The sequence below is a fragment of the Georgenia alba genome (assembly GCF_042665525.1).
GTDB lineage: Bacteria > Actinomycetota > Actinomycetes > Actinomycetales > Actinomycetaceae > Allobogoriella > Allobogoriella alba.
On record NZ_JBHTCQ010000001.1, the window covers coordinates 2056777 to 2138868 of the forward strand.

The following is an 82092-nucleotide window of genomic DNA, read 5'->3' on the forward strand; positions in this document are numbered from 1 at the left end:
GCCTCGATCGCCTCGGCGGCGAACCGGACCTCCTCGGCGCGGCGCTGCCGGGACTCCGCGGCCACGCGCGCCGCCTCCGCCTGCTCGTGCGGGCCGAGCAGCTCCGCCAGCTCGTCGAGCAGGGGGACGTCGGCGACCGTCCACGGCGAGCCCTTCTCGCGCACGAGCAGCGCGCGGTCCGCGTCGGAGAGCCCGCGGGCGTGCGCGGCCAGCAGGTCCGGGCGCGCGTACAGGCGCTCCAGCAGCCCGTGGGGCGTGGTCGGCATCCAGCACAGGTTGACCGCCCGGCGCACGTCGCGGGCCGTGCGGACGTCTTCGTACAGCCAGCCGCGGTCCTCCTCGTCGCGCTCGCCGCCGCGGGCGAGCGTGTACTCCTTCACGAGGGTCTCCAGGACCGCCAGGGCGAACGTCTCGCGGGCCTGGTTGTGGGGAAGCCCGGTGCGCCGGGCACGGGCCATCGCGCTGCGCACGTCCTCCGGGCGCAGGTGCAGCCGCACCCCTTCGACGTCGAGCTCCTGGACCGCGTCCGGGACGCGCTGGAGGCCGCGCACGGCCCGCGAGAGCACGCGCGCCATCACCGCCCGGCCCTTGACCTCCGCGACCTCCACGGGATCCGTCGTCTGCGCCGTCGTGCCGGGGAGGAGCTCGGCCATCGTGGTCGCGACGACGTCGGTCTCGCCGAGCGAGGGCAGCACCTGCTCGATGTACCGCAGGAACACCCGCGACGGCCCCACGAGCAGCACGCCGGAGCGCTCGAGGCGCTCGCGGTGGGCGTACAGCAGGTACGCGGCCCGGTGCAGCGCGACCGCGGTCTTCCCGGTCCCCGGACCGCCCTGGACCACGAGGACGCCGTCGAGGGGTGAGCGGATCACCGCGTCCTGCTCCGCCTGGATGGTGGCCACGATGTCGCTCATGCGGCCCTCGCGGGCGGCCGACATGGCGGCGAAGAGAGCACCTTCGCCGGTCAGCCCGTCACCGACCTCGTCGACGTGCTCGGCGTCCAGCAGCTCGTCCTCGACCCCGACGACCGTCCGGCCGCGCGTCATGAGGTGCCGGCGGCGGACCACGTCGCCGGGATGGGCCGCGGTGGCCTGGTAGAAGGGCTGGGCGCTCGGGGCACGCCAGTCGACGAGGAGCTGGCTGTGCTCGGCGTCGGACATCCCGATGCGCCCGACGTAACGGGGCTCCGCGCTCGCACGCAGGTCGAGCCGGCCGAAGACGAGCCGGTTCTCGACCATCTCCAGCCGGGCCACGGTGTCCTCGTAGTGCGCCGCGAAGGCGTCACGCTCGGAGCGGTTCTGGTGCGTGCCCACGGCCCCGGTGGACCGGACCTGCGCCAGGCGCCGGCGGTAGGCGTCGCGGAGCTCGTCGAGGCGCGCGTAGACGACCCCCACATACTGCTGCTCCTGCGCGACGGCCGCCTCGGCGGTCGCCGCGGGCGCGGCATGCTGCTGCGGCGTGAAAGCCTCTCCTGGCACGCGGGCTCCCTCGTGTCCTGACGGTGTGCTCACAGCACACGGCCAACCATTATCGGGCACGCCGCGCGTCCGCGTCGCCCCCGGGCCGCCGGCCGGGACGCGCGGTGCGCGCGTGCGATCGTGATCTTGGAGACATCGGCCTGCTGCCGCGCCCTGACGGGAGGCGCGGTGGAATGATCGTGCCGGAGCAGGTGTTCTCACCGATGGAGGGTCCCGGCCCGGTGTCGGGACCGACGAGCAGAGAGGAGGAGAGCGCAGTGCGCGACCCACAGGACCTCTACACCGTGAACCCGCGCGGCCTCGACGGCGGTGAGGTTCCGGTCCTCGTGCACGCTCTCCGCGGTTCGCTCGACGCCGGTCACGCGGGTGAGCTGGTCGCCCGGCACCTCCTGGCGTCCATGCCGTCCGAGCGGATCGCGACGTTCGAGGCCGACGAGCTCATCGACTACCGCTCGCGGCGCCCGGCACTGACGTTCGAGGACTTCCGCTTCACCGACTACGAGGAGCCGGTCATCGCGCTGGACAAGCTGCGCGACCCGGAGGGTGGGGAGCTGCTGCTCCTGCACGGCCCGGAGCCGGATCTGCAGTGGGACCGCTTCACGACGGCGATCGTCGGCCTGGTCGAGACGCTCGGCGTCCAGCGCACCGTCGGGGTTCACGGCATCCCGATGGCCGTCCCGCACACCCGGCCGATCAGCGTGACGACGCACGCCACGCGCGACGGCCTCGTCGACCCGCAGCGTCACCTCATGGGTCGGCTCCAGGTGCCGGGCAACGTCGCGGGCCTGCTCGAGCTGCGGCTCGGCCGGGCCGGGCACGACGCGCTCGGGTTCGCGGCCAACGTGCCGCACTACCTTGCGCAGTCGGAGTACCCGCAGGCAGCCGCGGCCCTGGTCCGCCAGATCGCCGCGAGCACCGGTCTGCAGCTGCCCCTCGGGGAGCTGGAAGCCGCGGCGGCGGAGACTGCCCGCGAGATCGAGGCGCAGGTCTCGGCGTCGGCCGAGGTCGGCGCCGTGGTGCACGCCCTCGAGCAGCAGTACGACGCGTACATGGAGTCCGCCGCGCAGCCCAACCACACCGCGCTGCTGGCCGAGCCGGCCATGCCCAGCGCGGACGAGATCGGGGCGGAGCTCGAGGAGTTTCTCGCGGGTCTGGACGCCGCGCCGGGCGAGGGCGAGGACGGCGCGACGCCCGACCGGTGAGCCGCCGGTCGAAGTCTCTGGCCCCCGCTCCCGATGTCTGCCATGCTGGGGACGTTGCATCTGCGTTTCCCTGACGTGCGGTCCGGGGCCTATGGCCCTACGGGCGACGTCCGCTCCGGCGGTCTCGCCCGGGCAAGGAAGTGGGACGAGGTAGTGCGGCGCAAGTAAGGGCCAGGCATCCGGCCTGCCCGACCGACGTCCCGGAAGGACACAGCACAACATGGCACAGGGAACCGTGAAGTGGTTCAACGCTGAGAAGGGCTACGGCTTCATCGAGCAGGACGGTGGCAACGCCCCCGACGTGTTCGTCCACTACAGCGCGATCCAGGCCGACGGATACCGCTCGCTCGAGGACGCCCAGCGCGTCGAGTTCGAGATCACCCAGGGTCCGAAGGGCCCGCAGGCCGAGAACGTTCGGCCGCTCTGAGAGCCCGAACGGCTCGCCCGGAGGCCCGCACCTACGAGGTGCGGGCCTCCGTCGTCTCACGGTCCGGCCGGCCGACGGGGTCCCGTTCCGGCACGGACGTCCCCCGGAACCGGGTCAGCTCGGCACCGTGCAGCATCCGCACCGGCAGCGGCAGCCGCCGCACGCCCCGTCCGATCTCGTCGACCGGCAGCGGGGCGTCCGACGCGGCGAGCACAACGTTTCCGTACCGCCTGCCGTTCAGGATCGCCGGGTCGGTGACGAGGACGACGTCCCGGAACACCGTCTGCAGCGTCGCGACCTCGACCCGCGCGTCGGCCAGCGGTGGTCGGTGGGTGAGGTTGACGAGGTAGAGCCCGCCCGGGACCAGCACCCGGTGCACCGCAGCGGCCGCCTCGAGCGTCCGGACGTGCCGCGGCACCTCGGCCCGGTCGAAGACGTCCCTGACGACAACCTCCCAGCTGCCCTCCCGGAGTGATTCGGTCACCGCGCGGGCGTCACCCGTGCGGATCCGCAGGCGGGGGGAGCGGGGCAGGTCGAACCACTCCCGGACGAGGCCGGCGAGCACCTCGTCGAGCTCCACCGCCAGCTGGGTCGAGCGCGGCCGTCGGGCATCCACGGCCCGCGCCAGGGCGCACGCGGCCCCGCCGAGGTGCAGGGCGCGGACCCGTCCTGCGGGACGCGCCGCGTCCAGCACGACCTCCATCTGCTGCATGTACTCGAACTCCAGGTGCGTCGGGTCCGCAAGGTCCAGGTAGGAGGACTCCGCCTGGTCCAGGAGCAACGTCACGAGGTGAGGTGCGCCGGGCTCGCGCACCAGCCTCGCCGTGCCGAGCGACGTCGGGACCGGCTCGGTCGGCAGGTCGCGGCGGTGCGACGTCGGTGGCCCGTGGGATGCTCGACGGCGACGACTCACCGGGCCAACCTACTGCGCCCGGGAGGCCGTCCGGAGCGGCCCGGCCGCGGCCGGCCAGGAGGAGGGAGCGCATGAGCAGGGCACCGCGCAGCGCGGCCGCTCGCCGTTCCTGGGGTGAGGACGACAGCGGCTGCACCATCCTCCACGTCGACATGGACGCCTTCTTCGTCTCCGTCGAGCTGCTGGACCGGCCCGAGCTGCGCGGCAAGCCGGTCATCGTCGGCGGCGAGACCCGCGGCGTCGTGGCCGCGGCCAGCTACGAGGCCCGCCGGTTCGGCATCCACAGCGCCATGCCCTCCGCCCGGGCGCGGATGCTCTGCCCCGAGCTCATCGCGCTGCCGGGGCGGCATGCCCGCTACGGGGAGGTCTCCCGTGAGGTCATGAGCGTGCTCGGCGAGGTCACCCCCGAGCTCGAGCAGGTCAGCATCGACGAGGCGTTCCTCGACGTCGCGGGTGCGCTGCGCCGCCTCGGGTCGCCGACCACCATCGCCCGCGGGATCCGGCGCGAGATCCGGACGCGGGTCGGGGTGCCCGCGTCGGTGGGCGTGGCCGGCACCAAGCACGTGGCCAAGCTCGCCTCCACGCACGCCAAGCCGGACGGCCTGCTGCTGGTGCCGCTGGCAGCCACCGTCGAGTTCCTCCGTTCGTTGCCCGTGGGGGCGCTGTGGGGAGTGGGGGAGAAGTCCGGGGAGGTGCTCGAGCGACACGGGATCGACACCGTCGCGGAGCTGGCGGACACGCCCCTGCCGACGCTGCACCGCATCCTCGGCGTCGCGGCGGGGCAGCGCCTCCACGAGCTCGCGTGGGGCCACGACCCGCGACCGGTACGGCGGACCAGGGAGGAGAAGTCGATCGGGACGGAGTCCACCTTCGCGCGGGACATCACCGACCGGGCTGAGCTCGAACGGGTCCTGCTCCGGCAGGCCCACGCGTGCGCCGTGCGGCTGCGCGCGGCCCGGGTCCTCACCGGCCGGGTCGCGATCAAGGTCCGGCACGCCGACTTCACGACGCTCTCCCGCTCCCACACCCTGACCGCGCCCACGGATCTCGCGCACGACGTCTACGTCGCCGCGCGGGACCTCCTGGCGGAGGTGCCGATCCCCGCGGCGGGGATCCGGCTGCTCGGTGTCCGTGCCGAGCGGCTGACCGACGGCGGGGAAGGCGTGCAGCCGACGCTCGACGAGGATCCGCACCTCGCGCTCGCGGAGCGCGCGATGGACGGCGTGCGTGCCCGTTTCGGCTCCCGCGTGCTGCAGCCGGCCTCGCTGCTCGATCGTGATCGCCGCTCGACTACCGCCAGTCGTTCGAGCGACATATCCTGAGGGTTACACCGCCGCAGACCGGCGGCCTGGCGCGAGACTGGAGGTCCGATGCCTCTCTCCGAGTACGAGCAGCGCATGCTCCAACAGATGGAGCAGCAGCTGCGCTCAGACGACCCCAAGCTCGCGAACACGCTTGCCGACAAGCCGCGTCCGAGCGCGCGCCGGCTCGGCATCGGCATCCTCCTGCTCGTCGTCGGCCTGGCCGGCCTCGTGGGAGGTGTGGCCACCGAGTACGTCTGGCTCGGCGTCCTCGGCTTCGTCGCGATGCTCGCCGGTGTGATGCTCGCCATCACCGGGCCCCGGAAGTCCCGCCCCGCCGTCCGGCGCCCGGGCGGGTCGAACCCGTCCTCGGGCGGCTTCATGCAGCGGCAGGAGGAACGCTGGCAGCGGCGCAACGAGGAGCGCGGCCGCTGACGTCCTGACTCCCGCCTGACCCAGGCCCGCGACCGCCGAGGTCGCGGGCCTTCGTCGTGCGCGCACCGTCATGGGCCTGCTCGCCATGGGCCGCTCAGGGCGTCCCCCCGGCTCCCCGCTCGGGCTCCCCACTTCGCTCCACCACGACGGTCCACCACCCACCACCGACGGCGTGCAGCGTCCTGTCCGGACGCCACGAGAACCGCTGTTGCGGCAGGATCACGCGCTTTCGCGCGCCCCCGACGTCGGCAGCACGGTGAGCGCCGCGGTCGGGCGACGGCGCTGACCGGACCGAGGTCGGGCCGTCTGCCGATCAGGCCCTCCACCACGCCCCACACCGGCTGACCTGGCGCTTCGCGACGAAATTGGGCAAGAATCGCCCACGGAGGAGTGCATGGGGGAGGAAAGTGGAGTAATGTGGGGTTCACCGGAGCGGTGATCGGGGGGAGGTGAACCGGCAATGTTCCTGGGGACGTACGAGCCTCGGCTGGACGACAAGGGCCGGCTGATCCTCCCTGCGAAGTTCCGCGACAAGCTCGCGGCCGGTGTCGTGCTCACCCGAGGCCAGGAGCGCTGCCTGTACGCCTTCCCCCAGCGGGAGTTCGAGGAGATGCACACCCGGCTCCGGCAGGCACCCGTGACCAGCAAGCAGGCGCGCGACTACCTGCGCGTCTTCCTCTCGGGCGCCTCCGACGACCTGCCGGACAAGCAGGGCCGCATCACCATCCCGCCCGGCCTGCGCCAGTACGCGGGCCTGGAGCGCGAGCTGGCCGTGATCGGTGCCGGCACCCGGATCGAGATCTGGGACGCGACCGCATGGACCACCTACCTGCAGGAGCAGGAGCAGGCCTTCGCCGAGACGGCCGAGGAGGTGGTCCCCGGCTTGTTCTGACCCACCGTTCGGCCCATGGCCGCACGGCGAGGTCTCCCACCGCATCTCTGGCGCACTTCCCCGGTGCCAGAGCACAGGCGGAGGGAGTCCTGGTCGGGCGGAGGAGGGCCGCCCGACCACCTGTCACACACCACGACCCAGGAGAACCGATGAGCCAGGCGGACGCGGACGCGCTGCACGTCCCCGTGCTCGCCGAGCGCTGCCTCGAGCTGCTGGCGCCCGCAGTGGCCGGGGCCGGCGCCGTGCTCGTCGACGCCACTCTGGGGATGGGCGGCCACAGCGAGGCCGCCCTCCGGCGCTTCCCGGAGCTGCGTGTGGTGGGCATCGACCGCGACCCGCGCGCCCTGGAGCTGGCGGGGGAGCGGCTGGCCCCCTTCGCCGAACGGTTCACGGCGCTGCGCGCCACGTACGACCACATCGACGACGTCGCCGGGGACGTCGGTACCGGCGGGAAGGTCCAGGGCGTCCTGATGGACCTCGGGGTCTCCTCGCTGCAGCTCGACGACGCCGCCCGGGGTTTCGCCTACGCCCAGGACGCGCCCCTCGACATGCGGATGGACCAGACAGGCGGCGCCACCGCCGCCGACCTGCTCGCCGAGGCCGACGAGGCGGAGCTGCGACGCATCCTGCGCGAGTACGGCGAGGAGAAGTTCGCCGGCCGCATCGCGGCCGGCATCGTCCGACGCCGCGCCGAGGCGCCGCTGCGTCGCACCTCCGAGCTCGTCGAGATCGTGCGGGAGTCGGTCCCGCACGCCGCACGCCGCCGCGGCGGCAACCCGGCCAAGCGGACCTTCCAGGCGCTGCGCATCGCGGTCAACGGCGAGCTCGACCTCCTCGAGCGAGCGCTCCCCAGGGCCGTCGAGGCACTCGCGGTCGACGGGCGGATCGTCGTCGAGTCGTACCACTCGCTGGAGGACCGGGCCGTGAAGAACGTCCTGGCCCGGGGTGCACGGTCCTCCGCGCCCACCGGGCTACCGGTCGAGCCGGAGTCTCACCGCCCGTACCTCGAGCTCCTCACCCGTGGCGCGGAAGAGGCCGACGAGGACGAGCGCACCCGCAATCCTCGCGCCGCCTCCGTGCGGCTGCGTGCCGCCCGACGAGTCCGACCCACCCCCGACCACCTGCTCCCGCCGAGCAGCCGCAGGAGGTACGCCGCATGAGCACCAGCACCGCCCGCGCACTCCGGTCGACCGCCCCGCGGCCGTCGTGGCGCCCGCGTCTGGAGGTGGTCCCGAGCCCCGCGCCGTCGCGGAGCGTGGTGCCGTTCCTCCTGCTGTGCGCCTCGATCCTCGCTGGGGCCCTGCTGACGGCGCTCCTGCTGAACACCCAGATGGCCGCCACCGCCTACCGGATCCACGACCAGGAGGTCGCCCTGAACCGGATGAACGAGAACGAGGCCTCCCTGCGCGCCCAGGTGGAGCGCGCCGGGTCCCCGACGACGCTCGAGCGGGAGGCTCAGGCGCTCGGCATGGTTCCCGCCGAGAACGTGCGCTTCGTGCACCTCGAGGAGGGCCGGATCCTCGGCGGGGATGCCGCCGCGGCCACGGACGGGGGCGCGCATTGAGCCCGGCGAGCGCGTTCGCCCAGCAGGCGCGCCGTCGCATCGTCCTCGTCCTGGTCCTGACGATGCTCTTCGTCTTCGGCGGGCGGCTCGTGTGGGTGCAGGCGGTGCAGGGACCGAGCCTGGCCCAGGAGGCCCGCGCGGACCGGACGGCGACCTCGACCATCAGCGCTCCCCGGGGTGACATCGTGGACGCGGACGGTGAGATCCTCGCCACGTCGGTCGAGCGGTACAACGTCGGGGTCAACCAGCAGCTGGTGCGCTACTACGAGCGGACGGACCCGGAGACCGGTGAGGTCCTCTCGACCGGCGCAGCGGCCGCCGCCGAGGCGCTGGCCCCGCTGCTCGAGCAGGACAAGGCCGAGCTCGGCGCGCGGATGGTGGGCGACTCCACCTTCGTCTACATCGCGGAAGGTCTCACCCCCGCGCAGTGGCGCGAGATCGACGCGCTGAACATCCCCGGCATCGAGCCGGAGCGCACCACCGAGCGCATCTACCCCAACGGCACCACGGCGGGCAACGTCATCGGCTACGTCGGCCGCGACGGCAACGGGTTGGCCGGCCTGGAGATGAGCATGGAGGACGCGCTCACCGGCGAGGACGGGTCCATCACGGTCGAGATCGGGGCGACGGGCGAGATCATCCCCACCGGCCACCGCGAGGAGGAGCCCGCCGTCCCGGGCGAGACGGTCCACGCCACGATCGACCGTGACCTGCAGCACGTGGCGCAGGAGAGCATCGACCAGGCCGTCGAGCAGTTCGGCGCGCCGTGGGGGGCCGTGGTGGTCGAGGAGATCGGCACCGGGCGCATCCTCGCCCTGGCCGACTCCAACACCGTCGACCCGGGCAACTACCAGGCGTGGTCGCCGGAGGACCGCGGGTCCCGCGCCGTCTCCAACCCCTACGAGCCCGGCTCCACCGGCAAGCTGCCGACCTTCGCCCTCGCGCTCGAGCAGGGCGCGGTGGACCAGAGGACCCCGTTCGAGGTCCCGGACACCTACACCACGGACAGCGGACAGACCTTCCACGACAACAGCCCGCACGAAGAGCTGAACCTGACCACCACGGGTGCCCTGCAGATGTCGTCCAACACGGCCACGGTCCAGATCGGTGAGATGCTGCAGGACTCGGACCGGTACCACCTGCTGCGGGACTTCGGGTTCGGGCAGCGCACCGGCATCGAGCTCCCGGGCGAGTCACCCGGCGTCGTGCACCGGCCGGAGGACTGGGACGGCCGGACCCGGTACACGACGATGTTCGGCCAGGGTCTGGCGGTGACGCTGCTGCAGAACACCTCGATGGCCGCCACGATCGGCAACGGCGGCGTGCGCGTCGACCCCCACATCATCGACGGCACCACCGACGGTGACGGCCAGTTCACCCCGACCGAGGTCACGACCGGCGAGCAGATCCTCGAGGAGGACGCGGCCGACTCGCTCCTGCAGATGATGGAGACGGTCGTCCAGGAGGGCGGCACGGGCCCGCAGGGCGCGGTCCCCGGCTACCGTGTGGCGGCCAAGACCGGCACCGCCGAGATTCCCGACGCCGCGGGCGGCCTGAGCGGCCGGCTCGGCTCGTTCGTCGGGGTGGCCCCGGCGGAGAACCCCCGGTTCGCCGTCGGCGTGGTCGTCTACCGCGGCTACGGCGCCTCGTACGGCGGCACCGTCGCCGCCCCCACCTTCCGGGACGTGATGAGCTTCGCCCTGCGGGATGCGGGCGTCCCGCCTTCGACGGAGCCCGCTCCGGACCTGCCGCTCGAGTCGCGGGGGTGAGTGCGCTGGCTGGCGCCCACGTGGCAAGCAGCCACAATGGGCCGGTGATCGCAGCCCAGCCCGCCCGCTCGCTCGGCGACCTCGCCGCGGCGTTCGAGCTCGCCCCCGCGCCGGGAAGCCCGCCGGGATGGCAGGCCGTCACCGTCCACGGCGTGCGGGCGGACAACCGCCGGGTCACCCCCGGCGACCTGTTCGCAGGGCACGTCGGCGGGCACGTCCACGGCGCCCGCTTCGCCGGGGCCGCGGTCGACGCCGGTGCGGTCGCGGTGCTCACCGATCCGGCCGGTCTGGACCTGCTGGGCGGACCCGAGCAGGCACGGGGCGTCCCGGTCCTCGTCGCCCAGGACGTGCCCGCCGTCCTGGGGCCGCTCGCCGCGGCGGTGTACGGACGGCCCGCCGAGACGCTGCGGACCTTCGCCGTCACGGGCACGAACGGCAAGACCACCACGGCCTACATGCTCGAGCACGCCCTCCGCGCGCTCGGCCGCACCACCGGCCTCATCGGCACCGTCGAGGTCCGGGTCGCGGGCCGCGGGCAGCCTGCCGCCCTGACCACCCCGCAGCCGGCGGACCTGCAAGCCCTGCTGGCGGACATGGTCGGTGCGGGCGTGCAGGACCTCGCGATGGAGGTCTCCTCCCACGCCCTCGGCCTGGGACGGGTGGACCCGGTCGTCTTCGACGTGGCGGGCTTCACCAACCTCACGCAGGACCACCTGGACTTCCACGGCACGCTGGAGGACTACTTCGCCGCGAAGGCGTCCCTGTTCACATCCGCGCGGTCGCGTCGCGGCGTCGTCCTCGTCGACGACGACTGGGGCCGGCGGCTGGCGCAGGTCTGCGAGCGCGAGCGCCCCGGTGACGTGGTCACGGTCTCGACCACGGACGCCGACGCCGACTGGCGCGCGGAGCCGCACGACGCCGACTGGCGCGCGGAGCCGCACGACACCGACTTCCGGCTCGTCCACCGCGACGGGACCACGCTGCGCACCTCGACCGGTCTGCCCGGCCGGTTCAACGTCGCCAACGCGGCGCTGGCCGCCGTCATGGTGCTCACCTCCGGCGTCGCGCCCGGCGACCTCGAGCCGGCGCTCGCCGCCGCCGGCGGGCTCACGCCCACCGTTCCCGGCCGGATGGAGGAGCTCTCCACCCGGCCCCGCGTCGTCGTCGACTTCGCGCACAACCCGGGCGCGCTCGCGCAGGCCGTCGAGGCCCTGCGTCCCACCACTGCGGGCCGTCTCGTCCTCGTCTTCGGCGCCACGGGCTCGCGGGACACGGCCAAGCGGCCCGAGATGGCCCAGGTCGCGGTCGACGGCGCGGACCGGGTCATCGTCACCGACGACGACCCCCACGACGAGCCGGCCGAACAGATCCGGGCCGAGGTCCTCGCCGCCGCCCGCGCGCACGCGCCGGGCGCGGACGTCCGAGAGGTCGCGGACCGTGCCGAGGCGATCCGCGTGGCCGTGCTCGAGGCCGACCCCGCCGACACCGTGCTCGTCGCCGGCCGCGGCCACGAGACGGTCCAGGAGATCTCGGGTGTCGATCATCACCTCGACGACCGCGAGGAGGTTCGCGCGGCCCTGGCGCTGCGCGGGGGAGAATCGGCCCGATGATCACCATGACCCTCCAGGAGGTCGCGGAGGCGTCCGGCGGTACCGTCGCCGGGCCCGGCACGGCCACGGTCACCGGCGACGTCGTCGCCGACTCCCGGGCCGTGGGCGCGGGTTCCCTCTTCACCGCCTTTGACGGCTCCCGCGTCGACGGGCACGACTTCGTGGCACCGGCCCTGGCCGCCGGCGCCGCCGGCGCGCTGGTCACCCGGCCCGTCGCGGGTGTTGACCCCGGCGCGCTCGTGGTCGTCGACGACGTCGCGGCCGCCCTCGGCCGCCTCGCCCGGCACGTCCTGGCGGAGCTGCGCCGTCGCCGCCCCGCCACGGACCCGCTGCGGGTCGTGGGGGTGACCGGCTCGTACGGCAAGACCACCACCAAGGACCTGCTCGCCGGCCTGCTCGCCCCGCTCGGCGAGCGCATCGCCCCGCCGGGGTCGTTCAACAACGAGATCGGCCTGCCGCTCACCGTGCTGCGTGCCGGGCCGGACACGGCGACCCTCATCCTCGAGATGGGGGCCGACCGCGTCGGCAACCTCGAGTACCTCACGTCGATCGCGCCACCGGACGTCGCCGTCGTGCTGGCCGTGGGCCGTGCCCACCTGGGCGAGTTCGGCGGGATCGAGAACGTGGCCCGCGCGAAGGCCGAGCTCGTCGCGGGCATGGTCGACGGCGGCACCGCCGTCCTCAACGCCGACGACGCGCGCGTGCGCGCGATGGCCCGGGGTGCCCGGTCGGTGCGCACCTTCGGCCGGTCCGCCGACGCCGACGTGCGCGCGGAGGACGTCCGCACCGATGACGGCGGGCACGCCACCTTCCGTCTCGTCACGGCCACCGGCGCCGCGCAGGTCACGCTCGCGCTGGTCGGCGAGCACCACGTCACCAACGCGCTGGCCGCCGCGACGGTCGCACTCGACCTCGGTCTCGACCTCGACACCGTCGCGACGGCGCTCGCCAGCAGCGGTCCGGCCAGCCCGCACCGGATGGCCGTCCACGACCGCGCCGACGGCGTCCGGCTGATCGACGACGCCTACAACGCGAACCCCGACTCGGTGCGCGCCGCGCTGCGCAGCCTGGCGACGCTGAGGACCGGCGGACGGAGCATCGCCGTGCTCGGCGAGATGCTCGAGCTCGGGGCGGACAGCGCCGCCGAGCACGCCGCGCTCGGCGCCGAGACCGCAGGGGTGGACCTTCTCGTCGCCGTCGGGGCCGGGACCGCGCCGCTCGCGCAGGGGGCCCGCGAGGCGGGGACCCAGGCGGTCGAGGTGCCGGACGTCGACGCCGCGGGCGAGCTGCTCGAGGCGCGGCTGCGGCCCGGTGACACCGTCCTGCTCAAGGGGTCCAACGGCGCCGGCATCTGGCGGCTGGCGGACCGGCTCACCCGCGGTGACGAGGGCCGTGGGGGTGTCGCGCCATGATGTCGGTGCTCATCTCCGGCGCGGTGGCGCTCGTCGTCGCGATGGCGGGGACACCGCTGTTCATCCGGCTGCTCGTGGCGAAGAACTACGGGCAGTTCATCCGGCAGGACGGTCCCACCGCCCACTTCACCAAGCGTGGCACCCCGACCATGGGTGGCGTCGTCATCATCGCGGCGACCGTCGTCGGCTACACCGTCTCGAACATCGCCAGCGCCCGGCTGCCCAACGTCTCCGGGCTGCTGCTGCTCTTCCTCATGGTGGGGATGGGGCTGGTCGGCTTCCTGGACGACTACATCAAGATCTCGCGGCAGCGCTCCCTGGGCCTGAACGAGCGCGGCAAGATCATCGGCCAGGCGTTCATCGGGATCACCTTCGCGGTCCTCGCGCTGCAGTTCGCGAACGAGAACTACCGCACGCCCGCCTCCACCCAGATCTCCTTCATCCGGGACACCGCCATCGACCTGGCCTTCGCCGGCCCGGTGCTCGGGCTGATCCTGTTCGTGCTCTGGGCGAACTTCCTCATCACCGCCTGGACCAACGCCGTCAACCTCACCGACGGGCTGGACGGTCTCGCCACCGGTGCCTCGATGTTCGTCTTCGCCGCCTACACCGTCATCACGATCTGGCAGTCCAACCAGTCGTGCCAGTACCTCGTGGACCCGGGGCCCGGGTGCTACGAGGTCCGTGACCCGCGCGACCTCGCGATCGTCACCGCGGCCATCGTGGGCGCGTGCTTCGGCTTCCTGTGGTGGAACACCTCGCCGGCGCAGATCTTCATGGGTGACACCGGCGCGCTCGCCCTCGGCGGGGCACTGGCCGGGCTGTCGATCCTCACCCGGACCGAGTTCCTCACCGTCATCCTCGGCGGCCTGTTCGTCATCATCGTCATGAGCGACGTCATCCAGATCGGCTTCTTCAAGATGACCGGCAAACGGGTGTTCCGCATGGCGCCGCTGCACCACCACTTCGAGCTCAAGGGCTGGAACGAGGTGACGATCGTCGTGCGGTTCTGGATCATCGCCGCCCTGTGCGTCGCGCTCGGCCTCGGCATCTTCTACGCCGAGTGGGTCTCGGTGACGCCCTCGTGACGGTGCCGGGAGCGTCCGGGACCGACGCGCTGGACGGCGCCCGGGTCGCCGTCGTCGGCCTGGGCACCTCCGGGCGAGCCGCGCTCGACGTGCTCGGGACCATCTCCCTCGCGCACCTCGCCGGCTTCGACGCGCACGAGGAAGCCCTCGAGACGGCACGCGGAAGCGGTGAGGTCCCGGCCGGGACCCCGCTCACCGCCGTCGCCGACCCCGCCGAGCTCGCCGAGACCGTGCTGAAGGACCGGCCCGATCTCCTCGTCGTCTCGCCCGGGGTGCCCGCCGCGGCACCGCTGCACACCCGGGCCGTGGCCGAGGGGATCCCGGTCTGGAGCGAGGTGGAGCTCGCCTGGCGGGTCCAGGCCCGCCGCCCGGACGGCAGCCGGGCGCCGTGGCTCACCCTGACCGGCACCAACGGCAAGACCACCACGGTGCAGATGCTCGCGTCGATGCTCACCGCCGCCGGCGAGCGCGCGCCCGCCGTCGGCAACGTCGGGACCCCGGCCGTCCGGGCGGCGGCCGCGGGCGGCGTGGACGTCCTCGCGGTCGAGCTGTCCAGCTTCCAGCTGCACAGCACCTTCTCGGTGAGCCCCGAGGCCAGCGCCTGCCTGAACATCGCACCGGACCACCTGGACTGGCACGGCTCCTTCGCCGCGTACCGGGCGGACAAGGCCCGCGTGTACGCGCGTACGCGGCTGGCGTGCGTCTACAACGAGGCCGACCCGCTCACCCGGCAGATGGTCGAGGAGGCCGACGTCGTCGAGGGCTGCCGGGCGGTCGGGACGACGCTGGGCACGCCGGCCGTGGGCCAGCTGGGCGTGGTCGAGGAGTACCTCTGCGACCGGGCGTTCGGACCGAGCCTCGAGCAGCGTCGGACCAGTGCCGTCGAGCTGGCCACGACCGCCGACCTCGCCCATCTCGCCCCCGGCGGGACCGACGTGCCCGAGCACCTCGTGGCGGACGCGCTGGCAGCCGCCGCCCTGGCGCGGGCGCACGGCATCGCCCCGCAGCACGTGCGGCAGGGGCTGCGGGACTACGCCCCCGGAGCGCACCGGATCGAGCAGGTCGCCGAGATCGACGGCGTGCGCTACGTCAACGACTCCAAGGCCACCAACACCCACGCCGCCGCGGCCTCGCTCGCCGGCTACGCACCCGGCACCGTCGTGTGGATCGCGGGCGGGCTGGCCAAGGGCGCCACCTTCGACGAGCTCGTCGCGGCGCACCGGGACCGGCTCCGCGCCGTCGTCCTCATCGGCGTCGACCGCGAGCCCTTGCTCGGGGCGCTCGGGCGACACGCGGGCGACGTCCCGGTCATCGAGGCACTCCCTGGCGAGGATGGGGATGTGATGACGCGGGCGGTCGCCGAGGCGGCGCGGCTCGCCCGACCGGGCGACACCGTGCTCATGGCGCCCGCCAGCGCCTCGATGGACCAGTTCCGCAACTACGCCGAGCGCGGCGAGGCCTTCGCCCGCGCGGCGCGCGCTCTGCCCGGAGGGAGCCGATGACCACGCTGGAGACGTCACGGCGTTCGGGGGGACGGCGGCCCGCCGCCCCCCGCGGCCCGCGCAACACGACCCGAGGCGCCGACCGGGCACCCGCCAAGAACACGACGACGAAGACGGCCGGCACGAAGACGGCGGGGACCAAGACCGCGGGGACCAAGACCGCGAAGCGCGAGAACCCGGCGCTGAGCTTCTACCTGGTGGCCGGTTCGGCGGCGCTGCTGCTCGCGCTCGGAGTGGTCATGGTCTTCTCCGCCTCGACGATCAATGCGCTCCAGAACGGGCAGAGCCCGTACGCCTCGATCCTCCACCAGGGCATGTTCGTCATGATCGGGCTCCCCGTGGCCTGGCTAGCGAGCCGCATCAAGGTCGAGTGGTACAAGGCCCTGGCGTGGCCGGCGTTCCTCGGCGCGGTCTTCCTCCAGCTCCTCATCTTCACGCCCCTCGGCCTGGCCGAGAACGGCAACACGAACTGGATCCACATCCCGGGGTTGAACCAGTCCGTCCAGCCGTCCGAGTTCCTCAAGGTCGGCCTGGCGCTGTGGCTGGGCCTGGTGCTGTCCCGGAAGGGCCGGCTGCTGAAGGACTTCCGGCACGTGCTGGTGCCCGGCGGCGTCGGCTCGGTGATGGCGCTCGGCCTCGTGCTCGCCGGGCACGACATGGGTACCGCGGTCGTCCTGGTGGCCCTCGTGTGCGGGGCCTACTTCGTCGCGGGACTCCCGATGCGGTGGTTCGCCGCGGCCGGCGTCCTGGGTGCCGGCGCGGCGGCCTTCCTCGTCGTGCAGTCCCCGTCCCGCATGACGCGCGTGATGTCCTTCCTCGGCCTGACCGAGGCGGACCCCTCCGGGGCAGGCTTCCAGAGCCAGCACGGCCAGTGGGCGCTCGGGACCGGAGGGGTCAGCGGCGTCGGGCTCGGCGCCTCGCGCGAGAAGTGGTCCTACCTGCCGGAGGCCCACAACGACTTCATCTTCGCGATCATCGGCGAGGAGCTGGGCCTGCTCGGCACGCTGCTCGTGCTCGCGCTGTTCGGCAGCCTCGCCGTCGGCATGCTGCGCGTCGTGCGCCGTCACCGCGACCCGTTCGTCCAGATCGCCACGGCCACCATCGCCTCCTGGATCCTCGCTCAGGCGCTGGTCAACATCGGCGTCGTCGTGGGGCTCCTGCCCGTCATCGGCGTGCCCCTCCCGCTCGTCTCGGCGGGCGGCTCCGCCATGGTGTCCACGCTCCTGGCCCTGGGCATCATCCTGTCCTTCGCCCGTACCGAGCCCGGGGCCGCGAAGGCTCTCGCCACCCGCCGGGCGGTGGTGAGCCGGTCGCTGGCCGTCGTCGGCCGCCGGTCCCGCGACGTTCCCGCCCGTCGTGGCTGAGCCGCTGCGCGCGCTGCTGGCGGGTGGGGGGACCGCGGGGCACGTCAACCCCCTCCTCGCCACGGCCGCCGCCCTGCGTGAGGAGGGGGCGGACGTCACCGTGCTCGGGACCGCCGAGGGGCTCGAGCACACCCTGGTGCCCGAGGCCGGCTTCCCGATGCGGGTGGTCCACCGGGTCCCGCTGCCGCGGCGGCCCTCCCTCGACCTGCTGCGGCTGCCCGCGCGCCTGCGCGGCGCGGTCACCACGGCGGACCGTGCCCTCACCGAGACCGGGGCGCAGGTCGTCGTCGGATTCGGCGGCTACGTCGCCACTCCCGCCTACCTGGCCGCGCGCCGGCGCGGGATCCCGGTGGTGGTGCACGAGCAGAACGCCCGCCCCGGGCTGGCGAACCGTGTCGGTGCCCGCTGGGCCGCGGTCGTTGCCCTCACCTTCGCCTCCACGCCGCTGGCCGCCGCCCGCGGCCGCACCGAGGTCACCGGCCTGCCACTGCGGGCACCCATCGGCGCCCTGGTCGCGGACCGGACGACGCCGGAGGGGGCCCAGCGGCGGCGCGACGCCGCCGCGGACCGGCTCGGGCTCGACCCGCGACGGCCCACCCTGCTCGTCACCGGCGGCTCCCTGGGCGCCCAGCGTCTCAACACCGCCGCCGCCGCCGCGGCGACGGCGCTGGTGCAGGCCGGGGCACAGGTGCTGCACCTGACCGGGCGCGGGAAGGACGAGGCGGTGCGCACCGCCGTCCGGTCCGCCGCCGACGGCGCACCCGAGGTGACCGAGCACTACCACGTGCTGGACTACCTCTCCGCGATGGAGGACGCCTACGCCTGCTCGGACCTCGTGCTGTGCCGCTCCGGTGCCGGCACGGTCGCGGAGCTCGCGGCGCTCGGGCTGCCGGCCGTGTACGTGCCGCTGCCCATCGGCAACGGCGAGCAGCGGCTCAACGCCGCCGACGTCGTCGCCGCGGGCGGCGGCGTGCTGGTCGAGGACGGCCACCTCGACGCCGCCTACGTGAGCCGCGAGGTGGCGGGCCTCCTCGCCGACGCCGGCGAGCTGCGCCGTCGCGGCGACGCGGCTGCACGGGCAGGAGCCACGGACGGCGCGGCCCGCCTCGCCGATCTCGTGCGCGAGGCGGCCCGAGGCGCCGCGGGGGTCGGGCGTGGCTGAGCGTTTCCACCTCGTGGGCGTCGGGGGCGCCGGCATGTCGGCCGTCGCCGAGCTCCTGGCGGCACGCGGGCACGAGGTCTCCGGCTCCGACCAGCGCGACTCACCGGTGCTGGCCCATCTCCGCACCGTCGGCGTGACCACATGGGTCGGTCATGACGCCTCGCACGTGCCGAGCGAGGGCAACCTCGTCGTCTCCACCGCCGTGCGCGAATCGAACCCCGAGCTCGTCGAGGCACGCCGGCGCCGGCTGCGTGTGCTGCACCGTTCCGAGGCGCTCGTGCGCGCGGCGCAAGGGCGCGACTTCGTGGCCGTGGCGGGGGCGCACGGGAAGACCTCGACCTCGGCGATGCTCGCCGTCGCCCTGGACGCCGCGGGCCAGGACCCCTCGTACGCCATCGGTGGCACCGTGCTCGCGCACGGCACCGGCGCCCACCTCGGGCACGGACCCGCCTTCGTCGCGGAGGCCGACGAGTCCGACAAGTCGTTCCTCGCCTACACCCCCCGCGTCGCGGTGGTCACCAACGTCGAGCCGGACCACCTCGACCAGCACGGCACCGAGGAGGCCTTCCGCCGGTCCTTCGAGGACTTCGTCGCCCGCATCGTGCCGGGCGGCCTCCTCGTGGCCGGTGCCGACGACGAGGGGTCGCTCACCCTGGCGCGGCACGCGCAGTCCTCCGGCACCCGGGTGGTCACCTACGGCGCCACGCGGACCGCGCCGGACGGCGTCGAGGCACACGTGGAGGTCGTGCCCACCGGCGGTGGATCGGCCGCGGCCGGCCGACTGCTCCGCCACGGTGCCGGGGACGCGCTCGAGGCCGACCTGACCCTGCGGGTGGGCGGCCGGCACATGCTGCTCAACGCGGCCGCGGCCTGGGCGGCCGGTCTGGAGCTCGGCGTCGACTCCGACGCCATGGCCCGGGGTCTGGAGACCTTCACCGGGACCGGACGGCGTTTCGAGCACCGGGGCGATGCCGCCGGCGTGCGGGTGGTCGACGACTACGCCCATCACCCGACCGAGGTCGAGGCGACTCTCGCCGCAGCGCGCGAGCAGGCCGGCGTCGGCCGGGTGCTCGTGCTGTTCCAGCCCCACCTGTACTCGCGGACGCAAGCCTTCGCCGAGCGGTTCGGCGCGGCGCTGGGCGGTGCCGACGAGGTGGTCGTCACCGACGTGTACGCCGCCCGGGAGGACCCCGTGCCCGGGGTGGACGGTTCGCTCGTCACCCACGCGATGACCGGTGCCGGCCGCTACGTGCCGGACCGGCTCGAGGCGGCACGTGCCGTCGCGGACCTGGCGCGCCCCGGGGACCTCGTGCTCACGGTCGGCGCCGGTGACGTCACCGAGCTCGGGCCGGTGATCCTCGAGCGGCTGCGCGGTCGGGAGGAGCGGGCATGAGGCCGCCCGCCGCGCCGCGACGCCGCTCGTCGGCGCCTCGGTCACCGGAGCCGGAGCGGCGCCGCGAGGAGGTCGTCGAGGCGGAGGCCGAGCGGCCGCGGCGTGCGCCGCGGCCGGCGCGCCGTGAGGTGCCGACCGTCAGCACGGGTCTCGCGGCGCGACAGGCCGAGCGGACGGCTGCCGCGCGGCGGCTGCTCCTGCGCCGCGTCGGTGCGGGGCTCGGCATCCTGGTGCTCCTCGTGGTCGTCGCCTGGGTGCTGCTGCTCTCGCCGCTGCTCGCGCTCGACGAGGACCGGGTCGAGGTCGCCGGGCTGACCCCGCTCGTCGACGGCGCCACGGTCCGGTCCGCCGTCGAGCCGGAGGTCGGGACGCCGCTGCTGCGCGTCGACACGGCCGCGGTCGCCGACCGGGTGCGCGAGATCGACGCCGTCGAGGACGTGCAGGTCTCCCGGGTCTGGCCGAACGGCCTCGCGGTGAACGTCGTGGCCCGGGTGCCGGTCGCCGTCGCCCAGGCGGACGGCGGCGGTTGGGTCCTCGTGGACGACGACGGCATCCAGCTCGGCGACCGGCGTCAGCCGCCGCCCACGCTGCCGCGCGTGACCGTGCCGCTGGGCGACAGCGGCGAGACCGGGCCCGCGCTGGACGCCGTGCTCACGGTGCTCGGCGCGGTGCCCGACGACATCCTGGAGCGGGTGGACCGGGCGGGTGCGACGTCGCCGGAGCAGGTCACTCTCCACCTCGGGAACGGGGCGACCGTGCGGTGGGGGAGCACGGAGGAGAGCGCGCTCAAGGCCGAGGTCCTGCGCGTGCTCCTCAGGCAGGACGCGGGCGTCTACGACGTCTCCGTCCCACGCTCGCCGACCACCTCCGGGTGAGGACGTCGGGCGACACGCGCGACACACCATCGCCGGTCGTTGCTCGGCTCCCGACGGCGACCTAGCGTCACGGGTGGCAGAAAATGACATAAGTCTAACCCTGAGGTAGAGGTTGAGGGTTGGGCTCCCGCAGGACGACGAGAGGGACCGACGTGGCGGCACCGCAGAACTACCTGGCGGTCATCAAGGTGGTCGGAATCGGCGGCGGCGGCGTGAACGCCGTGAACCGCATGATCGAGGTCGGGTTGAAGGGCGTGGAGTTCATCGCCATCAACACCGACGCACAGGCCCTGCTCATGAGCGACGCCGACGTCAAGCTCGACGTCGGCCGGGACCTCACGCGGGGGCTCGGGGCGGGCGCGGATCCGGAGGTGGGCAAGAAGGCCGCCGAGGACCACGCGGAGGAGATCGAGGAGGTGCTCCGCGGCGCCGACATGGTCTTCGTGACCGCGGGCGAGGGCGGCGGCACCGGCACCGGCGGCGCTCCGGTGGTGGCGCGCATCGCGCGCTCCCTCGGTGCGCTGACCATCGGTGTGGTGACCCGGCCGTTCACCTTCGAGGGGCGGCGCCGCGGGGTGCAGGCGGAGTCCGGCATCGAGGCGCTGCGCAACGAGGTCGACACGCTGATCGTCATCCCGAACGACCGGCTGCTGTCGATCTCCGACCGCGCCGTCTCCGTCCTGGACGCGTTCAAGTCCGCGGACCAGGTGCTGCTCTCGGGTGTCCAGGGCATCACGGACCTCATCACCACGCCGGGCCTGATCAACCTGGACTTCGCGGACGTCAAGTCCGTCATGCAGGGAGCCGGGTCCGCCCTCATGGGCATCGGCTCGGCCCGGGGCGAGGACCGGGCCGTCCAGGCCTCCGAGCTGGCGATCTCCTCGCCGCTGCTCGAGGCCAGCATCGACGGCGCGCACGGCGTGCTGCTGTCCATCCAGGGCGGGTCGGACCTCGGGCTCTTCGAGATCCACGAGGCCGCGCGGCTCGTCCAGGAGGCCGCGCACCCCGAGGCCAACATCATCTTCGGTGCGGTCATCGACGACGCGCTCGGCGACGAGGTCCGGGTCACGGTCATCGCGGCCGGGTTCGACGAGGGCGAGGGGCCTGCGGGCTCGCAGGCGACCATCGGTCGGCGCCCGGCCGGCCAGGTCGCGCCGCCGCGCGAGGCCTCTGCGACGACCCCGGCCGTGGTGTCCGCACCGTCCGCGGACACCGTGGACCCGGGCGCCGGTACGGGCGCCCCGGTTGCACCGGCCGCGGAGCCGACGCCGCCGGCGCCGGCACCCGAGCCGGTCCCGGTCGGCAGCAACGGCTCGGTCCAGGGTGAGCACCAGGACGAGCGGCGCCGGTCCTACGAGGTGCCCCACGTCTTCGAGGAGGACTCCCGGCGCTCGCGCCGCGACGAGGATCTGGACATTCCCGACTTCCTCAAGTGATTCCGGGATTCGCTGCCGCGGCGCTGCCCGGTGCGCGCGGTGGGTTCACCGCACGCGCCGGCGGCGTCTCGACGGGCCCGTACGCCGCTTCGGACGGGGCGGGCGGGCTGAACCTCGGGTCGCGAGTGGGGGACGACGACGGCGCGGTCCGGACCAACCGGGCACGGGTGGCGGCGGACCTGGGCGCGCCGGTGGTGTGGATGCGCCAGGTCCACGGTGGCGACGTGCACGTGGTCGAGGGGGCGGCCACCGAGCACGAGCCGGAGTGTGACGCGCTGGTCGCCGTCCCGGGTTCCGGCGTCGGTCTCGGCGTCCTGGTGGCCGACTGCGTGCCCGTGCTGCTCGCGGAGCCCTCCGGCGTGGTCGGTGCGGTGCACGTGGGGCGGGCCGGGCTGGTCGCCGGCGTCCTCGAGGCGACCTTCGCGGCCATGGCCCGGCTCGACGTCGAGCCCGGCCGGGTCACCGCGGTGCTCGGCCCGAGCATCTGCGGGTGCTGCTACGAGGTGCCGGCACAGATGCGGGACGACGTCGGGGGCCGGGTGCCGGGGACGGCTGCGTGGACGTCGTGGGGGACGCCGTCGCTCGACCTGCCTGGTGGCGTGCGTGGCCGGCTCGCCGAGCTCGGGGCGGGCGGCGTCCTCGACGCCGGCGTGTGCACGCTCGAGGATCAGCGCTACTACTCCCATCGACGCGCCGGGCGGGAGGGGGTGCCGGCGACCGGGCGCTTCGCCGGCGTCGTGCGGGCACGCTGAGGTGAATCGTGCGGGCACGCTGACGCGCCGGGCGACACGCCGGTAGAGAACCCGAGCACCGTCCGGGCGCTGGTCTAGCGTCGGTCAAGGCAGCAGGCCACGGCCGTGCGGATCGGTCCGGACGCGGGCCACCGCACGGCGCGAGAGACGAGGAGCAGCGATGGCGAGCACGATGCGCAAGATGATGGAGTACCTCTCCCTGGCAGAGCCGGAGGACGAGTACTACGAGGGGGCCGCGCCGGAGACCTACGAGGAGACCGAGCCGGAGCGCTCCAGCCGGCGTGACGAGCGCGAGCACCGTGCCGAGGTCACCCCGATCTCGCCGGCCGCCGCGCGTCATGTGGAGGACCGGATCTCCCACGAGGACCTGCGCCGGATCGTCACGGTGCACCCGTCCAGCTACAACGAGGCACGCGTCATCGGCGAGGCCTTCCGTGACGGGACGCCGGTCATCATGAACCTCACCGGCATGAGCGAACCGGACGCCAAGCGCATGGTCGACTTCTCGGCGGGCCTGGTCTTCGGTCTTCATGGCACCATGGAGCGCGTGACCAACCGCGTCTTCCTGCTCTCGCCCGCGACCGTCGAGGTCAACGGGCGTGCCTCTGACGAGGCTGTGCCAGGCCGCTTCTTCTCGCCGAGCTGACTTCCTTGGATCTCGTCTTCACGCTGCTGTCGCTGCTGGTCCAGATCTACATCTATGTCCTGCTCGTCCGCCTGGTGTTCGACTGGATCCAGGTCTTCGCCCGCACGTGGCGTCCGCGCGGCGTGGTGCTCGTGCTGGCCAACGCCATCTACGGGCTGACCGACCCACCCCTGCGGTTCCTACGTCGGTGGATCAAGCCGCTGCCCCTGGGGCAGATCCAGCTCGACCTGAGCTTCCTCGTGCTCTTCCTCGCGCTGATCTTCCTCCAGGCATGGATCCTGCCGCTGCTGTACGGGCTGCTGACCGGACCGGTGGGCTGAGGTCCAGGTCCGCCGCCGCCCGAGGGGACTGGACAGAAGCGCCCACGGCGATGCACATTTCGTGCGGTCCCGCACGGCGGCTACTGTCGAGGCTGACACCCGGCCGTCCGCTACGGTTGCTCCGGTGAGCAGCGGCTGACGCGGGCTCATGTACCAACCGAGACGACTCCAGAGGTGACGAGATGGCGCTGCTCACGGCAGACGACGTCCTCAACAAGAAGTTCCAGCCGACCAAGTTCCGCGAGGGATACGACCAGGACGAGGTCGACGACTTCCTCGACGAGGTCGTCAACACCCTCCGCGTGGTGGGCGGCGAGAACGAGGAGCTCAAGGCCAAGCTCGAGGCCGCCGAGGCGCGGATCGCCGAGCTGACCGGCAGCCCCGGCCCCGCGTCGCCGGACGTCGCTGCGGAGCCCGAAGAGACGGCAGCACCGGCGGAGGAGGCACCGGCGGCCGCCGCCATGGTCACCTCGGCGCCGCCGGCCGCGGCGGCCGAGGAGCAGCCCGCCCCGGCAGGGGGCGAGTCGGGCCCGGCGCCGGAGTCGGCGGCGGGCATGCTCGCGCTGGCCCAGCGCCTCCACGACGAGTACGTCTCCAACGGCAAGGCGGAGAGCGAGCGGCTGGTGTCCGAGGCCCAGGCCGAGGGCGAGCGGATCATCAAGGAGGCCGAGGACCAGCACAACCGCACGCTCACCCAGCTGGAGCAGGAGCGTTCCCTGCTGGAGCGGAAGATCGACGAGCTGCGGACCTTCGAGCGTGACTACCGCACGCGCCTGAAGAGCTACCTCGAGTCGCTGCTGCAGAACGTCGAGTCCGGCGCCCCGAAGGCCGAGGGCATCTGAGCCACGCACCAGACACGACTGCGGGCGGCGACCACGGGTCGCCGCCCGCAGTCGTTCCCGGGTGACAGGTACCGCCGGCTCCTCGCACTCCGCTCGTCCCTCGCTCGGGCTCGTCGCCGTCGTGCCCGATGTCGCCGGCTCCTCGCACTCCGCTCGTCCCTCGCTCGCGCTCGTCGCCGTCGTGCGAGAATCATCGGCGATGAGCACCGAGCCCTCCACGCCGCCGCTGCGGCGGCGCGACCTGCGCCGTCGCGCCGCCGGGACGTCGGCCGAGGCGGAGGCCGCGCCGGTCACCGTCGAGCCGCGCACCCGCCGCCGTCTGCTGGTGCTGCTCCTCGGCCTGACGGTCGTCATCGCGGCGGTCGACCAGGTGACGAAGTTCGTCGCCGAGGCCAGGCTGTCCGAGGACCGGGTCGTCCCCATCCTCGGTGATCTCCTGGGGTTCCAGCTCGTGCACAACCCGGGCGCGGCCTTCTCCATCGCGACCGGGATGACGTGGGTGTTCACGATCGTCATGGTCGTGGTCGCCGTCGCCGTGCTGCGGGTGGCGCGGAAGCTCGGCTCCACCACCTGGGCGGTGGCTCTCGGCCTGCTGCTCGGCGGCTGTCTGGGCAACCTGTACGACCGGCTCTTCCGCGACCCCGGCTTCGCGGTGGGCCACGTCGTCGACTTCATCAACTACAACGGCTGGTTCGTCGGCAACGTCGCGGACATCGCCATCGTCGCGGCGGCGATCCTCATCGCGCTGCTGGCGCTCGGCGGCCGCGAGGTCGACGGCACACGCGCCACCGAGCCGCAGCAGGACGAGTCCGAGGCGACCGAGCCTGAGCCGGGCGAGAGCGGCGAGACCGAGGCCCCGGCAGACAGCGCCGAGCCCGATGACGCCGTGCCCGGCGAGATCCACCCCGACGGCACCCAGCCCGACGTCACCCAGGCTGACGACACCGAGCCCGGCGACACCGAGCCCGGCGACACTCGCCCGGCGGGGGCCCATGCCTGAGGTGCGCGCCATGCCGGTCCCGGACGGACTGGTCGGCGAGCGGGTGGACGCCGCCCTCGCACGGCTGCTCGGGTTGTCCCGCACGCGGGCGGCGGAGCTCGCGGCCGAGGGCGGGGTCCGCCTCGACGGCCGGAGCCTCGGCAAGTCGGACCGGCTGACCGCCGGCGGGTGGCTCGAGGTGACGCTGCCCGACGTCGCGGCACCGGCCGCGGCGGAACCCGTCGCCGTGGAGGGGATGAGGATCGCCTATGCGGACGACGACGTGGTGGTCGTCGACAAGCCGGTCGGCGTCGCCGCCCACCCGTCGCCCGGATGGGACGGCCCGACGGTCGTCGGGGCACTCGCGGCGGCCGGTCACCGGATCGCCACCTCGGGGGCGGCCGAGCGCCAGGGCGTGGTCCACCGGCTCGACGTCGGCACGTCCGGTCTCATGGCCGTCGCGAAGTCCGAGGTCGCCTACACGGTCCTGAAGCGCGCGTTCAAGGAGCGCACGGTCGAGAAGGTCTACCACGCCCTCGTCCAGGGGCATCCAGACCCCTCGGCCGGCACGGTCGACGCCCCGATCGGCCGCCACCCCACCGCTTCGTACAAGATGGCCGTCGTCGCCGGCGGCAAGGAGTCCGTCACGCACTACGAGACCCTCGAGGCCATGGCCGGCGCGTCGTTGCTCCAGATCCACCTCGAGACCGGGCGGACGCACCAGATCCGGGTGCACATGGCGGCCGTGCGGCACCCCTGCGTCGGCGACGTCACCTACGGGGCCGACCCCCGGCTGGCCGAGCGGCTTGGTCTGACCCGTCAGTGGCTGCACGCCGTGCGGCTGGGCTTCGACCATCCGGTCACCGGGCAGTGGACCCAGATCAGCAGCGAGTACCCGGAGGACCTCGCGGAGGCCCTCCGACACATGCGGGAGGGAACCCGATGAGTGCAGGGCGTGCGGCGGACCAGGTCACGGTCCTGACCGTGACGGACCGACGGCAGCTCGAGCAGGCGTGGGAGGTGCGCACCGAGGTCTTCGTCGACGAGCAGCACGTCCCGGTCGAGGAGGAGATCGACGCGCTCGACACCGCAGCGACGACCAGTCACGTGCTCGCGGTCGACGAGGAGGGCAGGGCCATCGGCACCGGCCGGCTCCTGAGCGACCCGGACCACGCCGGCGAGGTGCACCTGGGACGCCTCGCGGTCCGCGCCCGCGTCCGCGGACGCGGCATCGGCGCGCAGCTCGTGGCGGCGATCGAGCGGGTCGCACTCGAACGGCACGCCGTGCCGGACGGCGAGGGCCGCCTGCGCGTCCGCGTGGTGCTGGCGGCGCAGGAGTCCGCCATGGAGTTCTACCGCCGCCTGGGCTACGAGGTGGTCAGCGGCCGTCGGTACCTGGACGCCGGCATCTGGCACCAGGACATGGCGCGGACCCTCACCGCCTGACGCACGCTCGGCGTGTCCCGACCCGACACGCCGGGACCGGGCGCCACGCCCCGGACGGTGCGCTCCGACGTCGTACCCGGCACCTAGAATCCCCCGCATGGCTGCCGGGGGATCTGAAGACTTCGTCCACCTCCACGTCCACACCGAGTACTCGATGCTCGACGGCGCGGCCAAGCTGGACCCGCTGTTCGCCGAGGTGAACCGGCTTGGTCAGAAGGCCATCGCCATGACCGACCACGGCTACATGTTCGGCGCCTTCGACTTCTGGAAGTCGGCACGCGACGCGGGCGTCAAACCCATCATCGGCGTCGAGGCGTACCTGACACCCGGCACATCGAGGCACGACAAGACGCGCGTGCGCTGGGGCGAGGAGCACCAGGCCGAGGACGACGTCTCGGCCCGCGGCTCCTACACGCACATGACGCTGCTGTCGAAGTCGACGGAGGGCATGCACAACCTGTTCCGCATGGCCTCCCTCGCCTCGCTCGAGGGTCAGATGGGCAAGGCGCCGCGGATGGACCGCGAGCTGCTGAGCACCTACGGCAACGGCCTCATCGCGACCACGGGCTGCCCCTCGGGAGAGATCCAGACGCGTCTGCGGCTGCGCCAGTGGGACGAGGCGGTGCGCGCCGCCGGCGAGTTCCAGGACATCTTCGGCAAGGAGAACTACTACGTCGAGCTCATGCAGCACGGGCTCGACCTGGAGACCCGGGTCACCCCGGACCTGCTGCGGCTCGCCGAGCACATCGGCGCCCCGCTGCTGGCCACCAACGACTCCCACTACGTGACGGCCGAGGACACCAGCACCCACGACGCACTGCTGTGCATCAACTCCGGCTCCACCCTCGCCGATCCGAACCGGTTCAAGCTCACCGGTGACACGTACTACGTGCGCTCGGCGGCCGAGATGCGCGAGCTCTTCCGGGACCACCCGGAGGCGTGCGACAACACGCTGCTCGTCGCGGAGCAGTGCGACGTGCAGTTCACCACGGCCGCCGACGGCGCCAACTACATGCCCCGGTTCGAGGTGCCGCCGGGTGAGGACGAGCACTCCTGGTTCGTCAAGGAGGTCGAGAAGGGCCTGCACTACCGCTTCGGCGAGGCCATCCCCGACGAGGTGCGCAAGCAGGCGGACTACGAGGTCGGCGTAATCACCCAGATGGGGTTCCCGGGCTACTTCCTCGTCGTCGCGGACTTCATCAACTGGGCCAAGGAGCGCGGCATCCGCGTCGGGCCCGGCCGCGGTTCCGGCGCCGGCTCGATGGTCGCGTACGCGATGCGCATCACCGACCTCAACCCCCTCGCGCACGGGCTGATCTTCGAGCGGTTCCTCAATCCCGACCGCGTCTCGATGCCCGACTTCGACGTCGACTTCGACGAGCGTCGGCGCGGTGAGGTGCTCGAGTACGTCACGAACAAGTACGGCGACGACCGCGTCGCGCAGGTGGTCACCTACGGCACGATCAAGGCCAAGCAGGCCCTCAAGGACTCCTCCCGGGTGCTCGGCTACCCCTTCGCCATGGGGGAGAAGCTGTCCAAGGCGATGCCGCCCACCGTCATGGGCAAGGACATCACCGTCAAGGGCATGTTCGACCGCGAGGACAAGCGGTACGCCGAGGCGGAGGAGTTCCGCCAGCTCCACGCCGCCGACCCGGACGCGCAGAAGGTTGTCGAGCTGGCCAAGGGCCTGGAGGGCCTGAAGCGGCAGTGGGGCGTGCACGCCTGCGCCGTCATCATGTCCTCGGCGCCGCTCATCGACATCATCCCGATCATGCGCCGGCCGCAGGACGGCGCCATCATCACGCAGTTCGACTACCCGACCGCCGAGGGCCTCGGGCTGCTGAAGATGGACTTCCTGGGGCTGCGGAACCTCACCGTGATCGGCGACGCGCTGCGGAACATGGAGCGCAACGGCAAGGAGCAGGTCGACCTCGAGAACCTGGGACTCGAGGACCGGAAGACCTATGAGCTGCTCTCGCGCGGCGACACGCTCGGCGTCTTCCAGCTCGACGGCGGTGGCATGCGCACGCTGCTGCGCCAGATGAAGCCGGACAACTTCGAGGACATCTCCGCCGTCGGTGCCCTGTACCGGCCCGGTCCGATGGGGGCGAACTCCCACACCAACTACGCGCTGCGCAAGAACGGCCAGCAGCAGATCACCCCGATCCACCCGGAGCTGGCCGAGCCTCTGGAGGAGATCCTCGGCACGACCTACGGCCTGATCGTCTACCAGGAGCAGGTCATGGCGATCGCGCAGAAGCTCGCCGGGTTCTCGCTGGGGCAGGCGGATCTGCTGCGCCGCGCCATGGGCAAGAAGAAGAAGGCGGAGCTGGACAAGCAGTACGTCGGCTTCGAGTCCGGCATGCTCGATCGCGGCTACTCCAAGGACGCGGTCAAGACCCTGTGGGACATCCTGCTGCCGTTCTCCGACTACGCCTTCAACAAGGCCCACTCGGCGGCGTACGGGGTGGTCTCCTACTGGACCGCCTACCTCAAGGCCAACTACCCGACCGAGTACATGGCCGCCCTGCTCACCTCGACGCAGGACAACAAGGACCGTCTCGCGCTCTACCTGGCCGAGTGCCGGCACATGGACATCACCGTCCTGCCGCCGGACGTCAATACCTCGGCGGCGGACTTCACGCCCGTCGGCACGGACATCCGCTTCGGCCTGGCAGCCATCCGTAACGTGGGCGCCAACGTGGTGGGCGCGATCGTCGAGACCCGCCAGGAGAAGGGCGAGTTCACCTCGTTCACGGACTTCCTGGACAAGGTGCCGGCCGTCGTGTGCAACAAGCGCACGGTCGAGTCGCTCATCAAGGCCGGTGCCTTCGACTCCCTCGGCCACCGGCGACGGGCGCTGCTCGCGCGCCACGAGGAGGCGATCGACGCCGTCGTGGACGTCAAGCGCAACGAGGCCGTGGGTCAGTTCGACCTGTTCGCCGGACTCACGGACGGCACAGGGGCGGCGCCCGGCGGCGGCTTCGCCGTCGAGATCCCCGACCTGCCGGAGTGGGACAAGAAGCAGAAGCTCGCCTTCGAGCGCCAGATGCTCGGGCTGTACGTCTCCGACCATCCCCTCGCCGGGCTCGAGCACGTCCTGGACCGGGTCGCCGACACCCAGGTGGCGACGCTGCTGGAGGACGGGGCCGTGGCCGACGGCGCAAACGTGCACATCGCCGGGCTGATCACGTCCCTGCAGCGCAAGATGACCAAGAACGGCAACCCCTGGGCCATCGCGACGGTCGAGGACCTCTCCGGCTCGATCGAGGTGCTGTTCTTCCCGCAGACCTACACGACCGTCTCCACGGCGCTGGCCGAGGACACGATTGTCACGGTGCGCGGCCGCCTCAACCGGCGGGACGAGGTGCCGACCATCTACGCGCAGGAGATGACGCTCCCGGACGTCTCCGACGTCGAGAACGGGCCGGTGGCGGTCACGCTGCCGGAGAACCGGTGCACCGGCCCGGTGGTCGAGCAGCTGCGCGGGATCCTCGCCAACCACCCGGGACCGGCGGAGGTGCGGCTGCACCTGACCAAGCCGGGCCGCGCCACCGTCATGCGGCTGGCCGACACGCTGCGCGTCCAGCCCACGCCGGCGCTGTACGGCGATCTCAAGGCGCTCCTCGGGCCCAGCTGCCTGGTGGGCTGAGCCGGTCGCCGGCGGCGATCAGCCCACGCGAGCCCGTCGCCGTCCGGACGGCAGGTCGACCTCGACCACAGACCCGGTCACCAGCTGGCGACCGCGGCGGGTCTCGACCTCGCCGTCGACCGTCACCTCGCCGTCGGTGATGAGCGCCCGGGCCTGCGAGCCGTCGTCGGCCAGGTCCGCCAGCTTGAGGAACTGCCCGAGCCGGATCGAGCCCTCGGTGGGGATGGTCGGCACGTCGTCACTCATGCCCCGATCCTCCCAGGAATGCCGTTGCCGGGCGGTACTCCGAGCCGGTAGAGGTGACGGATGACCGACGTCGCGCCCGCCCGCGAGGCCCTCACCTGGCAGTTCGACATGGTGTGGTCCCTCGCCCAGTACCACCTGCCCGCCCTGACGGACGAGATGTGCACCTGGGAGCCGGCGCCCGGTGCGTGGACGGTGCGGCCGACGGACGACGGCTGGGTGGCCGACTGGGCGGACGAGGAGCCCGACCCCGTCCCGGCGGTGACCATCGGCTGGGTCTGCTGGCACATCGCCTGGTGGTGGTCCGAGACGGTCGCCCGGGCACGCGGTGAGGAGCCTCCCGGCCGCACCGGGGTCCGCTACCCGGGGTCGGCGGACGGTGTCCGGGCTCAGCTGACCGCGCTCGCCGAGCAGTGGCGCGAGATCCTCGCGGACCTCGACGACGCCGCACTGAGCCGCCCCTCGACGTTCCCCTGGCCGGACGAGCGACCGTTCGCGACGACGATCGCCTGGGCGCACGCCGAGCTGATGAAGAACGTCGCCGAGATCGGTCTCCTCCGGACGGTCCACCGGGCCCGGACCTAGACTGAGGGCCATGCTCACGCGCACGGACCTGCGGGGCCGAACCCTGACCACGGCCGAGCTCACGGCTCTGCTCCCGCGGGCCGCGCTCGACGTCGAGCAGGCGCTGCAGAGCGTCCTGCCCGTCATCCATGACGTGCGGGCACGCGGGGCCGGGGCGCTGCGTGACCTCGCCGAGCGCTTCGACGGGGTCCGGCCCGAGCACGTGCGAGTCCCGCGGGAGGCACTCACCGCCGCGCTCCGGGAGCTCGCGCCCGATCTGCGTGCGGCGCTCGAGCTGTCGGTGGCACATCTGCGTTCCGGGCACACGGCGCAGCTGCCGACCGAACGCGTCACCGAGGTCGTGCCCGGCGGTGTCGTGCGGCAGCGGTGGGTACCGGTCCGGAGGGTCGGTCTGTACGCCCCGGGAGGCCTGGCCGTCTACCCCTCCAGCGTGCTCATGAACGCCGTGGCCGCCCAGGTCGCGGGGGTCGAGGAGCTGGTGGTCGCCTCGCCGCCGCAGCGCGAGCACGACGGCTGCCCGCACCCGGTGATCCTCGCCGCGTGCGCCATGCTCGGCATCGAGGAGGTGTATGCGGCCGGGGGAGCCCAGGCGGTCGCCATGCTCGCCCACGGCGCCCGCGTCGAGAGCGACGTCGACCGCGCGGACCTCGAGGCGGCCGGCGGCTCCGGTGACGTGCTCTGCGAACCGGTCGACGTCGTCACCGGACCGGGAAACGTCTACGTCGCCGCCGCCAAGCGCGCCGTGATGGGGACGGTGGGCATCGACGCCGAGGCCGGGACCACGGAGATCGCGGTCCTCGCGGACGACACGGCCGACCCGGCGCACGTCGCCGTCGACCTCATGTCGCAGGCCGAGCACGACCCGGCGGCCGCGTCGGTGCTCATCACCGACTCGCCGTCGCTCGCCGACGCCGTCGACTCCGAGCTCGCGCGGCGTGTGCCGCGGACCCGGCACGCGGAGCGTGTGCGGACGGCACTGACCGGGCCGCAGTCCGGGACGCTGCTGGTCGCCGACCTCGACCACGGCGTTGCGGTGGCGGACGCCTACGGTGCCGAGCACCTCGAGATCCAGACCGCCGACGCAGCGGGTGTCGCCGGCCGGGTCCGCAACGCGGGCGCGGTCTTCGTGGGCCCCTACTCACCGGTGCCGCTCGGGGACTACCTGGCCGGGTCCAACCACGTCCTGCCCACCGGCGGGACGGCGCGGTTCGCCAGCGGCCTGAACGTCATGGCCTACATCCGCGGCGTCCAGGTGATCGAGTACGGCGAGGCTGCGCTGAAGGAGCTCGCGGACCCGCTCACGACCCTGGCGACCTCCGAGGACCTGCCGGCCCACGGCGAGGCGGTCCGGGCACGCTTCTGATGCGACGCATCCCCCGGCCGCTGGCGCGCGCGCCGATCGCCCTGTTCCGGGCGGGCCTGGGTGCGCTGCTCGGGGACACGGCCGTCATGGTCGAGCATCGTGGACGGAGGTCCGGGCTGCCGCGGCACGTGGTGCTCGAGGTCCTCGTGGCCGAGCCGGACGCCGTCGTCGTGGTGAGCGGTTACGGCGAGCGGGCGCAGTGGTTCCGCAACGTCCGCGTCGACCCGCGGGTCCGGCTCTGGTGGGGACGCGCGCGGGGCGTTCTGGCCCTCGCCGAGGTGCTCGACGCGTCCGCCGGACGTGAGCTGCTGGAGACGTACCGGCGGCTGCATCCCTGGCGGTCGAGGTTCGTCGCCCGCGTCCTGGACCTGCCCGCGCTGGGCGATCCGCGCCCGCTGCCGCACGACATCGGTGAGACGGTCCGCCTGGTGCGGATCAGCCGGGTGACGACCTGAGCAAGAACTAGGGCTGCACTTGCTATTGACAAGTGCACTTGTCTTTCGCAAGTATCTCCCTGTGCCCGCGGCTCGGCGGGCCCCAACTCGAGGGAGAGTCCATGAGCACCAAGATCTTCGTGAACCTGCCCACCACCGATCTCGAGCGGGCCAAGGCCTTCTACTCGGCGCTCGGCTGGGAGATCAACCCGAACTTCACCGACGACAACGCCGCCTGCGTCGTCATCGACGACGACGTCTACCTGATGATCCTCAAGCGGGAGTACCTCGCGACCTTCACGGACAAGCCGATCTCGGACCCGAGGACGAGCCTGCAGGTCGAGGTGGCGCTCAGCCGGGAGAGCCGGGAGGACGTCGACGCCCTCGTGGAGAAGGCGCTCGCGGCCGGCGGCACCGAGCCGCGGGACGTGCAGGACTACGGCTTCATGTACGGGCGCACGTTCGAGGACCCGGACGGCAACCTCTTCGCCCCGCTCTACATGGACCCGGTCGCGGCCGAGAAGGGACCGGAGGCGTTCGCGGCCGAACAGGAGGGGGCCACCGCCTAGGCGACGTCATGGCGGGACGGAGCTACGGGCAGTACTGCGGAGTCGGCACGGCCCTCGAGCTGGTCGGTGAGCGATGGGCGCTCCTCATCGTTCGCGACCTGCTCGTCGGGCCGCGCCGCTACTCCGACCTCCAGCGTGGTCTGGAGAAGATCCCGACGAACATCCTCGCGGCGCGGCTCAAGGAGCTGCAGGCGAGCGGCGTGGTCCGCCGGGCACCGCTTCCGACGGCGCGGGCGGGCATCGTCTACGAGCTCACCGACTTCGGACGCGGGCTGGAGGACGTCGTCCTGGCCCTGGGGCGCTGGGGGTTCAAGGCGATGGGAGAGCCGACCCAGGACGACGTGGTCACACCCGACTCGATGACGATGGCGCTGCGCACGGCGTTCGTCCCCGGGGTGGCGGCCGAGCTGCCGGACGCGGTGTACGAGGTGCACGTGGGCGACGTCGTCCTGACGGCGAGCGTGCAGGGCGAGGAGCTGACCGTGACGCCGGGGTCCGCGGCCCGGGCCGACCTGGTCATCGTGACCGGGCCGGGGCTGCGTCAGGTCATCTCGGGCGAGCTGACGCCGACCGAGGCGATCGACGCCGAGGTCGTGACCGTGACGGCCGGCGACGCGCGGCTCCTGGAGCGTTTCGCCGCCACGTTCCATCTGGATCCTGGTCCCGTGCCGGCCCGCCGCGAGGACCTCGCCGCCTCCTGAGACTGCGGGGATCCTGAGGCTCCTCGCCGGTACGGTCGTGCCGGAGCCGGAGACAGGAGGAGACATGGCGGCCGGGCTCGAGCTGGTTGATCTCGCGGCGGGTGACCCGCGATGGGTGCAGGCGCTGCCGGTGCTGCAAGAGCTGCGGCCCCACCTGACGGCGGAGCTGCTCGAGCAGGTCCTGGCTGCGGGAGGCCCTCAGGGGTTGCGGTTCCTCGCCGCGTTCGACGGCGACGCATGCCTCGGCCTGGCCGGCTGGCGCGTCATGGATACCACCAGCGTCATCCGGAAGCTCTACGTCGACGACCTCGTCACGACGGATCGACGCCGATCCGCCGGCGTCGGGGCGGCGCTGCTGCACGAGCTCGAGTCACGCGCCCGCGCGGCCGGCTGCTCCGCCGTCGAGCTCGACTCCGGCGTCCAGCGGCACGGCGCCCACCGGTTCTACCTGCGGGAGCGGTATCGCATCTCCTCGCACCACTTCGCGAAGTCGCTCTGAGGTCCGCGGGGCACGCCGCGGAGCGTGGTCAGCGCTGGGCGAGGACGAACGGGTGGACCCGTGCGGCACCGGCGAGGCGCAGCGCGCGGGCGGCGACGGCGAGCGTCCAGCCTGAGTCGGTGAAGTCGTCCACGAGGACGACCGCGCGTCCCGGGAGACCGGCGAGTGCGGCGTCGGACAGCTCCAGGCCGAGCCGCCGGTGCACGGCGGCGAGTCGCTGGGCCGAGTTCACGTCGTGACGGCCGGGTGGCCGGTCCGGGTCCGGGGCCACGGCGCCGACGAGCGGCGCCTGGAGGATGTGCGCCAACCCGCGTGCGAGGTGCTCGACGAGCTGCGGCCGCGTCGCGGACGCGACCATGACCACCCCGTCGACCGGAGCTGTGTTGTCGGTGCCGGCCGCGAGGTCACCGGACCACTCCCGGAGCACCTGCTCGACGGGCCGGCGCAGCACCACGGGCAGCTCGCCGTCCGTGCCGCCTGCGGCGAACAGCTCTCGGAGCGGGACGGACCAGCCGAGCCCGTCCAGGCGGGCGACGGCGCGGCCCGGCTCGGCGCGCTCCTCCTCGGGGATCTTGCCGCGCAGGTCCAGGCCGACCGCGTCCAGCCCGGTCGGCCACTGCCGCCGCGGCGTGATCTCCACGCCGGGTCGGTCCAGGGCCTGGCGCACCGTACTCACGGTGGAGTCGTCCACGGCCTGCTCGAGATCCGTCCCGCCGCACAGGTCGCAGCGGCCGCACCGCCACCCGTCGTCGAGCTCGGGGTCGTCGAGCTGGGTGCGCAGGTACGCCATCCGGCAGCCGGACTCCTCGAGGGCGACGTAGCGCAGCATCGCCTGCTGCTCGGCGACCCGCGCCCGCGCCACCCGCTCGTACCGCTCCCGGTCGTAGCTCCACGGCTCGCCGGTCGCCTCCCACCCGCCGCGGACGCGGTGGACGGCACCGTCCACGTCGAGGACCTTGAGCATCGTCTCGAGGCGGTTCCGCCGCAGGTCCACGTGGGTCTCGAGCTTCGCCGTCGACATCGTCCCGCCGTCGGCCAGTGCCGCGAGCGTCTCGCGCACCGACGGCTCGGGCGGGAAGCCGAGCGAGCCGAAGTAGGCCCAGATGTCCTCGTCCTCGGGGCCGGGGAGCAGCACGACGTCCGCCCGGTCCACCCCGCGGCCGGCGCGGCCGACCTGCTGGTAGTAGGCGATGGGTGAGGACGGAGCGCCGAGATGCACCACGAAGGCCAGGTCCGGCTTGTCGAAGCCCATGCCCAGCGCGGACGTGGCAACGAGTGCCTTGACGCGGTTCTCCTTGAGGTCGGCCTCCAGTCGCTCGCGCTCGGCGGGATCCGTCTGGCCGGTGTAGGCCGCGACCTCGTGGCCGGCTCCGCGCAGCTGCTCGGCGACCGCCTCGGCCGCGGCGACGGTCAGGGTGTAGACGATGCCCGAGCCGTCCCAGCGGGGAAGCTGCTGGCCCAGCCACGCGACCCGGGTGGCCTGGTCCGCCAGGGGAAGGACCGCGAGGTGGAGCGAGGGCCGGTCGAGGGAGCCGCGCAGGACGAGCACACCGTCCGGGTTCGCGGTCCGCCCGACGCCAAGCTGCTCCGCGACGTCGGCGCTGACCCGTGTGTTGGCGGTCGCCGTCGTCGCCAGGACGGGGATGCCCTCGGGCAGGTCGGCGAGCAGCGTCCGGATGCGGCGATAGTCGGGCCGGAAGTCATGGCCCCAGTCCGAGATGCAGTGCGCCTCGTCGACCACGACCAGGCCGGCGCTCGCGGCGAGCCGGGGGAGCACCTCGTCCCGGAAGCCCGGGTTGTTGAGTCGCTCGGGGGAGCAGAGCAGCACGTCCACCTCGCCGGCGGCGATGGCGGCGTGCACCTCCTCCCACTCGGAGACGTTGGCCGAGTTGATCGTGACGGCGCGGATCCCGGCACGCGCGGCCGCCGCGATCTGGTCCCGCATGAGGGCCAGCAGCGGGCTGATGATGACCGTCGGGCCCGCCGGCGCGCGGCCGGCCGCACCGGAGCGAAGGAGCGCCGTCGCGACGAAGTAGACCGCGGACTTCCCCCAGCCGGTGCGTTCGACGACGAGAGCCCGGCGCTGCCCGGCCACGAGCGCCTCGACGGCGGTCCACTGGTCGTCGCGCAGGCGCGCGTCGTCGTCGCCGACCAGGGCGCGCAGCGCCTCCTCGGCGCGGTCGCGGAGGGAGGCCTCGGTGCCGACGACGGTCAGGTCGCTGCTCATTCCTCACACGCTCTCACGGGGGTGCGACGTGGGGCGGCGGTGATCCACAGGCGTGCTCAGGGGCGCAGATCGACGGAGTGCGCGGGCTGCATGCCGTGCGGGATCGCGTCGGACGGCACGACCTGCTTGCCGAACGGGAAGACCGTCACCGGGATCATCTTGAGGTTCGCGACCGCCAGCGGGATGCCGATGATGGTGATCGCCTGCGCCGCAGCGGTGACCACGTGCTCGATCGCCAGCCACACCCCGGCGACGACGAACCAGATGACGTTGGCGACGGCCGAGCCGGTACCGGCGGTCGGCCTGCGGACGACGGTCCTGCCGAACGGCCAGAGCGCGTAGCCGGCCATGCGGAACGACGCGACGCCGAACGGGATCGTGATGATGAAGACGCACGCGAGGATCCCGAAGGCGATGTAGCCGAGTGCGAGCCAGAACCCGCCGAAGACGAGCCAGATGAGGTTCAGCAGAGCGCGCACAGTTCAAAGGGTCGCACAGTCGTGTCTCACCTGGTCGCCTCCAGCACGGCCGCGAGACCGTCTCGCAGGTCACGGACGAAGTACTCGGGAAGCTCCAGCGAGGGGAAGTGTCCGCCGCCGTCCGGCGTCGCCCATCGGACGATCTGGCGGAACCGCTCCTGCGCCCAGGGGCGCGGATACTTCTCGATGTCGCGGGGGTAGTTCGTGATCGCTGACGGGACGTCGACCCGGAGCCCGGGGTCGAGCACGTTGATGCCGCCGTGGCTCTCGTAGTAGATCCGCGCCGACGACGCCCCGGACCGGGTCAACCAGTACAGCGTCACGTTGTCGAGGATGCGGTCTCGGGAGATCGTCTCGAACGGACTGTCGTCGGTATCGGTCCACTCGGCGAACTTGTCGAGGATCCAGGCGAGGAGCCCGACCGGCGAGTCGACGAGCGAGTAACCGATGGTCTGCGGTCCGGTCGCCTGCTGCTTCGCGTAGGCCGAGCGGTGCTGCCAGAAGTCGCGGGTCTGCTCGGTCCATGCACGCTCCGCCGCCGTCAGTCCGTCCGTGGTCAGTCCGGCCGGTGCCTGCGCGACCGTCGTGTGGATGCCGAGGACGTGCGCCGGGAACCTGCCGCCGAGGACCGTGGTGATGACCCCTCCCCAGTCACCGCCGTGGGCCAGGAACGTGGGGTATCCGAGCCGGCCCATCAGCTCGACCCACGCGGCGGCGATCCTCTCCACGCCCCACCCGGTGCTGGCAGGTTTGCCGCTGTAGGCGAATCCCGGGAGCGACGGGGCCACGACGTGGAACGCGGGTGCGTCGGCATCCTGCGGATCTGCCAGCTCGTCCACGATGTCGACGAACTCGGCGACGCTGCCGGGCCAGCCGTGCGTCAGGACCAGGGGAGTGGCGTCGGCACGTGCGGACCGCCGGTGCAGGAAGTGGATGTCCAGACCGTCGACCGTCGTGCGGAACTGGCCGACGGCGTTGAGGCGCGCCTCGAAGGCACGCCAGTCGTACTCGGTGCGCCAGTACGCCACGACGTCCACGAGGTCCGCGAGAGGGACCCCCTGGTCCCATCGGCCCGGGCCGGGCGGGGCGCCGGTGACCGTCTCGGCCTCGGGCAGCCGCGCGGCGGCCAGCCTGGCGCGGAGGTCGGCGAGGTCGGTCTCGGGCGCGTGGATGTCGAGGGGGTGCACGTCGCTGGTGGGACGGGGCATGGGGTCTCCTGGCTGGTTCGGGAGCGGCTGCGTGTTGCGAACCGGCTAAGACGGTTCTAGCACGCAGTCGAGCAGCGGGCAACCGGCTAAGGTGGTTCCATGCCTGACGGGTTCCCGGACTTTCGCCTCGGCAGTGTGCTGGCCACCAGCTTCACGGCGACGCTCACCGAGCGTCAGGGTGACTCGGTGGAGCGCATCCCGACGCCGCAGCGACTCGCCGACTGGCTGGCGGTCAACGGCCTGGCCGTGGGCTCCTGCACCGAGACTCAGCTCGAACGCGCACGGGAGCTCCGGGAGGCCATTCACGCGGCCGCGACGGCGGCCGCGGTCGACGAGGCCCTCCCGACGGAGGCTGTGGACGTGATCAACGACTGCAGCAGGCAGGGCCGGGCCGCGGCTGTCCTGACGCCTGATCGACGTCGTGCCTGGCGGCTCGGCCCAGCGTCCGGTGTGGAGGACGCGCTGAGCGTGATCGCCGCCGACGCGATCAGCATCATCGCGGGCGAGCGGGACGGGCGGCTGGCGTTGTGCGCCTCACCGACCTGTCAGGCGGCGTTCTTCGACACCAGCCAGAGTCGTACCCGCAAGTGGTGCGACATGAACACGTGCGGGAACCGTCAGAAGAAGGCGCGTTTCAAGGCGAACCGGCACAGGAACGCTGGATCGGCGGGGTGACCGTCGTTCGCCTGGGCATGGTGTAGGTCGAGCTGGATGCACTGCGGACGCTCCTGCGCATGACTTCAGCGACCTAGGCGTGTCAGCGGCTCACCGGCAGCCTCGATGCGGGCCTCCGGTTCGGCGCCCCGGGAGTCTCGGGTCGGTGCCTGCCGCGTGCCACGTGTGTTCACAGGTGGGTGTTCTTGCCGCGGTCTCCACAGGTGGTGGAGCGGGGGTCGGCGATGTCAGGGTGTCGAACTAGTGTTTGAAGCATGACGACGACGCTTCGCACCGGGACCGCCGCCGCGGCTGCTGTGCCTGTTGCGGGCGGGGGGTCGGTGGTGTGGGCGGAGGGGGTGCGGTCGTTCCGGGAGTCCCTGGCTAGGGGGCGGGTGCCGGGTGAGCCGGGGGATCTGGTGGGGCTGCTGGGGGAGTTGGAGGCGTTGAAGGGCGCGATCTGCGCGGTGCAGGCGGATGCGGCCCTGGGTCTGGAGGCGGCGCGGCGGGAGGAGGAACGCATCGCGGGGGTCCCGGCGCGGCGTCGGGGTCGGGGGGTGGCCGCGGAGGTCGCGTTGGCGCGGCGGGAGTCCCCGCATCGGGGACGGCAGTTGTTGGGGTTGGCGCGGGAGCTGGTCACGCAGCTGCCACATACCGCGGCCCGGCTGCGGGACGGGACGTTGAGCGAGTACAAGGCGGGGCTGCTGGTCAGGGAGACCGCAGCGTTGGGCCCGGCCCATCGGGGTCAGGTCGACGCGGCGGTGTGCGCGGAGGCGGGGAAGCTGGCCGGGGTGGGGACCCGTGAGCTGGTGGCCCGGGCGCGGCGGGCCGCGATCGAGCGGGATCCGCGGAGCATGGTCGAGCGTGCGGAGCGGGCGGTCGCGGAGCGGCGCGTGTCGCTGCGGCCGGCGCCGGCGCCGGAGGGGGCGGGGATGTGTTACCTGACCGCGTTGCTGCCCCTGGCCCAGGGGGTGGGCGCGTATGCGACCTTGACCCGGGACGCGCAGCGCCTGCGCGGTGGGGGTGACCCGCGTACCAAGGCCCAGCTCATGGCCGACCTGCTGACCACCCGCCTGACCGCCACCAGCGACCCGACGACGAACGACACGAACGCCACGACGGAGGCGGGCGTCCCGCCCGGTGCCGGCCCGGGTCCGGTGGTGCCGGGTCCGCCGGCGGTGCCGGTGGCGGTGAGTGTGATGCTCTCCGATGCGGCGTTGCTGGGTGGGGTGGATGAGGAGGCTGCGGTGCTGTCCGCCGAGGGGGTGGCCGGGCAGGTCATTCCTGCGCGGGTGGCCCGGGCGCTGGTCGGGCAGTCCTTGCGCGAGGGGGTCGGGGCATGGATCCGGCGCCTGTACGCGACCCCGGGCGGGGAGCTGGTCGCGATGACGTCCCGGCAGCGGTTCTTCCCGGCCGGGCTGGCCGAGTTCTTGACCCTGCGGGATCAGGGCACCTGCCGGATGCCGTACTGCGACGCCCCGATCCGGCACGCGGACCACGTGATCCCCGCCGCCGAGGACGGGCAGACCACCGCGACCGGTGGGCAGGGACTGTGCGAGGCGTGCAACCACACCAAACAAGCCCCGGGCTGGCGACAAACCCCCAGCGCGAAGGAGTGGAACGACACGAACGCCACGGACGACACGGACGACACCGTGGGCGGCGGTGGCGGACGGCATACCGTCACGACCACCACCCCCACCGGGCACCGGTACACCTCCACCGCACCGCCACCAGGCCGCGTCGACACCGTGCCGCGAACGCCAGGCGGCGGAGCCCGACGACGGACGATCTCAGCCGGCCTCAGGTCCTCGACCAGCGGCTCGCCGGACGCGGTACCTTGACGTCGAGAGATCTCGTGACGACGCGGAGGACGCCACCGGAGATGTGGGACGCCCACGCATACGAACGATTCGGTGACTTCCGCGCGCGACCGATCGGCGACCTGCTCCATCGGGTCGAGGCGGCGGATCCCCGGCTCGTCGTCGACCTCGGATGCGGCTCCGGTGCCTCGACGCGCCCGCTCGCTGCTCGGTGGCCGGGCGCCCGAGTCGTCGGGGTGGATTCCTCGCCCGACATGCTCGCGAGGGCACGTCAGGCGTCGACGTCTTCCCGGATCCAGTGGGTCGAGGCCGACATCACCACATGGGAGCCTCCCTCCGCCCCGGACGTCATCATCACCAACGCCGTCCTGCAGTGGATACCGGGCCACCTCGAGCTGCTGCCGCGCTGGATCTCCTCTCTCGCCCCGGGCGGGTGGTTCGCCATGCAGGTCCCAGGCAATGCCGACGAGCCCAGCCATGCCCTGATGCGGGACCTCGTCGCCGACCTCCCCGAGGGCCCCGAGCTGCTGCCCCTGCTCCTCGGCAAGACCGGCGTCGAGGACCCGGCCGGCTACGCCGCCGCCCTGCACGCCGCCGGGGCCGAGGAGATCGACGCCTGGGAGACCACCTACGTCCATCTCCTCGACCCGGACAACCGGCTGGAGAACGCGGTGCTCGAATGGGTTCGCGGCACGGGCCTACGTCCGCTCCTCGGCAAGCTGGACGCAGATCGGGAGGCGGCCTTCCTCGCTCGGTACGGCCAAGCGCTCCAGGACGCCTACCCGCGCACGTCCATGGGCGTCCCTCTGCCCTTCCGGCGCGTATTCGCGGTCGGCCGCAGGCCGGCGTGAGGTGTCCCTCACGAGACGCAGCAGGACCGCAGGCGCGTCCCGCCTAGACTTCTGGGAGTGATCACCCCAGCAGCACGCCGTCGGACGGCCGGCGCCCGTCTGCCGCTTCGCTCCGGCCTCGAGGGCCTGGAACCCTACGGCGCTCCCCAGCTCGACGTGCCGGTGCTGCTGAACGTGAACGAGAACCCGTACCCGCCGTCGCAGGCAGTGGTCGAGGACATCGCCGACGCCGTGGCCAAGGCAGCCGGCGGCCTCAACCGGTACCCGGACCGCGACTTCGCCGAGCTGCGCGCCGAGCTCGCCGAGTACCTGCGCGTCGAGTCCGGGGTGACGCTGAGCGCAGGCGAGATCTGGGCGGCCAACGGCTCCAACGAGGTGATGCTGCACCTCCTCCAGGCCTACGGCGGCCCGGGCCGCGCCGCCCTGTCGTTCGCTCCCACCTACTCGATGTATCCCGAGTACGCCCGCGACACGATCACCGAGTGGATCACCGGCCGGCGCGAAGAGGACTTCACCCTCGACGTCACGCACGCCCTCGACCAGATCGCAGCCCACCGCCCCTCCGTCATCCTCCTCGCCAGCCCCAACAACCCGACCGGCACCGCGCTCCCGCTCGAGACGGTCGAGTCCATCGCCGACGCCGCCCGTGACGGCGGACCCATCGGTCCCGACGGCGCGCCCACGGCCGCCGTCGTCGTCGTCGACGAGGCGTACGGCGAGTTCCGCCGCGACGGCACACCCAGCGCCCTGACGCTCCTCGAGCGCCACCCGCACCTCGCCGTCGCCCGCACCATGTCCAAGGCCTTCGGCATGGCCGGTCTGCGCCTGGGCTACCTCGCCGCCGCCCCTGCGCTGATCGACCACCTCCGGATCGTGCGGCTCCCGTATCACCTCTCCGCCGTCACCCAGGCCGCAGCCCTCGCCGCCCTGCGGCACCGTGAGGAGCTCATGCAGCAGGTGGCGTCCCTGCGCGAGGAGCGCGACGGTCTGGTCACCTGGCTGCGAGACCGCGGTCTGCGCGTGGCGGACTCGGACGCCAACTTCGTCCTGTTCGGGGTTTTCCCGCACCGTGACCAGGTGTGGAATGGTCTGCTGGAACGCGGGGTTCTGGTTCGCGAGGTCGGCCCCGCCGGCTGGCTGCGGGCGTCCGTCGGGACGCCCGAGGAGACGGCTGCGTTCAAGGCAGCCCTGGAGGAGGTGCTGGGCTCGTGAGCACTGGCAGGACCGCACGCGTGGCGCGCACGACGTCGGAGTCCGACGTCGTGGTCGAGCTCGACCTGGACGGGACCGGACGCACCGAGATCTCCACGACGGTGCCCTTCTACGACCACATGCTCACCGCGCTCGGCAAGCACAGCCTGATCGACCTCACGGTCCGAGCCACCGGTGACACCCACATCGACGTCCACCACACCGTGGAGGACGTGGCCATCTGCCTCGGCCAGGCGCTGCGCGAGGCACTCGGGGACAAGCGGGGGATCGGTCGCTTCGGTGACGCCCTCGTCCCGCTGGACGAGGCACTCGCCCAGGCCGTCGTCGACGTCTCCGGCCGCCCGTACCTGGTGCACTCCGGCGAGCCCGCCGGGCAGGAGTACCACCTGATCGGCGGCCACTTCACCGGGTCGCTCACCCGCCACGTCCTCGAGTCGATCGCCCACCACGCGGCGATCTGCCTGCACGTGCGGGTCCTCGACGGCCGCGACCCGCACCACATCGCCGAGGCGCAGTTCAAGGCGCTCGCCCGCGCCCTGCGCACCGCCGTCGCGCCCGACCCCCGGGTCGAGGGCGTCCCGTCCACCAAGGGAGCGCTGTGAGCACCGGAGGCGCGGCACGGTGAGCACCCCCGACGACGCACGGGATCGACCCGAGGACGCGCCCCTGACGGAGGAGGACGTCGAGCGGATGCTGCACGCCCTCGACGGTGCGCCCGAGGTGCCGGAGCCGGTCCCCGGAGAGGTGCCGCCCTCCGCACGGCAGGACCCCGCTGGCGCCGATGACGTGACCGCCCCCGTCGGGCGCCTCGCGCTGGTCCTCACCCCGGTCGCGTCGGCCCCTGCCCTCGCCGGGCTCTGCGCGATCGCCGGGATCGACGTCGACGTCGTGCCCTCGTCCTCCGGCGCCGTCGCCGCCCTGGAGATCGTGCCGGAGAAGAAGCCGGACAGCGACGAGTGGGACATCTCCGAGCTCGTCGGTGGCGAGGACGGCGGCTTCCCGCCCGCCGCCGAGGAGCTCGCCGCGAACCTGTCTCGGCTCACCCGCGCCGGCGTCGTCCTCGTGGTCGGCGACCTCGCCACCGACGTCGGCATCGAGACCGGGCTGTCCGGCCACCTCAGCGCCCGCCGGTACGCCGGCGGGCAGCCGGAGGAGGACGTCCCCGCCGGTCTCATCCTCGCCTCGGCGGACGAGGTGGTCGAGGAGCTCATCCTCGGCCGCACCCGTCCCGAGCAGGTCAAGGGCCATCAGCGGTCCGGCACGCTCCCGCGATGGAAGGCCGCCCGGCTCTTCGGCCGCGGCCTGCGCCGGAGGAAGTCATGAGCACCACGAACGTCGTCGTCCTCGACTACGGCTCCGGGAACGTCCGCAGCGCCGTCCGCGCCCTCGAACGCGTCGGTGCGAACGTCGAGCTCACCGCGGACCCGGACGCCGTCCTGGCCGCCGACGGGCTGGTCGTCCCCGGCGTCGGCGCCTTCGCCGCCGTCATGTCCGGACTGCGGTCCGTCCGGGGCGACATGCTCGTCGAGCGCCGGCTCGCCGGAGGCCGGCCGGTGCTGGGCATCTGCGTGGGTCTGCAGGTGATGTTCACGGCCGGCATCGAGAACAACGCCGACGCCCCGGTCCCCGGCCTCGACCAGTGGCCCGGCGACGTGGTCCGGCTCGACGCGCCCGTCGTGCCCCACATGGGCTGGTCCACGGTCGAGCCGCCGGCCGGCACGGTCCTCTTCGACGGCATCGAGGACGAGCGGTTCTACTTCGTCCACTCCTACGCGGTGCGCTCCGACCCCGCCGCCGCGATGGCCGGAGACCCGGCCCTCACGCCGCCCCTGGTGACCTGGGCCGAGCACGGCAGCCCCTTCGTCGCCGCCGTCGAGAACGGCGTCCTCGCCGCCACCCAGTTCCACCCCGAGAAGTCCGGTGACGCGGGGGCGCAGCTGCTGCGCAACTGGGTCACCGCGCTCTAGCTCACGGTCCGAGACACACGAAAGGCCCCGCGTGAACCCGCCGCTCCAGCTCCTCCCAGCCGTGGACGTCGTCGACGGGCAGGCCGTCCGCCTGTTCCAGGGCGCGGCCGGCTCCGAGACCGCCTACGGCGACCCGGCCGAAGCCGCCGCCGCCTGGGTCGAGCAGGGGGCCCGGTGGATCCACCTGGTCGACCTCGACGCCGCGTTCGGGCGCGGCTCGAACCACGAGCTCCTCGCCCGGATGGTCGGCGAGCTCGGCACCCTCGGTGCCTCCGTCGAGCTCTCCGGCGGCATCCGCGACGACGCCTCCCTCGAGCGGGCACTCGAGTCCGGCGCCACCCGCGTCAACCTCGGCACCGCCGCGCTGGAGGACCCCGCCTGGACCGCGCGGGCGATCGGCCGCCACGGCGAGCGCATCGCCGTCGGCCTGGACGTGCGCGGCACCACGCTCGCCGCCCGCGGCTGGACTCGCGAGGGCGGCGACCTCTGGGAGGTGCTGGCCCGGCTCGACGGCGACGGTTGCGCCCGCTACGTCGTCACCGACGTCACCAAGGACGGCACGCTCCGCGGGCCCAACGTCGACCTCCTGCGCCAGGTGTGTGAACGCACCGATGCCCCCGTCGTCGCCTCCGGCGGCGTCGCCAACCTGCACGACGTCGAGGCGCTGCGCGAGCTCACGCCCGCCGGCGTCGAGGGAGCCATCATCGGCAAGGCCCTGTACGCGGGTGCCTTCACCCTCCCCGAGGCGCTCGAGGTCGCCGGCCGGTGACCGGGACCGACTCCGCCGGCCGGCCATGGGCCGGTCGGAACCTCACGTCGCACCCGTTCGCGGGCGACGACGGCGCGGTCCGGCCCGAGATGGCCGAAGCGCTGGCGAAGCCGTGGCCGGAGCAGGTGGTGGCCGTCGTCGACGCGCTGCGTTCGACGCGCGTCATCGTCCCGGTCGTGGCCCACGAGCACCCCGGCACCGACCCCGACGGCCACGTCCGGGCGCACGCGGCCGAGAAATTCCGCACCGGCGACCGGTCCGGCGACGCCATGGCCTCCGCCTCGCTCGTGTCCGTCCGGACCCCCGACGGGCGCGCCGCCGTACCCGTCTTCTCGTGCGTCCAGACCCTCGCCACCTGGGACGCCGCCGCACGGCCCGTACCGGTCGAGGGCGTACGCGCGGCCCTCTCGGCCGTGCAGGACGCCGACTCGCTGCTGGTGCTCGACCCCGGCAACGACGTCACCGTCCTGGTCCCGCGACCGGCGGTCTGGGCCGTCGCACGGCAGCAGCCGTGGACGCCGTCCTGGGCGGATCCGGAGCTGCCGGACCTCGCCGTCGAGGCCCTGCGCGGCATCACCGAGCTGGTCGGTGTCCGCCTCGAGCCTGGTGAGCGCGCCGAGCTGCGGGTACGCCTCGCGGTCCGCGCCGGTCTCGATGCCGACACCCTCCACGACGCGATGGCCCGAGCCTCCCGCGCCCTCGGCGAGCACCCCGTGCTGCGCGAGCGGGTCGACTCCCTCGAGCTGGCCCCGACACGGGTCGAGGCGACCTGACAGACTCGGACCCATGACCAGCGCCGAGACCGGGCGAAACATCCTGTCCGCCTACGACCACGGCTTCGTCCGCGTCGCCGCGTGCACCGTCCCGGTCGCCGTGGCGGACCCCGCCGCCAACGTCCGGGCCGTCCTGACCGAGGCGCGCGCCTGCCACGACGAGGCCGTCGCCGTCGCGATCTTCCCCGAGCTGTGCCTCACCGGCTACAGCATTGACGACCTCTTCCTCCAGGACCCCGTGCTCGACGGCGTCGACGCCGCGCTCGCGGAGATCACCGCCGCATCCGCGGACCTGTTGCCGGTACTCGTGGTCGGCGCCCCGCTGCGCCACCGGAACCGCCTCTACAACACCGCCGTCGTCATCCATCGCGGCGAGATCCTCGGTGTCGCGCCCAAGTCTCTCCTGCCCACCTACCGCGAGTTCTACGAGCGCCGGCACTTCGCGCCGGGCGACGACCAGCGCGGGGAGACGATCACCGTGGCCGGCCGCAGCGTGCCGTTCGGCCCCGACCTGCTCTTCGCCGCCGAGGACGTCCCCGGCCTCGTCCTCCACGTCGAGGTCTGCGAGGACATGTGGGTGCCGGTACCGCCCAGCGCGGAGGCGTCCCTCGCCGGCGCGACGGTCCTCGCGAACCTCTCGGGCAGCCCGATCACCATCGGACGTGCCGAAGACCGGCACCTGCTGTGCCGCTCGGCGTCCTCCCGCTGCCTCGCCGCCTACCTGTACTCCGCGGCCGGGACGGGGGAGTCGAGCAACGACCTCTCCTGGGACGGCCAGACGATGGTCTACGAGAACGGCGTCCTGCTCGCCGAGACCGAGCGCTTCCCCGACGGCGCGCGCCGCTCCGTGGCCGACGTCGACGTCGACCTGCTGCGCCAGGAGCGGCTGCGTATGGGCACCTTCGACGACAACCGACGCACCCACGCCGCCCGGATCGGCACCTTCCGCACGGTCGGCTTCCACCTCGACGCCCCGCGCACCGACGTCGGCCTGCGGCGCCACGTCGACCGCTTCCCGTTCGTCCCGGACGACGCCGACCGGCTGGCGCAGGACTGCTACGAGGCGTTCAACATCCAGGTCAGCGCCCTCACCCAGCGCATGGCCGCGATCGGGAAGCCCAAGCTCGTCATCGGCGTCAGCGGCGGCCTGGACTCCACCCACGCGCTGCTCGTCGCCGCCCGCGCGATGGACCGGCTCGACCGGCCCCGCGGCGACATCCTCGGCTTCACCCTCCCCGGCTTCGCGACGTCGGAGCACACCAGGGCCAACGCCCACGCCCTCGGCAAGGCCCTCGGCGTGACGTTCGAGGAGATCGACATCCGCCCGGCCGCGCGCGAGCTGCTCGAACGCATCGGTCACCCGTTCGCCGGCGGCGAGCCGGTCTACGACGTCACCTTCGAGAACGTGCAGGCCGGCCTGCGCACCGACTATCTCTTCCGGCTCGCCAACGACCGCGGCGGCATCGTCGTGGGCACCGGCGACCTGTCGGAGATGGCGCTCGGCTGGTGCACCTACGGCGTCGGTGACCAGATGTCCCACTACGCCGTCAACACCGGCGTGCCCAAGACCCTCATCCAGCACCTGGTCCGGTGGGTCATCTCCTCCGGCGAGGTCGACGAGCACGCCGCGTCCGTCCTGCAGTCGGTGCTGGACACCAGGATCACCCCCGAGCTGGTCCCGGCGGGCGAGGACGAGGAGGTCCAGAGCACCGAGGACACGATCGGCCCGTACTCGCTGCACGACTTCACGCTGTTCTACGTCCTGCGTCACGGCTTCCGGCCGAGCAAGATCGCCTTCCTGGCTCGCCACGCCTGGGCCGACCCGGACGCCGGCACGTGGCCGCCCGGCTTCCCCGAGGAGTCCCGCTACGGCTACGAGCCGCGGGAGATCCGCCGCTGGATGCTGGTCTTCCTGCAGCGGTTCTTCGGCTTCAGCCAGTTCAAGCGCTCGGCGCTTCCCAACGGGCCGAAGGTCATGGCCGGCGGCGCCCTGTCCCCGCGCGGGGAGTGGCGTGCCCCGTCCGACGGCACCGCCCGTGCCTGGATCGCCGAGCTCGAGGAGTCCCTGCCCGAGTCATGAGGCGTGTGGCCGGGACCACCTGGGGGTTCCGCAGACGTCGCGGCCCGGAGGTGCTAGCCTGGTGGATCGACCGACCAGGGCTCAGGCCCTGGGACGCAAGCGGAGTTTCCTCCCACCTGGGTCTCGGACGCGGTACCTGCGCCGAAGAGGCCGGGTTCGACGTCGGACGGGGTCTTCGGATTCCGTCCTGGCGGGTGCGGCGCCCGGCGCTGTCGTCCGTCCGTCACTCGAGGCCTCCGCGTGCGTCCGCACGACGGAGGCCTTCTTCGTCGGGCGGTGGTCGACGGCAGACGACGTAGAGGAGCACAGCATCAGCGAACCCCGCATCAACGAGCGGATCCGCGTGCCGGAGGTCAGGCTGGTCGGCCCGAGCGGCGAGCAGGTCGGCGTGGTCCGGGTGGAGGACGCCCTGCGCCTTGCGCAGGAGGCGGACCTCGACCTGGTGGAGGTCGCGCCGGACGCGCGCCCACCGGTCGCCAAGCTCATGGACTACGGCAAGTTCAAGTACGAGTCCGCGATGAAGGCCCGTGACGCCCGGCGCAACCAGGCAAACACGGTGCTCAAGGAGATCCGTTTCCGCCTCAAGATCGACGCGCACGACTACGAGACCAAGAAGGGTCACGTCGAGCGCTTCCTCACGGGCGGCGACAAGGTCAAGGTCATGATCATGTTCCGCGGTCGCGAGCAGTCCCGCCCCGAGATGGGCATGCGGCTGCTGCAGCGCCTCGCGGAGGACGTCTCGGAGCTCGGCTCTGTGGAGTCGGCGCCCCGGCTGGACGGCCGCAACATGACCATGGTGATCGCCCCCCACCGGAAGAAGGCGGAGGCACGCAGCGAGCAGCGCCGTCGTCGTGACGAGGAGCGCGCAGCCAGGCGGGCCGAGAAGCACGAGCGGGACCAGGCCCCGGCCTGAGCCGAGGGTCTGCGCGGAGGGCCGGGTGACCGGCCCCGCAGACGAAGACGTCCCGGGACAGCGACCCGGGTAGGACACAGGTGCGTCGGACGGCGTACCGGGACAAGGGACGAACATGCCGAAGAACAAGACGCACTCCGGTGCGAAGAAGCGGTTCAAGCTCACCGGCAGCGGCAAGCTGCGCCGCGAGCAGACCAACGCGCGGCACTACCTCGAGCACAAGTCGAGCCGTCGCACGCGCCGGCTCGCCCAGGACCAGGACGTGGCGCGGGCCGACGTGCGCCAGGTCAAGAAGCTTCTCGGCAAGTAACGCCGCCCCCGACGTAGAAGGAGACTCACGTGGCACGCGTCAAGCGGGCGGTCAACGCCCACAAGAAGCGCCGCACGACCCTCGAGCGCGCCGCCGGATACCGCGGCCAGCGCTCGCGGCTGTACCGCAAGGCCAAGGAGCAGGTGACGCACTCGTTCACCTACGCCTACCGGGACCGTCGCGCCCGCAAGGGTGACTTCCGCCGGCTCTGGATCCAGCGCATCAACGCCGCGGTCCGCGCCGAGGGCCTGACCTACAACCGCTTCATCCAGGGCCTGAAGGCCGCGGGTGTCGAGGTCGACCGTCGCATGCTCGCCGAGCTGGCCGTCAACGACACCGCCGCGTTCAACGCGCTGGTCGAGACCGCCAAGAAGGCCCTCCCGACGGACGTGAACGCCCCGGCCGCCTGAGCGAGGTCGCGCCGCCCGAACGCCCGGACACCCGCGCATGCTGACGAATCCCCGCGCCGAGCGGGTACGTCGCGTCGCGCGGCTGTCCGGGCGTTCGGCGCGTGAGAAGCACGGCCAGTACCTGGTGGAGGGGCCGCAGGCCGTCCGTGAGGCGCTCCGGCACGTCCCGCAGCAGGTACGGGACGTCTACCACACGGCCGACGCCGCGGCGCGCCACCCCGAGCTCCTCGCCGACGCCCGCGGCGCGGTGCGGTACGTCCACGAGACCTCCGAGGCGGTCATGGGCGCCATGAGCACGGATGCCCAGGGCCTCCTCGCCGTCCTCGACCGCCCGACGGCGGAGCCCGGGCTGGCGGACCTGCCGGCACTCCGGGACGGTCAGGGCCCCCGGCTCGTCGCGGTCCTGGCGCAGGTGACGGACCCCGGCAACGCCGGCACGGTCATCCGCGCCGCCGACGCCGCCGGCGCGGACGCGGTCGTGCTGTGCGCCGGGAGTGTCGAGGTGAGGAGTCCCAAGGTCGTCCGCGCCACCGCCGGGTCCCTGTTCCACCTTCCGGTCATCACCGGCGTCGGCCTGGCGGAGACTGTCGCCGCCCTGCGCGGCACCGGCGCGAGCGTCCTCGCGGCCGACGGTGCGGGGGGGTGGGACCTGGACGACCTGCTGGACCGCACGGTGCTGGCCCTCGACCTGGCAGGTCCGACATCCTGGGTCTTCGGCCACGAGGCCCGTGGGCTGTCCGAGGAGGAGACCGCGATGTGCGACGCCGTCGTCCGAGTGCCCATCCACGGCCGCGCCGAGTCGCTGAACCTCGCCGTCGCCGCCGCGGTCTGCCTGTACGCCTCCGCCCGGGCGCAGCGGCGGTGAGCCGCTCCCGCGCCGGCGCCGGCCCGGAGCACGTGGTCGCCGGCCCGGAGGACGTCACGCCTCTCGTCGAACGGGTCCTGGCTCTGCTGGCCCGCTCGGCCGACGCCCTGCCGGGACGCGCCGGACGCGTCATGATCGGCGTCGCGGGCCCACCCGGAGCCGGGAAGTCGACGCTCACCGAGGTCCTCGCGACCGCGCTCGCGGCGGCCGGTGCGGCGAGCGCCGTCGTCGGCATGGACGGCTACCACCTCGCCCAGGCCGAGCTCGTGCGGCTGGGCCGGGCCGACCGCAAGGGGGCCCCCGACACGTTCGACGCCGACGGGTACGTCTCGCTGGTGCGCCGCATCCGGGTGCAACGGCCCGGCGCCGGGGTCGTGTACGCCCCCGCCTTCGACCGGCACCTCGAGGAACCGGTCGCCGGCGCCGTCCCCGTGGCCGCGGACGTGCCCGTGGTCCTCACCGAGGGCAACTACCTGCTGCTCCCCGACGAGCCCTGGGACCGCCTCGCCGACCTGCTCGACGAGACCTGGTACCTCGAGACCGACGACGCCGGGCGGCGCGCCCGCCTCGTCGCCCGGCACGTCGCGCACGGCCGCAGCCCCGCCGCCGCGGCCGAGTGGGAGTCACGTTCGGACCAGCGCAACGCCGAGGTGGTCGCCGCCGCCCGGGACCGCGCGGACGTTCTCGTGCGTTGGCGGGAGCGCTAGCCGGGGTTCCGGCCACCGGACGCCGGGAATGCCGCCCCCGCCCCGCGGCTTGCACCGACATGGACTTCAACCAGCAGATCGTCGAGACGTTCCGCGCCAACGGTGGTGAGGTCAACGAGCCCATCAGGTTCGGCAAGTCGCTCGTGCTCGTGCACGTGCCGAGGAAGAACGGCGGTGAGCGGGTCGTGCCGCTCGCGTCCGTGCAGCACGACGGCGCCCGGCACGTCGCCGGCACGGCGGGAGGCTCGCCCAGGCACCCCGGATGGATCTTCGGGCTCCGGCGTGCGGAGCAGGTGGACATCGAGGTGCCCGGGGACCCCGTGGAGACCCACCGCGTCGGTGTGACCGAGCTCGACGGCCCCGCGCGCGACGCGGTCTGGGAGCGCTTCAAGGCGTTCTCACCCGGCTTCGCGGAGTACGAGAAGAGAGCCGAGGGGCGCGTCTTCCCGATCTTCCGGCTCGCACCCTGACCGACGCGCGCCGGGCGACCACAGGGCGAGATCCGCGGCCGATATTTACGTCATGCGGATATCACGTTATATGGTGAGGTAATGCTGACCTCACAGGCCCGTCGCACGGCCGACGCCGGCCCCGTCGCCAAGGACGACCGGCCCGCCTACCGGCCCTTCCCGGTCCGCGTCGCCACGGTGCAGGAGCTCAGCCCCAGCTTCGTGCGGGTCACCTTCCGTGGCGAGGACCTGCGCTGGTTCGGCACCGATCGGCTCGACCAGCGCATCAAGCTCGTCTTCCCCCGGGAGACGGACGGACGGCTCTGCGAGATCGGGGCCGACGACGAGCAGACCATCCTGGCCGGCACCTGGTACCACCGCTGGCGCGAGCTGCCCGAGGAGGACCGCTCGCCGATCCGCACCTACACGGTCCGGTATGTCCGGCCGGAGCTCGGCGAGGTCGACGTCGACATGGTGCGGCACGGCGACTCCGGGCCCGCCTCCCGGTGGATCGGCCAGGTCGCGCCGGGCGACGCGGTGGTCCTCGTCGGCCCCGACATCCGGTCCAAGGAGTGTGCGCTCGGCATCGACTGGGCGCCCGGGACCGCGACCGAGCTGCTGCTCGCCGGCGACGAGACCGCCGCACCCGCCATCTGCTCCATCCTCGAGACGCTGCCCGCCGGCCGGCGCGCCCGCGCCTTCCTCGAGGTTCCCGAGGCCGCCGACTTCCTCGACGTCGACCTGCCTGACCACGCCTCGATCACGTGGCTCGCCCGCGGGGAGCAGCCCCACGGTGACCTCCTCGTCCCGGCGGTCCGGGACTGGATCGGCGCGAACAGCGCCACGCTCGGCGGCGCGCTCGCCGTCGGGGTGCAGGACCTCGAGGACGTCGACATCGACACCGAGCTGCTCTGGGACTCCCCGGTGGTCCGGGTCCTCCCGCACGACCACTGCGGTCGCGGCGGTGAGCGCTGCGGCAGCGACTTCTACGCCTGGTTCGCCGGCGAGGCGGGCACCATCCGGACGCTGCGGCGCATCCTGGTCTCCGACGTGGGCGTCTGCCGGCGGCGCGTGGCGTTCATGGGCTACTGGCGCACCGGCCGCGCCGAGGGCGCGTAGCCACCACCGATGACCGCCGTCCAGCACGCACCGGCGGCGGCACGGCCCGCCGCGAGCACCAGCGTCCGACCGCACCGGGTCTGGCTGCTGCTGCTCGCCTGCCTCGCCGTGCTCGCCGGTCTGTCCCTCGCCTCCCTGGTGCTGGGCAACCGCGACCTCGCGATCGGTGAGCTCTTCACGGCGCTGACCGACCGGCAGGCCGGCGACGTGGAGCACGACATCCTCTGGGACCAGCGTCTGCCCCGCACGCTCGTCGCCCTGGCCGTCGGTGCCGCGCTGGGCCTGGCCGGCGCCGTCATGCAGGGCATCACGCGCAACCCGCTGGCGGACCCAGGCCTCCTCGGGGTCAACGCCGGCGCCGCGATCGCCGTCACCGGCGCGATCACCGTCCTCGGCATCACCAGCCCGCTGCGCTACATCTGGTTCGCGCTCGCGGGCGCCGCGTTGGCCGCCGCCCTCGTCTACGGCGTCGGCGCGCTCGGCCGGGAGGGCGCGACACCGGTCAAGCTCGCCCTGGCAGGCACGGCCGTCACCGCCGGCGCCACGTCGTTCATCACCCTCATGCTGCTGACCGACCGGACCACGCTGGACGCCTACCGCCGGTGGGCGGTCGGCTCCCTCGCCGGGCGGGGCACCGACCCACTGGTCGACCTCGCCCCGTTCCTGGTGCTCGGCGTCGTGCTCGCGCTCCTCACCGGGCGGACGCTCAACCTCCTCGCGATGGGCGACGACGTCGCTCGCGGACTCGGTCAGAACCTGCCCCTGGCCCGTGCCGCCACCGGCACCGCGGTCGTGCTGCTGGCGGGCGGCGCGACCGCCCTCGCCGGCCCCATCGTGTTCGTCGGCCTCGTCGTACCTCACCTGGCCCGGGCTCTCCTCGGGCTCGACTACCGCCTGATCCTGCCGTTCTCGCTGCTGCTCGGCCCGGTCCTGATCGTGGCGGCAGACGTCATCGGGCGACTCGTGGTGCGCCCGGGCGAGCTGGAGGCCGGCATCGTCGTCGCCGTCGTGGGGGCACCGGTCCTCGTCGCCATCGTCCGGCGCGTGAAGCTGGCGGGCCTGTGATGGCCGCGACCCTCGCCCCGTCCACGTCCGCCGCGCCGGCCCGGCCGGCGTCGCTGCGCCCGTCGCGGTCCCGCGGGCTCGTCGCCCTGCTCGCCGCGACCGTGCTCGCCCTGGTGTGGATCGGCCTGACCATCGGCGACCTCACCGCCGGCGAGGTGCTGCGGACGCTGGGCGGCAGCGGCGAGGAGGACTTCACCGTCTTCCGCCTGCGCCTGCCGCGCCTGGTCCTCGGCGCCGCGGTGGGCGTGGCCTTCGGCCTGGCCGGCGCGATCTTCCAGACCGTGCTGCGCAACCCCCTCGCCAGCCCGGACATCCTCGGTGTCAGCGGCGGCGGCTCCCTCGCCGCCGCGACCGGCATCCTCGTCCTGGGCCTGTCCGGCACGGCCGTCTCCGGCGCGGCCCTCCTCGGCGCCTTCGCCGCCGCCGGCGCGATCTACGTCCTGGCGTGGCGGGCGGGCGTCAGCGGCTACCGCTTCGTCCTCGTCGGCGTCGGCATCGCCTTCCTCGTCCAGGCCGGGCTGGCGTACCTGCTCTCGCGCGCGGACGTCGGCGACGCCCGTGACGCGCTGGTGTGGATGGTCGGCAGCCTCGGCACCCCGTCCTGGGCCGACGTCACCATCCTCCTCCTCATGCTGGCCGTGCTCGTCCCGCTCGTCGCAGTGCTCACCGGCCGGCTGCGGATCATGCAGCTCGGCGACGACGTCGCCGGCGGCCTCGGCCTGCGCACCGAGGTGACCAGACTGTCCGCGCTGGCACTCGCCGTCGCGCTGGCCGCCGCGGGCACCGCGTTCGCCGGCCCGGTCGCCTTCGTCGCGTTCGTCTCGGCCCCCATCGCCCGCAGGCTGGCGCCACGCGCCGGCCTCGCACTGGTGCCCAGCGCGCTCGTGGGGGCCGCCGTCGTGCTCGGCGCGGAGCTCGTCGGCGAGCACCTGCTACCGATCAACGCCCCGGTCGGGATCGTCACCGGCGCCGTCGGGGCGCCCTACCTGCTGTGGCTGCTGGCCACCGGGAACCGCCAGGGGAAGGGAGCGTGAGCACATGACGGATGAGCGTCGCAGCGCCGGGCACGACCTGCGGGCCGAGCGGATCTCGCTGGCGTACGACGGTGACCTCGTCGTGAAGGACCTGGATCTGCAGGTGCCCGACGGCCGGGTGACCGCCGTCGTCGGACCGAACGGGTGCGGCAAGTCGACCCTGCTCCGGGCCCTGTCGCGGCTGATGCGGCCGCGCTCCGGCGTCGTGCTCCTCGACGGGGAGGCCGTGCACTCCCGGGCGGCGAAGGAGGTCGCCCAGGTCATCGGCATCCTGCCGCAGCAGGCGACGGCGCCGGAGGGCATCACCGTCGCCGACCTGGTGGGCCGCGGGCGCTACCCGCACCAGGGCTGGTTCCGCCGCTGGACCTCGACCGACGACGCCGTCGTGCGGGCGGCGCTCGAGGCCACCGAGACGCTCGACCTCGCGCAGCGGCGCGTGGAGGAGCTCTCCGGCGGCCAGCGGCAACGGGTGTGGATCGCGATGGCCCTCGCCCAGGACCCCGACGTGCTGCTGCTCGACGAGCCCACCACCTACCTCGACGTCGCCCACCAGATCGACGTCCTCGAGCTGCTCCACGAGCAGAACCGCAGCCGCGGCACGACCGTGGTCATGGTGCTGCACGACCTCAACCTCGCCTCCCGCTACGCCGACCATCTCGTCGTGATGGCGGACGGGCAGGTCCTCGCCACGGGCGACCCGTCCGAGGCGATCACCGAGGATCTCGTGCAGCGGGCGTTCGGGCTGGCGGCCCGCGTGGTCCCGGACCCCGTGACCGGCTCGCCGATGGTCGTCCCCGTCGGCCGCCCCCGCTCCGCCGCCGCCCTCCTGACCCAGACCGACCCACCGTCAGCAACCGTCCCACCGACCTCCGGGAGACTTGTGTGAACCGCATCCGACGCACGGCCGCCGCCGCGGCCGCCGCCACCCTTCTCGCCGTCAGCGCCTGCTCCCAAGGCGGCGGGGAGAACGGCTCACCCGACCCCGGCGACGGCGGGAGCGGCGGCAGGGGCGACTTCTCTCCCGTCACGATCGAGCACGCGTTCGGTTCGACGGAGATCACGGAGCAGCCCCAGGACGTCGTCACCCTCGGCTGGGGCAGCACCGAGGCCGCCCTCGCGCTCGGGGTCGTGCCGGTCGGGATCGAGGCGCAGACGTATGCCTCGAACGACGCCGGTCAGCTGCCGTGGGTCGAGGAGGCTCTGCAGGAGGCCGATGCCGAGCCCACCATGCTGCCCTCCGCGGTCGAGGAGCCCCCGTACGAGGAGATCGACGAGCTCGACCCCGACGTGATCCTCGCCCCGTACTCGGGGGTCACCCAGGAGCAGTACGAGCTCCTCAGCGAGATCGCCCCGACGGTCGCCTACCCGGAGCAGGCGTGGACCACGCCCTGGCGCGACGTCATCGAGATCACCGGCCGGTCGCTCGGCCTCGCGGACGAGGCCGAGACCCTCGTCTCCGACCTCGACGGCCAGATCCAGGAGGCGGCCGCCGCCCACCCCGAGCTGGAGGGCAAGACTGTCGCCGCGATCTGGGACGTCGGCGGCGTCTTCTACGTCTACCGCCCGCAGGACTCCCGGGTGGACTTCCTGCTCGACCTCGGCCTGACCTCCGCCCCCGCGGTGGACGAGCTGGCGTCCGGCTCCGACACCTACGTGTACGAGCTCGCCTACGACCTCACCAGCGAGCTCGAGGCGGACGTCGTGGTGAACTACGCGAGTTCCGAGGAGGAGGTCGAGACCTTCCTCGACCAGTCCTACGCCCAGGCCATCCCCGCCGTCGAACGCGGCGCCGTGGCCAACATCGTCGGCGACGAGCTCGTCGCCGCGATGTCCCCGCCGACCGCGCTGTCGATCACCTGGGGTCTGGAGGAGTACGTCACCGAGGTCTCGGAGGCCGCCGCGGCCGCCGGATGAGGGCCCCGTCCGGCATCCTGGTCCGGTGCGGCTCTTCGTCTGCCTCCCGCTGCCGGACCAGGTTGCCGGGCACCTCGACCTCGCCGTCCAGGCGGTCACCACCCTGGACCCCGCACCGGCCCCCGGTGCAGGCCGACCCGCCCTGCGCTGGCTGCCGGCCGAGCAACGGCACATCACGCTCGCGTTCTACGGTGAGGTCGCCGACGGCGCCGTCGACGACCTCACCGCGGACCTCACGGCGACCGCGGCCCGGTTCGCCCCGCCGTCGTTACGGCTGCACGGTGCCGGCGTCTTCTCGGGCCGGACCCTGTGGGTCGGCGTGCAGCACGAGGAGCCCCGCGGCCACAGCGCACCGGCCACCCTGCTGACCGACCTCATGGCGGCGTGCGAGGACGTCGGCGAGCGGTTCGTCCCGCAGCTGGAGCGCCGTGGCCGGCACCGCGCGCACGTCACCCTGGCGCGCTCGCGGGACCCTCGCCGGGGCGACGGTGAGCTGCGCCGCCGTTCGCGCGCCCTTGCGGTCTACGCCGGTCCCGTCTGGAGCGCCGGTGAGCTGCTGCTGGTCCGCTCGGAGCTCGGCGCCGGCAAGGGCGGCTCGGCGCGGCACACGACCCTCGCCGAGATCCCGCTCGGAGGCGACGGGCGCGCCCGGCCGTTACCGTGACCGTGGCAGCAGCAGGCTCCGAGGACGGGGGGACAGGCAATGACGTTCGCAGACAGGGTCGCGCTGGTCACCGGCGGTGGCTCCGGCCTCGGCGAGGCGATCAGCAAGGACCTGGCCGCGCACGGCGCCAAGATCGTCGTCAGTGACATCGACCTCGAGGCGGCGCAGCGCGTCGTCGAGGAGATCACCGCGAGCGGCGCGGACGCGGCGGCCGTCCGGCAGGACACCGCGCTGCCCGAGGACTCCGAGAACGTGGTCCGGTTCGCGCGCGAGACCTACGGCGGCCTGCACTACGCCGTCAACAACGCCGGCATCGGCGGTCGGCAGGCCCCGGCCGGCGAGGTGGACGTGGCCGACTGGAACCGCGTCATCGACATCAACCTCAACGGCGTGCTGTACGGCATGCGCCACCAGATCCCCGTCATGCTCGAGCAGGGCGCCGACCGGTGCGCGATCGTCAACATGGCGTCGATCCACGGCACCGTGGCCGCGATAGGCAACGGCGCATACACCGCGGCCAAGCACGGCGTGGTCGGCCTCACCAAGAACGCGGCCGCCGAGTACGGCGCGCAGGGCCTGCGGATCAACGCCGTCGGCCCCGGGTACATCCGCACGCCGCTGGTGGAGACCTCCCTGCCGGAGGAGGCCCGGGAGGCCCTCCGGGCGAAGCACATGCTCGGCCGGCTCGGCATGCCGGACGAGGTGGCACCCGTCGTGCGCTTCCTGCTCTCGGACGAGGCCTCGTTCGTCACCGGCGCCTACTGGCTCGTCGACGGCGGCTACACGGCGGTCTGATCCCCTCGGGCGCGGGCGATAACCCTCGAACCGGGACGGCCGTCTTCGCTACAGTGGAACCGTGTTGCAGCGCCTCGCCGGACGATTTACCGGGCCCGCCCAGGGCCGCGGGTCCGGTTCTGCCTGAGAGCCTCGAGACGACTGCATGCCCGGGCGGGCACACCAGCTAGATTGGCCCGCTGGTGGCGCCGCGCGTCAGGCGCCGCCGCACGACCCGCCCGGAAGGTAGGCATGACCTCGCCCGAGACACCCGCCCCGCAGACCCTGCACCCGTTGGACGAGGCAGGCGTGCAGGACGCCGTGGAGGCCGGCCTCGCCGCCGTGGCCGCCGCCGGCACCCTCGAGGAGCTCAAGGCCGCACGGCTCGCCCACACCGGCGACCGCAGCCCGCTGGCGCTCGCCAACCGTGCCATCGGTGGCCTCGACAAGCAGGACAAGTCCGCCGCCGGCAAGCTCGTCGGCCAGGCTCGCGGCCGCCTCAGCAAGGCGATCGCCGCCCGGCAGACCGAGCTCGAGGCGGAGCGTGACGAGCAGGTGCTGCGCACCGAGGCCGTCGACGTCACCGTCCCGACCGACCGTGCGCCACGCGGTGCCCGCCATCCCCTCGAGGCGCTCGCCGAGGACATCGCGGACGTCTTCGTGGCGCTCGGCTGGGAGATCGCCGAGGGGCCCGAGGTCGAGCACGAGTGGTTCAACTTCGACGCCCTGAACTTCACGCCGGACCACCCGGCGCGGCAGATGCAGGACACGTTCTACGTCGCGCCGCCGGCCTCCGCCGGCGGGGACCCGAACCTCGTGCTGCGCACCCATACCTCCCCGGTGCAGTCTCGCGCCATGCTCGAGCGCGGCGTGCCGCTGTACATCGCCTGCCCGGGCAAGGTCTTCCGCACCGACGCGCTGGACGCCACCCACACGCCCGTCTTCCACCAGGTCGAGGGCCTCGCGGTCGACAAGGGCCTGACCATGGCGCACCTGAAGGGCACCCTGGACCACTTCGCCAAGGCCATGTTCGGGCCCGAGGCGCGCACCCGGCTGCGTCCGAGCTACTTCCCGTTCACCGAGCCCAGCGCCGAGATGGACCTGTGGTTCCCGCAGAAGAAGGGCGGACCCGGCTGGATCGAGTGGGGCGGCTGCGGGATGGTCAACCCGGCCGTGCTGGTCGCCGCGGGCATCGACCCCGAGGTGTACTCCGGCTTCGCCTTCGGCATGGGGATCGAGCGCACCCTCATGCTGCGCCACGGCATCGCCGACATGCGCGACATGGTCGAGGGCGACGTGCGCTTCTCGCTGCAGTTCGGCACGACCGGAAGGGGCAACTGACATGCCGTACGTCCCGCTGACCTGGCTGTCCGAGCACGTCGAGGTCCCCGCCGGCACGACGGCCGAGCAGCTCGCCGCCGACCTCGTGCGCGTCGGGCTCGAGGAGGAGCAGGTCGTTCCCGCCACCGTCACCGGACCGCTCGTCGTGGGCCGGGTGCTGAGCGTCGAGAAGGAGACCCACTCCAACGGCAAGACGATCGGCTACTGCCGCGTCGACGTCGGACCGCAGCACAACGACGCCCCGGGCGAGGGTGCCGAAGCCTCCGACGTCGCCTCCCGCGGAATCGTGTGCGGCGCTCACAACTTCGCACCCGGAGACCACGTGGTGGTCGCCCTGCCCGGCACCGTGCTGCCCGGTCCCTTCCCGATCGCGGCCCGCAAGACCTACGGGCACACCTCCGACGGCATGATCTGCTCGGCCAAGGAGCTCGGGCTGGGCGAGGACCACTCGGGCATCATCGTGCTCGAGCGGATGCTGGGAGCCGACGGCGTCCCGGCACCGGGCGCCGACGCGCTCGCCCTTCTCGGCCTGGGCGAGGAGGTCCTGGAGATCAACGTGACCCCGGACCGCGGCTACTGCTTCTCGATGCGTGGCGTGGCACGCGAGTACGCCCACTCCACCGGTGCGCGGTTCACGGACCGGGGCCTGCCCGAGAGCCTGCCGACGTCGCCGCCCGCGGCCACGCAGGACGCCTTCGCCGTCGCGGTCGACGACACGATCGAGCCGGCCACCGGCCTGACCGCACCCGGGTGCGACCGGTTCGTCACCCGGATCGTGCGCGGCATCGACCCCACCGCGCCGACCCCCGCCTGGATGGTCGCGCGCCTCGTCCAGGCCGGCATGCGCCCGATCTCGCTCGCGGTCGACGTGACCAACTACGTCATGCTCGACCTCGGGCAGCCGCTGCACGCCTACGACCTCGCGGCCCTCGCCGCCCCCGTCGTCGTCCGGCGCGCCAGGGCGGGGGAGCGGCTCACCACCCTCGACGACGTCGAGCGCCGGCTCGACCCCGAGGACCTCCTCATCACCGACTCGCCCGGCGAGGGCCCCGGTGGTCGCGTGCTCGGCCTGGCCGGCGTCATGGGCGGCGCCGAGACCGAGGTGTCCGCCGGCACCACCGACATCCTCCTGGAGGCCGCGCACTTCGACCCGATCTCCGTCTCGCGGACCGCGCGCCGGCACCGGCTGCCCAGCGAGGCGGCCAAGCGGTTCGAACGGGGCGTCGACACCCGGCTGCAGGCCGTCGCGGCGCAGCGGGCGGTCGACCTGCTCGTCGAGCACGGCGGCGGGGTCGCCGACCCTGCCGTCGGTGACCTCGACACCACGAGGTCGCCGGAGCCGATCACGTTCGACACCGCCGAGGCGACGCGTCTGGTGGGTGTGGACTACTCCCGTGACCGCGTCCTGGGCATCCTCGAGCAGATCGGGTGCACGGTGACGGCCGACGCCGGTGGCGAGGTGACGCTCCAGGTGACCCCGCCGTCGTGGCGGCCGGACCTCGTGGGCCCCGCCCATCTCGTGGAGGAGGTCGCGCGGATCGCCGGCTACCACGAGATCCCCTCCGTGGTGCCGCCCGCCCCGCCCGGGCAGGGTCTGACCGTGACGCAGCGTCAGCGGCGGGACGTCGCACGCGCCCTGGCCGAGCGCGGCCTCGTCCAGGTGCTGTCCTACCCGTTCGTCGGGGACGTGCACGACGCGCTCGGCCTTCCGGACGACGACCCGCGCCGCACCGTGCTGCGGCTCGTCAACCCCATCGCGGACGACGCCCCCTACCTGCGGACCTCGTTGCTGGACAGTCTGCTGGAGACGGCCCGCCGGAACGTCTCCCGTGGTACCGGCGACGTGGCCGTCTTCGAGATCGGCCTCGTCACCCACCCGGCGGCCGTGCGCGCGGGCGCGGCACCCGGTGTGGCGGGTCGCCCGTCCACCGAGGAGCTGGCGCGCCTGGAGGCGGCCGTGCCGGACCAGCCGCGTCACGCGGCGGGCGTCCTGGCCGGACAGCGCGTGCCCGACGGCGTCGGCCCGGTCGCCGCGGCCGGCCGGCCCGCCGACTGGGCCGACGCGCTCGAGGCCGCCCGGACCGTCGCCACCACCGTCGGCGTCACGCTCGCCGCCCGGGCCGGCCACCTCATGCCGTGGCACCCGGGCCGGTGCGCGGAGCTCGTGGTGGCCGGGGAGGAGGAGACCGTCGTCGGGTACGCGGGCGAGCTGCACCCGAAGGTGACCACCGCGCTGGAGCTGCCGGCCCGCACCGTCGCCTTCGAGCTCGACCTCGACGCGGTGCTGGCCGCCGCCCCGGCCGAGGCCATCCAGGTCGAGCCGGTCTCGACGTTCCCGCTGGCGAAGGAGGACGTGGCCCTCGTCGTCGACGAACGGGTACCCGCCTCCGAGGTGCTCGCGGCCGTGGTCGACGGCGCCGGCGCGCTCGCCGAGGACGTCCGGCTCTTCGACGTCTACGCCGGTGACCAGCTCGGTGCCGGCAAGAAGTCACTGGCCTTCGGGCTCCGGCTGCGCGCACCGGACCGCACGCTGACCGCCGAGGAGACCGCGGAGGTCCGCGAACGCGTCGTCCGGGTCGCCGGCGACCGGGTGGGGGCGGTGCTTCGTGGCTGAGGGGTACGTGAGCTCGCCGCCGCCCGCGCGGACCGCGCTGGTCACCGGCGCCACCCGCGGCATCGGCCGCGCGATCGCCGTCGGACTCGCCCGGGCGGGCCTCGACGTCGGCGTCGTGGCGCGGGACGCCGCCCGGCTGGAGGAGGTGGCGGGCGAGGTCCGCGACCTCGGGCGGAAGGCCGTCGTCGCCGTCGCGGACGTCACGGACAGCGCCGCGGTCGAGTCCGCGGTGCGCGCGGTCGAGGACGGGCTCGGCTCGGTCGACCTGCTGGTGAACAACGCCGGCCGCATCGACGCCGAGGTGCCGCTGTGGGAGGCCGACCCGGACGAGTGGTGGGCCATCATGGAGACGAACGTGCGCGGCCCGTTCCTCGTGTCACGCGCGGTGGTCCCCGGGATGCTCGCCCGCGGCGGCGGCCGGGTCATCGACCTCAACTCCGGCTCCGGCACGCGCGACACCGCCCACACCACCGCCTACTACGCGTCCAAGACCGCCCTCTTCCGGATCGGCGGCGCCCTCCACGAGGCGGGCTACGACCGCGGCCTGCGCGCATTCGAGCTCGCGCCCGGCGTGGTCGTGACGGACATGACCCGGTCCATGCCGGTCCACCGCGACCGCACCGACTGGACGGACGTGGCGGACGTCGTGGAGCTGGCGGTGATGATCGCGCGGGGCGGCCTCGACGAGCTCTCCGGCCGGTACCTGCGGGCCGGCACCGACACACCGGCGTCGCTGCGGTTCCAGGCGGCACGCGGCCAGGTCACGGCCGACGACATGGTGCGGAAGCTGCGCGTGGCCGACTGGCCGTCCGACCGGTAGGGGGTAGCAGCGGGGGCGGCGCTCAGATCCCGCACACCGACGCCGACCAGGTGCTGCCCGCGCCCGCCACGTGGGTGTGGTCGTCGTGGCCGGGGTAGCCGGGCCCGAGGATCTCGCCGAAGCCGTGGTCGCGGGCCTGCAGCGCCATCGCGCAGAACGAGTGCGAGCCGATGAGGTCCGCCGCGTCGCCGTACATGTGACGGCTGGTCGGTGACCCGCCGACGGCGTCGTTGTGGGCCTGGTCCCGGAAGCCGCTGCTGATGGTGATCGGGCTGTCGCCCATCGCGTGCCGCAGTGCCTGGAGCTTCCACATGGTCACCTTGGCGTTCTCCATCGCCTCGGACGCGGACACCATGCCGCCGCTCCAGTCGCCCGAGGAGTTCAGCTCGGCGTAGCTGAAGCTGACCGGGGTGTCGTCGCTCGACTGGAGGTCGTAGATCTGGGCGTACGTCTGAGAGCCGGCGACACCGTCGACGTCGAGCCCGTAGGCACCCTGGAACCGCTCGACGGCGGCCCGCGTCGCGGGCCCGAAGGATCCGTCCAGGGCGAGCTGGGCGCCGCGGCCCGGGTAGCCGGCGAGGCGGATCTGCAGCTGGCGGACGTCCTCCCCGCTCGCCCCCTCCGCCAGGGTGCGGGTCCAGCCGTAGCCCGCGGCGTGGGCGGGGGCCGCGAGGGTCGTGACGGCGACGGTGGTCGGGACGGCGACGGCGGCACCCAGGAAGGTGCGCCGGGACGGTGCGGGCATGGCGGCTTCCCCCTGGCCTCGTGCCGGAGGACCGAGCCGCCTCCGGTCGCGCCGAAGGCTTCCGTCGCCCGCGGCGACTGTCAAGGGCCGACGAGCGGCGCCCCCAGGGGCCGGCCCGGGTCGAATCCGGGCAGCACGAGGAAGGTCCCGCTGGCGGTCGGGGTGACGTACCGCATGAGCTCGTCGGACTCGTCGAGGCGCTGCTGCGTGCGCACGAAGGTTCCCAGCGAGCGCTGGAAGCAGACGAACAGCAGACCCCCGGCACCCGCGCCGTCGGGCTCGGCGAACGTGTACGAGCGGCGCAGCATGAGCTCGCTGCCCGTGAACGACGGGTGCGCCGCCCGCACGTGCGAGCCGGTGGGCACCAGGTACTGGCCCTCCGGCGTCCGGGCGCTCAGGTCGACGTCGTCGCTGGGGGACCCGCCGGACAGCGGCGTCCCGTCCCGGCGCCGCCGGCCGATCACCGCATCCTGCGCGGGGCCGTCGAGCGTGCCGAAGCCCTCGAGGTCGAGGCGCAGCCGTCGCACCACGCACACCGTCCCCCCGGCGAGCGGCCCGTCGAGCCACACGTGCCGGTCGAGCTCCTCCGCGCCGCGCGGGACCACCACGCCGTCCAGGTGCCCGAGCGGGTTCCGCGAGATCGTGCCCTCGCCGGGCCCCCGCCAGCAGGCCTGCGTCCAGCGGGGCGCGACATCCTCGCCCAGGTGCGCCCGCAGCGCGGCGAGCGCCGGCGGCAGGACCGTGGGGTCCGAGGCATGCAGGGCGAGCAGCAGGTCCCCGCCGCGGTGCCGCCGGTCGAGGCTGTCCTCGCCCGCGAAGCCCGGGAGGTCCTCCGCCCCCGGCAGCCCGGGGTCGACGGCGGAGACGAGCGCCGGTCCGAGCCCGACCGTGACGGTGAGGTCACCGGCGCCGTCGGGCAGGTGGGGGTGACCCGGCGCCGCGGCGGTGAGGTCGAGGATCGCCTCCCCCAGGCGCGCGAGACGCTCGCCCAGGGCACCGGGCGCGGGGTCCATGTCGTGCACGGCCAGCAGACCGTGTGCCTGTGGCGTTCCCGGCCGGGCCACGCCGGCCTGCGTCCGGCCGGCCGCCGTGACGGGCTCGGGCCGGCCGGGACGGGCCGGCGCCGGCGAGGTGGCGGGAGCGGCCTCGCGTCCGAGGAGGAACCCGCCGGCCGCGCCCCCGACCAGGCCGCCCGCGCCGAGCAGAACCCCCCGGCGGCTCGGCCGACCGGCCGGCTCGCCACTCATCCGGAGCCCTCGCCGCCGCCCACGTCGACCGCCGGCGGTGGTGTGACCGTGACGTCCTCGGCCGGACCGAGGTCGATCCGCGCCCAGCTCGTGCCGACCCGCACCTCGACCCGGTGCGCCAGACCCGTCTCGTCGAGCCAGTAGCGCACGTTGGCAGCGTCGGGGTCCACGGGCCCGGACGTCTGCTCGCCGTCGCCCTCGGCCGGGCCGCCCTGCTCGCCGCTGGGGGCGGTGGGGCCGGCGAAGACCGTCACCTCCTGGTCGCCCACACGGTCGGTGCGGAGCCACAGCGCGCCGCCCTGCTGGAGCAGGAGCGGGTTCTCCGGCCGGTCGGCGCCCAGCCCGGCGACTATGGCGAAGAGCGAGCCGACGGCCGACCCCTGCGGGTCCACCGGGGCGATCGACCACCGCTCGAAGGACGACGGCGGCTCACCGACGGCGTCGGGAGGCTCCGGCGCGATGGCGACCCGCATGTCGTCCCAGACCACAGCGTCGCCGGGGGCGCCGGCCGTGGAGACGACGCCGTAGCCGGCGCCGGCGCCGTAGTCGAACCACCCGTCGATCTCCACCCGGTGCCCCTGCTCCTCGTAGCGCGCCGAGAGCGACCGCGTGCCCGCGTCGACGTTGCGGAAGCGCATGACGGCGAGTCGCTCGGCCTCCTCCGAGGTGATCGGGCGCGGCGTCGCGCCGCCGCCACCACTGTCGCCACCACGGTCGTCACCGCCGCCGTCGCCGCAGCCCGCGAGGAGCAGCAGGGCAGCGGTCAGGGCGAGGAGGACTGCCCGGGGCGCTCTCACGAGACCCCGCTGCGATCCGCGAGCAGGTCCGCCGCCGGCACCGCGACGTCGGCGAGGTCCGGCATCTCGACGGCGTCCGGCAGCGGCTCGGGAATCGTCTCCACGTCCGCCATCGACGGCTGCGGGGGCGGTCCGGGCACCTCCAGGAAGCTCGTGCCGGGTGGGACCTCGACCGAGGGCAGATCCGCGTCCCGGGCGGCCGGCTGGGTGCCGGTGCAGTCCGTCAGCAGGTCCTCCGGCAGGACGGACTCTCCGCCCGCGGTGCCCTCGAGGCAGTTGCCGGCGGCCGGGCTCCGGGACGCGGAGACGTTCGCGACGTCCACGCCGTTCGCCGGCAGCCCGTCGGCGGCGAACGCCGTGCGCTCCAGCACGTTGCCGGTCGTCGGGATGTCCTCGGCGTGCGTGAGCAGGACGCCGGCCCGCGGGTTCGCCGTGACGAGGTTCGCCACGAACGTGTTGTCCTGGCCGCCGGAGATCCCGACCCCGACGCCGAAGCCCCCCTCGGCCTGCGCCGGGGAGGTGTTCGAGTCGTTCCCGGTGACCACGTTGCCCGCCACGAGGTTCCCGTGCTGCGGCGCGAACGCCTCCTGGTAGTTCGACAGCAGCGTCAGGCCCACGCGGTTGCCCGCGAACCGGTTGCCGGTGATGACCACCGAGTCCGAGGCGTTGGCGTTCTCGTACCCGACCGCGTTGCGCTCGGCCACGTTGGCGCGCACCAGGACGTCGCACTCGCGGCACTGACCCACGTAGATCCCGGAGTCGGCGGACCCGGAGGCGTAGGAGTCGGTGATGTGGCCGTGCTGCGCGTCGAACGCGTAGATCCCGTACAGCCCGTTGTTCGTCGCGGTCACGTGGCTGATCCCGAAGCGCTGGACCGGGGGATGCTCCTGCGGGTCCAGCGTCTCGTAGTCCCCGGCACCGTGCGCGCCGGGGTCGGCACCGTCCTCGTGCAGCCCCGTGACCAGCACGCCGTAGAAGGTCGCGTTGCGCACCGTGAGGTTCTCCACCCGGACCCCGTCCGCCACCGCGACGATGCCGGCGGACCGCACGCCCTCGGCGTCGACGACGACCTCGTCCCGGACCTCGCCGCGGATCGTGACGTCCTCGGTGTCCACGAGCACCTCCTCGGGGTACGTCCCCGGCGCCACGAGCACGAGGTCGCCCGGCCGTGCCGCGTCCACCGCGGCGGAGATGCTCTCGTGGTCCTCCGGGACCCGCAGCACCTGCGGCTCCGCGTCGTCGGAGCCGTTGGTGTCGTCGGAGCCATCCGGGGCGCCGCACCCGGCCAGCAGCAGAGCCACCGCGATGAGCAGGGATCCGGCCCGCGCCGGCCGACGCCGCACGCGTCGAGGTCGGGCGAGCTGGATCACACGGGACAGCGTAGTTGCGCCCGTCACGGCACGAGCAGCACCTTGCCGGTGGTGGCCCGCCCCTCGAGAGCCTCGTGGGCCGCGCGGGCGTCGGCCAGCGGGTAGCGCGCGCCGACCCGGACAGACAGCGTGCCCTCCACCACCGCGCCGAACACCTCGCCCGCGCGCCACAGCAGCTCCTGCCGGTCGGCGGTGTAGTGCGCCAGCGTCGGACGCGTGACGAAGATCGAGCCCGCGCGGTTCAGGCGCTGCAGGTCGAACGGGGGCACCTGGCCGCTCGCCCCGCCGAACAGCACGAGCATGCCGCGCGGGCGCAGTGAGCCGAGCGACGCGTCGAAGGTGTCCTTCCCGACGCCGTCGTACGCGACGTCCACGCCCCTGCCGTCGGTGAGGTCCCGCACGATCCGTGGCAGCTCGGTCGTCATGTCCGCGAGCTCCGCGTAGCGGATGACCTCCGCGGCACCGGCCTCCCGCGCGAGCGCCTCCTTCTGCGCCGAGCCGACCGTGCCGATCACCCGCGCGCCGCGCGCGGCGGCGAGCTGGGTCAGCAGCAGCCCCACGCCGCCGGCGGCCGCGGTGACCAGCACCGTGTGACCGGCCTGCACCGGGAACGCCGAGGCGACCAGGTAGTGCGCGGTCATGCCCTGCAGCGGCAGTGCCGCGGCGGCCTCCAGGTCGAGGTCGTCGGGCACGGGCAGCGCGACCTCCGCCGCCACCACGGCCCGCTCGGCGTAGGAGCCGGGCGCCTCGGCCCACGCCACCCGGTCCCCGACGGTCAGGTCCGCAACACCCGGCCCGACGGCGGTCACGGTGCCGGCCCCCTCGGAGCCGGGCACGTGGGGGAAGTCCATGGGGTAGACGCCGGAACGGCGGTAGGTGTCGATGAAGTTGACGCCGGCGGCCGCCACGTCGACGACCACCTCGCCGGGGCCGGGCTCCGGCTCCGGCAGGTCGACGACGGACAGGACCTCGGGTCCACCGGCCTCGGTGGCGTGGATGGCTCGCATGAGCCCAGCATGGCGCGCCCGCCGCCGGCGCACCACCACCGCGCTCGTCAGAGCATGCAGTGATCTGTATAGTTATTCGAGTGTCGTTCACAGTCGCTGTCGCCGGCGCATCGGGCTACGCCGGCGGCGAGGTCCTCCGCCTGCTCCTGAACCACCCGGAGGCGCGCATCGGGGCGCTGACCGCCGGGGCCTCGGCCGGAAGCCGGCTCGGTGAGCACCACCCGCACCTCCTGCCCCTCGCGGAGCGCATGCTGGAACCCACCGACCCCGACGTCCTGGCCGGGCACGACGTCGTCGTCCTCGCGCTGCCGCACGGAGCCTCCGGCGAGGTCTCCGCCGCGCTCGAGGCCGCCGGCTCGAGTGCCCTCGTGCTCGACTGCGGCGCCGACCACCGCCTCGCGAGCGCTGCGGACTGGGAGCGCTTCTACGGCACGCCCCACGCCGGCGCCTGGCCGTACGGGCTGCCCGAGCTGATCCGTGCGGAGACCGGTGACCGGCAGCGCGAGGAGCTGCGCACCGCGTCCCGCGTCGCGGTCCCGGGCTGCAACGTCACGGCCGTGACGCTCGCGCTCCAGCCGGGCGTGGCGACGGGCGTGGTGGACCCCGGTGATGCCGTCGCGGTGCTGGCGGTCGGGTACTCCGGGGCCGGGCGTTCCCTCAAGCCCCACCTGCTCGCCGCCGAGGCCGCCGGCAGCCTCGCGCCCTACGCGGTCGCCGGCAGCCACCGGCACGTGCCGGAGATCGAGCAGAACCTCCGGGTCGCCGGTGCCGCGACCGTGCGCCTGTCCTTCACCCCGGTGCTCGCCCCGGTCTCCCGCGGCATCCTCGCCACCGTCACCGCCCCACTGACCGCGGACGTCGAGCCGGCCGCGGTGCGCGACGCCTGGCAGACCGTCTACGGCGGCCCCGAGGGCGGCGAGCCGTTCGTGCGGCTGCTGCCGGAAGGGACCTGGCCGACCACCGCCATGGTCACCGGGTCCAACGTGGCCGCCGTGCAGGTCGCCGTCGACGAACGGGCCGGCCGTGTCGTGGCGCTGTGCGCGCTCGACAACCTCGGCAAGGGCACCGCGGGCGCGGCCGTGCAGTCCCTGAACCTCGCGCTCGGGCTGCCCGAGACGACCGGCCTGCCGACCGTGGGGGTCGCGCCGTGAGCCTCACCGCCCCCGCAGGGTTCCGTGCCTCCGGCGTCACCGCCGGCCTCAAGGCCTCCGGCCGGCCCGACGTCGCGCTCGTCGTCAACGACGGGCCGAGCCACGTCGGCGCCGCCGTCTTCACCTCGAACCGGGTCGTCGCCGCCCCGGTGCTGTGGTCGCGGACGGCCGTGGGCGACGGCGTGGTGCGGGCCGTCGTCCTGAACTCCGGATGCGCGAACGCCTGCACCGGCGCCGAGGGCTTCGCCGACACCCACCGGACCGCGGAGCGGGTGGCCGACGCCCTGGCCGTGTCCGCGGCGGACGTCCTGGTCTGCTCCACCGGACTCATCGGCGAGCGCCTCGACCTGCCCGCCCTCCTCACCGGGGTCGACGCGGCCGTGGACGCCCTGGCGGACGACCCGGTAGGCGGCACCCATGCGGCCGAGGCGATCATGACGACCGACACGGTCGCCAAGGAGGTGGCCGTCACCCGGCAGACGGCCGCGGGCACCTGGACCGTCGGCGGCATGGCCAAGGGCGCCGGCATGCTCGCCCCCGCCCTGGCGACCATGCTCGCCGTCCTCACCACCGACGCCGTCGTCGAGCCGGAGGACGCCGACGCCGCCCTGCGCGCCGCCACCCGCGTCACCTTCGACCGGGTGGACTCCGACGGCTGCCAGTCCACCAACGACACCGTCGCGATCCTCGCCTCCGGCGCCTCCGGCGTCCCGGTCGGCCGCGCGGAGCTCACCGAGGCCCTCACCACCGTGTGCGCGGACCTGGCCCGCCGGCTCGTCGCCGACGCCGAGGGCGCCTCGCACGACGTCGCCGTGACCGTCTCCGGCGCCACCAGCGAGGACGCCGCGCTCGCCGTCGCCCGCGCCGTCACCCGGTCCAACCTGCTCAAGGCCGCGATCTTCGGCAACGACCCCAACTGGGGCCGGGTGCTGGCCGCGGCGGGCACCGTCCCCGCCGAGGTCGCGCCCTTCGACCCGGACGCCGTGGACGTGACGGTCAACGGCGTCGCCGTGTGCCGCGGCGGGGCGCCGGGGGAGGACCGTGCGCTGGTCGACCTGGCCGCCTCCCGCGAGGTGCGCATCGACGTCGAGCTGCACGCCGGCGAGGCCGCCGCCACGGTGTGGACCAACGACCTCACCCACGACTACGTCCACGAGAACAGCGCCTACTCCACATGAGCGAGACCCCCGCCCCCGCCCCGTCGGCCGAGAACCTCGTCCTCGACGCCGACCGGCTCGTCGGCGCCCACCAGAAGGCCGAGGTCCTCATCCAGGCCCTGCCGTGGCTGCGCCGGTTCTCCGGCGCCCGCGTGGTGGTCAAGTACGGCGGCAACGCCATGGTCGACGAGAACCTCAAGCGTGCCTTCGCCGAGGACATCCTCTTCCTCCACCAGGTGGGGCTGCGCCCCGTCGTCGTGCACGGGGGCGGCCCGCAGATCTCCAGCCTGCTGGAACGCATCGGCGTCGAGACCGAGTTCCGCGGCGGGCTGCGCGTCACCACCCCCGAGGTGATGGAGGTCGTGCGCATGGTCCTGACCGGCCAGGTCCAGCGCGAGCTCGTCTCGCTCCTGAACGCCGACGTCGCGCACGCCGTGGGCCTGTCCGGCGAGGACGGCCGGCTCCTGCAGGCCGAGCGGCGTCTCGCGCTCGTCGACGGCGAGCCGACCGACGTCGGGCACGTCGGTGACGTGGTCGCCGTCGACCCGCAGGCCGTCGAGGACCTGCTCGACGCCGGCCGCATCCCGGTGGTCTCGACGGTGGCGATCGACGCCGCCGAACCGACCCAGGTGCTCAACGTCAACGCCGACACCGCGGCCGCCGCGCTCGCCGTCGCGCTGGGCGCCACGAAGCTCGTCATGCTCACCGACGTCGAAGGGCTCTACGCCGCGTGGCCGGACCGTTCGAGCCTCGTCTCGCAGGTCCGCGCCCGCGACCTGGAGTCCATGCTGCCGTCCCTGCAGTCCGGCATGGTGCCGAAGATGGAGGCGTGCCTGCGCGCCGTGCGCGGCGGCGTGCCCCAGGCCCACGTCATCGACGGGCGGCGGGAGCACTCCATGCTGCTCGAGATCTTCACCGACGCCGGCGTGGGCACTCTCGTGCTCCCCGACGGCGCGACCGGACCCGTGGCGGGGGAGGAGCCCACGTGAGCGACCAGAACGCCTGGACCGAGCGGTACCGCGGTGCCGTGATGAACACCTTCGGCACGCCGCAGCGTGTCCTCGTGCGCGGTGAGGGCGCGTACGTGTGGGACGCGGACGGCCGCCGGTATCTCGACCTGCTGGCCGGCATCGCCGTCAACGCGCTCGGCCACGCCCACCCGGCGCTCCTCCGGGCGGTCACCGACCAGCTGGCCGGACTCGGCCACGTCTCGAACTTCTTCACCACCCCGGCGCACGTCACGCTCGCCGAGCGGCTCCTGCAGATCGTCACGCCCGGTGGCGCCCCGGCCGGCTCCCGGGTCTTCCTCGCCAACTCCGGGACCGAGGCCAACGAGGCCGCGTTCAAGCTCGTCCGGAGGCACGGCGGCGGCGCCCGCCCGCGCGTGCTGGCGCTCGAGGGCGCCTTCCACGGCCGCACCATGGGCGCCCTGGCGCTGACCCACAAGGCCGCCTACCGCGAGCCCTTCGAGCCGCTGCCCGGCGGGGTGGAGTTCCTGCCCTTCGGTGACCTCGACGCCCTCGAACGGGCCCTGGAGAGCGGAGACGGCGACGACGTCGCGGCCCTGTTCCTCGAGCCGATCCAGGGCGAGGCAGGCGTTCGTCCCCTCCCGGACGGCTATCTGGGCGCCGCCCGCCGGCTCACCGCCGCCCACGGCGCGCTGCTCGTCCTCGACGAGGTCCAGTCCGGCGTGGGGCGGGCCGGGCGGTGGATGGCCCACCACGCCATGCTGGACGACGCCGCCGGGACGGTCCTTCCGGACGTCGTCACCCTCGCCAAGGGGCTCGGCGGCGGGATGCCGATCGGCGCCATGGTCGCGCTCGGCGAGCAGACCGCAGCCCTGCTCGGCCCCGGCCAGCACGGCACCACGTTCGGCGGCAACCCCGTCGCGGCCGCCGCGGCCCTCGCGGTGCTGGAGACCATCGAGCGCGAGGACCTACTCGCGCACGTCGACGTCACCGGGAAGGGGCTGGCGGCCGCGCTCCGGGAGGTGCCCGGCGTCCGCGCGGTACGCGGGGCCGGACTGCTCGTGGCCGCGGAGCTCGAGGCGCCGATCGCCAAGGAGGTCGCCGCCGCGCTGCTCGAGGCCGAGCCGACCGGATTCGTCGTCAACCCGGTGGCTCCGGACACCATCCGCCTCGCGCCGCCGCTGATCCTCACCGGCGAGCAGGCCGAGTCGTTCGTGACGGCCCTGCCGGCCGCGCTGGCCGCCGGCCGGGCTGCCGGGACGGGAACCACGTGACGGCGCAGACCTCCGGCACCAAGGCGGCCCGGCACGCGCTGATCGCCGAGATCCTCGCGCACCGGGCCGTGCGCTCGCAGACCGAGCTGCGGGCCGCTCTCGCCGACCGCGGTGTCCAGGCGACGCAGGGCACCATCTCCCGGGACCTGGACGAGCTGCGGGCGCAGAAGATCCGCGGCCCTGGCGGCGCCCAGGTCTACGCCCTCCCGGTGGAGGGCGGCGGCACCGAACCCGTGGTGGCCGAGGACGCCGAGCAGGTCACGGCCCGGCTGCAGCGCTGGTGCGCCGAGGTCCTGGTCTCCGCCGACACCGCGGCCAACCAGGTGGTGCTGCGCACCCCACCCGGCGCCGCGCAGCTGCTCGCCTCCGCGATCGACCACTCGGTGCTGCCCGGCGTCCTCGGCTCCATCGCCGGGGACGACACGGTGCTCGTGGTGACCCGCGACCCGCACGGGGCTCAGGCCCTGACCGAGCGGCTCCTGGAGCTGGCCGGTCGCCACCGCCGAACCGGGCCCGGCCCGGCCTCCCCGGCCGGACCGGGCACACCCGCCTGACGACAGACCTCCCTCCGGCGCCACCCGCGCCGACAGACCCCCGACTTGGAGAGACATGAGCGAGAACAACGCCGACCGTGTGGTGCTGGCCTACTCCGGCGGCCTGGACACCTCCGTCGCGATCGGCTGGATCGGTGAACGCACCGGCGCGGAGGTCGTCGCCGTCGCGGTCGACGTCGGCCAGGGCGGCGAGGACCTCGAGGTCATCCGCCAGCGCGCGCTCGACTGCGGCGCCGTCGAGGCCTACGTCGCCGACGCGCGCGAGGAGTTCGCGACCGAGTACTGCATGCCGGCGCTGCAGGCCAACGCGCTCTACATGGATGCCTACCCGCTGGTCAGTGCCCTGTCCCGGCCCGTGATCGTCAAGCACCTGGTCCAGGCTGCCCGGCAGTTCGGCGCGCACACCGTGGCGCACGGCTGCACGGGCAAGGGCAACGACCAGGTCCGCTTCGAGGTCGGCATCACCTCCCTCGCGCCGGACCTGAGGTGCCTGGCCCCCGTGCGGGACCTGGCGCTCACCCGAGACGTGGCGATCGACTACGCCAACCAGCACCGGCTGCCGATCGCCACCACGAAGAACAACCCCTTCTCCATCGACGCGAACGTGTGGGGCCGCGCCATCGAGACGGGCTTCCTCGAGGACATCTGGAACGAACCCACCAAGGACGTCTACTCCTACACCGACGACCCCACCTACTCGCCGCTGCCCGACGAGGTGACGATCACCTTCGAGCGGGGGGTGCCGGTGGCGATCGACGGCCAGTCCGTCACCCCGCTGCAGGCGGTCCAGGAGATGAACCGACGCGCCGGGGCGCACGGCGTCGGCCGGATCGACATCGTCGAGGACCGGCTCGTGGGCATCAAGTCTCGCGAGGTCTACGAGGCCCCGGGCGCGATGGCCCTCATCGCCGCGCACCGCGAGCTGGAGAACGTCACGGTCGAGCGCGAGCAGGCGCGGTTCAAGAAGACGGTCGGCCAGCGGTGGACCGAGCTCGTCTACGACGGGCAGTGGTTCTCGCCCCTGAAGCGCTCTCTCGACGCGTTCCTCGAGGACACCCAGCGCTACGTCTCGGGCGAGATCCGCATGGTCCTGCACGGCGGCCGCGCGACCGTCACCGGCCGCCGCTCCGCCCAGAGCCTGTACGACTTCAACCTCGCGACGTACGACACCGGTGACCAGTTCGACCAGTCGCACGCCAAGGGCTTCATCGAGATCTACGGCATGACGGCCAAGCTGTCCGCCGCACGTGAGGCGCGCGAGGCGCAGGCCAGGGGGGAGACCGAGTGACCGGAGCGAGCACCGGACCGGCCTCGCTGTCCGGCCGGCACCTCCTCAAGGAGCTCGACCTGAGCCCCGAGGAGTGGATCGGCCTCGTCGACCTCGCCGCCCGGCTGAAGGCCGAGAAGAGGTCGGGGACCGAGGTCCGGCGGCTCGTGGGGAAGTCGATCGCCCTGATCTTCGAGAAGACCTCCACGCGCACCCGCGCCGCGTTCGAGGTCGCCGCCTACGACCAGGGCGCCCACGTGACCTATCTCGACCCGGGCGGCTCGCAGATCGGGCACAAGGAGTCGATCAAGGACACCGCGCGGGTCCTCGGCCGGTTCTACGACGCCATCGAGTACCGCGGCGCCCACCAGCGCCACATCGAGACCCTGGCGCAGCACGCGGGCGTCCCGGTGATCAACGGCCTGACGGACGAGTGGCACCCCACGCAGATGCTCGCCGATGCCCTGACCATGCGGGAGCACGGGCCGCGCGCCGGCGGGGAGCCGAAGCCGTTCGGCCAGATGGTGCACGCCTACCTCGGTGACGCCCGGTTCAACACGGCCAACTCGATCCTCGTCTCCGGCGCGCTGCTCGGCATGGACGTCCGGCTGGTCGCCCCCGTGGGCCTGCAGCCGGCCGCCGATGTCGTCGCCGCGGCGCAGCAGGTCGCGGCCCGTACGGGTGCGCGCCTGACCGTGACCGACGACGTGGACGCCGGTGTCGCGGGGGCGGACTTCGTCTCCACCGACGTCTGGGTCTCGATGGGGGAGAAGCAGGAGGCCTGGGACGAGCGCATCGCCCTGCTGCGGGACTACCAGGTCACCACCGACCTGCTGGCCGCCACCGGAAACCCGGATGTGAGGTTCCTGCACTGCCTGCCCGCGTTCCACGATCTCGGCACCGCCGTGGGCCGGGAGATCTACCAGCGCACCGGCATGGCGGCGCTCGAGGTGACCGACGACGTCTTCGAGTCGGCGGCGTCGGTCGTCTTCGACCAGGCCGAGAACCGGCTGCACACCATCAAGGCCGTCCTCGTCGCCCTCCTCACCTGACGTGGGCGCGACTCGTCACTCCTGTGTCGAGTCGTCGATGTTGTGTCGAGTCGTCGATGTTGTGCCATCCGGCGACTCAGTGGTCGTCCCGCACGGTCGGGCAGCTCATGCAGCGCGGACCGCCGCGGCCCCGGCCGAGCTCGGCCCCCGGCACCTCGAGCACCTCGAATCCTGAGTCCCGCAGGTAGGTGTTGGACGTCGTCGTGCGGTCGTAGGTGACGACCACGCCGGGCGCGACGGCGAGCGCGTTGCAGCCGTCGTCCCACTGCTCCCGCGCCGCGGAGTGCACGTCCTGCTCGGCGGTGAGGATCCTGAGCCCGTCCAGGCCAAGCGCGTCGGCGATCGTGGCGTGCATCCGCTCCGGCGGGTGGTCGGCGATGCTCAGCTCCACGTCACCCTCCGCCGCGGCCGGTCCGCCCGGGGTGATGGTGTACGACGGCAGCATCCCGAGCGCCCCGTACTTGATGAACGAGCGCTCGTCGACCATCGTCATCACGGTGTCCAGGTGCATGAACACTCGCGCCTTGGGCATGCCGAGGGCCACCACCCGGTCGGCGGCACCGGCGGCGAACAGCCGCTTGGCCAGCCGCTCGACACCCTGTGGCGTGGTCCGCTCGCTCATCCCGACCAGGACCGCGCCCCCGCCCAGGACGAACACGTCACCGCCTTCGACGGTCGCCTGGCCGTCCTCCAGGCCGTCCGACCACCGCTGGAACGGCGCGCCGGCGAACCGCGGGTGCCAGCGGTAGATCGCCTCGTACGCCACGGACTCGCGGATCCGCGCCGGCATCCGCATCGAGTTCACCGCGACGCCGCCGTAGACCCAGCAGGACGCGTCCCGCGTGAAGAGATGGTTCGGGAGCGGGGCGACGACGAGATCGTCCGGGCCCAGCGCGTGGAGCACCACGGAGCGCGGCTCGTCCGTCCGCTCCAGCAGCTCACGCTTGGTCATGCCGCCGATGAGCAGCTCGGTGAGGTCGGCATCGCCGAGCGCCTCCGCCGTGGCCCGCAGCACCGGCGTCGCGGCCGGGCCGTGGACCCGTTCGTCGAACGTGTGGTCCAGCACGAACGCCCGCGCCTGCGCGACGGCGAGGGTCTCGCGAAGGAGGTCCGCGAGCTGCAGGACCTCCGCCCCGGCGCCCACCAGAGCGGCGCAGAACTCGTCGTGCTCCTCCTGGGCGCGCCGGACCCAGATGAGGTCGTCGAAGAGCAGGTCGTCCATCGTCTGCGGCGTCAGCCGCAGCAGCTCCACGCCGGGTCGGTGGACGATGACCTGCCGGAGTCGTCCGACCTCCGACCCCACGTAGGGTGCCCCAGCCCGCATCGCCACAGGTTCCCACGGATCGCGGTCGCGGGGACGCCGCCGCACGGACGGGTGTGCGCGCCGCGCGCGCGGCACGGCAAGATCGTCCCCATGACTGCTCCCGACCCGTCCGGCGCGCGCGTCAGCCTGTGGGGTGGCCGTTTCGACGGCGGACCCGCCGACGCGCTCGCCGAGCTGAGCCGCTCGACCCACTTCGACTGGCGCCTCGCGGCGTACGACATCGCGGGCTCCCGGGCCCACAGCCGCGTGCTGCACGCCGCCGGCCTGCTCGACGAGACGGAGCTGGAGGGCATGCTCGCTGCCCTCGACCGGCTCGAGGCGGACGTGCGCTCCGGTGCGTTCGCGCCGCAGCCCGGCGACGAGGACGTCCACACCGCCCTGGAGCGCGGCCTCATCGAGCGGGCGGGGGACCGGCTCGGCGGCAAGCTTCGGGCGGGACGCTCCCGCAACGACCAGATCGCCACCCTGACGCGGATGTACCTGCGGGACGCGGCCCGGCACCTCACCGGCCGGGTGCTCGACGTCGTCGACGCGCTGCTCGAGCAGGCCGCCGCCCACCCCGGTGCGGTGATGCCCGGCCGCACGCACCTGCAGCACGCTCAGCCCGTGCTGCTCGCCCACCACCTCATGGCGCACGCCTGGCCGCTGCTGCGCGACGTGCAGCGCTGGCGCGACTGGGACGCCCGGGCCGCGGTCTCGCCGTACGGGTCCGGCGCGCTGGCCGGCTCCTCGCTGGGGCTCGACCCGGACGCCGTCGCGGCCGACCTCGGGTTCGCCACCGCCGCGGAGAACTCCATCGACGGGACGGCGGCCCGCGACGTGGTCGCCGAGTTCGCGTTCGTGTGCGCCATGGCCGGTGTGGACCTGAGCCGGCTCAGCGAGGACGTCATCCTCTGGGCCACCAAGGAGTTCGGCTTCGTCCGCCTCGACGACGCGTTCTCGACCGGCTCGAGCATCATGCCGCAGAAGAAGAACCCCGACGTCGCCGAGCTCGCGCGCGGCAAGGCCGGGCGGCTGGTGGGGGACCTGACCGGTCTCCTGGCCACCCTCAAGGGCCTGCCGCTCGCCTACAACCGCGATCTGCAGGAGGACAAGGAGCCGGTCTTCGACGCGGTCGACACGCTCGACGTGCTCCTCCCGGCCGTCTCCGGCATGGTCGCCACCCTCTCCTTCGACACCACCCGCATGGCGGAGCTCGCCCCGCAGGGGTTCTCGCTCGCGACCGACGTGGCCGAGTGGCTCGTCCGCCAGGGTGTGCCGTTCCGGGTCGCGCACGAGGTCGCCGGGGCGTGCGTGCGCCGCTGCGAGGAGCAGGGCAAGGAGCTGTGGGACCTCACGGACGGCGAGCTGGCCGAGATCAGCGAGCACCTGACTCCGGCCGTGCGGGAGGTGCTCACCGTGGAGGGCTCCGTCGCCTCCCGCGACGGCCGCGGGGGCACCGCCCCGGCCCGGGTGGCGGAGCAGCTCGAGCGGGCGCGGGCACTCGCGCGTGACCTTCGGGCGTGGGCCGCGGCGTGAGCGCCCCGCCGCCCTGGGCGCAGCTGCTGGCGCTGCCCGCCGAGGAGGCGGCACTCGGTCTGCTCGGGTCCACCCTCGTCGTCCGGGACGACGACGGAGCCGAGGTCGCCGTGCGCCTGACCGAGGTCGAGGCGTACAGCGGAGAGCTCGACCCCGGCTCGCACGCCTACCGCGGCCGGACGGAGCGGACAGCGCCGATGTTCCGGCCGGGGGGTCGGCTGTACGTGTACTTCACCTACGGCATGCACTGGTGCAGCAACATCGTGTGCGGCGAGGACGGGACCGCCTCCGCCCTGCTCCTGAGGGCCGGTCAGATCGTCCGCGGGCTCGACGTGGCACGCGCCCGCCGGCCCGCCGCGAAGAGCGACCGCGACCTCGCGCGCGGGCCCGCGCGCCTCGCCCAGGCACTGGGCCTCACGGGCGCGGACTCCGGCCTGGAGCTGACGGTCGGCGGCCGGGCGGAGCTCGAGGTCGCGGAGCCCGTTACGCCCGGTCAGGTCCGGACCGGCCCGCGCGTGGGCGTCACCGGGCCCGGCGGGGACGGCACGGTCTTTCCGTGGCGGTTCTGGCTCGACGGCGAGCCGACCGTGTCCGACTACCGCCCGGGCGTCCGCCGCACCCGGCGCGGACCGTGAAAGCGTTCCTGCGCGAGGCGCCCGGCACGGCACACTGGTACCCGGCCCCGGCACGGTGCCGGGCCGCACGAGAAAGGGCAGGACGCGTGACCGACATCCTCGACGACCTTCGGTGGAGGGGCCTGATCGCCCAGTCCACCGACATCGACGCGCTGCGTGCGGCGCTGGCCGAGGGTCCGGTCACCTACTACTGCGGCTTCGACCCGACGGCGCCGAGTCTCCACCACGGCCACCTCGTCCAGCTCGTCCTCATGCGGCACCTGCAGCTGGCCGGGCACCGTCCCCTGGCCCTCGTCGGGGGCGCCACCGGCATGATCGGGGACCCCCGGATGTCCGGCGAGCGCGTGCTGAACGACAAGGAGACCGTGGCCGGGTGGACGGAGCGGTTGCGCGGTCAGATCGAGCGGATCCTGGACTTCGCGGGCGAGAACGCCGCACGGATGGTCAACAACCTCGACTGGACCGGTGACCTGACGGCGATCGACTTCCTGCGAGACATCGGCAAGCACTTCCGGCTCGGCACCATGCTGGCGAAGGACACGGTCGCCCGCCGCCTGCAGAGCGAGGAGGGCATCTCCTTCACGGAGTTCAGCTACCAGATCCTGCAGGGCATGGACTTCCTCGAGCTGCACCGGCGGCACGGCTGCACCCTCCAGACCGGAGGGAACGACCAGTGGGGCAATCTCCTCTCGGGCGTCGACCTCATCCGCAAGGCGGAGGGCCGGGCGGTGCACGTCATGACCACGCCGCTCATCACCAAGGCGGACGGGACCAAGTTCGGCAAGTCCGAGGGCGGCGCGATCTGGCTCGCACCGGACATGCTGAGCCCGTACGCCTTCTACCAGTTCTGGCTCAACACGGACGATGCGGACGTGGTGCGGTTCCTGAAGATCTTCACCTTCCGCAGCCGGGAGCAGATCGAGGCACTGGGCCGCGCCGTCGACGAGGCGCCGCAGGCCCGGGAGGCGCAGCGCACGCTCGCCGAGGATGTCACCAGCCTGGTCCACGGCCCGGAGGCCACCGAGCGGGTACGGCGGGCGTCGCAGGCCCTGTTCGGCCGGGACGACCTGCGCGAGCTCGACGGCGCGACGCTCCGCGACGCCGTCGCCGAGCTGCCGAGGGGAGAGGCGGAGGTGGGGCGGTCGACGACCGTCGACCTGCTGCTCGCCACCGGTCTGGAGCGGGGACGCAACGCCGCGCGGCGGACCATTGCGAGCGGCGGCGCCTACCTGAACAACGAGAAGGTCACCGACGAGGACCGGGTGCTCACCGAGGGTGATCTTCTGTCCGGCGGCTACGCCCTGCTGCGCAAGGGTCGTAAGACCCTCGCGGTCGTCGCGACCTCCTCCGGCTGAGTGGGACCGGCCGCCCCGGGCGCTGCCACGCGGTGGGTCCTGGTCGGCGCCGGACACGCCGGCGATCTGTGTGGGAGAGGTCTCAGGGCCCGTGCCCGTCCGAGACACGGGCCCGGGACCGCCCACCGTCGATAAACCCGCAGGTCACAGCGCTGGTGGCGGGCCTCCGAGGGCGGCAGCGGCTTCAGTTGACGCGGCCACGGGCGGCCCGTAATGTACTTCCTGCTGCACCGGACGGGAGCCACGGACGAGAGCCGCGCGAAGCGCTCGAGGACGGTCCCACGGAGCAGAACCCCAAGGACATCGGACCGGCGATCTCGCCGGAGACCGAGCGTCCCGGGAGGCCGGCTCGGACGAGCGGTCCCGAACCCGTGAGCTACGGGTGAGGGAACGGGAGCGCGAGGCGGTGGACTTCCCCGACTGGACCGGGCGACCAGCCCGGATCCGTTCGGTGTGTGTCTGTTTTTTGAGAACTCAACAGTGTGCCAAGTTTTTTGATGCCATGTTTTGGGATGCCTGTGCGGCCTGGTGGTTGTGTGGGTGTTCTGTATTTTTTGGTTTGATGCGCCTGGCTGGTGCCTTTGGGTGTTGGTTGGGTGTGTTGGGCTGGGGTTTTTTCGTATGGATTGTTTCCTGCTGGCCTTTTTGGGGTTGGTGGGGGATGGTTTTGTTCGGAGAGTTTGATCCTGGCTCAGGACGAACGCTGGCGGCGTGCTTAACACATGCAAGTCGAACGATGAAGCTTCCAGCTTGCTGGGGGTGGATTAGTGGCGAA

General features: G+C 73.4%; 79 protein-coding genes and 1 rRNA gene (1 of these 80 only partly in view). 68 read left to right on the plus strand and 12 right to left on the minus strand.

Features of this window, described 5'->3' with window-relative positions; translation table 11 throughout:
- Positions 1–1478, minus strand: the 5' portion of a protein-coding gene (locus ACFQQL_RS09515) for a HelD family protein (RefSeq protein ID WP_382393585.1). 817 nt of this gene lie to the left of the window's left edge; 1478 of the gene's 2295 nt are visible here — the first part of the coding sequence; it begins with the start codon at positions 1476–1478; its stop codon lies beyond the left edge, outside the window.
- A 257-nt stretch (positions 1479–1735) separates the two neighbouring features.
- On the opposite strand from ACFQQL_RS09515, the gene ACFQQL_RS09520 reads away from it, so the two are divergent.
- Positions 1736–2680 carry a PAC2 family protein gene (locus ACFQQL_RS09520; RefSeq protein WP_382393586.1) on the plus strand — a complete coding sequence of 315 codons (945 nt, stop codon included), beginning with the start codon at positions 1736–1738 and terminating at the stop codon, positions 2678–2680.
- Positions 2681–2900: 220 nt separating this feature from the next.
- On the plus strand, positions 2901–3107 hold the full coding sequence (locus ACFQQL_RS09525) for a cold-shock protein (RefSeq protein WP_382393588.1): 207 nt from the start codon (positions 2901–2903) through the stop codon (positions 3105–3107).
- Positions 3108–3138: 31 nt separating this feature from the next.
- Here ACFQQL_RS09525 and ACFQQL_RS09530 read toward each other — a convergent pair whose 3' ends face one another.
- Positions 3139–4020, minus strand: a complete 882-nt coding sequence (locus ACFQQL_RS09530; RefSeq protein WP_382393590.1) for a spermidine synthase — start codon at positions 4018–4020, stop codon at positions 3139–3141.
- Positions 4021–4091: 71 nt separating this feature from the next.
- Here ACFQQL_RS09530 and dinB point away from each other — a divergent pair, with 71 nt between their 5' ends.
- The 23 genes from dinB to dnaE all read left to right on the plus strand — a co-directional run bounded on the left by dinB (position 4092) and on the right by dnaE (position 30460).
- Positions 4092–5342 carry a DNA polymerase IV gene (dinB, locus tag ACFQQL_RS09535; RefSeq protein WP_382393592.1) on the plus strand — a complete coding sequence of 417 codons (1251 nt, stop codon included), beginning with the start codon at positions 4092–4094 and terminating at the stop codon, positions 5340–5342.
- A 48-nt stretch (positions 5343–5390) separates the two neighbouring features.
- Positions 5391–5756 (plus strand): DUF3040 domain-containing protein, encoded by a 366-nt coding sequence (locus ACFQQL_RS09540; protein WP_382393594.1) that lies wholly within the window; start codon positions 5391–5393, stop codon positions 5754–5756.
- Positions 5757–6216: 460 nt separating this feature from the next.
- The gene (mraZ, locus tag ACFQQL_RS09545; RefSeq protein WP_382393596.1) at positions 6217–6648 is read left to right on the plus strand and encodes a division/cell wall cluster transcriptional repressor MraZ; all 432 of its coding nucleotides are present in this window, start codon (positions 6217–6219) and stop codon (positions 6646–6648) included.
- A gap of 149 nt (positions 6649–6797) precedes the next feature.
- Entirely contained in the window at positions 6798–7808 is a 1011-nt protein-coding gene (rsmH, locus tag ACFQQL_RS09550; protein WP_382393598.1) for a 16S rRNA (cytosine(1402)-N(4))-methyltransferase RsmH, read from the plus strand.
- Positions 7805–8212, plus strand: a complete 408-nt coding sequence (ftsL, locus tag ACFQQL_RS09555) for a cell division protein FtsL (protein ID WP_382393600.1) — start codon at positions 7805–7807, stop codon at positions 8210–8212. Before rsmH ends, ftsL begins: the two co-directional genes overlap by 4 nt.
- Positions 8209–9981: a peptidoglycan D,D-transpeptidase FtsI family protein gene (locus ACFQQL_RS09560; protein WP_382393602.1), complete on the plus strand. Its 1773-nt coding sequence runs from the start codon at positions 8209–8211 to the stop codon at positions 9979–9981. Before ftsL ends, ACFQQL_RS09560 begins: the two co-directional genes overlap by 4 nt.
- 44 nt (positions 9982–10025) lie before the next feature.
- On the plus strand, positions 10026–11591 hold the full coding sequence (locus ACFQQL_RS09565; RefSeq protein ID WP_382393604.1) for a UDP-N-acetylmuramoyl-L-alanyl-D-glutamate--2,6-diaminopimelate ligase: 1566 nt from the start codon (positions 10026–10028) through the stop codon (positions 11589–11591).
- The gene (locus tag ACFQQL_RS09570) at positions 11588–13003 is read left to right on the plus strand and encodes a UDP-N-acetylmuramoyl-tripeptide--D-alanyl-D-alanine ligase (protein WP_382393606.1); all 1416 of its coding nucleotides are present in this window, start codon (positions 11588–11590) and stop codon (positions 13001–13003) included. The genes ACFQQL_RS09565 and ACFQQL_RS09570 overlap by 4 nt, the downstream gene beginning before the upstream one ends.
- A complete protein-coding gene (gene mraY, locus ACFQQL_RS09575; protein WP_382393608.1) occupies positions 13000–14091 on the plus strand; it encodes a phospho-N-acetylmuramoyl-pentapeptide-transferase in 1092 nt (363 codons plus the stop codon). The genes ACFQQL_RS09570 and mraY overlap by 4 nt, the downstream gene beginning before the upstream one ends.
- On the plus strand, positions 14088–15593 hold the full coding sequence (murD, locus tag ACFQQL_RS09580; RefSeq protein WP_382393610.1) for a UDP-N-acetylmuramoyl-L-alanine--D-glutamate ligase: 1506 nt from the start codon (positions 14088–14090) through the stop codon (positions 15591–15593). Before mraY ends, murD begins: the two co-directional genes overlap by 4 nt.
- Complete coding sequence (gene ftsW / locus ACFQQL_RS09585) at positions 15590–16957, plus strand: putative lipid II flippase FtsW (RefSeq protein WP_382393612.1); 1368 nt, start codon at positions 15590–15592, stop codon at positions 16955–16957. Before murD ends, ftsW begins: the two co-directional genes overlap by 4 nt.
- A complete protein-coding gene (gene murG, locus ACFQQL_RS09590; RefSeq protein WP_382393614.1) occupies positions 16950–18119 on the plus strand; it encodes an undecaprenyldiphospho-muramoylpentapeptide beta-N-acetylglucosaminyltransferase in 1170 nt (389 codons plus the stop codon). The genes ftsW and murG overlap by 8 nt, the downstream gene beginning before the upstream one ends.
- A gap of 34 nt (positions 18120–18153) precedes the next feature.
- Positions 18154–19512: a UDP-N-acetylmuramate--L-alanine ligase gene (gene murC / locus ACFQQL_RS09595; RefSeq protein ID WP_465254036.1), complete on the plus strand. Its 1359-nt coding sequence runs from the start codon at positions 18154–18156 to the stop codon at positions 19510–19512.
- Positions 19509–20387: a cell division protein FtsQ/DivIB gene (locus tag ACFQQL_RS09600; RefSeq protein ID WP_382393618.1), complete on the plus strand. Its 879-nt coding sequence runs from the start codon at positions 19509–19511 to the stop codon at positions 20385–20387. The genes murC and ACFQQL_RS09600 overlap by 4 nt, the downstream gene beginning before the upstream one ends.
- A gap of 152 nt (positions 20388–20539) precedes the next feature.
- Entirely contained in the window at positions 20540–21823 is a 1284-nt protein-coding gene (gene ftsZ, locus ACFQQL_RS09605) for a cell division protein FtsZ (RefSeq protein ID WP_382393620.1), read from the plus strand.
- Positions 21820–22575: a purine nucleoside phosphorylase YfiH/LACC1 family protein gene (locus ACFQQL_RS09610; RefSeq protein ID WP_382393622.1), complete on the plus strand. Its 756-nt coding sequence runs from the start codon at positions 21820–21822 to the stop codon at positions 22573–22575. Before ftsZ ends, ACFQQL_RS09610 begins: the two co-directional genes overlap by 4 nt.
- A 160-nt stretch (positions 22576–22735) precedes the next feature.
- Positions 22736–23221 (plus strand): cell division protein SepF, encoded by a 486-nt coding sequence (locus tag ACFQQL_RS09615; protein WP_382393624.1) that lies wholly within the window; start codon positions 22736–22738, stop codon positions 23219–23221.
- A gap of 5 nt (positions 23222–23226) precedes the next feature.
- Complete coding sequence (locus ACFQQL_RS09620; RefSeq protein WP_382393626.1) at positions 23227–23541, plus strand: YggT family protein; 315 nt, start codon at positions 23227–23229, stop codon at positions 23539–23541.
- 182 nt (positions 23542–23723) lie between these two features.
- On the plus strand, positions 23724–24383 hold the full coding sequence (locus ACFQQL_RS09625) for a DivIVA domain-containing protein (protein WP_382393628.1): 660 nt from the start codon (positions 23724–23726) through the stop codon (positions 24381–24383).
- 61 nt (positions 24384–24444) lie between these two features.
- Positions 24445–25383 (plus strand): signal peptidase II, encoded by a 939-nt coding sequence (locus ACFQQL_RS09630; protein WP_382393630.1) that lies wholly within the window; start codon positions 24445–24447, stop codon positions 25381–25383.
- The gene (locus ACFQQL_RS09635) at positions 25376–26308 is read left to right on the plus strand and encodes an RluA family pseudouridine synthase (RefSeq protein ID WP_382393632.1); all 933 of its coding nucleotides are present in this window, start codon (positions 25376–25378) and stop codon (positions 26306–26308) included. Before ACFQQL_RS09630 ends, ACFQQL_RS09635 begins: the two co-directional genes overlap by 8 nt.
- Positions 26305–26808, plus strand: a complete 504-nt coding sequence (locus ACFQQL_RS09640) for a GNAT family N-acetyltransferase (protein WP_382393634.1) — start codon at positions 26305–26307, stop codon at positions 26806–26808. Before ACFQQL_RS09635 ends, ACFQQL_RS09640 begins: the two co-directional genes overlap by 4 nt.
- Positions 26809–26905: 97 nt before the next feature.
- Positions 26906–30460, plus strand: a complete 3555-nt coding sequence (gene dnaE / locus ACFQQL_RS09645) for a DNA polymerase III subunit alpha (RefSeq protein WP_382393636.1) — start codon at positions 26906–26908, stop codon at positions 30458–30460.
- Positions 30461–30478: 18 nt separating this feature from the next.
- Here dnaE and ACFQQL_RS09650 read toward each other — a convergent pair whose 3' ends face one another.
- The gene (locus ACFQQL_RS09650) at positions 30479–30706 is read right to left on the minus strand and encodes an RNA-binding S4 domain-containing protein (protein ID WP_382393638.1); all 228 of its coding nucleotides are present in this window, start codon (positions 30704–30706) and stop codon (positions 30479–30481) included.
- A gap of 60 nt (positions 30707–30766) precedes the next feature.
- Between ACFQQL_RS09650 and ACFQQL_RS09655 the strand changes: the two genes are divergently transcribed.
- The 6 genes from ACFQQL_RS09655 to ACFQQL_RS09680 all read left to right on the plus strand — a co-directional run bounded on the left by ACFQQL_RS09655 (position 30767) and on the right by ACFQQL_RS09680 (position 34854).
- Entirely contained in the window at positions 30767–31288 is a 522-nt protein-coding gene (locus ACFQQL_RS09655; RefSeq protein WP_382393640.1) for a DinB family protein, read from the plus strand.
- Between the two features lie 10 nt (positions 31289–31298).
- Positions 31299–32651: a histidinol dehydrogenase gene (gene hisD / locus ACFQQL_RS09660; protein WP_382393642.1), complete on the plus strand. Its 1353-nt coding sequence runs from the start codon at positions 31299–31301 to the stop codon at positions 32649–32651.
- Positions 32651–33106: a nitroreductase family deazaflavin-dependent oxidoreductase gene (locus ACFQQL_RS09665; RefSeq protein WP_382393644.1), complete on the plus strand. Its 456-nt coding sequence runs from the start codon at positions 32651–32653 to the stop codon at positions 33104–33106. The genes hisD and ACFQQL_RS09665 overlap by 1 nt, the downstream gene beginning before the upstream one ends.
- 101 nt (positions 33107–33207) lie before the next feature.
- The gene (locus ACFQQL_RS09670) at positions 33208–33654 is read left to right on the plus strand and encodes a VOC family protein (protein WP_382393646.1); all 447 of its coding nucleotides are present in this window, start codon (positions 33208–33210) and stop codon (positions 33652–33654) included.
- A gap of 8 nt (positions 33655–33662) precedes the next feature.
- A complete protein-coding gene (locus ACFQQL_RS09675; RefSeq protein ID WP_382393648.1) occupies positions 33663–34355 on the plus strand; it encodes a winged helix-turn-helix transcriptional regulator in 693 nt (230 codons plus the stop codon).
- Between the two features lie 64 nt (positions 34356–34419).
- Positions 34420–34854 carry a GNAT family N-acetyltransferase gene (locus ACFQQL_RS09680; RefSeq protein WP_382393650.1) on the plus strand — a complete coding sequence of 145 codons (435 nt, stop codon included), beginning with the start codon at positions 34420–34422 and terminating at the stop codon, positions 34852–34854.
- A gap of 28 nt (positions 34855–34882) precedes the next feature.
- Here ACFQQL_RS09680 and ACFQQL_RS09685 read toward each other — a convergent pair whose 3' ends face one another.
- Genes ACFQQL_RS09685 through ACFQQL_RS09695 form a run of 3 tightly spaced genes read right to left on the minus strand, consistent with a single transcriptional unit; the run spans position 34883 to position 38768 of the window.
- Positions 34883–37081: a RecQ family ATP-dependent DNA helicase gene (locus ACFQQL_RS09685; RefSeq protein ID WP_382393652.1), complete on the minus strand. Its 2199-nt coding sequence runs from the start codon at positions 37079–37081 to the stop codon at positions 34883–34885.
- Positions 37082–37137: 56 nt separating this feature from the next.
- A complete protein-coding gene (locus ACFQQL_RS09690) occupies positions 37138–37560 on the minus strand; it encodes a YccF domain-containing protein (RefSeq protein WP_382393654.1) in 423 nt (140 codons plus the stop codon).
- Positions 37561–37586: 26 nt separating this feature from the next.
- Positions 37587–38768: an epoxide hydrolase family protein gene (locus ACFQQL_RS09695; protein ID WP_382393656.1), complete on the minus strand. Its 1182-nt coding sequence runs from the start codon at positions 38766–38768 to the stop codon at positions 37587–37589.
- 99 nt (positions 38769–38867) lie between these two features.
- On the opposite strand from ACFQQL_RS09695, the gene ACFQQL_RS09700 reads away from it, so the two are divergent.
- The 26 genes from ACFQQL_RS09700 (at position 38868) to ACFQQL_RS09825 (ending at position 63896) form a co-directional block, all read left to right on the plus strand.
- Positions 38868–39443 (plus strand): CGNR zinc finger domain-containing protein, encoded by a 576-nt coding sequence (locus tag ACFQQL_RS09700; RefSeq protein WP_382393658.1) that lies wholly within the window; start codon positions 38868–38870, stop codon positions 39441–39443.
- A 254-nt stretch (positions 39444–39697) separates the two neighbouring features.
- Entirely contained in the window at positions 39698–41266 is a 1569-nt protein-coding gene (locus ACFQQL_RS09705) for an HNH endonuclease (protein ID WP_382393660.1), read from the plus strand.
- Between the two features lie 14 nt (positions 41267–41280).
- On the plus strand, positions 41281–42096 hold the full coding sequence (locus ACFQQL_RS09710; protein WP_382393662.1) for a methyltransferase domain-containing protein: 816 nt from the start codon (positions 41281–41283) through the stop codon (positions 42094–42096).
- Between the two features lie 57 nt (positions 42097–42153).
- Positions 42154–43308, plus strand: a complete 1155-nt coding sequence (locus ACFQQL_RS09715; RefSeq protein ID WP_382393664.1) for a histidinol-phosphate transaminase — start codon at positions 42154–42156, stop codon at positions 43306–43308.
- Positions 43305–43910 (plus strand): imidazoleglycerol-phosphate dehydratase HisB, encoded by a 606-nt coding sequence (gene hisB, locus ACFQQL_RS09720; protein WP_382393666.1) that lies wholly within the window; start codon positions 43305–43307, stop codon positions 43908–43910. The genes ACFQQL_RS09715 and hisB overlap by 4 nt, the downstream gene beginning before the upstream one ends.
- A 19-nt stretch (positions 43911–43929) precedes the next feature.
- Entirely contained in the window at positions 43930–44631 is a 702-nt protein-coding gene (locus ACFQQL_RS09725) for a hypothetical protein (protein ID WP_382393668.1), read from the plus strand.
- On the plus strand, positions 44628–45275 hold the full coding sequence (gene hisH / locus ACFQQL_RS09730) for an imidazole glycerol phosphate synthase subunit HisH (RefSeq protein WP_382393670.1): 648 nt from the start codon (positions 44628–44630) through the stop codon (positions 45273–45275). The genes ACFQQL_RS09725 and hisH overlap by 4 nt, the downstream gene beginning before the upstream one ends.
- 31 nt (positions 45276–45306) lie before the next feature.
- Positions 45307–46044 carry a bifunctional 1-(5-phosphoribosyl)-5-((5-phosphoribosylamino)methylideneamino)imidazole-4-carboxamide isomerase/phosphoribosylanthranilate isomerase PriA gene (priA, locus tag ACFQQL_RS09735; protein WP_382393672.1) on the plus strand — a complete coding sequence of 246 codons (738 nt, stop codon included), beginning with the start codon at positions 45307–45309 and terminating at the stop codon, positions 46042–46044.
- A complete protein-coding gene (locus ACFQQL_RS09740) occupies positions 46041–46817 on the plus strand; it encodes an SseB family protein (protein ID WP_382393674.1) in 777 nt (258 codons plus the stop codon). Before priA ends, ACFQQL_RS09740 begins: the two co-directional genes overlap by 4 nt.
- Before the next feature lie 13 nt (positions 46818–46830).
- Positions 46831–48897: an NAD(+) synthase gene (locus ACFQQL_RS09745; RefSeq protein WP_382393676.1), complete on the plus strand. Its 2067-nt coding sequence runs from the start codon at positions 46831–46833 to the stop codon at positions 48895–48897.
- A gap of 310 nt (positions 48898–49207) precedes the next feature.
- Entirely contained in the window at positions 49208–49810 is a 603-nt protein-coding gene (infC, locus tag ACFQQL_RS09750) for a translation initiation factor IF-3 (RefSeq protein WP_465254037.1), read from the plus strand.
- A 115-nt stretch (positions 49811–49925) separates the two neighbouring features.
- Entirely contained in the window at positions 49926–50120 is a 195-nt protein-coding gene (gene rpmI / locus ACFQQL_RS09755; protein WP_382393680.1) for a 50S ribosomal protein L35, read from the plus strand.
- 29 nt (positions 50121–50149) lie between these two features.
- Positions 50150–50530, plus strand: a complete 381-nt coding sequence (gene rplT, locus ACFQQL_RS09760; protein ID WP_382393682.1) for a 50S ribosomal protein L20 — start codon at positions 50150–50152, stop codon at positions 50528–50530.
- Positions 50531–50567: 37 nt separating this feature from the next.
- A complete protein-coding gene (locus ACFQQL_RS09765; protein ID WP_382393684.1) occupies positions 50568–51395 on the plus strand; it encodes a TrmH family RNA methyltransferase in 828 nt (275 codons plus the stop codon).
- A 131-nt stretch (positions 51396–51526) separates the two neighbouring features.
- A complete protein-coding gene (locus ACFQQL_RS09770) occupies positions 51527–52102 on the plus strand; it encodes a nucleoside/nucleotide kinase family protein (RefSeq protein WP_465254038.1) in 576 nt (191 codons plus the stop codon).
- A 59-nt stretch (positions 52103–52161) separates the two neighbouring features.
- Entirely contained in the window at positions 52162–52572 is a 411-nt protein-coding gene (locus tag ACFQQL_RS09775) for a nitroreductase/quinone reductase family protein (protein ID WP_382393688.1), read from the plus strand.
- Positions 52573–52653: 81 nt separating this feature from the next.
- On the plus strand, positions 52654–53670 hold the full coding sequence (locus ACFQQL_RS09780; protein WP_382393690.1) for a siderophore-interacting protein: 1017 nt from the start codon (positions 52654–52656) through the stop codon (positions 53668–53670).
- 9 nt (positions 53671–53679) lie between these two features.
- Positions 53680–54735 carry a FecCD family ABC transporter permease gene (locus ACFQQL_RS09785; protein ID WP_382393692.1) on the plus strand — a complete coding sequence of 352 codons (1056 nt, stop codon included), beginning with the start codon at positions 53680–53682 and terminating at the stop codon, positions 54733–54735.
- A complete protein-coding gene (locus ACFQQL_RS09790; protein ID WP_382393694.1) occupies positions 54735–55769 on the plus strand; it encodes a FecCD family ABC transporter permease in 1035 nt (344 codons plus the stop codon). Before ACFQQL_RS09785 ends, ACFQQL_RS09790 begins: the two co-directional genes overlap by 1 nt.
- Before the next feature lie 4 nt (positions 55770–55773).
- A complete protein-coding gene (locus ACFQQL_RS09795) occupies positions 55774–56655 on the plus strand; it encodes an ABC transporter ATP-binding protein (RefSeq protein ID WP_382393696.1) in 882 nt (293 codons plus the stop codon).
- Complete coding sequence (locus tag ACFQQL_RS09800) at positions 56652–57683, plus strand: ABC transporter substrate-binding protein (RefSeq protein ID WP_382393698.1); 1032 nt, start codon at positions 56652–56654, stop codon at positions 57681–57683. Before ACFQQL_RS09795 ends, ACFQQL_RS09800 begins: the two co-directional genes overlap by 4 nt.
- A gap of 25 nt (positions 57684–57708) precedes the next feature.
- A complete protein-coding gene (gene thpR, locus ACFQQL_RS09805) occupies positions 57709–58347 on the plus strand; it encodes an RNA 2',3'-cyclic phosphodiesterase (protein WP_382393700.1) in 639 nt (212 codons plus the stop codon).
- Positions 58348–58386: 39 nt separating this feature from the next.
- Positions 58387–59142 (plus strand): SDR family NAD(P)-dependent oxidoreductase, encoded by a 756-nt coding sequence (locus ACFQQL_RS09810; protein ID WP_382393702.1) that lies wholly within the window; start codon positions 58387–58389, stop codon positions 59140–59142.
- Between the two features lie 231 nt (positions 59143–59373).
- On the plus strand, positions 59374–60462 hold the full coding sequence (gene pheS, locus ACFQQL_RS09815; RefSeq protein WP_382393704.1) for a phenylalanine--tRNA ligase subunit alpha: 1089 nt from the start codon (positions 59374–59376) through the stop codon (positions 60460–60462).
- Position 60463: 1 nt separating this feature from the next.
- On the plus strand, positions 60464–63076 hold the full coding sequence (pheT, locus tag ACFQQL_RS09820) for a phenylalanine--tRNA ligase subunit beta (protein WP_382393706.1): 2613 nt from the start codon (positions 60464–60466) through the stop codon (positions 63074–63076).
- Positions 63069–63896, plus strand: a complete 828-nt coding sequence (locus ACFQQL_RS09825) for an SDR family oxidoreductase (RefSeq protein WP_382393708.1) — start codon at positions 63069–63071, stop codon at positions 63894–63896. Before pheT ends, ACFQQL_RS09825 begins: the two co-directional genes overlap by 8 nt.
- Positions 63897–63918: 22 nt before the next feature.
- Here ACFQQL_RS09825 and ACFQQL_RS09830 read toward each other — a convergent pair whose 3' ends face one another.
- The 5 genes from ACFQQL_RS09830 to ACFQQL_RS09850 form a co-directional block, all read right to left on the minus strand.
- Positions 63919–64641 (minus strand): D-Ala-D-Ala carboxypeptidase family metallohydrolase, encoded by a 723-nt coding sequence (locus tag ACFQQL_RS09830; protein WP_382393710.1) that lies wholly within the window; start codon positions 64639–64641, stop codon positions 63919–63921.
- A gap of 80 nt (positions 64642–64721) precedes the next feature.
- On the minus strand, positions 64722–65888 hold the full coding sequence (locus ACFQQL_RS09835; protein ID WP_382393712.1) for a Dyp-type peroxidase: 1167 nt from the start codon (positions 65886–65888) through the stop codon (positions 64722–64724).
- Positions 65885–66685, minus strand: coding sequence for a hypothetical protein (locus ACFQQL_RS09840; protein WP_382393714.1), 801 nt, complete (start codon positions 66683–66685; stop codon positions 65885–65887). The genes ACFQQL_RS09835 and ACFQQL_RS09840 overlap by 4 nt, the downstream gene beginning before the upstream one ends.
- Entirely contained in the window at positions 66682–68055 is a 1374-nt protein-coding gene (locus ACFQQL_RS09845) for a right-handed parallel beta-helix repeat-containing protein (protein ID WP_382393716.1), read from the minus strand. The genes ACFQQL_RS09840 and ACFQQL_RS09845 overlap by 4 nt, the downstream gene beginning before the upstream one ends.
- A 23-nt stretch (positions 68056–68078) precedes the next feature.
- Positions 68079–69062 carry a quinone oxidoreductase family protein gene (locus ACFQQL_RS09850; RefSeq protein ID WP_382393718.1) on the minus strand — a complete coding sequence of 328 codons (984 nt, stop codon included), beginning with the start codon at positions 69060–69062 and terminating at the stop codon, positions 68079–68081.
- Between the two features lie 80 nt (positions 69063–69142).
- Here ACFQQL_RS09850 and argC point away from each other — a divergent pair, with 80 nt between their 5' ends.
- From argC to argF, 7 genes are read left to right on the plus strand one after another with little or no spacing between them, the layout of a single operon-like run.
- Positions 69143–70213, plus strand: a complete 1071-nt coding sequence (gene argC / locus ACFQQL_RS09855; RefSeq protein WP_465254004.1) for an N-acetyl-gamma-glutamyl-phosphate reductase — start codon at positions 69143–69145, stop codon at positions 70211–70213.
- Entirely contained in the window at positions 70210–71391 is a 1182-nt protein-coding gene (gene argJ / locus ACFQQL_RS09860; RefSeq protein ID WP_382393719.1) for a bifunctional glutamate N-acetyltransferase/amino-acid acetyltransferase ArgJ, read from the plus strand. The genes argC and argJ overlap by 4 nt, the downstream gene beginning before the upstream one ends.
- Positions 71388–72359 (plus strand): acetylglutamate kinase, encoded by a 972-nt coding sequence (argB, locus tag ACFQQL_RS09865; protein ID WP_382393721.1) that lies wholly within the window; start codon positions 71388–71390, stop codon positions 72357–72359. The genes argJ and argB overlap by 4 nt, the downstream gene beginning before the upstream one ends.
- A gap of 41 nt (positions 72360–72400) precedes the next feature.
- Positions 72401–73612 carry an acetylornithine transaminase gene (locus ACFQQL_RS09870; RefSeq protein WP_382393834.1) on the plus strand — a complete coding sequence of 404 codons (1212 nt, stop codon included), beginning with the start codon at positions 72401–72403 and terminating at the stop codon, positions 73610–73612.
- Positions 73609–74166 (plus strand): arginine repressor, encoded by a 558-nt coding sequence (argR, locus tag ACFQQL_RS09875; RefSeq protein ID WP_382393723.1) that lies wholly within the window; start codon positions 73609–73611, stop codon positions 74164–74166. Before ACFQQL_RS09870 ends, argR begins: the two co-directional genes overlap by 4 nt.
- A 55-nt stretch (positions 74167–74221) precedes the next feature.
- Complete coding sequence (locus ACFQQL_RS09880; protein ID WP_382393725.1) at positions 74222–75454, plus strand: argininosuccinate synthase; 1233 nt, start codon at positions 74222–74224, stop codon at positions 75452–75454.
- Entirely contained in the window at positions 75451–76485 is a 1035-nt protein-coding gene (gene argF / locus ACFQQL_RS09885; RefSeq protein WP_382393727.1) for an ornithine carbamoyltransferase, read from the plus strand. Before ACFQQL_RS09880 ends, argF begins: the two co-directional genes overlap by 4 nt.
- Before the next feature lie 76 nt (positions 76486–76561).
- Here argF and ACFQQL_RS09890 read toward each other — a convergent pair whose 3' ends face one another.
- On the minus strand, positions 76562–77809 hold the full coding sequence (locus ACFQQL_RS09890; RefSeq protein WP_382393729.1) for an arginine deiminase: 1248 nt from the start codon (positions 77807–77809) through the stop codon (positions 76562–76564).
- A 90-nt stretch (positions 77810–77899) separates the two neighbouring features.
- On the opposite strand from ACFQQL_RS09890, the gene argH reads away from it, so the two are divergent.
- From argH to ACFQQL_RS09910, 4 genes are all read left to right on the plus strand, one after another.
- The gene (gene argH, locus ACFQQL_RS09895) at positions 77900–79327 is read left to right on the plus strand and encodes an argininosuccinate lyase (RefSeq protein ID WP_382393731.1); all 1428 of its coding nucleotides are present in this window, start codon (positions 77900–77902) and stop codon (positions 79325–79327) included.
- Positions 79324–79962 carry a DNA-3-methyladenine glycosylase gene (locus ACFQQL_RS09900; RefSeq protein WP_382393733.1) on the plus strand — a complete coding sequence of 213 codons (639 nt, stop codon included), beginning with the start codon at positions 79324–79326 and terminating at the stop codon, positions 79960–79962. The genes argH and ACFQQL_RS09900 overlap by 4 nt, the downstream gene beginning before the upstream one ends.
- Before the next feature lie 86 nt (positions 79963–80048).
- The gene (gene tyrS / locus ACFQQL_RS09905; RefSeq protein WP_382393735.1) at positions 80049–81317 is read left to right on the plus strand and encodes a tyrosine--tRNA ligase; all 1269 of its coding nucleotides are present in this window, start codon (positions 80049–80051) and stop codon (positions 81315–81317) included.
- Positions 81318–81985: 668 nt separating this feature from the next.
- Positions 81986–82092 (plus strand): 16S ribosomal RNA (locus ACFQQL_RS09910); the annotation flags it as partial.

What these genes read in the sequence shown, in the direction of transcription:
- ACFQQL_RS09525 (WP_382393588.1), top strand. Translation starts at nt 2,901, where the DNA reads ATGGCACAGGGAACCGTGAAGTGGTTCAACGCTGAGAAGGGCTACGGC.
- dinB (WP_382393592.1), top strand. Translation starts at nt 4,092, where the DNA reads ATGAGCAGGGCACCGCGCAGCGCGGCCGCTCGCCGTTCCTGGGGTGAG.
- ACFQQL_RS09540 (WP_382393594.1), top strand. Translation starts at nt 5,391, where the DNA reads ATGCCTCTCTCCGAGTACGAGCAGCGCATGCTCCAACAGATGGAGCAG.
- mraZ (WP_382393596.1), top strand. Translation starts at nt 6,217, where the DNA reads ATGTTCCTGGGGACGTACGAGCCTCGGCTGGACGACAAGGGCCGGCTG.
- rsmH (WP_382393598.1), top strand. Translation starts at nt 6,798, where the DNA reads ATGAGCCAGGCGGACGCGGACGCGCTGCACGTCCCCGTGCTCGCCGAG.
- ftsL (WP_382393600.1), top strand. Translation starts at nt 7,805, where the DNA reads ATGAGCACCAGCACCGCCCGCGCACTCCGGTCGACCGCCCCGCGGCCG.
- ACFQQL_RS09570 (WP_382393606.1), top strand. Translation starts at nt 11,588, where the DNA reads ATGATCACCATGACCCTCCAGGAGGTCGCGGAGGCGTCCGGCGGTACC.
- mraY (WP_382393608.1), top strand. Translation starts at nt 13,000, where the DNA reads ATGATGTCGGTGCTCATCTCCGGCGCGGTGGCGCTCGTCGTCGCGATG.
- ftsW (WP_382393612.1), top strand. Translation starts at nt 15,590, where the DNA reads ATGACCACGCTGGAGACGTCACGGCGTTCGGGGGGACGGCGGCCCGCC.
- murC (WP_465254036.1), top strand. Translation starts at nt 18,154, where the DNA reads ATGTCGGCCGTCGCCGAGCTCCTGGCGGCACGCGGGCACGAGGTCTCC.
- ACFQQL_RS09600 (WP_382393618.1), top strand. Translation starts at nt 19,509, where the DNA reads ATGAGGCCGCCCGCCGCGCCGCGACGCCGCTCGTCGGCGCCTCGGTCA.
- ACFQQL_RS09615 (WP_382393624.1), top strand. Translation starts at nt 22,736, where the DNA reads ATGGCGAGCACGATGCGCAAGATGATGGAGTACCTCTCCCTGGCAGAG.
- ACFQQL_RS09625 (WP_382393628.1), top strand. Translation starts at nt 23,724, where the DNA reads ATGGCGCTGCTCACGGCAGACGACGTCCTCAACAAGAAGTTCCAGCCG.
- ACFQQL_RS09635 (WP_382393632.1), top strand. Translation starts at nt 25,376, where the DNA reads ATGCCTGAGGTGCGCGCCATGCCGGTCCCGGACGGACTGGTCGGCGAG.
- ACFQQL_RS09640 (WP_382393634.1), top strand. Translation starts at nt 26,305, where the DNA reads ATGAGTGCAGGGCGTGCGGCGGACCAGGTCACGGTCCTGACCGTGACG.
- dnaE (WP_382393636.1), top strand. Translation starts at nt 26,906, where the DNA reads ATGGCTGCCGGGGGATCTGAAGACTTCGTCCACCTCCACGTCCACACC.
- ACFQQL_RS09650 (WP_382393638.1), bottom strand. Translation starts at nt 30,706, where the DNA reads ATGAGTGACGACGTGCCGACCATCCCCACCGAGGGCTCGATCCGGCTC.
- ACFQQL_RS09655 (WP_382393640.1), top strand. Translation starts at nt 30,767, where the DNA reads ATGACCGACGTCGCGCCCGCCCGCGAGGCCCTCACCTGGCAGTTCGAC.
- hisD (WP_382393642.1), top strand. Translation starts at nt 31,299, where the DNA reads ATGCTCACGCGCACGGACCTGCGGGGCCGAACCCTGACCACGGCCGAG.
- ACFQQL_RS09665 (WP_382393644.1), top strand. Translation starts at nt 32,651, where the DNA reads ATGCGACGCATCCCCCGGCCGCTGGCGCGCGCGCCGATCGCCCTGTTC.
- ACFQQL_RS09670 (WP_382393646.1), top strand. Translation starts at nt 33,208, where the DNA reads ATGAGCACCAAGATCTTCGTGAACCTGCCCACCACCGATCTCGAGCGG.
- ACFQQL_RS09675 (WP_382393648.1), top strand. Translation starts at nt 33,663, where the DNA reads ATGGCGGGACGGAGCTACGGGCAGTACTGCGGAGTCGGCACGGCCCTC.
- ACFQQL_RS09680 (WP_382393650.1), top strand. Translation starts at nt 34,420, where the DNA reads ATGGCGGCCGGGCTCGAGCTGGTTGATCTCGCGGCGGGTGACCCGCGA.
- ACFQQL_RS09685 (WP_382393652.1), bottom strand. Translation starts at nt 37,081, where the DNA reads ATGAGCAGCGACCTGACCGTCGTCGGCACCGAGGCCTCCCTCCGCGAC.
- ACFQQL_RS09695 (WP_382393656.1), bottom strand. Translation starts at nt 38,768, where the DNA reads ATGCCCCGTCCCACCAGCGACGTGCACCCCCTCGACATCCACGCGCCC.
- ACFQQL_RS09700 (WP_382393658.1), top strand. Translation starts at nt 38,868, where the DNA reads ATGCCTGACGGGTTCCCGGACTTTCGCCTCGGCAGTGTGCTGGCCACC.
- ACFQQL_RS09705 (WP_382393660.1), top strand. Translation starts at nt 39,698, where the DNA reads ATGACGACGACGCTTCGCACCGGGACCGCCGCCGCGGCTGCTGTGCCT.
- hisH (WP_382393670.1), top strand. Translation starts at nt 44,628, where the DNA reads ATGAGCACCACGAACGTCGTCGTCCTCGACTACGGCTCCGGGAACGTC.
- ACFQQL_RS09745 (WP_382393676.1), top strand. Translation starts at nt 46,831, where the DNA reads ATGACCAGCGCCGAGACCGGGCGAAACATCCTGTCCGCCTACGACCAC.
- rpmI (WP_382393680.1), top strand. Translation starts at nt 49,926, where the DNA reads ATGCCGAAGAACAAGACGCACTCCGGTGCGAAGAAGCGGTTCAAGCTC.
- ACFQQL_RS09765 (WP_382393684.1), top strand. Translation starts at nt 50,568, where the DNA reads ATGCTGACGAATCCCCGCGCCGAGCGGGTACGTCGCGTCGCGCGGCTG.
- ACFQQL_RS09770 (WP_465254038.1), top strand. Translation starts at nt 51,527, where the DNA reads ATGATCGGCGTCGCGGGCCCACCCGGAGCCGGGAAGTCGACGCTCACC.
- ACFQQL_RS09775 (WP_382393688.1), top strand. Translation starts at nt 52,162, where the DNA reads ATGGACTTCAACCAGCAGATCGTCGAGACGTTCCGCGCCAACGGTGGT.
- ACFQQL_RS09780 (WP_382393690.1), top strand. Translation starts at nt 52,654, where the DNA reads ATGCTGACCTCACAGGCCCGTCGCACGGCCGACGCCGGCCCCGTCGCC.
- ACFQQL_RS09785 (WP_382393692.1), top strand. Translation starts at nt 53,680, where the DNA reads ATGACCGCCGTCCAGCACGCACCGGCGGCGGCACGGCCCGCCGCGAGC.
- ACFQQL_RS09790 (WP_382393694.1), top strand. Translation starts at nt 54,735, where the DNA reads ATGGCCGCGACCCTCGCCCCGTCCACGTCCGCCGCGCCGGCCCGGCCG.
- ACFQQL_RS09795 (WP_382393696.1), top strand. Translation starts at nt 55,774, where the DNA reads ATGACGGATGAGCGTCGCAGCGCCGGGCACGACCTGCGGGCCGAGCGG.
- ACFQQL_RS09810 (WP_382393702.1), top strand. Translation starts at nt 58,387, where the DNA reads ATGACGTTCGCAGACAGGGTCGCGCTGGTCACCGGCGGTGGCTCCGGC.
- pheS (WP_382393704.1), top strand. Translation starts at nt 59,374, where the DNA reads ATGACCTCGCCCGAGACACCCGCCCCGCAGACCCTGCACCCGTTGGAC.
- pheT (WP_382393706.1), top strand. Translation starts at nt 60,464, where the DNA reads ATGCCGTACGTCCCGCTGACCTGGCTGTCCGAGCACGTCGAGGTCCCC.
- ACFQQL_RS09830 (WP_382393710.1), bottom strand. Translation starts at nt 64,641, where the DNA reads ATGCCCGCACCGTCCCGGCGCACCTTCCTGGGTGCCGCCGTCGCCGTC.
- ACFQQL_RS09835 (WP_382393712.1), bottom strand. Translation starts at nt 65,888, where the DNA reads ATGAGTGGCGAGCCGGCCGGTCGGCCGAGCCGCCGGGGGGTTCTGCTC.
- ACFQQL_RS09850 (WP_382393718.1), bottom strand. Translation starts at nt 69,062, where the DNA reads ATGCGAGCCATCCACGCCACCGAGGCCGGTGGACCCGAGGTCCTGTCC.
- argB (WP_382393721.1), top strand. Translation starts at nt 71,388, where the DNA reads ATGAGCGAGACCCCCGCCCCCGCCCCGTCGGCCGAGAACCTCGTCCTC.
- ACFQQL_RS09870 (WP_382393834.1), top strand. Translation starts at nt 72,401, where the DNA reads ATGAACACCTTCGGCACGCCGCAGCGTGTCCTCGTGCGCGGTGAGGGC.
- ACFQQL_RS09880 (WP_382393725.1), top strand. Translation starts at nt 74,222, where the DNA reads ATGAGCGAGAACAACGCCGACCGTGTGGTGCTGGCCTACTCCGGCGGC.
- ACFQQL_RS09890 (WP_382393729.1), bottom strand. Translation starts at nt 77,809, where the DNA reads ATGCGGGCTGGGGCACCCTACGTGGGGTCGGAGGTCGGACGACTCCGG.
- argH (WP_382393731.1), top strand. Translation starts at nt 77,900, where the DNA reads ATGACTGCTCCCGACCCGTCCGGCGCGCGCGTCAGCCTGTGGGGTGGC.